Here is a 115,000-nt window from a genome sequence, read left to right on the forward strand (position 1 = left end):
CGCGCTCTATCCCCGTACGGCCCGCCCCACCTCCGCCCGCAGGGCCACGAACTCGGGCAGGCCCCGGGTGCCGATCTGGTCGCGCTTGCCGGGAAGTTCGACGGGCAGGTCGAGGACGATGCGGGAGGCGGGGCCCGGGGACAGGACGACGACGCGGTCGCCTACGTAGACGCTCTCGTCGATGTCGTGGGTGACGAAGACGATGGTCGTGCCGTCGGTGCGGTGGACCTCGAGAAGGAGGTCCTCGAGGTCCTCGCGGGTCTGGGCGTCCAGGGAGCCGAAGGGTTCGTCCATGAGCAGCAGCGAGGGGCGGCAGACCAGGGCGCGGGCGATGGCGACGCGTTGCTGCATGCCGCCGGACAGCTGCCAGGGGTGGCGACGGCCGGCTCCGTCGAGTCCGACGCGCTCGAGGATGCGCTCGGCCTCGGCGCGGCGTTCGGCCCTGGCGAGACCGCGGCGGCGCAGCGGGAGGGCGACGTTGTCGCGGACGGTGAGCCAGGGGAAGAGGGAGCGGCCGTAGTCCTGGAAGACGACGGCCAGGTGGTCGGGTACGCCGGTGACCGGGGTTCCGTCGAAGGTGACGGTGCCCTCGCGTGCGGGCTGCAGTCCCGCGACGGTGCGCAGCAGCGTGGACTTGCCGCACCCCGACGGGCCCACGACGCACAGGAGTTGGCCGTCGGGGACGGTGAGCGTGATGTCGTGCAGAACGCGCTGGTCGCCGTAGCGCTGGCCGAGGGAGTCGAGGCGGAGCGTCATGCCGTGCTCCTTCCCCGGCCGACGAGCCGTCTCTCGACCGCCAGCAGAGCGGTGTTGAGGAGGTATCCGAGGACACCGAGGAGGAGCAGGGCCGCCCATACGGTGAGCAGGTCGGAGCGCGACTGGGCGTCGGTGAGCGTGTAGCCGATGCCGTTCGCGGTGCCCGGCAGCAGTTCGGAGAACACCATGAGGATGAGGGAGAGCGAGAGGCTGAGGCGCAGGCCCGCGAAGATGCGGGGCAGCGCGGAGGGCAGGAGCAGGAACCGGAGCCGTTCGACGGGGTTCAGGCGCAGGACGGCGGCGACGTCGTGCCGCAGCGGGTCGGTGTTGCGCACCCCTTCCGCCGTGTTGACCAGCACCGGCCAGACGGCGCTGAAGGCGATCGACGCGATCTGCATCGGCGTACCGAAGTCGAGGACGACGACGAAGACGGGCACCAGCGCCGGCGGCGGCACGGCCCGCGCGAACTGCAGCACGGGATTGCACAGGGCGTACGCCCACCGCGACCGCCCGACCACCACGCCGACGGCGATCCCGGCACCGGCGGCGATCCCGAACCCGGCCGCCATCCGTCCGACACTCGGCAGTACGTCCCCGATGGCGGCCTCGGTGAGAAACGCGCGCCGGACGGGCCCCGAGAACCACAACTCGTGGGCGCGGCGCGCGATCCGGCCCGGGGGCGGGAAGTAGACGCTGCCGTGGGCCTGGGCGGCCACCTGCCAGAGGGCGAGGACGAGAACCAGGACCAGGAGGCGGAGGAGGACTTGATGGAGCGTGCTTTTGGCAGGGTCGCGGGATCCGCCGTGCGGGACGTCTCTGCGCCGCCTGGTCGCCGGAGCGGGCACCGCCTTCATGACCGCACCCCGCTCCCGGCCGCCCGCCGCTCCGGGGTCCAGGGGAACAACCGGCGTTCTCCCCACACCAGGACGCCGTTGATGACCAGGCCGAGGGCGCCTGCCCAGACCACGCCGGCCAGGACGTCGCGGGTGCCGTCGGTGGCCAGGCCGGCCTGGGCGATGAAGATGCCGAGGCCTTCACCGAAGCCGGAGAGGAGTTCGGTGGCCACGGCGAGTATGAGGGCGATGGCCGCCGAGATACGGATGCCGGCGGCGATGAACGGGGCCGTGCCGGGCAGTTCGACCCGCAGGAGGACCGAGAGCCGGCCGAAGCCGAAGGCGCGCAGGGTGTCCTTGGCGAGCGGGTCGGTCTCGCCGAGGCCGTAGATCGTGTTGAACAGGACGGGCCACACCGACGCGTACGTGATCAGCGCGACCTTGGTCTCGGTGCCGGTGCCCAGGAGCAGCGAGACCAGGGGGATCAGTGCGACCGACGGCAACGGCCGCAGGAACTCCACGATCACGCGTACGGCGGAGTCGACGACCGGCACGCTGCCGAGCAGCAGACCGAGCGGGACGGCGATCGCGACGGCGAGGCCGAGCCCCAGCGCCCAGGCCCGCAGGGTGGCACCGACCCCGTCGAGGAAGGCGCCGTCGCCCGCCAACTCGACGGCGCGGGCGAGGACTTCGGAGGCGGGCGGAAGGTAGGCGCGCCGGACGACGCCCGCCCGGCCCACCGCCTCGCAGACTCCGAAGGCCAGCAGGACGCCGAGGGTGCCCAGCCACAGATCCTGATGCCGTTTCAGCCGTTGCGGTCGTTTCACTTGACCAGCAGCGTCGCCGGGTCGAGGGCCTTCTTCAACAGCCCCTGTTTCTTCATGAGTTCGGTCAGCCGCCGCAGCTGTGCCGCGTCACTGGAGGCGGGATACGCCGGCAGCCCGATCGACTTGGCCTGGTCCGCGGTCACCTTGGTGTACTTGGGCAGTTCGGCGCGTACGGCGGACGGGTCCTGTGCCGCGATCTTCGAGGCGGCCTCGATGGCACTCTGGAAGGCAGTTGCCGCCTTGGCATGCTCGGCGGCGAACTTCCGCGTGGTGACGTACCCGCTGATGGGCAACGACTGGACCGGAGCCGACCCGCCGTCCAGCAGCACCTTCGCCTTCAACTCCCCCTGGATCGCGCTGTCGAAGGGCTCCACCGCGTGCACGGCGTCCACCTGCTTGCGTTCCAGCGCGGGCCCCATCTGCGGAAAGGCGATCTGCCGGTAGACGGGCCGCCCGACACCCTGCGCGTCGAGGATCGCGTTGAGCGTCAGCGACTGGATGTTGTTGAGGATGTTGACGGCGACCTTCTTGCCCGCGAGGTCGGCGACGCTCTTGATGCCCGAGTCCTTCGGCACCAGTACGTCCATCATGTGCGGCGCGACCCGTACGCCCTCGGCGAGGATGCGGAGGTCGAGGGTGCCCTTCTCGTCGGCCTGCAAAAAGGTCACGTAGTTCGCGCTCGCGATCACGTCGACCTGGCCCTTGGCGAGAGCGGGCAGCGCCTGGATGCTCTGCTGCACTGGCTGGATCGTGACGTCCAGCCCCTCCTTCTTGAACAGTCCGCGGTCCCGCGCGATGTAGAGCGCGGCGGAGTCGGTCAACGGCAGGGCGGCCACGGTGATCTTCGTCCGCCCGCCGCCGCCCGTGGAGCCCTCCCCGTCGTCGCCGCAGGCCGCGAGGAGCAGTGTCAGGGCAGCCGCGACGGCCACCGTTTTCCCGATTCCCGTCCGCAATCGACGTAACGCCATGCGGCATGACTACCAGGGATTTGTCATGATCACCACATGACAGCGAGCCGAACCGTCACTCTTCGGAGAAATACGAGGCGCCGCACGAAAGGCTTCCCCGCAGCCCACGGACCGGCCCGCCCGCCGCGCGTGTTCCCTTGCCGAGCCCTGCCCGCCACGCCACCGTGGTCGCATGAATGTGCGCGAGGCCCCGCCGGTTCCGGACGTCTTCGACCCGCGGCAGTACGCCGCCGGGGTACCCCATGCCGCCTATCGCGTTCTGCGCGACCACCACCCCGTGGCCTGGCAGGACGAGCCCGAGGTGCTGGGCTGGCCGGCCGGGCCGGGGTTCTGGGCAGTGACCCGGCACGCGGACGTCGTGCGCGTCCTGAAGGACTCGGCGACGTACTCCTCCCACCTCGGCGCGACCCAGATCCGCGATCCCGACCCGGACGACCTCCCCTTCATCAGGCGCATGATGCTCAATCAGGACCCGCCGGGCCACGGGCGGTTGAGACGGCTGGTCAGCCGTGCCTTCACCCCGGGCCGCATCGACCGCTTCACGGCCGTCGCGCAGGAGCGGGCCCGGACGCTGTTCGACCGGGCGCTGCGGACGGCCCGCGCGGCGGACGGCACCGTCGACCTCGTCACCGCCGTGACCGACGACTACGCCCTGCTCAACCTCGCCGACCTGCTCGGCGTCCCGGACGGCGACCGCGGTCTGCTGCTGCACTGGACGCAGCGGGTCATTGGCTACCAGGACCCGGACGAGGCCGGCGCACCCGTGCTCGACGCGGCGGGCACACCGGTCAACCCCCGCTCCCCCGCGGCTCTGCGCGACATGTTCGCCTACGCCCAGCAGCTCGCCGCACACAAGCGCCGCCACCCCGCCGACGACGTGCTGACCACGCTCGCCCAGGACCCCGAACTCGCCGACGCCGAACTGGAGATGTTCTTCTTCCTGCTCACCGTCGCGGGCAACGACACGGTCCGCAGCGCCGCTCCCGGCGGCCTGCTCACCCTGGCCGAGCACCCGGAGGCGTACGGACAACTCCGCGCGGGGAAGACCGAACTCACTCTCGCCGTCGACGAGTTGCTCCGCCGGCATCCGCCCGTCCTCACCTTCCGCCGGACGGCCGTCCAGGACACCGAGCTGGCGGGGCGGCGCATTCGCGCCGGCGACAAGGTGGTCGTCTTCCACGCCTCCGCCAACCACGACGAACGGGTCTTCACCGCACCGGACCGCCTCGACCTGTCCCGGGCGCCGAACCCGCACGTCTCCTTCGGCGACGGCCCGCACGTCTGCCTGGGCGCGCACTTCGCCCGGCTGCAGCTGCGGGTGCTGTACGGCGAGGCACTGCGCGCGCTGCCGGCCCTGCGCACGGCGGGGCCGGCCAGGCGGCTGACGTCCAACTTCATCAATGGCATCAAGTCGCTTCCGGTGCAGGTGACTTGAGGCTCAGAGCCCGGCTCTCAGGTGCGGACCTGGATCAGCGCGTGAGTGCCGCCGGTCCGCCACCGTTGTCCCTCGGCCGCCACGAGTGCGGCCTCCGTGGCGGGGTCCAGGCCGGTGATCACGTCGGACTTCAGGGTGCGCAGGGCGGCCACCGGGCCGGGGAAGTGGGCGGTGACCTCACTGAAGGGTGTGGTCGGAGGCCACAGCCGGTCGCCCACCAGGCGGCGGTAGTTGAGGTCGCCCTTCACGATGGTCACCGTGGCCGTGGCGAGTTCCGCGCGGAGGTCGTCGGGCAGGTCCGCGAACGGCAGCGGTGCCGCGGAGAAGGGGTGGGCGCGCAGCGTGAGGCGGCCGTCGGTCATCGCCGACCACAGGATGCGGCCGTACTCGACGGCGGCGCCCTGCGCCCCGGTCAGCCTCCTCAGCGCGTCGAGCACGTCGGCCGTCGTCGCGTCGGAGACGTAGTACGGATACGGCTTGACGTGCAGGACGGCGCGCTGGATGCGCCCGCGTTCGAGGAGGTGGGCGATGAGCAGCAGATCGGGGATGAGTTCGCGGCCCGCGTTGTCGGCGATCAGGCACAGCGTGCCCGCGCCGGACGGCGGGAGCAGCGACCAGAGGGCCTCGCTGTCGTCGGCCACCAGGCCCGGGGCGGCGTCCCCGATACCGGTGTCCGCGGTGGAGAGGCGGAAGCCGAGGTCGGCGCGGTTGCCCCAGAGGGAGCCGTGCAGCAGGGCCCGGTCCTGGTCACCGGCGGACAGCGCGTCGAGGGCGGTCAGCTCCTCGTCCGTCTCGGCGGAGTCGAGCTCGGCCAGCTTGAAGGGGCGGAACGGGTCGATGCCCTGCCAGGGTCCGGTGCCGAAGTAACCGACCGCTTCGAGGAGTTGGCGGTAGAAGTAGCTCTCCGACCAGAGCCAGGGTACGTCGTACCAGGAACGGCCGGTGTACTCGGCCGAGCCCCACGTCTCCCAGCGGGCCCGGTCGTGCGCGTCGGCGGGGAGCGGTTCGACGACGCCCTTGGTGCAGCTCGCGAGCAGCGCGTCGAGTGCGCGGTGCTGTGCGGGGCCGTACGGGAAGGCCTCCCGGACCTGCCGGATGATCGCGGGATGGCGCTCGGCGAGCACGCTATAGGGGAACGAACCCGGCTCGTTGCCGAGGATCACGGACGCGGACGGGGTGTCGGGCATGCGCCTCACCATAGAGCCTCGGTCAGACGGGTCTGATCTCCCGCTCCAGCCGGGCGGCGAGGCTCAGATAACGGGCGCGGCGGGTCACCGGGACCAGACCCCGGACCATGACGTGCCACATCTCGGCCAGCCTGCGGGGCTGGCGGGCGACGGGTTCGAGGGAGTGGCCCACGACGCGGGTGCCGACGAAGAAGCTGACGAGGGAGTGGGCCACGGCGTCGACGTCGACGTCCGGGTGGACGTCCGACTCCTTGATGGCGCCGAGGAGTTTGCGGGAGGCGATGTCACGCCACTCGGTGAAGGGGTGCTCGAGCGGCGGCCGCACCGCGACCGAACCGGTGGCGAGCCGGAGCCCGGCCCGCGGGATCGGCCCCTCGACGGACAGCCGGGCGATGGCAAAAGTGATGCGCATCAGGGTTTCGAGCGAGGAGTAGCTCCGGCCGTCCAGGTCCTTCGTCACCTCGCGCAGGGCCCTGGACTGGAGCTCCATGATGGCGTGGGCCAGGTCCTCCTTCGCCGCGAAGTGGAAGTACAGGGCACCCTTGGTGACTTGGGCGTGTTCGACGATGTCGCTCAGGCTGGTCGATTCGTAGCCGCGGCGGTCGAACAGGTCTGCTGCGGCTGTGATGATCGTCGCGCGAGTCTGCTCGGCGCGTAACTGCCTCGCCATCGGCTGAACACTCCTGGGACTGGAAAGAACGGGTCGTGCTGTTTGTTTTTTACTCCCCGTGAACGATATCTCACCGTGCGGCGGCGCCGACGGTGCACCCGAAGACGGTCGACTCGCCCTGCGTTCCCCGGACTTCCAGGTCTGTCCCGTCCCCGCCGGTCACCTCGATCCAGGTGGGTCGGTCCAGTTCGGCGTACTGGTGGAAGGTGGCGTGGAAGGACGCCGACGATCCCGGTTCGGCGGTCCGCGTGCGGGTGACCTGGCGGGCCGCCTCCAGGAGCAGCATGCCGGGGACGTGGTCGAGTGGGTGGTCGAAGAAAACGGGATGGGCGGTATCTACACGCAGTTGCCAGCGGCCGGGGCGGTCGGGCGGGGCGAGGACGACGTCCGTGGACAGGGCGCGGCCCACGGTGGTGGTCGGCAGGGCGGGCGGGATCGGCAGTGGGGAGACGGTGGCCGCGGTGCGGCCGCCGCGCAGTCTGCGGTAGACGGACTCGCTGGTCCAGCTGACGGAGATGTGCGCGGTCGCGACGCGTTCGCCACCCAGACGTACGTCGGTGTCGTAGCGGAGCGCGGTCGGGCGGCCGGCGCGCCTGCGGACGTCGAAGATCCTGACGTCGAGCACCGGTTCGGCGGGGGCGGCGCCGACGGCCAGGTGCTCGGGATGCGTGGTGAAGCGCAGTTCCTTGAGGACGAAGAAGTGGTCGAGCGGGGCTTCGTACTCGGCGTGCGCGAGGAGTGCTCCGCACTGGCGGACGGTCTCCGCGACGAGCAGCGGTTCGTACGCGGACCGGTCGGGAGACACGTGTAACTGATGGGCGCGCGGCCACTGCGCGAACAACCTGAACCTGTTGGCTCCGGTCCGCGCCCAGCCGGTGAGAAACGTTTCAGCGACGGATGCCCGATGGACGAGCTGACGGGGCACGGTGGCCGTCAAGGTCGATTGAGGCATGTCCCTCCCTCGGTCCCCCCGAAAGCGGATGACAGACCAGACGGAGAGGTGCCCGTGCCGGCGACCGCCAGAGTACGAGGCGACCGGTTGGTTTTTCAATGAGACGTGGGTGGCCCCGAGGGGCGTACGGCCCAGGTGAACGAACGACGGATGCGCGGGCAGGTGCCGCGGGGGAGATCTTCGCGCCGCGCGCGACACCCGCGACGCGAGCCGGAAACGCGTCCCGGAACTCGGCCGGTTGACCGGGATCGCCCCGATTCATGGAGAGCTCGAAGCGGTGAACGCGCCGGGCCGGTTTCCCGTACTTCACGGGAGCACACCGTTCCGCGCCGGCCGAGGAGACGTTCCGGATGCCCCGGATGACCGCACACCGCACCGCCCTGGCGGCCGCCCTCGTGACCCCGTTCCTGCTGTCCCTGTGGGCGGCGGGCCCCGCGCAGGCGCACGGTGCGCCCACGGATCCGGTCAGCCGGGTGTACGCCTGCTCCCCCGACGGCGGCAGCAACGCGCAGTCGGCCGCCTGCAAGGCCGCCGTCGCCGCGAACGGCGCCCCCTTCACGTTGTGGGACAACCTGCGGGTGCCGGACGTGAACGGCAGGGACCGCCAGGTCATCCCCGACGGAAAGCTGTGCAGCGGGGGCCTGCCCGCCTACAAGGGACTCGACCTCGCCCGCTCCGACTGGCCGTCGACGACCCTGAAGCCGGGCGCGACGATGACGATGAAGTACGCCTCGACGATCCCGCACACCGGCACGTTCAAGCTCTACCTCACCAAGACCGGCTACGACCCGAAGAGGCCGCTGACCTGGTCCGAGCTGCCGGAGCAGCCGTTCGCGGCGGTCAAGGACCCGGCGCTGACGAACGGCGCGTACCGCATCACCGCGAAGCTGCCGTCCGACCGGACCGGGCACCACGTGCTCTACACGATCTGGCAGAACAGCAGCACCACGGACACGTACTACTCGTGCTCCGACGTGGTGTTCGGGGCGGCAAAGAGCGGCAGCAGCGGCGGCCGGGCGGCGTCGCCGTCCTCGGCCGGCGGCGGGAAGAGCGCGAGCGGCAGCCCTTCGGCGACCCCGGAGCCTCGTACGACGCCCTCCCGGACCGCCGAGGCCGCGGCGAGCTCGCGGCAGAGCACCACCGCACCCGACAGCACTCCGGTGGCCTCGACGTCCACCGGCGGCTCGGGGCCCTCCGCGCCCGTGATCGCGGGCGGCGCCGCCGCGGTGCTGGTGCTCACCGGCGGCGCCGCCCTGGCGCTGCGTCTGCGTCGACGCTGAACTACCCCTGACTTGGCGTCAGTTGACGTAGACCGTCGCGCCGTTGTCGGTCACCGGGGCGTACTTGGCGGTGAAGTAGCCGCTGCTGAAGCAGAGCGACGAGCCGGACGACTTGGTGAACTGCTGGTTGGTGAAGTTGATGCTGTTGTCGTCGTTGCTCGCCGTGCCGGTCAGGCTGGCGGCCTGGTAGACGCACGTGATGCTGCCCAGCAGGGTGGTCAGCTTGACCGTGGTCTGGATGGTGGAGCCGCTCGCCGGGGTCACGGTGAGGGTGCCGTCGGAGGCCACGGAGGTGGTGTACGGCAGGTTGTCGACCGTGATGCTGCTGACGCCGAGGACGCCGACGACGTTGCTGGAGCAGCTGCTGCTGTCGAAGGTCTGCGCGCTGACCGACTCGGTGGCCGTGCCCGGCGCGGCGGGGTTGTCGGTGACAGTGGCGGTGAACTCGGACGACGTGCACGTGACGCCACTGGTGCCGGTCGAGCTGGAGTAGAGGGTGGCGTTGGTGCCGCTGGCCAGCGGTGCGGTGAGGACGTCGCCGACCGCGACGGCGGTGCCGCCGGCCGAACCGGTGGTGAGGACGGAGGTGTCGGCCGCGGAGGCGGGGACGGCCGCGGGGATCGCGAGGGCGGCGACGGCGCCGACGAGGGTGATGAGGGTGCGAGTGCGCATGCGGGGGTCTCTTTTCTGATGTGTGGGGGCTGAAAGTGGCGTAGGGGGACGCGAGTCGGCGTCCGCCGTTGCCGGTCCGTGACGCCTTCTCCGTACGTGGCGGACCGGCAACGGCGACCGGCCGGTGACCGACCGAAGACCCGTGGGGAGGGCCGCCTGCCGAAACCGGGCGGGGAGAGGCGGGCCCGCACGGACCAGGGGGGAAGTGCCCGTGCGGGACCGTCGGGGGCGTGGGGGTTTCCGGGAACGCGGACGATGCCGCTCGGCGGGATCCGGCGCCACGGATCCGGGGGGAAAGCCAGGGGCAGTTCTAGACCTGAGTGTCAGTCAACGTCAAGGCGCGACAAGGGAGTTGACGATCGTTCAAGAGATGCACTCCAGCCCCGCGCGGCCACTGACGCACAGGTGAGGCACAATCGACACCCTTTTTCCACAACTCCCTTGACCCCTAAAAGTAACCACGGGTAACTTCCTCGACGGCTACTGCGGAGTACGAGAAAGCCCTTACGCCCGCCGGGAGTTGTGAGGAGGCGTGCGCCGCAGTCCGCTGTCCGCGCCAGGACAACGTGCCGCTGATGCCCAACCCGCAATGACTATGCACATGGGAGCAGAAATGGCCTCGTCCTCGGACGTCACCTCGTCCGCCGACCACACCCCGGGGAACCCGGAAAGCGGTTCCTCGCCCGACCCCGCCAGACGCGGGCGGGTCCGGCTGCGCCGCGCCGCCGTGATGGCCGTGCCCGCCGTCGCGGTCGCCGCCGGCCTCGCGATCATGACCGCCGAGGGGGCGCTGGGGGTGTCGTTCTCGATCTCCGGAATGCCCTTCACCGTCACCGCCAAGTCGCTCGACGGCACCGGATTCGAGCAGTTCGGCGACCTCGACAGCATGATCCCGAACAGCCCGAACGCGGGTGACACCGGCGGCCAGGTGCTGATCGTCACCTCCGCCATCAAGAACGCGACGCTGGACAGCCTGTGCCAGAGCGTCGACCTGGGCGGCACGAACCTGCTCATCAAGGCGGGCAGCGGCTCGTCGAAGGTCCAGGCGAGCGACCTGACCACCGACTCGACCGAGCTGTCGGGCGACGCGTCCTTCAACAACATCGAGATCGGCAACGACGCCAGCACGCTCACCAAGGCCGGGGTCAAGGGCAAGAAGGGCGTCTTCAGTCAGCAGGCCGACACGGTGCACATCGCCAACCTGCGGCAGACCAACTACGCGACCACCGCCGGGGTGTTCAAGCTTCCGGGCCTGAAACTCAGCTTCAGCGACTCGGGTTGCTGATGTCGGACACTCCGAAACAAGGCGCGCGGCCCGCTTTCCGTCAGTGGCGGGCCCGCCGTCCGTTCCCGGGCGGGCTGCTGCTCGCCCTGGGCGGGGCGGAGATCCTGCTCACCGAGAAGGCCTCGCTGAAGGTCATCATGCACATCGGCATGCAGGGCCTGACCGGCTACCTGCTGCCGGCCGTGATGCTGCTGTGCGGACTGCTGATCCTCTTCAGCCCCGCCCAGCGCCTGTTCTACTCGATCATGGGCGTCCTGGCCTCCCTGGGCACCTGGGTCACCTCGAACCTGGGCGGCTTCTTCATCGGCCTGCTCCTGGGAATCATCGGCAGCTGCCTCACCTTCGGCTGGCTGCCGGACCAGGAGCCGCGCATCGGCCGCCGGCAGCGCAAGAAGGAAGCGCAGACCGTGGAGACCGTACAAGAGGCCGTACAGCTGTAGTCACGCCTGCCCGGGCCGACCCGGCTCGCGACCGCGAAGCGCGGTCCGCGTCCGCCGGGTCGGCCGGCGGATGGACATCCACGGAGCGGGCCCCCTGAAGAAGCTGAACAATGTACGCATGCTGGACGACCTGGACCGTGCCCTGATCCACGCGCTGCACATCGACGGCCGCGCGCCGTTCAGCCGGATCGCCGTCGCGCTCGGTGTCTCGGCCCAGACGGTCGCCCGCCGTTACCGTCGGCTGCGTACGGAGGCCTCGTTGCGGGTCGTGGGGTTGGCGGACCCCCATCAGGCGGGGCAGACGCAGTGGATCGTCCGGCTCACCGCTGCGGCGAGTTCCGCTCAGGACCTGGCGCATGCGCTGGTGCGCCGGCCTGACACGTCGTGGGTGAAGCTCGCCTCCGGCGGTACGGAGATCGTGTCGATCATCCACACGCCCACGGACGCGGCCAACTCCCTTCTCCTGCGCGACATTCCACGCACCGGCAACATCACCGCGGTCTCCGCGCACCTCCTGCTGCACACCTACCTGGGCGGCCCGACGAACTGGCGCCGGAGCGCCGACACACTGGACGAGAGGCAGCAGCGCGTCCTGCGCGAGCACGAGGCGGACGACCGGCCGTATGTGCCGGTGCCACGCCAACTCTCCGAGCGGGACTGCGAGTTGCTGGTCGCCCTGCAGAGAGACGGACGGGCCACGCATGCCGAGCTCGCGCAGGCGACCGGCTGGTCCCCGGTCACCGTGGCGCGCCGGCTCGCGGATCTGCGGGCGGGCGGCGCGATCTTCTACGACGTCGAGGTCGACGCGGGCCACTTCGGCGCCAACACGCGGGCGCTGCTGTGGATGTCGGTGAGCCCGGCCCACCAGGAACACGTGGCGACGACGCTCGCGGACCACGACGAACTGGCCTTCGTCGCGGCCACCACCGGCCCCACCAACCTGGTCGCCCAGGCCCTCTGCCGCGACCCCGCCGACCTGCACCGCTATCTGGCCCGCCGCCTCGGCTCCCTGGACGCGATCCGCACACTGGAGACCAGCCCGGTCCTCCGGAACCTGAAGGCGGCGAGCCCGATCACGACGGACCTGTCCCGTACGCGGCGCTCCGCTTCGCCGACCCGCACGTGGATGTGACCCCGCCCGTGACTCTGACCCGCCCGTGACTGTGACCCGCCCTGGGGGCTCCGCCCCCAGACCCCCGTTTCGGCCTGAACGGCCTCGTCCTCAAACGCCGGACGGGCTCAAGGATTCAAGCCCCGGCCGGCGACAATTCAGCCCCTCCGGCGTTTGAGGAGCGGGGGTCCGGGGGCCGGCCCCCGGATCGGGACGGGAAGGGGCGGCGGGGGCGAAGAAGCCTCGGCTCAGGCCAACCCACCGTCAGCCTCATCGCCCATCATCCGGCTCGTCAGCAAGCTCACCCCCACCAACACCACCGCCCCCCAGAGCGCCACCTGAACCGCCCGCAGAGCCGACGCCCCGTCACCGACCCGCGCCTCGCCCAGGTACACGCTGCCGAGAATCGCGACCCCCAACGTGGCGCCCAACTGCTGGACCGCGTTGAGCAACCCCGCGGCCGAGCCGATCTCCTGCGGCCGCAGCGGCTTCAGGGCGATGGTGAAGAAGGCGGGGCTGAAGAGTCCCACGCCCAGCCCGACGACCCCCAGCGCGAACAGCAGCAGCGCGGGATAGGAGGTCGGATCCGCCGCGTGGTACACCGCGATGGCGGACAGCACACCCACCAACAGCGCCACGAGGCCGAGGGACATCATCCGACGCCCGTACCGCTTCACGAGGTGCGCGCCCGCGATCCAGGAGGCGACCGCCAGGCCCACCGACCACGGCGCCAGAGTCAGGCCTGCCTTCAACACGTCGGCACCCAGGCCGAGTTGCAGCTGAAGCACGATGACCGTCATCAGCCCGTTGGTGACGGCGAAGAACGACATGGACGTCAACAGCGCCGCGGGAAAGCCGCGGTGGGCGAACAGGCTCGGCTCCACCAGCGGGCTGCGCCCGGCGGCCGCCACCCGCCGCTGGTGCACCGCGAACACCGCCATCAGACACAGCCCGGCCGCGATGGACCCCCAGCTCCACCCCGACAGCGCGGAGAGGTCCGCACCGATCAGCGGACGGACCACGAGCCCGATCCCGGCCACGGCCAGCAACGTGCCGGTCAGATCGAGGGTGGGCCGCTTCGGCGCCCGGTTCTCCAGCAGCCTTGGAGAGAGCGCGAGCACGACGAGCGAGACGGGGACGTTCACCAGGAACGCCGCGCGCCACGAGGAACCGAACAGATCGGCATGGGTGAGCACACCGCCGAGCACCGGCCCGCACACGGCGGCCAGACCCATCACGGGACCGATGGTGCCGAGGGCCTTGGACATCTCGGGCCCGGCGAACATCGCCTTGATCAGACCGATGGTCTGGGGAATGATCACGGCCGCCGCCGCGCCCTGCACGACCCGGAAGCCGATCAGCAGCCCCACCGACGGCGCCACGGCGCACGCGGCGGACGCGAGCATGAACCCCGTGACGCCGATGACGAACAGCCGCTTGCGGCCGGCGATGTCCCCCAGCCGTCCACCGGTGATCAGCAGCACCGCGAACGGCAGGGTGTAGGCGGTCGTGAACCACTGGATGTCGGACACCGACCCGCCCAGATCCGCGTGGATGGCGGGCGCGGCGACCTGCACGATGGTCGCGTCCAGCAGGTTCATCGCCTCACCGAGCAGCAGGGCGGCGAGCGCCGCCCACCGCCATCGGTACGCCGTGGGAGTCGGCGTCAGCACACGCTCAGCAGTCATCGGGGGTCCTCTCCACCGTTGTCGACACGCCGGCCCGGCGCCCACCCCAGCACCCACACACGCACACGGGATCGGGACGCCCTGACCGACCACGGCTCAGCGTGGAGGCGGGCAGAGAGGGTCCTCCAGCCAGTGGCCCGGGATGGAGGATTCCTTCCATCGACGGCCGCTGCGGTGTCGATTTCCCACACGCCGCGGGCGCGGGGTCGTACGTGTGTCCCAGGCCTGAGCCGGTGACTGCTGTTGCTCAAGTGGTTTGCGCAGCCCGGGAGTTGAGGAAGCTAGTTGGGGAAGTCAGTTGTGGAGGTTTCCGGGAGATCGACGACGTGACGGGAGGGCCACCGTGCCCGAGGACAGCGCCCGGCCGACCGGCCGTACCACTGCAGCCGACAGCGGCTCCGCCGCGGACGGGACCGCGCACGCCGCGCGGATCTACGACTACATCCTGGGCGGCAAGGACTACTACCCGGCGGACCAGGAGGCCGGCGACGCCATGTGCCGGGAGTGGCCCGCCCTGCCGGTCCACATGCGGGCCAACCGCGACTGGATGAACCGCGCGGTGCGCTGGCTGGCCACGGAGGCGGGGGTACGCCAGTTCCTCGACATCGGCACCGGCATCCCCACCTCCCCGAACATCCACGAGATCGCCCAGTCGGCGACCCCGGCCGCCCGGGTCGTGTACGTCGACAACGACCCGCTGGTCCTCGCCCTCTCCAAGGGCCTGCTGAACAGCACGCCGGAGGGCAGGACGTCGTACGTCGAGGCGGACATGCGCGATCCGCAGGCCATCCTCGACAGCCCCGCCTTCCGCGACACCCTGGACACGGGGGAGCCGGTCGCCCTGACCGTCGTCGCGATCGTCCACTTCATGCTCGACGAGCACGACGCCGTCGGAATCGTCCGCCGCCTGCTCGAACCGCTCCCCGCGGGCAGCTATCTGGCGATGTCCATCGGCACGGCCGAGTTCGCGCCCGAGGAGGTCGGCCGGGTCGCCCGCGAGTACGCGGCCCGCGACATGCCGATGCGGCTGCGCACCCTCGCCGAGGCCGGGGAGTTCTTCGAGGGCCTCGAACTCGTCGAGCCGGGCATCGTCCAGGTCCACAAGTGGCATCCGGACGGCACGGACGGCGAGGTCATACGCGACGCGGACATCGCGATGTACGGGGCGGTGGCGCGTAAGCCGTAGACGTCCCCCCTGCTGGCCGGTATGCATCATCACGATGCGGCAGCGACAACTTACGCAATGTTGCTGATCACTTGACTACCGGCGGTCACACACGATTGGCTCCGGCCAGCGAGAGTCATCCGGACTGCGTACGACGAGTCGGACGTCGTCCGGGAGCTCCCTCTCGCTGTTCCTCTTGCTCGGCCGCACAGCGAGGTGCCGCACCCTCATGAACACTCCTCCCCCACCTCCCGTCCGCCGCAGACCCGTACGCGTCGCCGCCGCCCTGGCCGCGGCCGGCTGTCTGCTCGCGACCGGCTGCTCCGCATCCGGCGCACGGTCCGACTCCGCCACGGACTCACTCGGCAAGGCGGCCACCGGCCGTCTCAGGGTCGCCCTGGTCACGCACGCCTCGGAGGGCGACACCTTCTGGAACCTGGTGAAGAAGGGCGCCGAGGCGGCCGCCGCGAAGGACAACATCGACCTGACGTACGCCAGCGACCCCGACTCGGCGGCCCAGGCCGAGCTGGTGCGGGACGCGGTCAAACAGAAGGTCGACGGCATCGCGGTGACCCTCGCCAAGCCGCAGGCGATGCAGGGCCCGGTCGCCGCGGCCAAGGCGGCGGACATACCCGTGGTGGGCCTCAACTCCGGCATCGACTCCTGGCAGTCCGAGGGGGTCCTGGAGTTCTTCGGCCAGGACGAGAGCCTCGCCGGGCGGGCCGTCGGCGACAAGCTGGACGACCTCAAGGCCAAGCACGCCCTGTGTGTCATCCACGAGCGGGGCAACGTCGCCCTGGAGGCCCGCTGCGCCGGCGTGAAGAAGACCTTCGGGGGCGAGACCGAGAACCTCTACGTCGAGGGCACCGACGCGAACGCGACCGCCGCCGCGATCACCGCGAGGCTGCGGCAGGACCCGACGATCGACGAGGTGGTCACCCTGGGCGCCCCCTTCGCGCTCACCGCGGTGAAGTCGGTGAAGCAGTCGGGCAGCAAGGCCCACGTCGCCACCTTCGACCTCAACCAGGACCTGGTGAAGGCGGTCGAGAGCGGTGACGTGCAGTTCGCGGTGGATCAACAGCCGTATCTGCAGGGCTATCTCGCGGTGGACGCGCTGTGGCTGTACAGGACGAACGGCAACATCAGCGGGGGCGGGGTGTCCCCCGTGCTCACCGGGCCGGCGTTCGTGACCAAGGCGAACGTGGCCTCGGTCGCCAGGTTCGCGGCACGCGGCACGCGCTGATCCGCACGCCGCGCGACACTTCGTACGTCAATGTCTCGAGAGATTCGGAGACCTGTGGCACGTGCGGTCACTTGTACGGATAGCATCCTGTGCACCCCTTCTCTCCCCCGCTCACGGCCACCCCCGTGTTCTCCCGTCCGTTCCCCTCCGTTCCCCTCCATTCCCCTCCATTCCCCTCCATTCCCCTCCGCTCCGCTGATCGCCTAGGACGACGATGTCTCCACGGACCGGTGCCGGGCGCCGTCTCGGCTCCATACGTCTCTCCCTGATCCTGCTGGCCCTGGTGCCCAGCGTCACCCTCGCCGCCATGTGGGCGCTGACGACCACGCAGATCTTCGGCGAGGGGCTGCGGCTGCGCGGGCAGACCACGCTGAGCCGGTCGACCGGCGCGATGGGCACCGACGCGACGCTCGCGCTGCAGCGGGAGCGCAGCCTGTCGGCGGCCTGGCTGGCCTCGCCGCACGGCACCCGGGCCGCGCTGAACGCGCAGCGCAAGAAGACGGACAAGGCGGTCGCGAAGCTGGTCGGCCAGACCGACGCGATCAACAAGGCGCCCGCGCGCATCTCGGACCGGCTGTACTCGGTGCTCGGCTCGGTGGGCAGCCTGGAGTACTACCGGAGTCAGGTGGACGACCCCACGGACATCACCGCCGCGCAGGCGCTGGACCAGTACAGCTCGATCATCGACGACCAGATCCACGCCTTCCAGGAGCTCTCCCAGGTCGACGACGGCGACCTCACCTCGCAGGCCGGCCCGCTGGTCGCGCTGGAGCACGCGGCGGAGCTGGTCTCGCAGGAGGACGCGCAGCTCACCCTGGCCTGGCCGTCCGGAAAGCTGAGCGAGAAGGCGTGGGCCAACTTCGCAGAGCTGGTCGACACCCGGCGCTGGCTCGTCGAGGACCAGATCGTCCCCTCGCTGCAGGGCAGCGCGAAGACGCAGACCGAGCGGATCCTGCAGAGCCCCGAGTGGCAGACCCTCCAGGACGTCGAGGACCAGGTGCTCGCGGCCCGGGCGTCCGCCACCGCCGGGAAGGTCTCGCTGCCCGACGCGCGCAAGCAGTGGACGGCCGCGCTGAACACGGTCGGCGACCAGTACTCGCGGCTGATCGAGAACCAGACGTCCGGGCTGCTCGACCGCAGCGCCGACAAGGCCGACAGCCTGCTGCTGACCGCCGCCTCGCTCAGCGCGGGCGGACTGATCGCGCTGCTGCTGTGCGTGGGCATGTCCTGGCGGATCACCCGCTCCCTGTCCCGGCGCCTGCGCGGCCTGCGGGAGGCCACGCTGAGCCTGGCCGAGGAAAGGCTGCCGGACGTCGTGGCCCGCCTGGACCGGGGCGAGAAGGTCGACGCGGACCTGGCGACCCCGCCGCTGGACTACGGGCGGGACGAACTCGGCCAGGTGGCACGGGCGTTCAACAAGGCGCAGCGCACGGCGGTGCACACCGCGGTCGAACTCGCCGACACCCGGCGCGGCTTCCAGAAGGTCATCCTCGGCATCGCCCGGCAGAGCCAGAACCTGGTCAACCTGCAGCTCACCAAGCTCGACGCGCTGGAGCGCCGGCACTCCGACCCGGACGTCCTCAAGGGCCTGTACGAACTGGACTCCACGGCCAGCCAGTTGCGCCGCTACGAGGAGAACCTGGTCATCATCAGCGGCGAGCAGCCCAGGCGCAGCTGGCGGGAGCCGGTCGCGCTGATCGACATCCTGCGCAGCGCCGTCGGCGAGGTCGCCGAGTACCAGCGGGTCGAGGTGCACACCGACGAGGACGTGTATCTGGCGCCGCCCGCGGTGGCCGACGTGATCCACCTGCTGGCCGAGCTGATCGACAACGCGACCGTGTACTCGCCCGCGCCGGCCCCGGTCGGGGTGCGGGCCGCGCTGGTGGCCAAGGGCCTGGTGGTGGAGGTCGAGGACCGCGGCCTGGGCATGTCGGAGGAGGACTACGCCTCCTTCAACGCCCAGTTGGCGGTTCAGCCGCAGTTCGACGTGGTGGCGCTGGCCGACGATCTCCGGCTCGGCATGTTCGTGATCGCCCGGCTCGCCACCCGGCACGGCATCGCGGTGACGCTGCGCGCGTCGCCGTACGGCGGGACGACGGCGATCGTGCTGCTGCCGCACGAGATCGTCGTACGGGAGACGCCGGTCCCCTCCGACACCCCCGCTCCGGAGGAGCCGGACACGGTGGAAGAGCCCGTGGAGTCAGTACGCGAGCCACGCCCCGTCACCCCGGCACGCATCGTTCCGGCGTCCGCCGCCGGGCGATGGGGGTCCGCCCGCTCGAGCGAAGCCGAGAGTGGGGGAGGCAGAACTCCGCTCCCCCGCCGGGTGCCCCAGACCAGCCTTGCCGCCGAGCTGCGCGAGGAGTCCACGAGCGACGAACAGGACGGCCACGCCGAGGAGTTCACCGCGGAGCGGGCCGCCTCCTCGCTCGGCGGTTTCCAGCGCGGCACACTCCGGGCGCGTGACGACGACGCCGGGACGCAGTACGACCAGGAGGACGCCCCCGGAACTCGGGAACCGGGTGCACCCCTCCCCGCCGAAGGCACCACTGTCCCCTCGACTCCTCCCGCCGACCGCTGACGAAGGACCACCGCCATGACACACCCCACCCCCGCCACCCACACCCAGCTGGATCAGTTGCTGACCGGACTCGTGGAGCGGGTCGCCGAGGTGAACCACGCCGTCGTGCTCTCCGAGGACGGGCTGGTGGTCAGCAGATCCACCGGGTTCCTGCGCGACGACGCCGAGCGGCTGGCGGCGACCGCGTCCGGACTGATGAGCCTGAGCAAGGGCGTCAGCATGGACTTCCGCGGTGGGCCGGTGCGTCAGGCGCTCATCGAGATGGCGCACAGCTATCTGATCCTGACCTCGGCCGGCCCGGGCGCCCATCTCGTCGTCCTCACCAGCGCGGGCGCTGATGTCGGCGTGGTGGCGTACCAGATGAACATGCTGGTGAAGAAGATCGGCGAGCATCTCAGCGCGGCACCGCGGGCAGGCCTCGGCCCGACCGTCGAGTCCGGCGCGTGAGGTGGGCGGAGGCGACACGGACGGCCGCCTGGTACGGCTGTTCGCGCTGACCGGCGGACGGACCCGGCCCAGCCGCGCCGACTTCACGCTCATCACGACGGTGACCGCGGTGGACCCGCCGCCGACCTGGGCCACCCGGCAGCAGCCCGAGCACCAGCGCATCCTGCGCCGCTGCGCCGAGCCGATCGCCGTCGCCGAACTCGCCGCGCTGCTCGACCTCCCGGTCAGCGTGGTCGTGATCATGCTCTGCGATCTCCTGGAGGCGGGCCGCATCACCGCCCGCCCTCCGCACCCCGTCTCCTGCAAACCGGACCTGGACATGCTGCAGAAAGTGAGGGACGGCCTTGGCCGGCTCTGACGCCATCACCCGGGCGGCGCCCGACACGGTGAAGATCCTGATCGCCGGTGGGTTCGGCGTGGGCAAGACCACCATGGTCGGCTCGGTCAGCGAGATCGCGCCGCTGCGCACCGAGGAGCCGCTGACCGAGGCGGGCCTCGGCGTCGACGACCTCGACGGCATCGAGGAGAAGAAGGCCACCACCGTGGCACTGGACTTCGGCCGCATCACCATCAGCCGCGACCTGGTCCTCTACCTCTTCGGCACTCCCGGACAGCAGCGGTTCTGGTTCATGTGGAACGACCTCGCCCTGGGTGCCCTGGGCGCGGTCGTCCTCATCGACGTCCGCCGCCCGGAATCCAGCTTCGCCGCCATCGACTTCTTCGAACGCCGGAACATCCCCTTCGTCGTGGGAGTCAACGGCTTCTACGGCGACCATCCGTATCCGGCGGACGAGATCCGCGACGCCCTCGCGCTTGAGGACCACGTCAAGGTGTTGCTGTGCGACGCGCGTGAGCGGGCGTCGTCCCGGGACGTACTGATCGCGCTGATCGACCAGTTGATCGCGTCGGCGGTCCGGTCGAACGGGACCGGGCGGCTCACTCGTCCGGGCCGGTGAGGGGTTCGGTCGAGGGCGCGACGATCCGGGCGGTGAGATCGGGCTCCGGCATGTCCCGGTCGAAGGGGAACATGGGGCGGCGGATGCGGTGGTGGCCGAGCCTCGTCAGGTCCTGGTCGACGCCGCCGGGGGTCAGGGCCATCTTCCAGTCCGCGGACATCGTGTAGAGCTCCGGCTCCAGGTAGCCGATCTTGACGATCACGATGTCCGCCGCGCGGGGGGTCAACTCCAGTGCGGTGAAGTCGTGTTCGTGGTGGTACGGCTTGCGCAGCCGGGTCAGGATCACGTGCACGCTTCCCACCCGCAGCACCACCTCGACCTCGGCGTCGACGTCGCCGTGCCGGATCGAGTGGACCACGCCGGTCATGGTGAGCGGTCCGGCGTCCCGGTCGTCGACCTCCGCGCCCGCCGTGACGGTGACCGTCGCACCGACGCCGGCCTTCTCCGCGGCCTCGACGGCGGCCGGTCCCGGCAGGGAGGCGTAGACGACGGTCGGGCCCGAGGGGTCCGCGAACTCCGGGCGGGCCAGGATGCGTTCGAGGCTCCAGGTGACGTCGCCCGCGCCGCCCGCGGTCGGGTTGTCGCCGGTGTCGCTGATGAAGTAGGGGCGGACGGTGGAGGCCAGCGCCTCGTCGAGGCAGTCGTCCAGGGTCCCGGTCGGTGCGACGAAGTCGAAGTCGTGGCGGGCCGTCCAGAAGCCGCGGGCGAGGTGCTCCGCGCCCGCCTTCACGACGTCCGGGGAGGCTCCCGTGACCACCACCGCCGCCCGGTTGCGGGGCTCGTCCGCCCACGCGTAGCCGACCCAGATCGCGGCGTCGGTGACACCGGGCAGCGCCTCCACGTCCTCGACCGCCGCGTACACGCTCTTCGCGGGCTCGATACGGGTCGAGGTCTGCTCCCCGGCCAGCAGCACCGGCACCGGGATCCAGGCCTTGACCGGGCGGGGCGCCCCGCTCGCCAGCAGGTCGACGAGATTGCGGGCGGCCCGCTCCTTGCTGTCCATGGCGTCCTCGTGCGGGGCCATGCGGTAGCAGGTGATCAGGTCGCTGCGGTGGACCAGTTCGCGCGAGACGTTGCCGTGCAGGTCCATGGAGGTCGACACGAGCACGTCCGGACCGACGACCTCCCGGATCCGCGCCAGCAGCTCCACCTCCGCGTCGTCCACTCCCTCCACGGTCATCGCGCCGTGGATGTCGTACCAGAGGCCGTCGAGCGGCCCCAACTCCCCCAGCCGGTCGAGGAGTTCGGCGGACAGTTCGGCGTACGCGGCCGCCGTCACCATGCCGCCCGGCTGTGCCTTGCCGACCAGGGCGCCGCGCCAGTCGGCGGCCTCGCGCAGCGGCGCGCCCGGGTCGAGGAACGGGTAGCGGGTGAGGACGTCGGCGCCGCGCCGGGGATGGAACGCGGGGATCTGGGTGCGGGCCGGGGAGAACGTCGACGACTCGATGCCGAGTCCGGCGACGGCGATGACGGGAAGGGACGACGACACGGGGCTGCTCCTCCGAAGCGCGGCGGGATGTCAGGGGTGGTGGTTGCCGGTGGCCGCGTGCAGCGCGTGCGCCAGCGCCCGCTGCAGTGCGAACTGGCCCGCGCCGACCAGGCCGGCGTCCGCGCCGAGGCTGGCCCGCTCGATCACCAGATGCTCGGTCACCAGCGGATGGCAGCCCTCGTAGAGCTGGCTGCGTACGGCGGCGACGAACGGCTCCAGCGTGGAGAGGATGCCGCCGAGGTACACGGCGTCGGGGTTGAAGAAGTTGACGTTGGCGGCCAGTACCTGGCCGAGGTAGCGGCCGGCCTGGCGGACGGCGCGGGTGGCCTCGGGGTCGGCGTCGGAGGCGAGGCGTACGACGTCCTCGGTGGACGTCACCCGCAGGCCGCGCTCGCGCAGGATGCGGACGAGGGCCGCTCCCGAGGCGACCGTCTCCAGGCACCCCGTGTTGCCGCAGGAACAGGGGGTGTCGTGCGCGGCCTCGACGCGGACGTGGGTGATCTCGCCGGCGGCGCCGGTGCCGCCCCGGTAGAGACGTCCGTCGGCGATGACGCCGGCACCGATCCCGGAGCCCGCCTTCACCATGATCGACTGGCGGTGCTCGACGGGCCGGACGCTGTGCTCGCCGACGGCCATGCAGTTGGCGTCGTTCTCGATGGCGACCGGAACAGCGAACCGTTCCTCCAGCCAGGCCCGTACGGGGAACCGGTTCCAGCCCGGCATGCGCGCGGGCAGCGTCACCAGGCCCGGCTCGACGTCGACCGGTCCCGGCAGACAGAGGCCGACGCCGCGCAACAGCTGCGTGCCGTGGCGCTCGGCGAGGGCCGCGAGCGTCTCCGCCAGTCCCGGCAGGGCCGCCTCGGGCCCGTCCGCCGTCGCAAAGGGCACGGTCGACACGTCGGTGAGACCGCCGCCCGGCAGCACCACACCCACGTGCGCGTGCTTGCCGCCGAGTTCGGCCGCCACCGCGAATCCGTCGCTCCCGCCCAGCCGCAGCACCTTGCGCGGCCGGCCGCCCGCGGACGACACCGTCCCCTCCTCGGCGACCAGCCCGTGCTCGAGGAGCTGGCTCACGGTGAAGGAGATCGTCGAGGGCGCGGCACCGAGCAGCCCGGCGATCTCGGTGCGCGACGTCGCCTGCCCGGAGGCGAGGAGTTCGAGGACGCGCTCGGCCAGCGAGGAGACACCGGGGCCGTTCTTGCGACGCGGCGGACTTTTTTCAGTCATGGACGAAGTAACTTCCGTCGACGGCGTTCGGAGCGACGAGCGTATGCCTCCGGCGTGCTCTCCGCGCTTTCTCCAGAACGGCAGTAACAGACTTTTTACAGCGGGACGCCTGTTTCTTCGGACACCGGGGTCGTTGACTGTCCTCACCCCCGCCTCAGTCCCTTTTCTCCGAGGAGCACCATGTCCCCTGCCCGCACGAGACTCCTGGCCGCCGGCGTCACCCTTTCCGCAGGCACGCTGCTGCTCGCGGGCTGCTCCGGGACGAGCGGCACGTCGTCCGCGTCCAAGAACTCGATCAACTACGCGCTGCCCGCGAACTTCACGCCGAACTGGATCCTGCCGATCGGCACGGCCGCCCACCTCAACACCAACAACATCTCCATAGCGAACACGCTGTGGGAGCCGCTCATCGCCTACGACGGCTCCACCGGCAAGATCGCCTGGAACAAGGCCGGTTCCATCGCCACGGCCGCGGACTTCGCCGCCGACAACAAGAGCGTGAAGATCACGCTGGGCGACCGCCACTGGAGCGACGGAAAGCCGATCACCTCCGGCGACGTCAAGTTCTGGTTCGACCTGATCAAGGCGAACAAGTCGCAGTGGGCGGGCTACAACCCCGGCAAGGCGCCCGACAACTGGACGTCCTTCAAGACCGACGACGACCGCCACTTCACGATCACCTTCGACAAGGCCTACAACCCGCAGTGGATGCTGGCCAACGAGCTCAGCCTCATCAACCCGCTGCCCCAGCACGCCTGGGACAAGGCCGGCAGCCCGAACGCGGCGTGGACGTACCTCAACAACGCGGCCAAGAACATCGGGAGTTACGACAAGAACGCCCTGTGGAAGACCATCAGCGGCCCGTACGCGGTGAAGTCCTTCTCGACGGCGGGCAAGGTCGTCCTGACCGCCAACAAGAAGTACGACGGCGGCGAGAAGCCCGGCATCCCCACGGTGAACCTGCTCCCCTTCACCACGGCGGACGCCGAGAAGAACGCGCTGCGCTCGGGCTCCGTCGACTACGGCTACATCGAGGCGACCGACCTCGACCAGAAGGCGAGCTTCACCGGGCAGGGCTACGCGGTGAAGCCGTGGTCCGGCTGGGCGATCACCTACATGCCGTACAACTTCAACAACCCGGCCATGGGCGCCGTGTTCAAGCAGCTCTACGCCCGCCAGGCCGTCCAGCGGTCGATCGACCAGACGAGCCTCGCGAAGGTCGTCTTCAACGGGACGGCGGTCCCCGGCTACGGGCCCGTTCCGCAGGCCCAGACCTCGGACTTCGTCTCGCAGACGCAGAAGGACGACCCGTACCCGTTCTCGACGAGCGCGGCCAAGTCCCTGCTCACCAGCCATGGTTGGACGGCGCAGGGCGGGGTGATGACCTGCACGAGCCCGGGCACTGGAGAAAGTCAGTGCGGTGACGGCGTCGCCAAGGGCACGAAGTTCCAGATGCAGGTGCTGTCGCAGTCCGGCTCGACGGTCACCGACAACATGATGAGCGCGATCCAGTCGTCGCTGGCGAAGACCGGCATCAAGTTCTCGATCAAGACCGCGCCCGTCAACTCGGTGCTGTCGCAGACCCCGCCGTGCACCGCGAGCCAGTCGATCTGCAAGTGGCAGCTGTCCTTCTTCGGCACGGCCGGCAGCTGGTACTTCAACGCCTTCCCGACCGGCGACTCGCTCTTCCAGACCAAGGGCGGCTCGAACTTCGGCAACTACTCCGACGCCGCGGTCGACAAGCTCATCTCGGCCTCCACGACGTCGAGCTCGACCCAGGCGGTCCAGGACTACAGCGCGGCCCTCGCCAAGGACCTGCCGGTGATCTGGCTGCCGGAGCCCGTCTACCAGATCTCGGTCATGAAGAAGGGCCTGGGCGGTTTCTCCCAGGACTCCCTCGCCAACTTCCATCCCGCGCAGTGGAAGTGGACCAGCTGAGGCATGGACACTCTCGTCTATCTGGCCCGGCGGGTGGCCCAGGCACTCGTGGTGATCCTCATCGTCACGGTCGTGGTCTTCTGCCTGCTGCACGCGCTGCCCGGGGGTCCCGCACGCGGGATCCTCGGCCCGCAGGCGACGGCCCAGCAGATCGCCGCGTTCAACCACGAACAGGGCCTGGACCGCCCGCTGCCGGTCCAGTACGTCTACTACCTCAACACCCTGCTCCACGGCGACCTCGGCACCTCGTACACCCTCAACGAGGCCGTCTCCCAGCTGATCGGGCAGCGCCTCCCGAAGACCCTGGTGCTGACGGTCCTGTCCGCCCTCGTCGGAATGCTCCTCGCGATCCCGCTCGGCATGTGGCAGGCGGTGCGCCGCAACAAGCCGGCGGACTACGCGATCACGACGCTGAGCTTCGTCGCGTACTCGACGCCGGTGTACTTCCTGGGCCTGATCCTGGTGCTGGTCTTCACCCAGACCCTGCGCTGGTTCCCCTCCCAGGCACCCCAGGGGGACACCGTGGCCCAGGTGTTCGCGGACCCGGCCGCGCTCGTCCTGCCGGTGGTCACGGGCGCCGCTTCCATGGTGGCCGTCTTCAGCCGGTACATGCGGGCCGCGACCCTGGAGAACCTCTCCGAGGACTACGTCCGCACCGCCCGGGCGGGTGGTTCACGGCAGGGGGCGATCCTCTTCAGGCACGTGTTCCGCAACTCGCTCACGCCCGTGATCGCGATGCTCGGCTACTACGTGCCCGTGCTTTTCGGCGGTGCGCTCGTCGTCGAGCAGCTCTTCAACTACCCGGGGATGGGGCTGCTGTTCTGGAGTGCGGCGCAGTCCTCCGACTATCCGGTGCTGCTCGGCTGCGTCCTCGTCATCTCCGTCGCGACGGTCGTGGGCACGCTGCTCGCCGACGTCGTCCAGCGGATCGTCGATCCCCGAGTGAAGGCGGGCCGGACATGAGCGCCGTACTGCAGACCACCCCGACGGCGGAACCGGTCGCGGGCTACCGTCTGTCGCTGCGCCGGTTCGCCCGCAACCGGCTCGCGATCGCCGGACTCGCGGTGGTCGTCCTCTTCCTCCTCTTCTGCTTCGTCGGCCCGCTCCTGTACTCCACCGACCAGACCCACACCGACCTCACGCAGGTCAACCTCGGTCCCGGCGGGGCCCATTGGCTGGGTACGGACGCCGTGGGGCACGACGAGCTCGGGCGGCTCATGTACGGCGGGCGGGTCTCGCTGCTCGTCGGGCTCGCGGCCGGCGTCCTCGCGACCGTGATCGGCACGCTGTGGGGCGCGGTGGCGGGCTATGCGGGCGGCTGGGTGGACGCGGTGATGATGCGGGTCGTCGACGCCGGGATCGCCATCCCCGCGCTGTTCATCCTGCTGGTCGTCTCCGCGATCACCACCCCGGACACCCTCGGGCTGATCGTCGTCCTCGGGCTGGTGTCCTGGCTGGTCCCGTCCCGGCTGGTGCGGGCGGAGACGCTCACCCTCAAGAGCCGCGACTACGTGCTGACGCTGCGCGCGACCGGCGGCACGCACGGCCGCGCGATCACCCGGCACATCCTGCCGAACTCGGTGTCGACGATCGTCGTCGCGGCCACCTTCCAGGTCGCCGACGCGATCCTGCTCGTCGCGTACGTCTCGTATCTGGGCCTCGGTGTGCAGCCGCCGAAGACCGACTGGGGCGGCATGCTGTCCGCCGGTCTGACGGCGGCGTACTCGGGACGCTGGTGGCTGATCGTTCCGCCGGGCCTCGCGATCATCCTCGTCGTGTGCGCGTTCAACGCGATCGGCGACGGGCTGCGCGACGCATTCGATGTGAGGGGGCGCGGGTGAACACCGCGGAGAACATTCTGGAGATCGAGGATCTCGGGGTCACGTTCACGACCGACACCGGCGACGTCCCCGCGGTATGTGACATAGCACTGCACGTGCGGCCCGGTGAGACGCTGGCGCTGGTCGGCGAGTCCGGCTCCGGCAAGTCCACGGTGGCCCTGGCCGCGATGGGCCTGCTGCCGGGCAACGCCCGCGCGTCGGGCCGGGTGAGGGTCGCCGGCACCGAGGTCGTCGGCGCCGGCGAGGCCGAACTCGCCCGCCTGCGCGGCCGTACGGCCTCCATGGTCTTCCAGGAACCGGCCACCGCCCTGGACCCGCTCACCCGCGTCGGCGCGCAGATAGCCGAAGTCATACGGAACCACCGATCCGTCTCGCGGGCCGAAGCCGCACGTGAAGCGGTCGAACTCCTGCGCAGGGTCGGCATTCCGGAGCCGGAGCGGCGGGCGTCGGCGTTTCCCTTCCAGCTGTCGGGCGGGCAGCGGCAGCGGGTCGTCATCGCGATGGCGATCGCCAACTCGCCCCGGCTGCTGATCGCGGACGAGCCGACGACCGCGCTCGACGTCACCGTGCAGGCCGAGATCCTTGACCTGCTGCGGGAGTTGGCGGCCGACTCCGGTACGGGCGTGCTGCTGGTGACCCACAACATGGGCGTGGTCGCCGACTTCGCCGACCGGGTCGCCGTGATGCTGCGCGGCGAGGTCGTGGAGACGGGGCCGGTGGAGGAGGTGCTGTTGCGGCCGGGGCACGCGTACACGCGGCGACTGCTGGCGGCGGTGCCTCGGCTGGTGGTCGACGGGTCGGCAGGTGAGGGGCCGGTGGATGACGGGCCGTTGGGTGACAGCACTCCCCCGGCCGAAGTGGGACCGGTGGTCCAACTCCGGGACGTCTCCGTGCACTTCGGGCGTGGCCGCCGTACCGTACGCGCCCTTCAGGAGGTGTCGCTCACGGTCCACCCCGGTGAGACCGTCGGCCTCGTGGGCGAGTCCGGCTCCGGCAAGTCGACGGCGGCCCGGGTCGCGCTGGGCCTGGTCCCGTCGGCCGCGGGGACGGTGTCGCTGTTCGGCGCCGACCTCGGGCGGACGCGCGGTCGTGCGCGGCGTGCCCTGCTGTCCGGCGTGGGCCTGGTGCTGCAGGACCCGGTGGCCTCGCTGGACGCCCGGATGAGCGTCGGGGAGTGCGTCGCCGAACCACTGCGGATGCACCGTCGGGGCCTGTCGGCGGCCGAGCGGCGCGCCCGGGTCGCGGAGGTGCTCGAACTGGTGCGGCTGCCCAGGGAGTTGGCGGGCCGCGGGCCACGCGAGCTGTCCGGGGGCCAGCGGCAGCGGGTCAGTCTCGCTCGCGCTCTGGTCCTCGAACCGCGGCTGCTGGTCGCGGACGAGCCGACGAGTGCGCTCGACGTGAGCGTGCAGCAGACGGTGCTGGAGGTGATCGCCGAGTTGCAGGGCGAGCTCGGGTTCGCGTGCCTGTTCGTGTCGCACGACCTCGCGGTCGTCCAGCAGTTCGCCCAGCGGGTCGTCGTCATGCGGGCGGGGCGCGTCGAGGAAGAGGGACCGACCATGACCACCCTGCTGCGCCCCGAGACCGCGTACACGCGCCGGCTCATCGCGTCCGTGCCCGTACCGGATCCGGTGGTGCAACGGCGGCGGCGCGCCCAGGACCGGACGGGGGCCACCGCGTGAGGCGTGCTCCCGAGGCGGTCGCGGGCGTCGACATCGGCGGCACGACCACCCAAGTCGCCCTGTGCGCACAGGACTTGACCATCATCGACCGACTGGAGGTGCCGACCCCCGCGGCCGAGGGCGGGGCGGCCATGGTGGGCGCCGCACTGGACGGCGTACGACGCCTGCTCGACCGTACGCCCGCACGGCTGCTCGGAGTCGGGGTCGGGGCGGCCGGGTTGGTGGACGCGCGGGCCGGGCGGATCCTGGTGGCGAGCGACTCCTTCCGCGACTGGGCCGGGTTCGAGGTGACCTCGGAGCTCGAACGGGCCCTGGGCGTACCGGCGTTCCTCGACAACGACGTCAACGCGTTCCTGCGCGGCGAGGCGGCGGCCGGTGCCGTCGCGGGCGAACCGCACGTGCTCGGCATGACACTGGGCACCGGGGTCGGCGGAGCACTGTGGCTGGACGGCGCCCTGTACGACGGCCCGCACGGCGCGGCCGGCGAGATCGGACACGTCCCCGGCTTCGGTGAACTGCCGTGCACCTGCGGCGGCCGCGGCCACCTGGAGACCCTGGCGTCCGGCCGCTCGATCGCCGCCCGTTACCGCGAACGCACCGGCCGGTCCGTCAGCGCCCGCCGTGTGGCCGAATCGGCGTCCCTGGGCGACGTGGACGCGCTCGCCGTGTACGAGGCCGCCGGCGCCGGAGTGGCCCGCGCGATCCTGATCACGGCGGGCCTGCTGGACGTCACCACTTTTGTGATCGGCGGGGGTGTCAGCCGGTCCTGGTCGCTCGTGGAGCCGTCGATCCAGCGGACGCTGGCCGCCGAACCGCCGGTCGGCGGACATCCGGTCCGCGTGCTGCCGGCCGGTCTCGGCGGCGACGCGGTGCCGATCGGGGCGGCGGCGCGGGCACGGGCGGAGCTCGATCCACACCGGCACTCCACGGGCAACGGACAAGTGAACGACGGAAACCGGCCAAGCACGACCGTGTGATTGACGCACACGTGTCACTTCTCTACCTTCTGATCGATTTACCGAACTCCGTTCGATATATCGACCGCCGGGCACCCCCGCACGCCCCCTGGAGCGCAGATGAACGCAACGCCGCACGCCGAGCACCCCCACCCTTCCCGCCGCCACTTCCTCGGTATGGCGGCGACCGTCCCGATCGCCGCCACCGGGGCGCTCGCCCTCGGCGCGGGTTCCGCACGGGCCGCCACCAACTCGGCCTACGTCATGTGCTACTTCACCGAGTCACCGGACATGCTGGCCGCCAACTACGGCCTGCATCTGGCCGTCAGCCCCGACGGCCTGCAGTGGACGCCGCTCAACCAGAACGCCCCCGTCGCCACCCCGACCGCGGGCTCCCTCGGTCTGCGCGACCCCTTCATCCTGCGCAAGCAGGACGGCACGTTCGTGGTGCTCGCCACCGACCTGAAGGGCACCGACTGGACGTACGTCAGCCAGTACATCCACGTCTGGGACTCCACCGACCTGCGCACCTTCACCGGCTACCGGCGGATGAAGCTGCACGACATGGACACCCACAGCTGGGCGCCCGAGGCCTTCTGGGACGCGGGCCGGAGCCAGTACGCCGTCATCTACTCGGCGGTCAACTCCAGTGGCCACAACGTCATCATGGTGAACTACACCAGCGACTTCACGACCGCGGGCGACCCGCAGGTCTTCTTCGACCCCGGGTACGACGTCATCGACGGCGACATGGCCGTCGGCGTGGGCGGCTACAACTACCTGTACTTCAAGAAGAACTCGACCCTGGTCGGCGCCCGCTCCACCACCCTGGACCCGGGCAGCTTCACCGAGTTCAGCACCGCCGTCTCGCACAACGGCACCGAGGCCCCGACCCTCGTCAAGTCCCTCACGTCGAGCTCGACCTGGTACCTGTGGGGCGACACCTGGTCCCCCAACGGCGTCTTCTACGCCTGGCAGACCAGCAGCCTGGCGGCGGGCACGTGGACGGCCCTGGACCAGAAGCTGTACACCCAGCCGCTCAACTCCAAGCACCTGGGCATCCAGCCGATCACGTCGACCGAGTACAACAACCTTCTGACCAAGTGGGGCACCCCCACCTGGAACCGGCTCAAGTCCTACAACTACCCGGCCCGTTACGTCCGGCACAGCAACTTCGTCGGCCGCATCGACGAGTACGCCTTCGACCCGTACACCGACTCCCAGTGGAAGCTGGTGCCGGGCCTCGCCGACAGCTCGGGGGTGTCCTTCCAGTCGGTCAGCTACCCGACCCGGTACCTGCGGCACTACAACTACGCGCTCCAACTGGACGTGAACGACGGCACGTCGACGTTCGCCGCGGACGCCACGTTCTACCGGACCGCCGGGCTCGCCGACTCCGCCTGGTCGTCGTTCCGCTCGTACAACAACCCGACCCGGTACATCCGCCACTCCAACTACGTCCTGCGCATCGACCCGATCTCGACCACCACGGAGAAGCAGGACGCGACGTTCCACGTCGGCTACTGAGCCGGTCCACGGCCACGCCGAGGACGACGACGCGGGTGCCCCTAGTCCAGGAGCACCCGCGTCGGTCCGTCGGAGGTCAATGCCGAGGAGGTCAGTCCAGGCCGGCCGACTTCAGCCACGCCTTGGCGACGTCCAGCGGGTCCTTGCTCTGCAGCTGCACCTGGGAGTCCAGGTCGAGCAGGGCCTTGGTGTCGAGCTTGGCCGCGACCGCGTTGAGCGCGGCGACGCCGGCCGAGGACAGACCGGTCTTGTAGACGAGCGGCTGCACGTTCTCGAAGCCGAAGAGGTTCTTCGGGTCCTGGAGGACGACGTGCTTCTCCTTGACGATGGTCGGGTCCGTGGTGAAGAGGTCCGCGGCCTGCACGGTGTTCTTCTTCAGCGCCGCCTGGGTCAGCGGACCGCCCGCGTCCAGCGGCTTGAAGGTCTTGAACTCCAGGCCGTAGACCGCCTTCAGGCCCACCAGGCCCTGCTGCCGGGTCTGGAACTCCGGCGAGGCGCCTATGGTCAGGTCCTTCGCGATGTCCTTGAGGTCCGCGATGCTGGACTCGGACGTCAGCTTGTACTTGTCGGCGGTGGCCTTGTTGACCGTCACCGAGTCCTTGTCCTGCGCGGAGGCGGGGTCGAGGAGCGTCAGCTTGGAGTCCAGCTTGGCCTCGATCGCGGCCGTGGTCGCCTCGACCGTCTTCGGCGTGGCCTTGGGGTCGAGGTAGGCCAGCAGCGCGCCGTTGTACTCCGGCAGCACCGTGATGGAGCCGTTCTTCAGCAGCCCGTACGTCGTCTCGCGGCTGCCGATGTTCGGCTTGTAGGTGACCTTGATGCCCTTGGCCTTCAGAGCCTCGCCGTAGATGTCGGCGAGCAGGATGCTCTCGGCGAAGTTGTTGGAGCCGACGACGACCGTCTTGCCGTCGGACTTCCCGCCCTGGAGCGGATCACTGGACTTGCCGTCGGAGGAGGAGCCACATCCCGCCAGCAGGGCCGTGGTCGCGGCGAGCGCGACGGCCGCCGCGGAGTAGCTCTTGATGGACCTGCTGCGTGGGGCGTTGGAAGTCACGATTCCCGTTCCGGACACTGGGGATTGATGAGAAACAAACTCTGGAACTGATCCAATCCAGCCTGTTCTTATTCAGTCAAGAGCAGCCGGGTCACCAATTGGCCTCAATGCGTGATCGCTTGTGAATGCAGCGTGAACAGACTGGAGCGGAAGCGCAGGCGCTTTGTAACGGATTCTTGACGTAGGGCAACGTTCTTGATCGATCAATGAGGCGGTAGTCTCACCGCAGTTGGCGTCGGTCACAGCGGTAAACGGGGGTCGCTGCGGTGCCATCGTGCACCTTTTTCAGCGATCAGAATCGGTCAATCCGCGTGGTCGCGCGCGATGAGACCCCCCATGAAGGAGGCCCGGTGTCCACGACAGAGGTGGACGCGCCGGCCCGGCCGGCCCCGTCGTCACCCAGGGGTGGCATGAGGGGCTTCGCCGACCGGTGGCCGTTCCGGCGCAAGCTCAACCTCCTCGTCGGCATCCCCCTGGCCGTCGTGGCCTCGCTGCTCTCCTATCTCATCGCCGGCCAGGTGGGCCAGGCGCGGGACGCGGCGTCCGCGGCGGACCTCGTGCGCAACAGCGAGCAGGTGTCCTCGCTGGTCAACGCGGTCGAGAGCGAGCACCGGCTGGCGATCCTGCTCTCCGTGCGCTACGAGGCCAAGAGCCCCGGCGTCGCCTCCACGCTGTCCGCCTACCGCAAGGCGCAGGAGGCGGTCGACACGCAGGTCGCGAAGGTGCGCGACACCTTCGGCGACGCGCTGCCGGACAGCGAGGCGCAGGCGCTGAAGGAGGTCGAGGGCCTCACCAGCCTGCGCGGGACGGTCGAGCAGAGCTATCTGCCCGCGAGCAACATCGACCCCGCCTACGACAACGCCGCCAAGACCCTGATCGCCGGTCTCGGACTGGACCGCAACGCGGAGCTGGCGGTCACGTTCACCGGCAACCTGCTGGACTCCCTGCTGCGCGCCGACGCCGCGCACGGCTCCTTCGAGACCGGCGTGTTCTCCGCGACGACCGGTGACACGAACGCGCAGATCGAGTTCACGACCGCGGTGGGCGCCTACCAGCTCTACACCAGCCAGGCCGAGCGCTTCGCCCGCTTCGCCACCGAGCGGCAGGCCGACGAGCTCTCCGGCATCGAGCACACCAGCACCCAGCGGGACATCGCCGAGGCGTACGCCGAGCTCCAGGTCGCCCCCAGCACTCTGACGGCGGCCACACCGGCGGAGATCAAGGCCGCGTTCCGGAACGCGCTCGACGACTATCCCGCCTATCCGCAGCAGGCGGAGAGCCGCCTGAAGATCACCTCGTCGCTCATCGGGCAGATCGCCGACAGCGCCGACAGCGCGTCCACGATGGCCTGGTGGCGCGCGGGCCTGCTGCTGGCCGCGGCCCTGCTCGGCTTCGTCCTCTGGCTCGCCTTCTCGGTCCTGATACGCCGCTCCGTGGTCCGCCCGGTGCAGGCCCTCACCGGCGCCGCGCAGGAGGTCGCCGAGGTGGCGGGCCGCGAACTGGCTCGGGTGGCCGACGACGACGCCGAGGACGACAGCCCGCCGAAGCTGCGCGAGATGCCGGTCACCGCACGCGACGAGATCGGCGAGCTGGCCGAGGTGTTCAACCGCGTGCAGACCACCTCGATCGCACTGCTCGAGCGGCAGGTGCACAGCCGCCGCAACGTCGCCGAGATGTTCGGCAACGTCGGCCGCCGGGTCAGCAACCTGACGACCCGTCAACTCGCGCTGATCGACGCGGTGGAGCGTGGCGAGACCGACCCCGCCCTGCTCGAACGCCTCTACTCCATCGACCACATCGCCGTCCGTCTGCGCCGCAACGCGGACAGCCTGATGCTGCTCGCCGGCATCCGCGAGACGGTCCTCGACTCCGGTCCCACCGCGCTCACCAACGTCGTACGCGCCGCGCTCGGGCAGATCGAGGGCTTCCAGCGGGTACGGCTGCACGCGCGGACCGAGGTCATGGTGGAGCCCGACATCATCGGCGACCTGACGCTGATGGTGGCCGAACTCCTCGAGAACGCCGTGTCGTTCTCGCCCGCGGGCAGCCCGGTCGAGGTGTACGTACGGGACGCCTCCGGCGAGGATGCCGTGCACGCGGGGGGTGCCTCGATCGTGATCTCCGACCACGGCCTCGGCATGAGCGCCGAGCGGCTCGCCGAGGAGAACGCCCGGCTGATCCGCCGCGAGCGGCTGGACCTGATGCCGACGAAGGTGCTCGGTCTGTTCGTGGTCGGCACGCTGGCGCGCCGCTGGGACGTCGAGGTCCTGCTGTCCCGCACGCCGGGCGGCGGCATGACGGCGGAGGTGACGGTTCCCTCGACGCTGCTGCTGACGATGAGCCCGGTGGGGGCCGCCCTCGGCGGTTCGGCGGCGGAGAAGGGCTCCGGCCTCGCGCCCTCGGCGGGTGCGCCCGGCGGCCCGGCCGATCCGGCCGGTCCCGCGCGGCCGAAGGTGCCCAGTTGGGGCGCCGACGCCGACCGGGCCGCTGCTGTGCCGAGGACCGGCGCCGTACCCGGGCCGCGGCCGTCGGCCGCCGTCGAGCAGAACGCCGGGTTGTCGCACGACACCACCGGCACCGGCCGGCCCGAACCGCTGCCGCGCCGAGTGCCCCGCCGGGAGACGGCCGCGGACACGGCGCAGTCCGGCCCCGGCACGGACTCGGACCCGGCACCTGGTGCTCCGTCCGGATCGGAGCGGACCCCGTCCGTTCCCCGGGACCGTACCGAGGAAGCCCCCGGCACAACCCACAGTCGGTCCGACGATTCAACCCCCGCCCGGCCCGGCGGGCTTGCCGAACCGGTATCGTCTTCCGAGGTCCGGCCGGGTACGACAACGCCGTCCACCCAGCACGGGACCGGCGCGACGGCTCCGGTCACCGAGCCCGGTGCCTCGTCCGCACCTCCCCCGCCCCCCGCAGACGGCTCCTCCCGACCCCTGCGTCGCCGCGTCCGCGGTGCCACCCTCCGTACGACCGTCGATGCCGCCCAGCAGGCGGCGCGGCAGGCCCCGCGGCTCGCCGACGCCGACGCCGTGCGGGACGCGCTCGACGAGTTCGAGGCGGCCGTGGAGCGGGCACACCGCGACAGCGCGGCCGGGAGCCGGCCCGCGACCACCGAACCGCACGACCAGAACCACCTCCCGGAAGGAGCCGAGCAGTGAGCACGTCGACAGGCGACACGCCCCCTACGGGAGCCACCACGCCGGCCGAACTGCAGGCCGCCGCAGCCGACTTCACCTGGCTGCTCAATCGTTTCGCGACGGAGACCGCGGGCGTCGTCGACGCCATCGCCGTGTCCTCCGACGGACTGCTCATCGCCGTGTCCGAGCTGCGCGAGCCCGCCGACTCCGAGCGGCTGGCCGCGATCGTCTCCGGCATCACCAGCCTGGCCGCCGGCGCGTCCGGCAACTACGGCCTGGGCGGCCTCAACAAGGTCATCATCGACCTGGAGGGCGGCCACGTCCTGGTCTCCGCGATCGGCAGCGGCGCCGTGCTCGGCGTCGTCACCGACAAGGAGGCCAAGCTGGGCAACATCGCCTACGAGATGACGCTGTTCGCCAACCGGGCCGGCAGCGCGCTCAGCCCCCAGCTCGTGCTCCAGCTCAAGAACAGCGTCGGCGCCCCGTCGGCACGCTGACCGGTCGCCGCTCCCAGGGCCCGGTCTAGGAGGAAGACAGATCCATGGCGGACGGCTCCCCACCTCCGGGCCCGGACCCGGTCGGCCCCGCCCCCGCCGTACGGCCGTTCCTGGTCACCGCCGGCCGGGTGGCGCCGACGGCGTCCGGCCGGCCGGTGCCGGTCGAGACCCAGGTGGTGGCCACCGCCGAGGGTCTCGCCGTGCTCGACGGGCTCTCCTTCGAGCAGCACGACATCGTCGCCGCCTGCCGGCAGCCGCAGTCCATCGCGGAGCTCGCGGCCCGGCTGCGGCTGCACCTCAACGTCGTACGGGTTCTCGCCGAGGACCTGCGCGCCGTCGGGCACCTGGCGATCCATGTGCCCGATGCCGGCGTCACGCACGACGCCTCCGTCCTGCGCAGGGTCATCGACGCCCTGCGTGCCATCCCCGACTCCCAAGGGGTACTCCGTGACTCCGACTGAACCGGCCGGCACCCTCCCGATCGCCCCGGTGGCCGCCGTACGACCGCCGCTGCCGGTCAAGATGGTGATCGCGGGCGGTTTCGGCGTGGGCAAGACCACCGCCGTGGGCGCGATCTCCGAGATCGAGCCGCTGACCACCGAGGCCGCCATCACGGAGGTCGCGGCGGGCGTGGACGACCTCAGCCACACCCCGACCAAGACCACGACCACGGTGGCGATGGACTTCGGCTGCATCACCATCGACCCGACCCTGAAGCTGTACCTGTTCGGCACGCCCGGCCAGGAGCGGTTCGGGTTCATGTGGGACGACATCGTGGAGGGCGCGGTCGGCGGCCTCGTCATCGTGGACACGCGCCGCCTCGACGACTGCTACGCGGCGGTCGACTACTTCGAGCACCGCCAGATCCCGTTCGCCGTCGCCGTCAACGCCTTCGACGGGAAGGTCGAGCACAACCTGGAGGAGGTCCGCTGGGCGCTCGACGTCGCCGACCGCGTCCCGGTCGTCGTCTTCGACGCGCGCGAGCGGGGCTCGGTGCGGGACGCCCTGCTCGTCGTACTGGAACTGGCACTGGCCCGCACAGGGGGCTGAGACAAAAGGCTGGGACAGCGCGCTGAGACAGAAGCGGGCCCGGGGCGGATGGAGGATCCGCCCCGGGCCCGCGGCTTGTGCGGGCGTCAGTTGCTGCGGCGCACCCCGGGCGACACCGTGAACCGCGCCACCGTCCAGAAGAAGCCCAGCGTCACCAGCGCCAGGACGGCCACCAGCGTGGCGCCGCCCACGACCTTCTCGTAGTTGCGCTGGTAGAGGCCGTCGACGATGTACCGGCCGAGGCCGCCGAGACTGACGTACGCGGCGATGGTGGCCGTCGAGACGATCTGGATGGCCGCCGAGCGCAGCCCGCTGAAAATCAGCGGGAGCGCGACCGGGAGTTCGACCTGGAACAGGATCCGCGGCTCCGCCATGCCCATGCCCCGCGCCGCGTCCACCGGGGACGGGTCGACGGAGCGCACCGCCTCGTAGGTGGTGACGAGGATCGGCGGGACCGCGAGGACGACCAGCGGGATCATCACCGGCGTCAGGCCGAGCCCGAGCAGCACGAACATCAGCACCAGCAGGCCGAAGCTGGGCAGGGCGCGCCCTGCGGTGGCGATGAAGGCCACGGTGTTGCCGCCGCGCCCGGTGTGCCCGGTGAGCAGGCCGACCGGCAGGCCGATGGCGGCCGCGATGGCGAGCGCGATCAGCGAGTACTGGACGTGCTCGCGCAGCCGGGTGGGGATGCCGTCGTAGCCGTGCCAGTGGGCGCTGTCGCTGAAGAAGGAGTTGATGAAGTGGAGTACGTTCATCGGACGGCGTCCTCCAGTGCGGCGGCGGCCGGTTCGGGCCGGGCCTCGGGCTCGTCGACGGGGCGGGCCTTGCGGGTGCCGCCGCGGGGCATCCACGGCGTCACCAGGACCCGGACGACGACGAGCAGCGCGTCCGCGAGGATGGCGAGGACGGCCGTGCCGATCACCGAGAGCCACACCAGGCGCGGCTGGTGGTAGATCATGCCGTCGTTGAGCAGGTTGCCGAGTCCGCCCTGGTTGCCGATCAGCATGCCGACGCTGACCAGGGAGATGCTGGACACCGTCGCCACCCGCAGCCCGGCGATGATCGCGGGCGCGGCGATCGGCAACTGGACCTGGAAGTACCGGCGTACGGGCCCGAGCCCCATCGCGGTGGCCGCGTCGAGGGTTTCCTGCGGGACCGATCGGACGCCGTCCACGATGGCCGGGACGAACACCACCAGGCTGTAGACGCCCAGCGGGATCATCACGGTCAGCTCGGTCTGGCCGGTGTAGTCGATGAGGACGACGAAGAAGGCCAGCGAGGGGACCGCGTAGAGGATCGTCGTCACCCACAGCACGGGCGGGTACAGCCAGCGCAGCCGCACGCACAGCTGGGCGATCGGCAGCGCCACCAGCAGACCGGCCACGACCGGGATCAGGGCCAGGCGCAGATGCAGTGCGACCAGGCCCCAGTAGGTGTTCTGCAGGTCGCTCGGGATATGGAAAATGCCGCCGTTCATCCGGCGACCTTCTCGTCACTGCGTCCCTCGGCGTGGGCGGTACGGATCGCCTCGCCGATGGTCTGCTGCGAGACGACGCCGGTGACCCGGCCGTCGGCGCCCACCGCGACCGCCCACCCGGTGGGGGAGAGCACGGCGCAGTCGAGCGCGGCGCGCAGCGACTCCTTGCCGTGCTCGAAGGGCCGCCCGTACGGCAGGAGCCGCGCGAGGTCGATGCTCCCCGCGGTCAGCGCGCCCGGCTCGCTCCAGCCGAGCGGCTTGCCGTCGACATCGGTGACGAGCAGGTACGGCACATCGTTCGCACCGCGCGCGGCGATCTGCTCGGCGGTGGCGTCGACCGCGACGACCGGGGTGGTGAGCAGGTCGAGGCCCGTGGAGGAGAAGAAGGAGAGCCGCCGGATGCCGCGGTCCGCGCCGAGGAAGTCCTCGACGAACGCGTCCGCCGGGTCGGACAGCAGCTCGGCGGGCGGCGCGAACTGGGCGAGGTGGCCGCCGGTGCGCATCACGGCGACCATGGTGCCGATCTTCACGGCCTCGTCGATGTCATGCGTGACGAAGACGATGGTCTTGCCCAACTCCCCCTGTATTCGGAGCAGTTCGTCCTGCAGCCCCTTGCGCACCACGGGGTCGACGGCCGAGAACGGCTCGTCCATGAGCAGCACCGGCGGATCCGCGGCGAGCGCCCGCGCCACACCGACGCGCTGCTGCTGACCGCCGGACAGCTGGTACGGGTACCGCTTGGCGAGCGCGCCGTCGAGCCCGACCCGCTCCATCAGCTCCCGCGCCCGCGCCCGCGCCTTCTCCTTGCTCCAGCCGAGCAGCCGGGGCACGGTGGCGATGTTGTCGATGATCGTGCGGTGCTGGAAGAGACCGGCGTTCTGGATGACGTATCCCATGGACCGGCGCAGCGTGTTGACCGGCTGCTGCGTGACGTCCTTGCCGTCGAGGAGGATCGTGCCCTCGCTCGGCTCGATCATCCGGTTGATCATGCGCAGCGTGGTCGTCTTGCCACAGCCGGACGGGCCGACGAAGACCGTGATCGAGCGGTCGGGTATCTCCAGCGACAGGTTGTCGACTGCGACCGTCCCGTCGGGGTACCGCTTCGTGACTGAATCTATCCGTATCAAAACGCCGAATACCCTTCGGATCTGGCAGGTGCTGCCCGCTCCCGCCACGGTCGCGCGGGCCGTTGGGGGGAGAGTCTAGACGGCTTGTGTTGCGGCGTTCAGTCCGGAGTGTGGCCTGAACCGCGCACGTCCGATCAACCGCCGTCGCGGGCCGATTCCTTGGGGTTCCACTTCACGCGTCTGTGGACAACCTGTGAGTCCACTGATTCTCACCCACCCCTCAGAACCCGCTCAGTGATCCCACAGCCTTCGCCCCGATCGTCACTGACATGAACGAAACGAACGCGGGAGGCGTCCGGCAGCGGTCGGTCGAGATCGTGGTGCCGGTGTACAACGAGGCACACGTCCTCGCCGACAGCATCGGCCGTCTCCACGCATACCTCGAAGAGTCCTTCCCGTTCCCGTTCCGCATCACCGTCGCGGACAACGCGAGCACGGACGGCACCTGGCTGGAGGCGACGGACCTGACCCTGCGCCTCCCCCACGTGCACGCCGTGCACCTGGAGGCCAAGGGCCGGGGCCGCGCCCTGAAGCAGGTGTGGTCCGACTCCACCGCGGACGTCGTCGCCTACATGGACGTCGACCTCTCCACCGGCCTGGAGGGCTTCCTGCCCCTGGTCGCCCCGCTGCTGTCCGGGCACAGCGACCTCGCCATCGGCAGCCGGCTGCACCGGCAGTCGGACGTGGTGCGCGGCACCAAGCGGGAGTTCATCTCCCGCTCCTACAACCTGCTCCTCAAGCTCGGCCTCGCGGCCCGCTTCACGGACGCGCAGTGCGGCTTCAAGGCCGTACGCACCGACGTCTTCCGGGCCCTGGCCCCGCACATCGAGGACACCGCCTGGTTCTTCGACACCGAGCTGCTCGTCCTCGCCCAGCGCAACAGGCTGCGCATCCACGAGGTGCCGGTCGACTGGACCGACGACCCCGACAGCCGGGTCGACATCGTCCGTACCGCCGTCGACGACCTCAAGGGCATGCGCCGGATGCTGCACCGCACGGTGACCGGCCGCACCCGTGTCGCCGTACCCCGGCGGACCAGCACCCCGCAGGTGCCGGCCGCCCGAACCGAACCCGCAGTCCTGCCCGTTGGGGCGAACACCTCCTCCCTGGACCACCTGGAGTACGCGTCATGACGACCCTCGCCCCGCCCCCCGCGCCCGTCCAGGAGGGCCGGCACCGGGCCGCCCCGCCGGCCGACGGCGGACTCGCGACCCGCGCCAGAAGGCTGTTCACCGGCGCCCCCGAGGACCCGCGCTGGGCCCGCCCCGCACTGTGGGCGATCCTGGTCCTGGCCACGGCCCTGTACGCCTGGAACCTCTCCTCCGTCACCGGCAACACCTTCTACAACGCGGCCGTCTACTCCGGCACCAAGAGCTGGAAGGCGTTCTTCTTCGGCGCCCTGGACTCCGGCAGCTTCATTACCGTCGACAAACCGCCGTTCGCCCTGTGGGTGATGGGCCTGTCGGCCCGGGTCTTCGGGTACGGCACCTGGCAGTTGATGCTGCCGATGGTCGCGGTCGGCACGGGCTCGGTGGCCCTGCTGTACCGGCTGGTCAAGCGGGACTTCGGGCCGGTGGCGGGCACGATCGCCGCGCTCGCGCTCACCCTCACGCCGATCACGGTCGCCATCAACCGCGACACCAACCCGGACCCGATCCTCGTCTTCCTGATGCTGCTCGGCGCGGCCGCGCTCCTGAAGGCCGTGCGCACCGGGCGGCTGATGCCGATGGTGTGGTCCGGCGTCGCGATCGGCTTCGCCTTCAACACGAAGATGATGCAGGCGTACGTCGTCCTGCCCGCGTTCTTCCTGGTCTACCTGTGGGCGGCACGGGTCAGCCTCGGCCGCCGCATCCGCAACCTGGCCGTCGGCACGGTGGCGCTGGTCGTCTCCAGCGCCTGGTGGATGGTGATCGTCGACCTGATCCCCGCGTCCTCGCGTCCCTACATCGGCGGCTCGACCGACAACACGGTCTGGGACCTCGTCATCGGCTACAACGGCTTCGGCCGGATCTTCGGCGCGAGTTCGTCGGTCGGGTCGCAGGGCAACGGCGCGAGCTTCGGCGGCAGTTCGAGCATCTACCGGATGTTCAACGAGATCATGGGCGGCCAGATCTCCTGGCTGATCCCCTTCGCGGCGATCGCCCTCGTCGGTGGGCTGGTGCTGCGCGGCCGGGCTCCGCGTACGGACGCCAAGCGCGCGGCCCTCGTGCTCTGGGGCGGCTGGTTCGTCCTGCACTACCTGACCTTCTCCCTCGCCGAGGGCACGTTCCACCCGTACTACGTCACCGCCATGGCCCCCGGTATCGCGGCTGTGGCCGGTGCGGGCGGGGTCGAGCTCTACCGGGCCTTCAAGACGGGCTCGGCGGCGAAGTGGGGCTGGGTGCTCCCGGCGGCCGTCGCGGCCGGTTCGGTCTGGGCGATCGTCCTGCTCCAGCGGGTGTCCGGTTCCGGGACGCTGTACACGGTCGCGGAGATCGTCGTCGGTGTCGCGGGTGCGGCGGCGGTGATCGGCCTGCTGGTCGGGCGGTTCATGCAGCGGCAGCGGCTGGTCGGCTTCGCGGCGCTGGCCGCGATCGTGGCCCTGCTCGCCGGGCCCGCCGCGTACTCCGTCTCGGCGGCGACGACCGCGAGCAACAACGGCACCAACCCCACGGCCGGCCCCAGCACCGGGGGCGGCATGGGCGGCGGTGGCATGGGCGGAGCGCCGAGCGGAAGCAAGGGCGGCGCGCCGAGCGGCAGCAAGCCGAGCGGGAACACTCCGGGCGGCTCCGGCGGCTCCAGCAGCAGCGGCAAGTCGATGGGCCAGCCCCCGACCGGCAACAGCTCCAACTCCTCGTCCAGCAAGGGCTCTTCGTCCTCGTCCTCCTCCAAGTCCGGCGCACAGCAGGGCGGTGGCGGCATGGGCGGCGGCACCCAGGTCACGTCCGACATGATCACGTACCTGAAGAAGCACCAGGACGGCGCCACCTGGCTGGTGGCGGTGGCCACCGACCAGACCGCGTCCTCGATCATCCTGGAGTCCGGCCAGCCGGTGATCTCCATGGGCGGCTGGTCCGGCAGTGACAACGCCATGACCCTCGCCAAGCTCAAGAGCCTGGTGAAGTCGGGCAAGCTGCACTACATCATGATCAGCAGCGACGGCGGCCAGAGCACCAACTCCAAGATCGCCACCTGGGTGAAGAAGCACGGCACGGCGGTCAAGTCCTCGGCGTACAGCTCGAGTTCCTCGACCTCCAGCTCCTCTTCCAGCTCCTCCACCTCCTCCAGCTCGTCCTCGTCGACCAACAGCGGCCTCTACCGCCTGGACGCCTCCGACGTCAGCTGACCCATCCCCCCACCCACAGCGGGCGGGCCGCCGGACTCCCCTACCGGCGGCCCGCCCTTCCGCATGTCCGCCTCCGGTTTCAGCCCCGGTATCGGCCCGCCCGCCCCGTTGAAACCGCCGTGAAGCCGCCCTGAATCCGGGCCCCTGCACGCTCTGCGGCATGAACCCGACGACACCACCGGCCATCGAAGCCACCGGCCTGAGCAAGGCGTACGGAGACAAGGTGGTCCTCGACGGCATCGACCTCCGGGTCCCGCGTGGCACGGTCTTCGCGCTGCTCGGTCCGAACGGGGCCGGCAAGACGACCACCGTCCAGATCCTCTCCACCCTGATCCGCGCCGACGGCGGCGCGGCCCGGGTCGCCGGGCACGACGTGGCCGGCGCACCGCAGTCCGTGCGGGCCGCGATCGGGGTCACCGGCCAGTTCTCCGCCGTGGACAACCTGATCACCGGCGCGGAGAACATGGCGCTGATGGCGGACCTGCACCACCTGGACCGCCGTACGGGCAACCGCGTCAGCGCCGAACTCCTGGAGCGCTTCGACCTCGTGGCGGCCGCGAAGAAGCCCGCCTCCACCTACTCGGGCGGGATGCGCCGCCGCCTCGACATCGCCATGACGCTGGTCGGTTCACCCGAGGTGATCTTCCTCGATGAGCCGACCACCGGACTCGACCCGCGCGCCCGGCACTCCATGTGGCAGATCATCCGCGATCTCGTCGACGGCGGCGTCACCGTCTTCCTCACCACGCAGTACCTGGAGGAGGCCGACCAGCTCGCCGACCGCATCGCCGTCCTCAACGGCGGCCGGATCGTCGCCGAGGGCACGGCCGACGAGCTCAAGCGACTCGTCCCCGGCGGCCACGTCCGGCACCGCTTCCTCGACCCGGCCGAACTCGCCCGCGCCGCCCAGGTGTTGGACGTAGGCCTGCGGGACGACGAGGCACTCACCCTCCAGGTCCCGGGCGACGGCAGCGTCCACACCCTGCGCGCCCTGCTCGACATCCTCGACGGCCATGCCGTCGCCGTCGACTCCCTGACCGTCCACACCCCCGACCTCGACGACGTCTTCTTCGCGGTCACCGGCCACCCCGACCACGAGAAGGTGCAGACCCGATGAGCACGAACGTCGAGACCCTCCACATCCGCGACTCGCTCACCATGCTGCGGCGCAATCTGCTGCACGCCCGCCGCTACCCCTCGATGACGCTCCAGGTCGCGCTCATCCCCGTCTTCCTGCTGCTCCTGTTCGTGTACGTCTTCGGCTCGGCGCTCGGCACCGGAATCGGCCAGAGCGGCGACCGCACCGCCTACCTCGGCTATCTCGTCCCCGGCATCCTGCTGATGACGGCGGGCGTCGGAGCCGTGCCGACGGCGGTCGCGGTGTGCACGGACATGACCGAGGGGATCGTCGCCCGTTTCCGCACGATGGCGATCTCCCGGGCGTCGATCCTGGTCGGCCATGTGGTCGGGGCGGTGATCCAGACGATGTTCACCCTGCTCCTGGTGCTGTCCGTCGCCCTCGCCATCGGCTTCCGCCCCGACGCCGGCCCCGTGGAGTGGCTGGCGGCCGTCGGACTGCTCCTGCTCTTCGTTCTCGCGCTGACCTGGCTCTCGGTCGCCCTCGGGCTGATCAGCAGGACGCCCGAGAGCGCCAGCAACGCCCCGCTGCCGATCTCGTTCCTGCTGCCCTTCGTCAGCAGCACCTTCGTCCCGGTCGACTCGATGCCGTCCTGGATCCGCTGGTTCGCCGAGTACCAGCCGTTCACCACGGTCATCGAGACCATGCGCGGCCTGCTGACCGGCACGGAGATCGGCCACAACGGGTGGATGGCACTGGCGTGGTGCGTGGGGGTCGTGGTCCTCGGATTCGTGTGGTCGCTCCGTCTCTTCGACCGCGACACCCACTGAACACCCCCGGCTCTCAAGAACCAGCTCTCAGGAACCAGCTCTCAACACCCCGCCGGAGAAAGGCAGTTGCCATGACCCCCGTGCACCTCACCCCCGAGCTCGTCGAGAACCCCGTGGGCGCCTACGCCGACCTCCGCTCGCGCCCCGGCCTCCACCACGTCGTCCTGCCCGGCCTCGCCACCCCCGTACGGCTGGTCACCCGCCAGGAGGACGTGAAGGCCGCGCTCACCGAGCCGCGCCTGGTGCGGGACCGCTCGGCGATCGCCGATTCCGGAATGCCGGACCCGCAGGCCGAGTTGCTGGCGCAGGGCACCGGCGGTCTCCCGCCCGAGTACGCCCAGTACCTCTCCGGGCACCTGGCCCTCTTCGACGGCGACGAGCACACCCGCCGCCGCAACCCCCTCACCCGCGCCTTCACCGCCCGCCGGGTGGCCGCGCTGCGCCCCTTCGTGGAGAAGACGGCACGAGAGCTGATCGAGACCCTCGCGGAACGCGAACAGGCCGATCTGCTGGGCGAGTTCGCCTACCCGCTGAGCACGGCCCTCGTCTGCGCCCTGGTCGGCGTCGACCCGGCCGACCAGGACAGGGTCTGCGGCTGGATCCGGGACTTCGCGTACGGCGACGGGAGCAAGGCCCTCGAAGGGCTCGGCGGGGTCGTGGAGTACACGAAGGACCTGGTCGCCCGGCGCCGTACCGAGCCGGCCGACGACCTGGTGTCGGCGCTGCTGGCGGACGGCGGCATGACCGACGACGAGATCGTCACCGTCTTCTTCCTTTTGATCAACACCGGCATCACCCCACCGGCCCTCTTCCTCGCCCACGCGGTCCTGGCCCTCCTCGACCACCCGGACCAGCTGGAACTGCTGCGCGCCGAGCCCGAGTTGATGGGCCGCGCGGTTCCCGAACTCCTCCGCCACGTCACGCTGGTGCGCATGGGCGCCACCCTGTACGCCACCGAGGACTTCGTGTTCGCCGGCACACGGCTGAACCAGGGCGAGGCGGTGACGGTCGCCCTGTTCGCCGCCGACCACGACCCGGCCGCGTACGACGCCCCCGAACGCCTCGATGTGACCAGGGAGTTCGGCCGCGGCGACGGTCATCTCGCCTTCGGGCACGGCCCGCACTACTGCATCGGCGCGGCGCTCGGCCGACTGGTGACCGGCGTCGTGTTCGAGGAGCTTCTCGTACGACGGTCCGCCGCACCGGAGTTGGCCGTGGACCGCGCCGACGTGCGGTTCGGACACTGGCCCGGGGACGGATTCCACCTGCTCGGCCTGCCCGTCAGGCTGTGACCCGCACCAGGCCGAGGGCGGCCTCCCGCAGCCCGGCCACGTCCAGGGCGGCGTACGTGGACACCGCGTCCTCGTAGGCCGCCTTGTCGGCGTTCTCCGCCTCCTCGCGGGCGCGTGCCGAGCTCATCGTCGGCTGGAAGTTGCGCACGGCCCGGAAGCGTTCGGCGAGGGCGGTCAGCCGGGCCCCACGGGCAAAATCGCCGTCCGTGAGGGCGACCGCGCCCAGGGCGAGCACCAGCGCGCCGCACACCGGGAAGTCGACCGTCACGTGCTGCGGAGCCGTCCTGGGGCGGCTCAGCAGGGCGGCGAGGCGGTCGGGCAGGGTGTCGGCGAGCGCGGCGACGAGGTCGGTGCGGCCGTGCCGGGCGTGTGCGGTCAGGGCGACGGACTGGAGCTCCAACACCCAGTTCTCCTTGAGGAGTTCGTCGCCGTAGTCGGGGCTCGTGGTGCGCTCGATGCGCACCAGGGCCCGGCGCCACAGCCCGAGCCCTGTCTCGACGTCGCCGCGCGCGAGGGTCAGCTCGGCGCGGGCGCACAGGTCGGCGGTGAAGACGTCGGCGGCGGCGTCCTCCGGCTGATGCCGCATCGCCTGCTCCAGCCAGTACTCGGCCGCGTCGAGGTCCCCGGTCTGCAGATGGGCGAGCATCATGCCCCACCGCACGCCGATCACGTCGGTCCACTCGCCGAGGCTCTCCAGGGCGGCCAGGGCGGTCCGGAGATTCACCAGCGCCTCGGCGCCGTGCTCGCTCTGCAGACACAGTTCGGCGACCCGGCCCGCGGGCCAGAAGCGCAGCAGCGGAACGTCCCGGTCCCCCAGCAGGGCGGCCATGCGGCGGGCGGCGGCCAGGGCCAGGTCCGGCTGGTTCTCGCCCTCCCAGACATAACTGGCCAGGCAGTTGGCCATCCCCGAGAGCAGCGGGGCCTCGCTGTCGCACAGCTCGGCCAGGGCCTGGTGGTCCACGAGCACCTTCGGGAGGGCGCACAGAACCGCGGCCACGGCCCGCGCCATGGTGTCCGGCTCGGCGGGCGGCAACCGGCGCAGGGTGACCAGGGTGCGCGCGGCGCCCGGCCCCACCCCCATGAACAGGTTGGCGGTCAACATGGCGGCGGCGGTGCGGGTCGGCTCCACGTACCGCGGACCGGGCCGGTAGTGGGACAGGGGCCGGGCGGTGTCCCCCGTGAGGGCGATCAGGCGGGCGTAGTTGCCCTCCACGATCCACACTCCGCCCAGTACGGCGGTGACCGCGGCCATGGTGTCGTGGTCCTCGCGGGCGAGCGCCAGCCGCAGCGCCTGGACGAGGTTGTCCTGCTCGGCGCGGATCAGCTGCCAGGGCGCGAAGGGGTCGGCGCGGAAGGGCACGTCGTGGTGGGCGACCCCGAAGTCCCTTGCCCAGCACAGGAATCGCCCGGTGACCACCGCGTCCTCGCCGGCCCGTTCGCGGTGGGCGGCGGCGAACTCCCGTACCGTCTCCAGCATCCGGAAGCGGGTGCCGTACGGAGTGTCGGTCACCTTGAGCAGGGACTGGTCGACGAGGTCCTCCAGGACCTGCAACGCGTCCATTCCGCCGACGAGTTGCTCGGCGGACTCGGCCGTGAAGCCCGCGGGGAAGACGGACAGGGCCCGCAGCGCCGACCGGGCGTGCTCGTCGAGGAGGTTCCAGGACCAGTCGACGACCGCGTGCAGGGTGCGGTGGCGCTGCGGGGCGTCCCGGGGGCCGCCGCGCAGCAGCGCGAACCGGTCCTCCAGACGGCGGGCGATCTCGGCGACCGACATCACCCGGACCCTGGCGGCGGCGAGTTCGGTGGCGAGCGGCAGTCCGTCGAGGCGGCGGCACAGGTCGGCCACGGCGTCGGCGGACAGGTCGACGTCCGGGCGGGCCGCGCGGGCGCGCTGCTCGAACAGCTCGACGGTGGTGGCGAGATCGAGCTCGGGGAGTGGGTGGACGGTCTCGGAGGAGAGGCCCAGCGGGGCGCGGCTCGTGGTGAGGATCCTCAGCTCCCTCGTCCGCGACACCAGGGCCTGGACGAGGTCCGCGACGCCCTGCACGATCTGCTCGCAGTTGTCGAGGACGAGCAGTGCGGGCCCGGAGCCGAGGGCGCCCACGATGCCGGCGATCGCGTCGCCGCCTCCCGCACCGGGCCGCAGGCTCTCGCCGACGCCCAACGCGGAGGCGACCTCGGCGGCCACGTCGCCGTCGTGTCGGACACCGGCGAGCGGCACCAGATGCACGATCCGCTGCTCGGCGTCCCGGGCGACGGCGCTCACCAGCCGTGTCTTGCCGAGGCCGCCAGGACCGACGACCGAGGTGACCCGGGCGCTGTGCAGCAGCCGTGTCACGGCGGCGACGTCGGCGTCCCGGCCCAGGAGGGGGTTGGGTTCGTACGGCACCCCACGCCGGACGACGGGGGCCTGGCCGCGCAGGAGTTCCTGGTGGAGTTCCTGGAGGGCGGGTCCGGAGTCGGTGCCGAGCTCGTCGCGCAGCCGGCGCCGGTGGCTGTCGTACGTGGCCAGGGCGGCGGCCGGACCGGCGGTGGCCGACTGGCAGCGCATCAGCTCCAGAAGGAGTTCCTCGTCGCCGGGCCGGACCTCGGCCAGGGAGGCGAGCGGGCCGACGGCTTCCGCACGGCGGCCCGTGCGGGCGAGGGCGAGCGCGCGGGAGCGGACGAGCACGTGGTGGGTCGCCGCCCGCTCGGCCCGCAACTCGCCGACGGGATCGTCGAGTTGGGCCTGCTCCGCCGGGACGGCGTCCCACAGCGCCAGTCCCTCGTCCGCCTCGGCGAGGGCGCCCGCGTGGTCACCGGCTCGGGTCTTCTCGGCTGCCGCGGCGGCGAACAGCAGGACGGCGGCGGCATCGACCTGGTCCTCGCGCAGGGCGAGGCGGTAGCCGGTGGGGGTGCTGGCGATGACCTCGGCGCCCAGCTGCCGCCGCGCGCGCGACACCAGGATCTGCAGCGCCTTTGTCGGGTTCTCCGGCTGCTCGTCGGGCCACAGCCCGTCGACCAGCCGCCCGGCACCGCACCCGGCCCGCAACTCCCCCGCCAGCAGCGCGAGCAGGCCGCGCAGCCGGGGCGCGGTGATCTCCTGCCCGCGGTGGGAGACGGACGACAGCAGCGTCAGCTCGATGGTCACCGCGCCAGCGTAGTCAGCGCGGTGACCAGGAGGTCAGGCCGCCGCGGAGCCCTCTGCCGCCACGGGAGGTCAGGCCGCCGCCGCCGACTGGGCCGCGACCGGAAACCCCTCCGTCCGCAGCACCTGCCCACCGCCGTCCACCGCGAACACCTCGCAGCCGTTCTGCGAGGCGGCCCACCCGACGCCCTCGGCGCCCATCGCGAAGGCGGCCGTGGCCACGGAGTCCGCCTCGGTCAGGGTGGGCGCCACGACCGTCATGCTGAGCAGTCCGGTCGCCGGGCGCCCCGTGCGGCCGTCGATGATGTGGTCGCCGCGCTCGTAGCGGGCGGACGTGGCGACCGCGCCGTCGGTGAGTTCGAGGACGGTGCACAGCTTGTCGGCGTGCTCGGGGTGCCGTACGCCCACCCGCCAGGGGCCGCCGGCGGCGACCACGTCACCGCCGGCGTTGAGGACGAACCGCCGCGCGCCGGCCGCCCGCAGCAGGTCCGCCGCCCGCTGCACCGACCAGCCCTTCACCACCGCGCACGGGTCGAGCCCGCGCCCCGGCAGCCGTACGTCGAACGCGCCGTCCGTGGCGACCCGGTAGTGCTCGCACAGGTCGAGGACCTCGCCGAGGTCCGCACTGAGTTCGTGCCGCTCCAGCTCGCCGCGGCCGTAGCAGGACACCTCGCTGCCGGCCTTGAACGGGCTGAACCGCTCGTCCACCTCGCGCAGCCAGGCGTAGACGGAGTCCGCGGCCGCCGCGAAGTCCCCCTCGTCGTCCACCCGCAGCGAGACCGGGAAGCCCATGACGTGTTCGACTCGGTGCATGATCAGCCCTTCGCGTCGATCGCGGCCTGGAGGGACTCCTTGTAGCCGCCGCTGGTGATCGTCGCACCGGACACGGTGTCGATGTCCGCGCTCTGCGCCTTCAACGTCTCCGAGATCAGCACCGGCACCGCGGCCGTCGTCTGCGGATGGTTCGGCTGCTGCAGCATCTTCACGGCGGTGATCTTGTCGCCCTCGAAGGTCACCTGGACCTGGACGGGGCCCTTGGAGGTGTTCACCGTCGTACCGGACACGGTCTGCGACGCGGCGGCCGTGGCGGAGGACGAGGCGGACGCCGAGGGCGACGAGGACGAGGAAGACGAGGAGGACGACTTGCCGTTGTCGTCGATCGCCGCCTGGAGGGACTTCTTGTAGGCCTCGCTGGTGATCGTCGCACCGGACACCGTGTCGATGTCCGCGCTCTGCGCCTTCAACGTCTCCGCGACCAGTTTCGGCACCGCGGCCGTCGTCTGCGGATGGTTCGGCTGCTGCAGCATCTTCACGGCGGTGATCTTGTCGCCGTCGAAGGTGACCTGGACCTGGACGGGGCCCTTCTCCGTCTGGAGGAGCGTGCCCTTGACGACCGTGCCGGAGGAGGAACCCGAGCCGGAGGAAGAGGACGCGGAGGGCGTCGAGGCGGACTCGGTGGTGGTCGTCGTAGCGCCGATGGACGGCTCGTAGCGCCAGACGGGGACCAGGCCCGCGATGCTCAGGACGACGACAGGTATGGCTCGCTTCACGATGTATCTCTCATCCCGCCAGGCTGAAGCGCTCGAAATGGATCTGCTGCTTGGGCACGCCCAGGTCGCCCAGGCTGCGCAGCACCGCGTTCATCATCGGCGGCGGCCCGCACAGGAAGACGTCCCGGTCGGCGATGTCCGGCACCAGCTGGGCCAGTTCGCGCGGGGCCAGCTGGTCGGGGACGGGCGGGCCGGTGACCAGGTGCAGCTCGGAGCCCTTGGCGTGGGCGAGTTCGCGCAGTTCGTCGTAGAGGACGGCGTCGCGGTCGCTGGAGACGCGGTAGATGACGACCGCGTGGCCCTCCAGGTCCTCCAGGATGGCGCGGATCGGGGTGACGCCGACGCCGCCCGCGATGAGCAGGGACTCGGACTTGACGCGGTGCAGGGTGGTGAAGGCGCCGTAGGGGCCCTCGGCGAAGACGCGCGTGCCGACCTTCACGTGCCGCAGGGCGGCGCTGCCGTCGCCGGCCGCCTTGGCGGTGAGGCGCAGCGTGCGGCCGTCGGGGGCCGCCGAGAGGGAGAACGGGTTGGCCTGCCACCAGCGGTCGCGGGTCAGGAACCGCCACAGGAAGAACTGGCCGGCCCGCGCGGGCATCCGGTCCAGGTCGCGGCCGGTCATGTAGATCGACACGACGTTGTCGGACTCGTGGACGACCGAGGAGACCCGCAGCTGGTGGCGCCAGTTCCGCCACAGCGGGAGGACGAGGCGGCCCAGGACGACCGCGCCGAGGGCCACGCCCCACACCGCGTACCAGTACGCCTTGGCGGCGGACGACGAGGTGAAGCTCGTACCGACCGCGACCTGGTGGGTGAAGGCGAGGACCACGGCGACGTACGTGTAGAGGTGGATGAAGTGCCAGGTCTCGTAGGCGAGTCGGCGGCGGGCGTAGCGGGCCGAGACGGCGCCGACCACGAGGATGATGCCGAGCGCGACGATCGCGCGGAGCACGCCCTCGGTGGTCTCGGCGAGGTCGACGAGCTCGCTGACCGGGCCCACACCGGCGCCGTCGGCGTAGCCGAAGGTGATGAACACGGCGTGCGCCAGGAGCGTCCACAGGAGGGCGAAGCCGGTCCAGCGGTGCCAGGAGGTCAGCCGGTCCATGCCGATGCGGCGGTCGAGCCAGGGCAGCCGGGCCACCAGCACCAGCTGGAAGGCCATGACGAGGGCCCCGTAGAGGCCGAAGAGGCGGCCGATCACGATCAGGGCGTTGGAGGCGGCGAAGCCGGGCTGGACGAAGAAGTAGGCGACCACGGCCGCGTTCGCGGCCAGCACGGCGTACAGGCCCGTGCGGGCCACCACCCTTGGCCGTATCGCCGTGGGGGGCGCGGGGGGCGATTGGACGGTCGTCACGGGACGGCAGCTCCTTGATCGGGTCCTGGGTAACCGAGCTTGACCGGCGGGAGCTGTCGAGAACCTGTCGGACAACTTTCAAGTACTTATCGATGTTGTCGCTGTGAGCCGGACGACAGTGGCCCGGCCGCCACGTGACGCACTATGAGCGGGTGGAAAAAGTACGCCTCCTCGTCGTGGACGACGACCCGCCCATCGCCGATCTCGTGGCGACCGTCGCGCGCTACGAGGGCTGGGACGCGGTCACCGCGAACTCCGGTGAGGAGGCGCTGCGGCTGGCCGGCGAGTTCCATCCGGACATCGTGGTGCTCGACCTGATGCTGCCCGACGTGGACGGCTTCGGCGTCCTGGACCGGCTGCGCGGCTCCGGCACGATGGTGCCCGTGGTGTTCCTCACCGCGCGGGACGGCGTCGCCGACCGGGTGGCCGGGCTGACCCGGGGCGGTGACGACTACCTGGTCAAGCCGTTCGCCGTGGAGGAGCTGATGGCCCGGCTGCGGACGGTGCTGCGGCGCAGCGCCGGGCCGAGCTTCCAGCGGTCGGTGCTGCGGGTGGCGGACCTGACGATGGACGAGGACACCCGCGAGGTGCGCCGCGGCGACCGGCAGCTCACCCTCACCCCCACCGAGTACGAGGTGCTGCGCTACCTGATGCGCAAGTCGCCCACCGTGCTGACCAAGGCGCAGATCCTCGACCATGTGTGGGAGTACGGCTTCGGGGGCCGCTCCAATGTCGTCGAGCTGGTCGTCAGCCGGCTGCGCCGCAAGCTCGACGACACGGGCGACCCGCTGATCCACACCGTGCGGGGCTTCGGGTACGTGGTCCGGCAGGCGGCCGAGTGATCCGCCGGCTGTGGCGGGCGTACCGCGGGATGCGGCTGGGCACCCGGCTGGCGCTGGGCCTGGGAGCGCTGGCTCTGGTGGTGTTCGCGGTCGTCGGCACCGCGCTGACGACGTACATGCGCGACTATCTGGAGAACCAGCTCGGCTACCAGATGAAGGTCGTCCAGACCGTGCAGACCAAGGACGCCGAGGCCAACGGGACGGTGACGCAGAAGCCGTACTGGGGCTGGTTCACGGCGGTCTACGACGTGAAGGGCGGCTCGGCGGTGCTGCGGCAGCCCGCCGACATCCCGCACGACATCCGCCCGCTGACCGCGCTCGCCCGGACGATGGCGGACTCCGACACGGAGATCATGCGGACCGTGTACATCGACGGGTCGGGCACCTACCGGCTGCGGGCCTGCGAGGTCGAGCCCGGCGTGGTGCTGGTCAGTGCCGCGCCCATGTCCGAGATCGACGACACCATCGACCGGCTGATCACGGTGCAGGTGATCGCCTTCGGGCTCGCGCTGCTGGCGCTGGTGATCTTCGGCCGGCGGATGCTGCGCCGGGGCCTGAAGCCGCTGAGCGACATGGCGCACACGGCCCACGGCATCGCCTCGCACGACCTCAGCGAGACGGCGGCCCGGCTGCCGCTGCGCGCCGACGAGCGGGGCGGCGGCCCGGAGGTCGAGGAACTGCGCACGGCCTTCAACACGATGCTGGAGCACATCGACGACTCCCTCGCGGTCCGCGCGGAGGCCGAGCAGCGCCTGCGCCGCTTCGTCGCGGACGCCTCGCACGAGCTGCGCACCCCCTTGATGTCGGTGCGGGGCTACGCGGACCTCTTCCAGTACGCCGCCGCCAACGCCCCCGAGGAGCGCGACAAGCACCTGGCCCGGCTGCGCGCCGAGGCGGCCCGGATGGGGTTCCTGCTGGACGACCTGCTGCTGCTCGCCCGGCTGGACGCGGCGGAGGTCGACGCCCCGCTCCGGCTCCAGGACACCGACCTCGGCGACCTGGTCCAACAGGCGGCCGACGCCTTCCGCGCGTCCCACCCCGAACACCCGCTGGCCGTCTTGGCGCCCGAGGCGGCCCCGAGGCTGCGCGTGGACCCGCAGCGCATCCGCCAGGTCCTGGACAACCTGCTCACCAACGCGGCGGTGCACACGCCGGTCGGCACGGAGGTCTCGGTGTCGGTGTCGGCCGGGACGGACACCGCCTCGGTGCGGGTGGCCGACGCGGGCCCGGGCATCCCGCCCGCCGACCGCGAGCGCGTCTTCGACCGCTTCTACCGGGTGGACAAGGCGCGCAGCCGGGACCGCGGAGGCAGCGGCCTGGGCCTCGCGGTCGCCACGTCCCTGGTCTGCGCGCACGGCGGCACGATCGCGCTGACCGGCGAGCCGGGGGCGACGGTGTTCACGGTGACGCTGCCGCTGCGGGCCGGGGAAGGCCACCCGGACCACTGACGTCGGTCCCCCCGCCCGGGCACGACGTCCCGACGGTGGGCCGGGTTCTTACGGACCCGTGACGGACGGGCGCGGCCCCCGCGTCCGGCCCGCGCACGGCCCTAGCGTGAGCGCATGCGTGTACTGGTCACCGGCGGTGCCGGGTTCATCGGATCCCAGGTCGTGACGGCTCTGGAGGCCCACGGGCACGAGCCCGTCGTCCACGACGTCCGTGCCGACCCGGGGGCGGATGTGCGCAACCCCGTCGCCGTGCGCGGCGCCCTGTCCGGCGTGGACGCCGTGTGCCACCAGGCGGCGATGGTCGGCCTGGGCGCCGGCTTCGCGGACGCGGCCGAGTACGTCTCCCACAACGACCTCGGCACCGCCGTCCTGCTCACCGCCATGGCGGAGTCGGGCGTACGGCGGCTGGTGCTGGCCGGGTCGATGGTGGTGTACGGCGAGGGGCACTACACCTGCGAACGCCACGGCGTCGTACGGCCGGGCCCGCGAACCGTTCCCGACCTGGACGCCGGCCGCTTCGAGCCGCCCTGCCCGGTGTGCGGCGCACAGCTGTCGCCCGGCCTGGTCGGGGAGGACGCCCCCCTCGACCCGCGCAACGTGTACGCGACGACCAAGCTCGCCCAGGAACATCTGGCGGCGGCGTGGGCGCGTGCCACGGGCGGCTCCGCGGTGTCGCTGCGCTACCACAACGTGTACGGGCCGGGCATGCCCCGCGACACCCCGTACGCGGGCGTCGCCTCCTTCTTCCGCTCGGCACTGGCCCGCGGCGAGTCCCCGCGGGTCTTCGAAGACGGCCGCCAGCGGCGGGACTTCGTCCATGTGCGGGACGTGGCGGCGGCCAACGTGGCGGCGCTGGAAGCAAGTTCGGGCGAGGGAGCCCTGACCGCCTACAACACCGGCAGCGGCGAACCGCACACCGTCGGCGATATGGCCCGGGCGCTGGCGGCGTCGTACGGCGGCCCCGACCCGATCGTCACCGGCGAGTACCGCCTCGGCGACGTCCGCCACATCACCGCGGACTCGGCCCGGCTGCGCGCGGAGTTGGGGTGGAAGCCGGAGGTGGCCTTCGAGGAGGGGATGCGGGAGTTCGCACGGGCTGGGATGCGGGAGGCGTAGGGCCTGTGCCGAGTTCACGCCTCCGGGGTGCAGGCGCGGAACGCAGAACAGGCCCCTGACCTTCTAGGACCGGTGGTACTGCCCGTGTTCACGAAGCGGCGGCGGGCAGTACCACCTCGAAGCGGCAGCCGCCGGGGACGTTGCGGACGGTGGCTCGGCCCTCGTGCGCCTCGACGATGCCGCGGACGATCGCGAGGCCAAGTCCCGCGCCCGCAGGCGGGGTTCGGGCATGTGTGCCGCGCCACCCGGTGTCGAAGACGCGCGGCAGGTCCTCCTCGGGGATGCCGCCGCAGCCGTCCGTGACGGACAGGACGACGCCGTCGGGGCCCCGCTCGGCGGTCACCGCGACGGTGCCGTCGGCGGGGGTGCGCCGGATCGCGTTCACCAGCAGGTTGCCCAGGACCCGGCTCATCTCCTTGCCGTCGACCTCGACCGGCACGGGCTCGACCCCGTCGCCGATCAGCCGTACGCCGTGCTCGCGCGCCAGCGGGTCGGCGCCCGCGAGCGCGTCGCCGACCAGGTCGTACAGCGAGATCCGGCTCGGGCTCAGCGCCAGCGCGCCCGCGTGGATGCGGGAGAGTTCGAAGAGGTCGCCCACCATGTCGTTGAGGCGCTCGACCTCCGTACGGATCTGTTTGAGGTAGCGGTCGGGGTCGGCGGCCACGCCGTCCTCCAGGGCCTCCGACATCGCGCGCAGTCCGGCGAGCGGGGTGCGCAGGTCGTGGGAGATCCAGGCGACGAGTTCGCGGCGGGAGGACTCCAGGGCGCGTTCGCGTTCCCGGGACTCGGTGAGTTTGGCGCTGGTGGCCTCCAACTCACGGCTCAGCGCGGCGAGTTCGGCAGTGGCGGGACCGACGGGCGAGGTGAAGTCGCCGCCGTCGCCGAAGGAGCGGGCGGCGAGGGTGAGGGCGCGGCTGCGGGCGGCGACCCAGCGGCCGAGGAGCAGCGCGGTGGCCAGGGAGACCACGGCGGCCATCGCGACGACGGTCGTGACGACCTTCAGGTCGTGCCCGGACAGGAACATGGCCTGCGCGACCGCGAGGGTCCCCGCGAGCATCGCGGTGACGGCGACGGCGGCGACCACGCCGAGGTGCAGGGCCAGCGAGCGGCGCCGGATGAGGAGGAGTACGCAGGCACCGAGGAGACCGGCCGCGGCGGCGCCCAGGAAGGCGAAGAGGGCGATGAGGAGGTTGTCGCGCATGGTCACGCCTCCGCTTGCGAGCCGTCGAAGCGGTAGCCGACGCCCCACACGGTCTGGATCAGACGGGGCCTGGCGGGGTCGTCCTCGACCTTGCCGCGCAGCCGCCGGACGTGGACGGTGACGGTCGACAGGTCGCCGAAGTCCCAGCCCCACACCTCGCGCATCAGGTCCTCCCGGCTGTAGACGCGGCCGGGGTGCCGGAGGAAGAAGGCCAGGAGGTCGAACTCCCGGATGGTGAGGGCGAGTTCGGCACCGCCCTTGAGGGCGCGGCGGGCCGCCGGGTCGACCGAGAGCCCGGCCGCGCCGAGCGTGCCGGACGGCTGGGCGGGCCGGCTGCGGCGCAGTACGGACTCGACGCGCAGCACGAGTTCGCGGGGGCTGAACGGTTTGGTGACGTAGTCGTCGGCGCCGACCTCGAGCCCGAGGATGCGGTCGTCCTCGTCGCCGCGCGCGGTGAGCATGATGACCGGCACGGGCCCGTGGCCCCGCATCCGCCGGCACACCTCGAGGCCGTCCATGCCGGGCAGCATCAGGTCGAGGACGACGAGGTCGGGCCAGTGGGCGGCGGCGCGGGCGAGGGCGTCGGGCCCGTCCCCGGCCCGGTCGACGACGTATCCGGCCCGGTCGAGGTACCCGGAGACGACCTCGGCGACGGTGGGATCGTCGTCGACGACGAGCACCCGGGCCCCGGCCTGTCCGTACTGCTGCTGCTCCATGGAGCCAGCCTCGCACCGCGCACGCGCCTGCGCCGCTGTCGGCTCCCGACGTCCCTGTTTCGTAAGGAGCCAAGGCCCGATATGCCCTTTTCGCGCTCGTAGGGTGAATGCCGTGACAACCCCTTCCGACACAGACGAAAGAGCAGCGGGCGCGGCGTCCGTGGACGTCGTACTCCCCTGTCTCGACGAGGCCGAGGCCCTCCCCCGGGTGCTGGAACGCATCCCGCCCGGATGGCGCGCGCTCGTCGTGGACAACGGCTCCACCGACGGCTCGGCGGACATCGCCCGCGCTCTGGGCGCGCGAGTCGTGCACGAGGCGCGGCGCGGCTTCGGCGCCGCCTGCCACGCGGGCCTGACCGCCGCCACGGCGGACATCGTCTGCTTCTGCGACTGCGACGCCTCCCTCGACCCGGCCGATCTGGTGCCGTTCGTGCGCCGGATCCTGGCCGGGGAGGCCGACCTGGTGCTCGGCCGCCGCCGCCCGCAGTCCCGCGGCGCCTGGCCCCCGCACGCCCGCGCCGGCAACCTCGCCCTCTCCCACCTGCTCCGCCGCCGCACCGGCCTGCGCCTGCACGACCTCGGCCCCCTGCGCGCCGCCCGCCGCGAGCCGCTGCTCGCCCTCGGCCTCACCGACCGCCGCAGCGGCTACCCCCTCCAGATGGTCGTACGCGCCGCCGACGCGGGCTGGCGCATCGGCGAGTACGACGTCCCGTACCACCCCCGTACGGGCGCCTCCAAGGTGACCGGCACCTGGCGCGGCACCTGGCAGGCGGTGCGGGACATGAGCCGGGTACTGGCCCAGCCGCCGGTCGAACCGCGGGCCCGGGAAGGAGCCCGCCCGTGACGATCCGTGCCGCCTCCCCGACCCTCCTCGTCATCGCCAAGGAACCCAGGCCCGGACGGGTGAAGACCCGGCTGACACCGCCGTTCACCCCGCAGGAAGCGGCCGCGCTCGCGGAGGCGGCCCTCGCGGACACCCTGGACACGGTGGCACGGACGCCCGCACGCCGCCGGGTCCTGGTCCTGGAGGGCGAACCGGGCCCGTGGCTGCCGTCCGGCTTCGAGGTCGTACGGCAGTGCCCGGGCGGCCTCGACGAACGGCTGGCCGCCGCCTTCGCGCACTGCGAGGGCCCGGCGCTCCTCATCGGCATGGACACCCCGCAGGTGACGCCCGACCTGCTCACCGTCGACTTCACCGACTGCGAGGCGTACTTCGGCCCCGCCGAGGACGGCGGCTTCTGGGCCCTGGGGCTGGCCGACCCCGACCCCGCACTCCTGCGCGGCGTCCCGATGTCGACGCCGCGCACGGGTGCCGTCCAGCGCGCCCGGCTGGCGGGACTGCGCGTGCGGGACCTGCCGCGAATGCGGGACGTCGACACGGCGTACGACGCGAAACTGGTCGCCAAGACCGCACCCGACGGACGCTTCGCCACGGAGCTGGCGCGCCTTGCGGCGGCGGGGCGATGAGCGGCGGACAAGAAGTCACGACGCGGTTCGGGCGGGAGACGACGGCGCGGATGGGGCGCCAGGCCGGTGCGGTCACGGCCCACCTACGGCGGGGCGTCGATGACGACGTCGCTCCCCTAACCGGCGCTTCGCCGACCGGTCGGGGCGCCGGCACCGACGGCCCGCGCCCTCACACTAGGGGCGGCGACGACACCCCGCCACCGGACGCCCTCGCGGACGAGGACGGCGGCACCTGGCCGACCCGCACGCTCGTGGACGACGGCACCTGGTCCGCCGACCCCTACGCCGACGCCCTGCGCACCGGCCGGGGACCCCTGTTCCTGCGCCGTGCCGACGGGTGGCTGCTGCTGCTCGAAGTGGAGCGTTGGTGCGCGGAGGCCGACGCGGTGGACCTGGCGGTGGTGCGCCGCTGCGAGGGTGCGGTGCTCGACGTCGGCTGCGGACCGGGCCGCCTGGTAGCGGCGCTCGGCGCGCGCGGATGGCCGGTGCTCGGCATCGACGTGAGCGCGGCGGCCGTGACCCGCACGGTCGCCCTCGGCGGCCAGGCCCTGCGCCGCTCGGTCTTCGAGCCGCTGCCCGGCGAGGGCCGCTGGGGCACCGCCCTCCTGATCGACGGCAATGTCGGCATCGGCGGCGACCCGCAGGCCCTGCTCGACCGCATGGCCCAACTGCTGGCTCCCGGCGGCTTGTTGATCGCCGAGACGGTTCCGGCCCCGGACGTCGACGAGCGGGTACGGGTGCATGTCACCGACGCGCGAGGAGCCACCGGCAGCCCCTTCCCCTGGGCCCGGCTCGGCACGTCGGCCCTGCTGCGGCACGCGGACCGCGCGGGCTGGCGGGCCGTCGATCAGTGGACGGCCGGCGGCCGCAGCTTCGTCGCCCTGCGCAGCCGCAGCACGAACAGCAGCGCCGAGCCGCCGAACAGTACGGCCGTCACCAGCAGCCAGCGGGCGAGGAAGCCGTCCGCGGACAGGCCGGTGGCGGACGCGTAACGCGCCGTCACCCGGCCGCCGATCAGCGGGAACCAGACCAGCAGGAGCAGCCCGGACAGGGCGGCGGGCACGCGGACGTACATCACCTGCGTGCGACGCCGGCCCGCCGCCTTCACCAGGGCGCGGTCCGCCGCCGCGTACAGCGGCAGCAGCACCAGGTCGTGCAGCAGGGCCGCGCCCACGATCCACAGCGCCACGCCGAACCAGTCCTGCGCGAGCAGCTGCACTCCCGCGTAGGCGGCGAGCGCGAACGAGCAGGCGAGCAGCAGGAGTTGGAGCGGGCTGCCGATCACGAGACGGGGTCGGGGCAGACGCATCACAGGTCTCCGAACGTCATCCGCGCCACCCACTTGGTGTTGAGCACACCGGGCGCCGCGGGCACGATGACCCGTGCCGGGTGGCCGTGGTCGGGGGTCAGCTCCTCGCCGTTGACGAACAGGGCGAGCAGGGAACGCGGGTCGGCGACCTGGTTGGAGCGCAGCGCGGCCCGCCGGAAGGCGCCGTGCCGCTGCAACGACTCCACGAACACGTCGGGCGGATCCTGGTCGTGGCCGACGAGGGCCGCGAGATCCCGCAGCCGTACGCCGCGCCACCACTGGTCGGAGGTCGACCAGCCCTCCACGCATGCGATGGGCAACGCCGAGCTGTGCAGCGGGAGTTGGAGCAGTTCGGTGCGGCTCAGCCGGACGGTTCCGGAGCGTCCCGTCATGACCAGGCGCCACGCCTCCTCGCTCCTGTCCGCCGCGCTGATCCCGGCGTACGCGGCGGTCTTGTTGATCTGGAAGCCGCCGGGACCGCTGCCGGGATCGGCGCCGCCATGAGGGGCGAGGACGGCGGTCCGGCGCAGCCCGTCGAAGTCCTGCCCGACCGTCGTGGCGAACAGCAGCAGCGAGCCGCCCCCGACCAGCCCGAGCGCGCCGCGCCGGGAGACGGTGGGCGGGTCCGGGTTCGGGGACACCAACTCGCTCTTTTCCTCGCGCAGTTGACGCAGATTGCGCAGGGCCATGGGCGTCTTGAGCACGGCGTGCGCGACGAAGGCGGCGAAGAAGACCCAGGCGCCGTAGAAGTGCAGCGGGTAGAAGGAGCCGGGGAAGACGTAGTCGAGCTGGACGTTCAGCACGCCGGTGACGAACTCGAACAGGCCGCCCCCGACGAGCAGCAGCAGCGAGAGCCGCTCCAGCGCGTGCGTGAGGGAGCGGGCGGGCGGCAGCGTGAAGAGCTTCGGCACGACCGACCACAGCTTGGCCAGCAGGACGGGGATCAGCGTGATCCCGAGGGTGACGTGGACGCCCTGCGTGAGCCGGTACAACCAGTGCGGGTCGGTCGGCCAGGAGAAGAGGTAGAAGCCGAGGAGCCCTTTGTCCGGGGTCTTGTCGTTCACCGGCGACAGGTCCGGGTTGTAGGCGGCGTACGACAGCAGTCCCGTCACGAACAGCACCGTGATCCCGCCGAGCAGGACGATGCCGAGCACGGAGGTGAACCAGGGGCCGCGCAGTGGGCTGCGCCAGAAGGAGGGCGAGAAGGGTGTCCGTCTCATGCCCCGACCGTAGATCCGGGGCACCCCCGGAACGGGTGCGCGAACCATGACGAAACTCTGACATCCGCGCATGTCAGCCGTCCGGGGGAGGTCGTGCGGCCTAGCGTTTGCGCCGTGAATCGCGACCTGCGCCGAGACCTGTACGCCGCCGCGGCCGCCGCGCTGCTCGTCGTGGCGGCCGTGGTCGTCGGCACCGGCATCGAGCACCGCGACGGCTCACTCCGCGTCGAATGGCCCCCACTGCTGGCGACCTGGGAGCCGCACGTCGGCCCCGGCACCCCGGCCGCGCTCGCCGTCGCGGCCGCCGTGGTGGCGTACGGCCCGACCCTCGCCGCCCGACTGCCCTGGCGACCCCTGCTGCTCACCGTCTGGGGGACGGCGTTGGCCTGGACGTGGTCCCTGGCCCTGGTCGACGGCTGGTACCGGGGCATCGCCGAGCAACTGACGACGCGAAACGAATACCTGCAGGTCATCGGCCGCTTCCACGACATCCCCGGCACTCTGCGGGACTTCACCCGCCACATCCTGATCGACGCTCCGGACAACTGGCCCGCACACGTCGCCGGTCACCCCCCGGGCGCCACCCTCACCTTCGTCCTCCTCGACCGGATCGGCCTCGGTGGCGGCGGCTGGGCGGGCACCTGGTGCATCACGGTCGGTACGACCGCGACGGTCGCGGTCCTCGTCGCCGTACGGACACTCGCCGACGAGAAACTCGCCCGGCGCGCGGCCCCCTTCCTCGCCCTGGCCCCGGCGGCGGTGTGGGTGGGAACTTCCGCCGACGGCTACTTCGCTGCGGTCGCCGCCTGGGCGATCGCGTTCCTGGCCCTGGCGGTGACGGGCCACCACCCCCGCCGGACCGGCTTCGTCTCGGGCCTCCTCTTCGGCCTGACCGCGTACCTCTCCTACGGCCTCACCCTCTTCGCCCTGATCGCGGCCGCCGTCCTGCTCCTCGGCTCCCACCGCACCCGCCCCCTCCCCTCCCTCCTCGCCGGACTCGCCGTGGTCCCGGCCGTGTTCACCGCGCTGGGCTTCGACTGGTGGGAGGCGTATCGCCTGCTGGTCACCCGCTACTACCAAGGCGCGGGTGGCGTACGGCCGTACGGCTACTGGGTGTGGGCGAATCTGGCCTGCACCGTGTTCATCGTCGGCCCGGCGACGGCGGCAGGACTGCGCCGCACGGGCACGACCCTCACCCGACGCGCCCCGGCACCCGACTTCCGCCTCGGCGTCCTCGTGGCCGCCGCCCTGCTCGCCCTCCTCGTCGCCGACGCGTCCGGCATGAGCAAGGCGGAGACGGAACGCATCTGGCTGCCGTTCGCGCTGTGGCTCCTGCCGGGCTGCGCGTTCCTGACGGGCCCGCGCGGCTGGCTCGCCGCGCAGGCCGCACTCGCACTGCTGGTCAACCACCTGCTGCTGACGGGCTGGTGACCTGAGCGGGTCCGGCGAAGTCCGCTGCGGTACGGCAGCGCCCTGAAGGGGCGCGGGGCTGTGTCGATATGCGGCTCCGCCGCGTGAGCGCGACCAGCCCCCACCGGCCCGCGCCCGCGGCGGAGCCGCATGTCGATGCGGCATGACCGTGCTCCCAGCGGAGCGTCACGGCAGCGGCTGTTCCGCCCAGATGACCTTGCCGTCGGGCGTGTACCGCGTCCCCCACCGCTCCGTGAGCTGGGCGACCAGGAACAGGCCGCGGCCGCCCTCGTCCTCCGTGCGGGCGCGGCGCAGGCGGGGGGAGGTGCTGCTGCCGTCGGAGACCTCGCAGATGAGGGCGCGGTCGCGGAGGAGGCGGAGCTGGACGGGGCCGGTGGCGTGGCGTATGGCGTTGGTGACGAGTTCGCTGACGACCAGTTCGGTGGTGAAGGCCAGGTCGTCCAGGCCCCAGGCGGCGAGCTGTCCGGTGACCGCGGTGCGCGCGCGGGAGACGACCGCCGGGTCGCTGGGCAGGTCCCACCGGGCGACCCGTTCCGGGCCGAGGACGTGCGTGCGGGCGACGAGCAGCGCCACGTCGTCGCTCTGCCGGGCCGGCAGCAGCGCGTCGAGGACCGCCTCACAGGTGTCCTCCGGCGGCCGGTCGGAGACGGCCAGGACGCTGCGGAGCCGGTCCAGTCCGGAGTCGATGTCGCGCAGCCGGTCCTCGACCAACCCGTCGGTGTAGAGCACCAGTTGGCTGCCCTCGGCGAGTTCCAGCTCGACGGTCTCGAAGGGCATGCCGCCGAGGCCGAGGGGCTGGCCGGAGGGCAGGTCGACGAACTCGACGGTGCCGTCCGGCGCGACGACCGCGGGCAGGGGGTGCCCGGCGCGGGTGAGGGTGCAGCGCCGGGACACCGGATCGTAGACGGCCAGGAGACAGGTCGCACCGACGATGCCGGAGTCGGCCTGGGTGCTCTCCACCGCCCAGCCCTCGCCCCGGTCGAGCCGTCCGACCAGGTCGTCGAGGTGGGTGAGGAGGTCGTCGGGCGGCAGGTCGAGGGAGCAGAAGTTGTGCACGGCGGTGCGCAGCCGGCCCATGGTCGCGGCGGCGTGCAGCCCGTGTCCGACGACGTCGCCGACGACCAGCGCCACCCGGGCGCCGGACAGCGGGATCACGTCGAACCAGTCGCCGCCGACACCGGCCTGCGCGGGCAGATAGCGGTAGGCGACCTCGACGGCGCTCTGCTCGGGGCGGCCCTTCGGCAGCAGGCTGCGCTGCAGGGCGAGGGCGGTGTTGTGCTCGCGGGTGTAGCGGCGGGCGTTGTCGATGCAGATCGCCGCGCGGCCGACCAGCTCCTGGGCGAGGGAGAGGTCGTCGTCCTCGAAGGGGGCGGGCTTCTCGGAGCGGTAGAAGCTGACCACGCCGAGCGTGGTGCCGCGGGCCCGCAGCGGCACGGTGATCAGGGAGTGGACGCCCGCCGCGAGCACCCGTTCCAGTCGCTCCGGGTCCTGTGCCAGCCAGCCGCCCGCCTTGGCCAGGACGGACTCCATGACGGACTGCGTGGTCTCCAGGCTGCGGGCCTGCGGCGTGGACGGAACGTACTCGACGGTGTCGCCGACGTCGTAGAGGTTGTGGGGCTGCTTGCGTACGGCGCGGATGGCCACCCGGCGCAGCGCGCTCCGGCCGCCGAGTTCCTCCGGTTCCTCGCCGCGCAGCACCGCGTCGGGCAGGTCGACGGCGACGAAGTCGGCGAACCGGGGCACGGCCACCTCGGTCAGCTCCTCCGCGGTCCGGGTGACGTCGAGCGTGGTCCCGATCCGGACACCGGCTTCGTGCAGCAACTCCAGCCGCCGGCGCGCGAGTACGGCCAGCCGGCCGACGCCGGGCTCCCCGACGAGCAGCAGCCGGCTCTCGGCAGCGCCGAGGATGTCGCCGACGGTCGCGGCCGGCTGCGGCGTCGGCGGGTATGGGGGTACGACGGCTCGGACGACGGCGGGCGAGGTGGCCACCGGGGAGGGGGCGGATGCGTCGAACGCGGGTGCCTCCGCGGCAGGTACCTCGGCCGCAGGCGCCCCGGATGCGGCCGGCCCGGATGCGGTCCGCCCGGCAACCGGTGGCGACGTCGGCAGCCCGAGTCCGCTCAACCGCGGCCCGCCCAGGATGCGCGCCTCCACCGCGACGCCCGACTCCCCCGCCGCGCCCATGACCTGACGCCGCAGCAGCGTGGCGACGCGGCCGCCGGACAGGGGGACCTCGTCGAGGGTGCGGTTCGGTGAGGCGATGAGTTCCTCGGCCCGCTCCCGCAGCACGGCCAGGTCGATCCGGCCGAGACTGTCGCCGTCGCGCCCAATGCCGTGCCCCGGCGCGGGATGCCCGGACGACCCGAGCGCTCCGCCCGCGTCGAGGCCCGCCCGCCGGTACGCGGCAAGCAGCGCCCGTTCCCGCTCCGTGGCCTGATCGAGGAGCCGGCCCTCGATGTTCCGGGCGGCCGCGCGGACCAGCCGCAGCATGGTGGGGTCGCCGTCGTCGCGCAGACAGGTGAGGTCGAGGACGGCCTCGATGCGTCCGCTCAGCGGGTTGCGGACGGGCGAGCCCGCGCAGGCGAAGGGCTGCAGGCAGTCGGCGAAGTGCTCGCGGCCCACGACGTAGATGGGGCCGCGCTCGGCGAGCGCGGTGCCGACGCCGTTGGTGCCGGCCACCGCTTCGGAGGCGTCGAATCCCGGGGCGAAGTTCACCTCGTCGAGGCGGTCGCGCAGCGCCCGGTCCCCGCCGAGCCGCTGGATCATGCGGCCCCGCGGGTCGCACAGCGCCACCGTCATGCCCATGTCCGCCAGCGAGGCGGTCAGTTCCGCCAGCACCGGGTCGGCCGCGCGCAGGAACCGTTCGTCCAGCGTCAGGTCCTGCTCATAGGGGAGCAGGACGTGGTGCGCTTGGAGTCCCGCGGAGCGGCAGCGCTTCCAGGACTCGAGCACCGAGCCCCGGACATCCGCCTCGACTCGCGCACCGGCCAGAAAACGTTCGTGGGCATCGACGAGTCCGCCGATGTCGTCCCAGGCGACGGACAACGGGATCACTTCCTCACCTGGGGCCGGCCGGTCGTGTACCGCCACTCGGTTCGCCCCCGGCGGAGCCCCAAGCATTTTCACCCTAGACCTGCTGTGACCCACACCACAACATCGAACACATATAGGGCAACTCTGCATGCGCCATTGAATGATCCATTCAGCATCTCTAGCATCACCGGGTGATTGCATTCACCTCCGCTGCATGCACTCCCGCCGCATCCACCCCTGGCTCAAGGAGAATCCGTGTTCCCTGCCAGACGTCCATGGCGCTTCACGGCCGCCGCCCTGCTGCTGACCGCGGGCCTCACCGTCCCCACGATGTCGACGGCCACGGCCGCCCCGGCCACGCCGCCCCAGGTATGGCCGACTCCCCAGCACATCGAGGCGAAGCCGGGCCGACTCACCGTCCCCGACCGGGTCGTGGAGATCGTCGGCCCGAAGACCGACCCGTCGGCCCGCCGCCTCGTCGAGTCCGTCCTGCGTGACGCCGGGGCGAAACGGATCACGAAGGTCGACGCCGACGACAGGCCACCGGCGGCCGGACTCACCGTCTACCTCGGCGGCCCCACCGAAAACCCCGCCACCGCAAGGGCGTTGAAGCAACTCGGCGCCAAGTCCCCGACCGGCCTGGCCTCCGGCGGCTACACCCTCGCCTCCGGACGCAAGGACGGCCGGTCCCTCCTCGCCCTGTCCGGAGTCGACACCACGGGCACCTTCTACGCCGCCCAGACCCTGCGCCAACTGGCCACCGCACAGGGCACGTTGCCCCTGGTGACCGTCCGGGACTGGCCCACCGCCGCCCTGCGCGGAGTCGTCGAGGGCTTCTACGGCACCCCCTGGACCCACGCCGAGCGCCTCGACCAACTCGACTTCTACGGCCGTACGAAGCAGAACGTCTACGTCTACTCCCCCAAGGACGACGCCTACCTCCGCGCCCAGTGGCGCGACGAGTACCCGGCCGCGGAGCTGGCCCAGCTCAAGGAACTGGTCGACCGTGCCGCCGCCAACCACGTCCGCTTCACCTACGCCCTCTCCCCCGGCCTCTCCGTCTGCTACTCCTCCGCGTCCGACATCGCCGCCCTCACCCGCAAGTTCGACTCGCTGTACGACATCGGCGTCCGGTCGTTCGCGATCCCGCTCGACGACATCAGCTACACGCAATGGAACTGCGACGCCGACGAGAAGGAGTTCGGCACCGGCGGAGGCGCCGCGGGCGCGGCCCAGGCACATCTCCTCAACGAGGTGTGGAAGGACTTCTCCGCCGACCACACCGGCCTCCAGCCCCTGGAGATGGTCCCCACCGAGTACTCGGACCTCGCCGACTCCCCGTACAAGAAGGCCCTGCGCGAGAAGCTGGACCCGTCCGTCGTCGTGGAGTGGACCGGCGTCGGTGTGATCGCGCCGACCATCACCGCCGACCAAGTGGCGCAGGCCCGCGAGGTGTTCGGCCACCCGATCCTGGTCTGGGACAACTACCCGGTCAACGACTACGTCACCAGCCGTCTCCTCCTCGGCCCCTACACCGGCCGCGAGCCCGGCGTCGCGTCGAAGGCGGTCGGCGTGACCGCCAACCCGATGATCCAGGGCGAGGCCAGCCGCCTCGCGCTGTTCACCTCGGCCGCCTACCTCTGGAACCCGGACACCTACGACCCCCGCGCCGCCTTCCTCGCCTCCGTCCGCGACCTCGCCGGGCCCTCGGCCGCGCCATGGATGCGCGTCTTCGCCGAGAACAACTACTCCTCCCAGCTCGACCCCACCGAGTCCCCCACCCTCACCCGCCTCATCGCGGCCTTCCGCACGGCCTACGACCACGACAGCGGCCTCGACCGGGCGGCCGCCGCCCTCACCGCGTACTTCACCGACATGGCCGCCACACCCCGCGAGTTGCGCGCCCACCTCGCCAACCCCGGCTTCCTGAAGGAGACTTCGGCCTGGCTGGACAAGCTCGGCCGCTACGGCACCGCGGGCGAAACCGCCGTGGACCTGCTGCTGGCGAGCAAGAAGGGCGACACGGACGCCGTCACCACCTACTGGAACCGCCTCAAGTCCGAGCGCAAGGAACTCGACTCGATCCCCCAGCAGGTCTCACCGGGCGTGATGGACCAGTTCCTCTACAAGACGATGCTGGACTCCGCGCCCGACCCGGGAGCCGACGCCTCTTTCAGCCCGGCCTCCCTCAGCCTGCAGCCCGACGCCACCGAGACGGTGAAACTCACCCTCGCCGACAAGCGCTCCACCGCCTCCCGCACGGTCTCCTGGAAGCTCGCCGTGCCGGACGGCGTCACCGTCTCCCCCACCGAGGGCAGCGTCACCGTCCCCGCCGGGGGCAGCGCCTCGGCCACGGTCACGGTGACCGCCGGGACGGCGCAGGGAGTGCGCTCGCTCGTGCTGTCCGGCACCGGAATCCTCACCCGGGCCATCCCGGTCCTGGTCACCGACGGCACGGGCACGTCCAGGGCCCTGACCGCCAACTTCAGCGGCGCGTCGGTGAGTTCGATCGACCTGGCGTCCGGGAAGAGCACCGCCGTCACGGTGGGCGCCAACCCCGGTGAAGTGGTCGTGAGCTCCGACGGGCACACCGCCTACGCCGCCAACCAGGGCTCCAACACGGTCAGCGTGATCGACGTGGCCGCCGGAAAGGTCACCGCCACGGTCCCGGTGGGCCGGGTCCCGGCCGGCCTCGCCCTGACACCGGACGGCCGTACGCTCTGGGTCGCCAACTACACCGACGGCACGGTCCAGCCCGTGGACACCGGCACCCTGAAAGCGGGCGCACCCGTGACGGTCGGTTCCGGCCCGGAGAACATGGCGATCACACCCGACGGAAAGACCCTGTACGTCGCCGACATCCACGACAACACGGTCACGCCCGTCGACCTCACCACCCTCGAGGCCGAGACCGCCGTCCCCGTCGGCCCCAGCCCCTTCAACGTGGTCGCCGCGCCCGACGGCAGGACGGTGTACGTGTCCAACTCCGGCGGCTCGACGATCACTCCGATCGACACCACCACCAACGACACCGAACCGACCCTCCTCGTCACCGGCCAGGCCTACGGCCTCGCCCTGTCACCCGACGGCCGCACCCTCTGGGTCAGCCCGAGCAACGGCGACACGGTCACACCGGTGGACACGGTGACCGGCGCCCCGGGCAAGCAGGTGACGGTGGGCAAGTCGGCCTTCGACGTGGGCCTGAACTGGAACGGCAGCACGGCATACGTCACCACCGCCGACGGAAACGCCTTGGTGCCGATAGACGTGGCGTCAGGGAAGGCAGGGACTCCCTTCACCACCGGCGCATATCCACTGGCGGTGGCGCTGACCCCCTGAAGGGGCGCGGGGCCACGGAGCTCTCAACTGGCGGTACGCCGAATCCTCCCGGCGTACCGCTTCTCCAACCCCAGATTGCCCTCGAACCCACCGGGAACGTTGGCCGAGACATAGACCGGCGGCCGATCCCCCGAGTCGAGCAAAAGCTTCGAGGCCTCCGCAACGGCCATCTGGACGAGCATCACGCCGGTGAGCGTGGACAGGGCACACACCGAGCCGCCACCGGGAAGCTCCAGCAACGCGTCCCCCCGCGGAGCCCGATTGTCGAGGACGACGTCCGCAAGGTCGACAAGCTTCTTGCCGCTCGGGTGGGCCGCCGGGACGGCATGGGTGTGGCTGAGGGAGGTGATGGCGAGGACGCGGTGCCCCTCTTCCTTGGCCCGCAGGGCCATCTCCACGATGACGTTGTTGACGCCGGAGTTGGAGATGATCACGAAGAGGTCCTCGGGGCTCGGTGTCGCGAGCCGGTAGAGCCGCTCGGCCACACCCGGGCTGCGCTCCAGGAGCGGGTCGTCGAGGACGCTCGGGTCGTCGCCGCCGTAGAGGACGAGGTCGGCCATGCTGAGGCGGTTGGTGGGGACCAGACCGCCCGCGCGGCCCGCGAGTTCGAGGACCATGGCCTGGGAGTGGCCGGTGCCGAAGGCCTGGATGACGCCGTTGGCGCGGATGCAGTCGGCGATCAGCCCGGCGGCGCCCGCCACCTCTTCACGTGCGGACTCGGTGATCTTCTGGAGTACGGCCAGGCTCTCCCGCGCGAAGCCCTCGGCGCTCACAGACTCGACGGACACGCGATACTCCCCACTGGTGGATTGAACCACCCCATCTGACTGCACAGGTGAATCAATAAATCACATGGTTCATGCAGCGAGCAATGCGCGAACATCGCTCGCTTTTGTGGTCCTGGTATTCAATCCGTACCCCGAAGGGTGGCTGATACCTTCTCCTCATGCCCTCGACGGACGTCACCACACTGATCCGCACCGAGCTTCCCCGGCTGGCCGGATCACTCCGGAAGGTCGGCGAGCTGATCCTGGAGGATCCGGCCGCCGTCACGCATTGTTCGGCCGCCGAGCTGGGCCGCCGCACGGGCACCTCGCAGGCGACGGTGACCCGTTTCTGCCGCGCCATCGGGCTCGACTCCTACCAGCATCTGCTGATCGAGCTGGCCCAGGAGCGCGGCCGCGGCGAGGTCTCCGACTGGGGCTCCACCGAGATCGACACCGACATCTCGCCCGACGACAGCCTGGAGCGGGTCGTCCAGGTCGTCGGCGTCGCGGACCTGCGCGCGATCCAGCAGACCATCGACCGCATCGACCTCGACGCACTCGAGCGCGCCTCCCAGGCTCTCGCCAAGGCCCGGCGCATCGATGTGTACGGCGTCGGGGGCAGCGGCGCGGTGGCCCAGGAGACCGAGACCCGACTGTTCCGCATCGGCTGCTCGGTCCGCGGCTGGACCGAGGTGCACGGGGCGGCCACCTCGGCGGCCCTGCTCACCCCGGCGGACGTGGCCATAGGCATCTCGCACTCCGGCGCCACCCGCGAGACCCTCGAACCGTTCGAGATGGCCAAGGAGCGCGGCGCCACCAGCATCGCCCTCACCACGGACCCGCGCTCGCCGCTGGCCCGGGCCGCCGACATCCGGCTCATCTCGGCCACCTCGGAGACCAGCTTCCGCACCGGCAGCATCGGCGGCCGGCACTCCGTCCTGATGCTCGTCGACTGCCTCTACGTCCGGGTCGCCCAGCTCTCCTACCAGCGCGCGAGCGCCTCGCTGGCGCTCACCGACCACATCACTCCGCAGCATGCGGTGAAGTCGCGCCGGACGAGGTGAACCAGTCCGGCGGCCGGCACTCGATGTGACCACGGTTGCATGGATGAACCACCGAGGAAACGTGAAGATGGTTGATTGAACCATCCAGGCGATGCCAGGATGGGGCTCCGCCGAGCATCCTCGTAGGAGACCCATGCGCGTCACCTCTGCCGAGTCGACCGAGCTCTTCGTCGGGACGACCGAGCATCCGCACCAGGTGATGGCCGTCGAACTGAGCCACACCCCGGGCCGCACGGTCCGCCTCACCGTCGCCGGCCCGGGCGTCCGCAGCACCGGGGAGACCCTGGCCACGGTGGGCGACGACGGCACCGTCCGTGCCGAGATACCCGTGACGAGCGACCTCGCCCCCGGCGACCTCAGCCAGGTCACGGTCACGGCCGAGGACGCCGACGACCCGACGACGACCGCCGAGCGCACGGTCGGTTTCACGGCCGCCGAGCCCGGCTGGACCATGTTCATGGTCAGCCACTTCCACTACGACCCCGTCTGGTGGAACACCCAGGCCGCCTACACGGAGACCTGGGACGTCGCCGACGACCCGGCCACCACCGGTCTGCCCGCCCGCACCTTCGACTCGCGCGGCCAGTCCGGGATGAGCCTGGTCCGCGCCCACTGCGACCTGGCCCGGCGCGACCCGGCGTACACGTTCGTGCTGGCGGAGGTCGACTACCTCAAGCCGTACTGGGACTCCTTCCCGGAGGAGCGCGCCTTTCTGCGGGAGCTGATCCGCACCGGCCGCGTCGAGATCATGGGCGGCACCTACAACGAGCCGAACACCAACCTCACCGGCGCCGAGGCCACCGTACGCAATGCTCTGTACGGCGACGGGTTCCAGCGCGGGATCATGGGCTCGTCGCCGGAGACGGCCTGGCAGCTGGACGCGTTCGGGCACGATCCGCAGTTCCCCGGGCTGATGGCGGACGCGGGGCTGAGCTCCAGTTCGTGGGCGCGCGGGCCCTTCCACCAGTGGGGGCCGACGCTGTCCGTCTTCGGCGAGGAGCCGCGCGATCCCCAACGCATGCAGTTCCCGGCCGAGTTCAGCTGGATCGCCCCGTCGGGGCGCGGACTGCTGACGGCCTACATGGTCAACCACTACGGCGCCGGGTGGGCGATCGACAACGCGCCCGACCTGGCGGCGGCGGAGGCGGCCGCCCTCAAACTGTTCCGGGGTTTGAGGAAGGTCGCCCTCACCCGCAACGTCCTGCTCCCGGTCGGCGGCGACTACGCGCCGCCGTGCCGCTGGGTGATGAACATCCACCGGGACTGGAACGCGCGGTACGTCTGGCCGCGCTTCGTCAGCGCGGTGCCGAGGGACTTCTTCGCCGCAGTCCGCGCGCAGTTGGACGCCGAGGGCCGCAAGGCCTCCCCGCAGACGCGGGACATGAACCCCGTCTACACCGGCAAGGACGTCTCCTACATCGACACCAAGCAGGCCCAGCGGTACGGCGAAACGCTGCTCGCCGACGCTGAGGCCTGGGCGACGCTCGCCTCGCTGGTCACCGGGCACCCGTATCCGGACGCCGCGCTCGACAAGGCCTGGCGGCAGCTGATCTACGGCGCCCACCACGACGCCATCACCGGCTCCGAGTCCGACCAGGTCTACATCGACCTGATGACCGGCTGGCGCGAGCTGGCCGATCTCGCCGAGACGGTGCACGCCGACGCGACCCAGGCCCTCGCCGACCACGTCACCCCGGGCAGCGGCGCCGACCTGGTCGTCTTCAACTCCGCGACCTGGCCGCGACGGGATGTGCTGACAGTGGACGACCCGGGGCTCGTCCCCCTCGGTCTCCCCGCGGTGCGCGAGGAGGACGGTCGACTGCGGGTCGTGGTACCGGAGATACCGGGCATCGGCTTCAAGGCCCTTCCGCTCGGGGAGGGTTCCGTCCCCGCGTGGGCGCCCGGCGAGGGCACGACCATCCGCAACGAGTTCTACGAGGTCACGGTCGACCCCGCGCGAGGCGGCGGCGTCAGCAGTCTGCGCGCGCTCGCCGAGGGCGGCCGGGAGCTGCTGCGTGCCGGGGACATCGGCAACGAGCTCGTCGTGCAGGAGGAGTACTCGAGGCACCCGCGTTTCGGCGAGGGCCCCTGGCACCTCACGCCGACCGGCACCACCGCCGCCCGCAGCCGTGACGTGCGGGCCGACATCGATGTCGATCACTCACCGGCGGGATCCCGGATCACCGTCCGGGCCGACCTCGGGCTGTTCCGGTACACGCAGCGCCTGACGCTGTGGACCGGCGTACCGCGCGTCGACGTGACCACCACCATCGACGGCTACGACGGCGCGGACCGGCTGATCCGGGTCCGCTGGCCCTGCGACGTGCAGGGCGGACTGCCGGTGCACGAGGTCGCGGACGCGGTGATCGGGCGCGGATTCGGGTTCGTCGACGTGGACAGCGAGCGGTTCCCGTGGACGCTGGACAACCCGGCCAACACCTGGTTCGGGCTGGGATCCACGGCACGGGTCGAACTACGCGACGACACGGGCGCGTTGCTCGGCCACCGGTCCATCGGCGTCGCCGAGCTCGTGTACGCGTCCTGGGACGAGGCCGGTGAGCTGGGCACCGCGCTCGCGGCGGCCCTCGTGCGCTCCGGGGTCACGGCGACCTCCACGATCGCCGGCGGCCCGCGCTACGGCGACCTGGAGGTCGACTCCAACCTCCCCGACATCCGGATCGCCGTCGGCGGCCCGGACCGCAACTCCGTCGTCGCCGAGGCGCTCGGCTGGGACCCGGCCGCCGGACGCGAACTGCGGCGCCGGCTCACCGAGAGCGACGTGGCGGCCGTCTGGGTCGCGCCGCGTGCCTCGCTGCGCGAGGAGTGGGTGCCCGGGGCCGACCTGCGGGACCTGGAACGGCTGCCGCTGCTCGTGGTGGCGGGCGCCGACGCCGAGGGCGACGCGAAGGCGGTCGACGCGCTGATCGCCGACCTGGACGACGCGACCGTCACGGCCACGGCGGCGGGCGGCGGCGAGGCGCTGCCACCGGGCGACGCCTGGGACGGGCGCGGCTTCGCCGTCCTCAACCGGGGCACGCCGGGCTGCGTCGTCACCTCCTCGGGCGACCTCTACATGTCGCTGATGCGTTCCTGCACGGGCTGGCCGTCCGGCATCTGGGTCGACCCGCCCCGCCGCACGGCCCCGGACGGCTCGGCGTTCCAGCTCCAACGCTGGTCCCACACCTTCGAGTACGCGGTGGTCGGCGGCGAGGGGGACTGGCGCCAGCAGCAACTGCCGCGCGTGGGCCATGAGTTCAACCATCCGCTGAGCGCGCGGGTACGGGGTGCTTCCGAAGAGGCGGCCCTGCCGGGGGAGTTGGCCCTGCTCGCGGTCGAACCGGCGGGCGAGGTCCTGCTCGACGCCCTCAAGCCGGCCGGTTCACCGCTCGCCCGCGGCAGCGTGGCGCCGGCCGATCCCGGGCGCGGGGTCGTCGTTCGGATGCACGAGGTCAACGGACGTCCGGTTCGGGCGCGTGTGCACGGGCCGCGGGCCTGGACGCGGGGCGCCCGCGCGGACGTACTGGAGACGCCGGGAGAGCCGCTGGCGCCGGACGAACAGGGCGTGCTCGGCGTCGGGTTGACCGGCTTCGAGGTCGCGACCGTCCTGGCCACGCCCGCCGAAGGCTCCCGCGCCTCCTACGACCCCGGTGTCGCCGCCCACGAGCCCGCGCAGCCGGTCCACACCCGCTACTGGCTGCACAATTCCGGCCCCGCACCGCGCGGCAACATGCCGGTCGCCGCGTACGTCTCACCGACCACGCTCACCGCCTCCGGCGGCCCCCTCACCGCGACCGTCCGGATCGCCTCGGAACTCACCGACGCGCCCGTCTCGGGCACCGTGACCGTCGAGGTCCCGCCCGGCTGGTCCGCCGAGCCGGCCCAACTGCCGTACGCACTGGGCCCGGGCGGCTTCACCCTCACCGAGGTCACGGTGACGCCCCCGCCCGACGCCGTGCCCGGCCGACACTGGCTGACCGCGCGACTGTCGTACGAGGGGCAGACCTACGAGGACGTCGTGGCCCTCGACGTTCCGGGCGGGCAGGCAGGGCCAACTCTCCTGGCCGATCTGGGAGTTGAGCAGATCACCGTCCGCAGAGACGAGCGCACCCGGCTCCCGGTGACGGTGCACAACACCACCCGCGGCCCGATCAACGGCACCCTGTGGGCGGTGTCCTCCTGGGGCACCTGGCCGGGGATCGGCCCGGGCTGCCAGGGGTTCGCGGTCGCCGCCGGGGAGCAGCTGGACTGCCACATCGACGTGGACGGGAGTGCACTGCCGCCGGGCTCGTACTGGCTCATGGCAAAGCTCGCCTGGCACGGGCGCGTCGCCTACACGAAGGCAGTCGCACTGGAGGTGATCCCATGACGGAACACGCAGCTGTGGTACGAGGCGAGGGCGTCCCGAAGGACCGCGTGGACGCACTGCTGAAGACGGTGCCGGTGGCGCCCCAAAGGGGCGCTGGGCAGCATCGACTTGCGGCTCCGCCGCGGAGCGCGATCAACCACGACGCCACCGCAGACGACCGACGACCCACCACGGCACCCCTGGCGGAGCGACAACGCAGACGCTGGGCCACCCAGGTGGTGGTCGCGGACGAACTGGCCCGACGAGCCTGCGCGGAACGGGGATTGACGCCTCCCGAGGAGGCATCCCCCGCCCGCCTGCTGGCCGTCGCCGGAACCGACGTGGCCGACCTCGGCAGCATCGTCGCCGCGGCGCTAGCCCACTCGCCGTCCGCCCGGACCCTGCTGGCCGAGCTGGAGGCCGGACAGGACGTGCCGGAAGAGGCCGTGGAGGACTACTACGAGCGCAACCGGGACCGCTTCCTCACCCCGGACGCACTACGGCGCGGAGTCGACCCGTTCGGAAGGACGGCACCCGCGGACTTCCTGCCGTACGAGCAGGCCCGCGAGGGCATCGCGCGCGAACTCCGGCGCGCGGCGGGCCATCGCGCCTTCTTCGACTGGTTCGACCGGGCCCGGGCCGAAGTCGTGTACTCCGCGGGGCACGAGCACCCCGGCGACCCCTCGCACCCGGACCACGAACACCGCCACTGAACACGCACGGAACCGAAACGCAACACGGGAACCCATTGACCTCCGATGAATTCTGGTCCACCTTTTCATCAATCGGAGTCGAAGTTGGTTGATTGAACCAGCCATCGGCTGGTCCCAGGAGGGTGGACATGCGCGCTGGAAGACTGACCGCATCCGTGGCGGGAATCATCGCCCTGACGTTCACGGCGGCCGGCTGCGGCCTGTCCGGCGGATCCGACGGCGGGGACGCCACCGCCGGTGGCTGCAAGGTCGACAAGGGCAACGTGGGCTCCGGCAGGCTGACGGGTGACGTCAAGGGACAGATCACCTTCCAGACGACGAATCTGAAGAAGGACTTCGGGGACTTCTTCAACGGAGTGATCAAGGACTTCGAGAAGGCCCACCCCGGCGCCAAGGTCAAGTGGATCGACGATCCCGGCGACAACACGTTCACCCAGCGCACCGTCGCCGACGCCCAGGCCTGCACCCTGCCGGACGTGCTCAACCTCAACGCCGAGACCGCGACCGCGCTCACCAAGGCCGGCTACCTGCTCAATCTGGGCGTCAAGGACCCGGGCGTCGCGAAGCCCTTCGTTCCGGCGTTCTGGAAGTCCAGCACCTTCAAGGAGGCCTCGGGGTCGTCGATCCACACCGTGCTCCCCTGGTACACCGGCGGCATCGTCCTGACGTACAACACGGACCTGCTGAAGAAGGCCGGGGTCGACCCGGCGAAGCCGCCGACGACCATGTTCGGGCTGTTCGCGGACTACGAGAAGATCGCCAAGGCGGGCAAGGGCAAGTACTACGCGACGATGGCCAACCCGGTCTGGCGGATCCCGGCCGACTTCGACCAGATGAACATCAAGACGCTGTCCGCCGACGGCAAGTCCGCCGTGTTCGCCAATGATCCGAGGACCACGCAGTGGGTGGCCTGGATGGCGAAGCTGTACAAGGAGGGCGCCATGCCGAAGGACTCGCTGTCCTCCAGCAACGACCCCTCCACGCTGTACAGCCAGGGCAAGGTCGCCTACGGCTCGACGAACCCGAGCTTCGTGCGCTTCGTCAAGCAGAACAGCCCGTCCATCTACGCCAAGACCGGCGTCGGCCAGCAGCCCTTCGACGCGCTCGGCCACACCACCGGTGCCCCGCAGTACATATCGGTGGCGGCGACCAGCAAGCACGCTCCCGTGGCGCTGGCGTTCGCGAAGTACCTCACCAACGCCGAGAACCAGACGGCCTGGTGCAAGGACCCGAACGTGGTGATCTTCCCGACGACCACCACCTCGCTCAACGACCCGTTCTTCCAGAAGGTCTCCGGTGACGATCCCTTCTCCGAGGCCCGCAAGCTCGTCGCCGAGCAGCTGAAGACCACCACCGCCTACCAGACCGTCCTCTCCCCGGCCGCGCAGAACGCCATCGTGGCGCAGGTGCAGCTGGCCATGCAGGGCAAGAAGAGCCCCGAGCAGGCCGTCAAGGACGCCCAGTCCAAGGTCGACGAGCTGCTGAAGCAGGCGGGCTGACCGTGGCGACACAGACCACGAAGCCGGTGTCCGTGCCCGGTGCGGAGCGCACAGCCTCCGCGCCGGGCACGGCCCCGTCCCGTATACGACGACTCGGCCGGGCGCTGCTTCCCGGCCCCGCTACCGACGCCAACGGAGCGGCGCTGTACCGCCGTTGGTGGCTGCCCTGGCTGTGGAGCACGCCCGCGATCGTCTGCGCGGTGGTGTTCGGCGTGTTCCCGTTCCTCAACACCGTTCTGCTGTCGTTCACCAATGCCAAGCCGCTCGGCGGCGCCGCGAGCTTCGTCGGGCTGTCCAACTACACCCGGATGCTGGACGACTCGGACTTCTGGCTGGCGACCCGCAACAGCATCCTGTACGCGGTGATCGTGGTTCCGCTGATGGTGCTGCTGCCGCTGATGCTGGCCGTCCTGGTGGAGAAGAACCTGCCGGGCATCGGCTTCTTCCGCTCCGCCTTCTACACCCCTGTCCTCGCCTCCAGCGTGGTCGTGGGCCTGAGCTGGCAGTGGCTGCTGGCGGACGACGGACTGATCAACACCTGGCTGCAGAAGGCCCATCTGATCCAGAGCGCCATCCCGTTCCTGTCCGACTCGTGGCTGATCCTGCTGTCGGCGATGGGCCTGACGCTGTGGAAGGGCCTCGGCTGGTACATGATCTTCTACCTGGCCGCGCTGGGGAACGTGCCCAAGGAGCTGCACGAGGCGGCCTCCATGGACGGCGCCGGCGCCGTCCGCCGCTTCTGGCACATCACCATGCCGGGCGTACGCCAGGCCATGATGCTGGTCGGCACGCTCACCGGCATCGGCTCGCTCAGGGTGTTCACGGAGATCTACATGCTGGGGAGCTCCACCGGCGGCCCGGGCGGCGCCGACCGCACCCTGCCCTTCTACATCCGGGACGTCGGCCTGGACCCGATCACCGGCAACGCCGGTTACGGCTCCGCGGTCAGCGTCGCGCTGTTCGTACTGACCCTCGGCCTGACCCTGCTGGCGCAGCGCCTGACCAAGGAGGACGAGGCATGACGACCGCTGTGGACAAGCCCCGGCGCCTGATGCCGCGCTGGCGGGACTACGGCCGCCCTCGCGAACTGGTCGTCCGCTACCTGCTGTTGCTGTTCGTGCTCGGCATCACGGTCGGCCCCCTGGTCTGGCAGCTCCTGGCGTCCCTCAAGAGCACGAGCGAGGATGTCTTCGGCGCGAACGCCTCGCTCCTGCCGCACCACCCGACGCTGCGCGCCTACCGGCAGGTCTTCAGTCAGGTGCCGGTCGCCACGTACATCAGGAACAGCACGATCGTGGTGGTCCTGTCGATCGTCAGCCAGCTGGTGTTCTCCACCACGGCCGGCTACATGCTCTCCAAGCCCGGCTGGAAGGGCCGCAAGGCGGTCTGGGTCGTGCTGGTCGCCTCCATGATGTTCCCCTTCGAGTCGATCATGGTGTCGCTGTTCCTCAGCATCCGCGACCTGGGCCTGGTCGACAACCTGGTCGGCGTGTGGCTGCCCGGGTTCGTCGGAGCCATCAACGTCCTGCTGATGCGCGGCGCGTTCCTGGCGGTGCCCCGCGAGATCGAGGACTCGGCGATGCTCGACGGCGCGAACGAGTGGCAGCGCTTCAAGTACCTTTACCTGCCCTCTGCCTGGGGCGCGATCCTGGTGGTCACCATCAACACGTTCATCAGCGCCTGGGACGACTTCCTCTGGCCGCTGATCGTGCTGCGCTCCGAGAGCCACATGACGCTGACGCTGGGTCTGTCCCGGCTGCAGAGCTCGTCGTTCGGCTACGACCAGCGGGTGGTCATGGCCGGTTCGGTGATCTCCGTGATCCCGGTGCTGGTGCTGTTCGTGATCACGCAGCGGTGGTTCTACAAGGGCGTCTCTTCGGGGGCCGTCAAGCTCTGATCTCTCGGGTCTCTGTGATCTGTCCGGATCTCTCAGATCTCCAGCACGGCGGGTACGGCGCCGAGCGCGGCCCGCGCGGACCCGGCGACCCGGATCTCCCCGGTCTTGGTCCCGGCGAGTCGGTCCCTGTCGAGCGGCAGGCTGACCGAACGGCACTCGCCGGGTGCCAGGTCGACACCCTCGAACGCGAACAGTTCGAGGGTGCGCGGCCATCCGGACGTGATCAGCCTCCGCAGATAGACCTGCACGACCGTACGCCCCTGCCGCGCACCGGTGTTGGTGACGTCGACCGTGGCGGTGTGCCCGTCCGTGCTCGGCGAGCCGTACTCGAAGCTCGTGTACGCCAGCCCGTGCCCGAAGGCGTAGAGCGGCTCGGCGCTCTCGTCCACGTAACCGCCGTACTCGGTGTCCTTGTGGTTGTAGTAGACCGGGAGTTGGGCGACCGAGCGGGGCACGGAGACGGGGAGCCGGCCGTGCGGCTCGGCCAGTCCGAGCAGCACCTCCGCGATCGCCTCGCCGCCCCATGGGCCGGGGTACCAGGCGGTGAGCAGGGCGGCCGCGGTGTCGGGGACGACATGCGGGCGGCCCTGGATCAGCACCACCGCCGTCGGTGTGCCGGTCGCGACGACCGCGTCCAGCAGCGCGTACTGCGCCCTGCCGAGCCCCAGGCCGGCCAGGTCCGCGCCCTCGCCGCAGGTCATCTCGGAGACGGTGGTGAGCGCGGCCCCGTTGGCGGCGAAGTCCGTCTCCGTCGTACGGGCGCTGCTGCCGCCCAGCACCAGTACGGCGAGGTCGGAGGCGGCGGCCGCGGCGACCGCCTCGGGGATGCCGGAGAGGTCGCCGCCGGTCAGGGCGCAGCCGCGGGCGTACCGGATGTCGGTGCCGGGCGGGGCGAGCCGGCGCAGTCCGTCGAGCACGCTCGTGCCGGTGCCGGGGTGCTGCGGGGCGGTGTAGTCGCCCGACTGGTGGGCGACGGTGGCGGACTGCGGTCCCAGCACGGCGATACGGGAGACCCGCGCGGAGACGGGGAGCACGCCCCCGTCGTTGCGCAGGAGGGTGACCGAGGCCCGGGCCAGGTCGGTGCTCAGCGCCCGGCCCTGCTCGCGGGACGGCAACTCGCCACCCCCATAGGGCCGTTCGAAGAGCCCGAGACGGAACTTGAGGCGCAGGACGCGCGCGACGGCCGCGTCCACGGCGGCCTCCTTGACCAACCCCCGCTCGACCGCCTCCGCCAGGTGCGTGAAGCCCTCGTCCCACAGGCTGAGGTCGATGCCGGCGTCGAGCGCACGGGCGCCCGCGGAGACCTTGTCGCCGGTGATGCGGGCCAGCCGGTCCACGGCCAGCCCGTCCGCCATCACCAGCCCGTCGAACTCCCAGCTCTCGCGCAGGAGTCCGGTGAGCAGGGCACGGTTGCCCGAGCACGGCATCCCGTCGACCTCGTTGTACGCGGCCATGACGGCGGCGGCTCCGGCGCGGACGCCGGCGCGGGCGGCGAGGAGGTGGATCTCGTGGAGCTCCCTCGAACCCAGCTCGGACTCGGCGGAGTTGCGACCGCCGACGGTGGCGCCCTGCCCGGCGAAGTGCTTGAGAACCACGGGCGCCTTGTCGGCGGCGAAGCCGTCCACCGGTGTGCCCTGCATGCCGCGCACGAGTGCCTCCGTCAGGCGGGCGGCGAGGTACGGGTCCTCGCCGAAGCACTCCTCGGTACGGCCCCAGCGGGGGTCGCGGGCGATGTCGAGGGCCGAGACCAGGGCCAAGTGGCCGCCGCGGGCGCGCAGTTCGGCGGCGGCGTGCGCGGCGGCGCGCTCGTACAGCTCGGGGTCCCAGGTGGCGCCGACGGCCAGGTTGACGGGGAGGACCGTGCCGTCCAGCGCCATGTGGCCGTGCGGCACCTCCTCGACGAACAGCGCGGGGATGCCGAGCCGGCTGCGCTCGAGAACGTGCCGTTGCACCGACTCGGCGAGGGCCGCGCTGTCGTCGGCGCCGGGCCCGCTGCCGTGCTCGACGCCGGACCAGGCGTCGGCGCGCATCAGCCCGTAGAGGGCGCCGAGTCCCTCGAAGCGGTCGGTCTCGGCGTACAGGGCGTCGGTGAGTTCGTAGCCGCCGTCGGGGGTGCGACGGTAGGCGTCCCAGCCGTACATGCGCTGGTTGAGCTGACCCACCTTCTCGCGCAGGGTCATCCGGGCGAGGAGGTCGCGGACGCGGGCGTCGACGGGGGCGGCGGGGTCGCGGTAGCTGCTCACGCGGTGTCTCCGTACTCGATCCGGGCGAGCTCCACGGCACCGCGGCAGCCGTCGGCCACCCAGTCGAGGGTGAGGCCGAGGGTCCGCAGGCGGGCGGTGAGGGGTGCGGTCAGGGGGCCTTCGGGGCCGAGAAGGCCGCCGGTGGCGACGACGGGTTCGCCCGGGCGGGGGTCCAACGCCGTGACGGTGTCGGTCAGTCGGTCCACGGCCCCGTCGAGGATCGCCTCCGCGACGGGGTCCTTGTCCAGGGCCGCCTCGGCCACCAGCGGGGCGAACCGGGCGAGCCGGGTCGGGGGCTCGGCCATGACGACGGGGAGCAGGTGCATGCGGTAGGCCTCGCGGTGCGCGCGGGGCCAGTCGAGGGCGGCGCGGCCGTCGTACGGCGGGCGCGGGAGGGGAGGCAGGGCGCCGGGATCGTCGTGCGGACGGACGGGGCCGGCACCGGGCGCACCCGCATCACCGCCGCGCCGAGCAGGGCCGTCACCCGGCCCGCCCCGGCCGCCGTTGTCATCGGCGCCACCGCCGCCGGGCGCGCCCGTTGCGCCGTCCGCCTCGCTTCCGTCGGCATACGGCAACACCTCGGCCGGCAGGCCCAGCGCCTGCCCCACCGAGCCGGCCAGCAGCGTCGCCGGCCCCCGTCCGTCCGCCATCCGCAGCGCGGCCCGTACCGCCTCGCGGCCGATCCAGAAGCCGCTGCCGTCGTCGCCGAGGAGCCAGCCGTCGCCGTCGACCGTGGCCGTGCAGCGGCGGCCGGTGATGCGCATCGCGACCGCGCCCGTGCCCGCGACCAGGGCGAGGCCGTCCGTCGGGGTGCCGGGGGCGGAGGCGAACGCGGCCTCGATGTCGCTGCTGACGGCGAGCGCGGTGGCGGTGATGCCCACCTGACCGAGTGCGGCGGTGAGGGCGGTCAGGGCGTTGAGCCGACCGGGGTCGTCCTCGTCGGCCCCCGTGGCTCCCGCGAAACCGCCCGCCACCGCCACGACACGACCGCGCGCCGACTCCGGCACCGCCCGGGCGACCGCATCGGCGAGGTGGTCGATGAGCTGGGGCAGCGGGACGGTGAGGGCGTTGCCAGGACCGGCGGCGCCCTCGCCGAGGAGGCGCCCGTCCGCGGCGGCGGCCAGGACGGCGCGGGTGCGGGTGCCGCCGGCGTCGAGGCCGACGACCAGCGGCGCTCCCGATCCGCCGGAAGTTTGGTTCAAATCGCTATTCATTACCGACCATGGTGGTTGATACATTCAGCAAGGACAAGCCCCGTTCCGTGGACGAGCAGGCCCTCGGGCCTGTGCCGACATGCGGCTCCGCCATGGGGCCCCGACCCGAGGAGGATCCCATCCATCCACTCCGCTTCGGCGTCAACTACACGCCCCGCCGCGGCTGGTTCCACTCCTGGCACGACTTCGACCCGGAGCACGCGCGCGAGGACCTGGCCCAGATCGCAGGGCTGGGCCTCGACCACATCCGGGTCTTCCACCTCTGGCCGCTGCTCCAGCCCAACCGCACCCTCATCCGCACCGCCGCCGTCGACCAGCTGGTGCGGCTGGTCGACCTGGCGGCCGAGGCCGGCCTCGACGTCATGGTCGACGGCGTGCAGGGCCACCTGTCCAGCTTCGACTTCTACCCGGAGTGGACCCGCAGCTGGCACCACCGCAACGTCTTCACCGACCCGGAGGCCGTCGAGGCGCAGGCACAGTTGCTGCGCACGCTCGGCCGGGCCCTCGCCGACCGCCCGGGCCTCATCGGTCTCCAGCTCGGCAACGAGCTCAACAACCTGGTCGAGCACAACCCGGTGACGGCGGACGAGGTCGACCACTACCTCGACACGCTGCTGGCGGCCGCCCGGGAGGGCCTGCGCCCCGGGCAACTGGCCACGCACTCCGCGTACGACGCCGCCTGGTACGGCGACGACCACCCGTTCACGCCGGAGGCCTCGGCCCGCAAGGGCGATGTGACGACCGTCCACCCGTGGGTGTTCTCGGCCAACTGCGCGGGCCGCTACGGGCCCAACTCCTTCGAGGTGCAGCACCTCGCCGAGTACGGCACGGAACTCGCGAAGGCGTACGCCGACGATCCGTCCCGGCCCGTCTGGGTCCAGGAGACCGGCGCCCCCGAACCACACATCCCGGCCGCCGACGCCCCGCGCTTCGCCCGCGCCACCGTCCTCAACGCGGCCGACTGCGAAGGGCTGTGGGGCGTGACCTGGTGGTGCTCCCACGACGTGGACCGCTCACTGGCCGACTACCCGGAACTCGAGTACACGCTGGGCCTGTTCGACTCCACGGGCCGCGCCAAACCCATCGCCGACGCCCTGGCGGAGACGGTCGCCGAACTGCGCGCGAAGCCCGCCTTCCCCCAACCGCGCGACACCGCCCTGGTGTTGGACTGCACACCCGCCACCCGCTCCGTGTCCGGTCCGGGCGGCGCGTACTTCGAGGCGTGGATGCGACTGCGCGAGCAGGGTGAGCGCCCGGCGGTGGTCCTGGCCGAACGGGCGGACGACCAGGGGTACTTGGCGTCGAGGGGGATCACCAGGACCGTACGACTGCCGTGAGCACCGTACGACTGCCATGAGCACGTACGACTGCGTGAGCACCGTACGACCGCCGTGGCGGCCGTCAGACGCCGGCCAGTACCTCGGCCACGGCCCGCAGGTTGACCCGCCCGCGCCCGAACGAGCACAGGGCGCCGCCCTCCGGCAGCCCGGTGTCCACGCGGACCGCGTCCGGACGCCGGGCCAGCAGGGCGTCCCGGAAGCGCGCCTGCCAGGGATGCAGCCCTGCGTCGCAGGTGGCCACGACCAGCGGCGAGGCGGCGGATATCCGCAGGATGCCGTCGACCAGGGCGCCCGGATCGCACGGCTCCCCGCTCACCGCTGTGCCGTTGGCCCTCGGGTCGAAGGGGCGCAGCTCGGTCAGAAGGTCCTCGCCGCCCCAGTTGAGGGCGGGGTGCGGAGGCGCGAAGAGGTCGACGACGTGGGCGCCGCGTACGGGCTCCGGCACGGACCGGCCGCGCACGGCCCGGCGTGCCGCCTCCAGCCCGGCCCCGGCGTCCCAGCCGGCCACGGCCCCGGCCGGGGTCGCGTACCGCTCGGCGAGCCGCCGCACCCGTCCGGCCGCCTCCCACACCCGCTCCTCGGACAGCCGCCCGGACTCCAGGGCGTCGAGCACCGCGTCCCGGCAGCCCAGCGTGACCTCCAGGTCGGGTACGGCGACGATGACCTGGTCCGCGCCCGCGGCGAGGGCGATGCGCGCGCCGGCCGCCTCGCCGTAGCGGTCGGCGATGGCCTTCATCTCCAGGGCGTCGCTGACCAGCACGCCGTCGAAGCCGATCTCGTGGCGCAGCAGGTCGCCCAGGACGCGGCGGCTGAGGGTGGCGGGACGGTTGGCGTCCAGCGCCGGATAGACGACGTGCGCGCTCATCAGCATCGGCACGCCCGCGGCGACGGCCGCACGGAACGGTTCGAGGTCGGCGCGCAGCTCGTCCAGCGACCGCGGGTCGACCGCGAGGTCGTGGTGGCTGTCGGTCTCGGTACCGCCGTGGCCGGGGAAGTGCTTGGCACAGGACGCGATGCCGCGCGCCTCGGTGGCGGTGATCCAGGCGTGCAGATGGCGGGAGGCGAGCTCGGGGTCGGCGCCGAAGGAGCGGGTGCGCACGATCGGGTTGTCCGGCCTGAGCTGGAGGTCGGCGACGGGGGCGTACGAGGCGGTGATGCCGAGCGTGGCCAGGTGACCGGCGAGCGCGTCGGCGCAGCGGGCGGTCAGGTTCGGGTCGTCGGCGACACCGAGGGCGTAGGACCCGGGAACCTCGGGGGCGCCCGCACCGACCAGGTGGCCGATGCCGCCGCCCTCGTTGTCGATGGCCACCAGCAGATCGGGGCGGATCGCCCGCAGGGCGTCGGTGAGCTCACGGACCTGCTCCGCGTCCCGCACGTTGCGCGTGAACAGGATGACGCCGCCCAGGCCGCGGTCGATGAGCCGCTTGAGGGTGTCGGGGAACGTCGTCGTGCCCTCGAAGCCCGCGACGAGACAGCGGTGGACCGCCTCGTCCAGATCGGAGGAGACGGAGGACGGGGCAGGGCCCACAATCACGTACTCGGAGGTCACTCCAGGATTGTTCTGGCTTAATCAGCCGAAAGTCAACACTTCAATGGATGAATGATTCACTTTCCGGGGACGGATCGGGGCTGTCTGCACAGGTCAGCGCGGTCGGCCGGGGGCAGGACCGTCCCGGAAGGCCGACGGCGGCCCGGGGGCCTGAACGCGGACGGCGAGGGGCCGGCAGGGGCGGAACGGCGGACCGCCACGGGCGGAACCGGCGGCCGTCCTCCGCGGGCCGGCAGGGCAGCCGTCGTCCGCCCGCCCGCGCCCCTTCGGCTCCCGGACACCACGCCGTCACGCCCGGCGGGAACGGTTCCGCCGTCCCCTCCTGGTTCGCCCCGTATCCGTCCGCTCAGGCGCCGCACCCCGCCGCCCCGGCGTGACGTGGAAGGACGACGTGCGCCGTGTCCCTGCTCCCGCTCGACGACGCCCCCGGATCGCTCCCGCCGCCGATCCGCACCACGGTCCCCGCCGCGGCCCTCACCCCGGCCGCCTCCGCCACCCTCCGCACCGGAACGCTCTCCCCAGCCGTCCCGGCCGTCATGTCCCCCATGCCCCTCCCCTCCGGCGCACGGCCGCTTCTCCGGCGCGCCCTCGTGCTGCTCCCCCTCCTCCTGATCGGGGTCTGGGCGGCGATCGACTGGCGCACGGTCTACGACGGCACCGCACGGCTCGGCTCCGCCGACCCCGCGTGGCTGCTGGCCGCGCTGTTCTTCACCTGCCTGACCTGGCTGTCCGCCGCGTGCGTGCGGCAGGGCGCCCTGCCGGAGCGGCTGCCGACGGGACTGCTGATCGCCTCGCAGTTCGCCGCCGGCGCGGCCAACCACGTCCTGCCGGCGAGCCTCGGCGCCCATGCCGTCACCCTGCGCTTCCTGCAGGGCCGCGGCATCCCACTGGCCCGGGCCACGGCCTCGCTCGCCCTGTACTCGCTGGTGCGTCCGATCGCGAAGACCGCGGTGCTCCTCGTCTTCCTGCTGACCGCCCCCGAACTGCTGCGCCTGGATGAACTCGTCCCGGACGGGCGGACACTGCTCCTGGTCGCGGGAGGCGCGTCGCTCGGTCTCGTCACGACCGTCGTGCTGACGACGGCCGTACCACCGCTGCGCCGCCCCGTGCTCTCCGCCGCGCGCGCCGCCCTGACCGACGTACGGCTGCTGCACACCAGCCCCGCCCGCATCCTCGCCCTCTGGGGCGGCGCGGCCGCCGCACCGCTGCTCCAGGCGACCGTGATCTTCTGCATGGGCGCCTCGCTGGGCCTCACGCTGAGCTGGGCACAGGTGACCTTCGCGTTCCTGGCCGCCAGTACCGCGGTCGGCGCCGTACCCGCACCCGGCGGCATCGGCCCCGTGGACGCGGCGGTGGTGTTCACGCTCGTCACGCTCGGCGCCCCCATGGACCTGGCGGCGGCGGCCGTCATCGGCTACCGGGTCCTGACGGTCTGGGTGCCCCTGCTGCCGGGCGCGCTGGTGCTGTCGGCACTGGTGCAGCGGAAGGTGCTGTGAGCCCGGCGAAACGCTCGGGTAGTTCCCCTCGCCCCTCGCCGAGCGACCGCGGGGAAACCGTCGGGCTTCGGCCGTTCTGTCTGTGACATGCGGATGTCCGGCTGGTCAAACGTGCGGGTGACAGCGCGGGCAGCTCTGTCATGCAGGCCGTCGACCGGCCAGGGGCGCGGACATCTGACCTGCACGGTTCCCAGCGGCAACATTCCCCGGCCGACGTGCCGAGCAGGTGTCGTACCGCCAGGTGAGACGGGAACGACCGCTTCCGGCCGGATCGGGTCTGGCGCAATGCCGTACGCGAATCGCAACCGAAGTGACAGGAAACAGTCACGCTGCGCTTCTGTGTGTGTCGGATCCGTGCACGAAAACAGAAGTTCTCGTGCCGAACCGACCCGCCAAGTCCCGACAGGAAGGCCCGGACCATCAAGTCACGCCACCCCGCCCCCGTGATCGCGTTCTTCGACGTGGACGAAACACTGCTCGCCACCCCCGCCCGGTACGACTTCCTCCGCTACCGGCTCGGCGAGTCGCCCTACGCCTACGAAGTGGATCAGTTGGGCGCCATGGCCTCACTCGGCATCGACCCTCCCGACCTGCTGCGGTCCTACTACCGCCTCTACGCGGGTACCGCGTGGGCCGAGCTGATGGAACAAGGGCGGCACTGGTACGAGGAGGTCCGCCAGGGACGCCGCACCGGTCCGCCGTTCATCGCCCCGGCCGTGACCGCGCTGCGCGCCCACCAGGACGCCGGGCACCTCACCGCGCTGGTCTCCGAAGCCTTCACGCCGTGCCTGGCCCCGCTGTGCGAGGACATGGGCGCCGACCTCGTCCTGTGCACCGAACCCGGCCTGGACAGCAAGGGGTGCCTGACCGGCGAGGTACGCCACCCGATGACGGCGGCGGCCAAGGCCGAGGCCGTCGTCCGGGCCGCGGCCGAACACCGTGCGGACCCACGGGACTGCTTCGGCTACGGCACCCGCACCGACGGTCTCGGCCTGCTCACCGCCGTCGGGAACACCACCGTCGTCGACGCCCGTGCGGCCCTGGTGTCCCTCGGGTAGCACTCCGGCCGCGGTCCCGCGCGAGCAACCCACAGCGCCGAGCCCCCCTCTACAGGGATGAGGCAGAGGGGGAGGACGGGACGTGCGGAACGGGGAGGCGGCGGCAGCCGTGCCCAGGGACGGGGCGCGGATCGGCCGGATCGGCCGCTATCCGGTGAGGTGGCACAACGCGTTACTGGCCCTGTGGACGGCGATCTGGTTCTTCGTGGCCGAACGTCACGGAGCCGTGTCCTGGCACTACTTGAGAACCGGTCAGCAACTCCTCTTCAACCAGACCCCCGGCGGCGGCCTCGCCCTCTACGCCAACCACCCCGAGCTGCAGATCGGCCCGGTCAGCTTCCTGGTCGCAGGACTGTTCGCCCCGTTCCCCGCCCAGCTCGGCGAGAAGCTTGCCGACGCGTTCATGTCCGGCCTCGGCCTGTACATGCTCGTGCTGGTCGGCCGCGCCGCCGCCGACCACTACCGGGGGACGGGGCTCAACCACAAACGCCTCCAGCAGCGCGTGCTGATCGCCGGAGCGGCCTTCATCCCGATGTGGGTGGAGGTCGCGGTGCGTTTCGCCCATCTCGACGACGTGCTGGCGCTGTTCTTCACCACCCTCGCCGTCCGCGCGCTGGTCCGCGGCAACGCCACCGCCGTGGGGGTCCTCCTCGCCCTGGCGGTGGACTCCAAGCCCTGGGCGGTCGGCTTCCTGCCCCTCCTGCTGGCGCTGCCGCGCACCACACGCCTGCGTGCCGCCGCCTGGACCGTGGGCCTGGTGGCCGTCGCGTGGCTGCCCTTCTACCTCACCCACCTGGAGACCCTGGCCGCGGCCCACTTCACCATCCCCAACCAGCCCGCGTCGTCCCTGCGCTGGTTCGGCGTGCACGACCCCGCCACGCCCTGGTGGGACCGCCCGGCCCAGATGGCCCTCGGGATCGCCCTGGGCGCCCTGGCCGTGCGCCGGCACCGCTGGCCGGCGGTCGTGCTGCTCGCCGCCGACGCCCGTATCGTCCTGGACCCGAGCGTGTACACGTACTACAACGCCTCGGTCCTCCTCGGCACCCTGATCTGGGACTCGATCGGCCAACGCCGGCTGGTCCCGTGGGTGAGCTGGCTCGCCCTCATCTCCCTGTACGGCAGCGCCCTGCTCGTCCCGTCCGCCGCCGCCCAGGGCCTCATCCGCCTCGCCTTCGCGGCCGGGTCGGCCGCCTACGTCCTGTGGTGGCCCCAACGCACACCCCGCAACAGACGCCACGGCCGACGGGCACAGGGCGCGGGGCACGTCGTACGGCCGCTCAGTCCTCCTGCGGAGCCAGACGCAACGAAATGCTGTTGATGCAGTACCGCTGGTCCGTCGGCGTCGCATACCCCTCGCCCTTGAAGACGTGCCCGAGGTGCGACCCGCACCGCGCGCACCGCACCTCGGTCCGCACCATCCCGTGCGTGCGGTCCTCGATGAGCTCCACGGCGTCGGTGTCCTTCGGATCGAAGAAGGACGGCCAGCCGCAGTGGGAGTCGAACTTCGTGTCCGAGGTGAACAGTTCGGCGCCACAGGCCCGGCAGGAGTAGACGCCCGTCGTCTTGGTGTCGGTGTACTCACCGGTGAAGGCGGGCTCCGTGGCGGCCTGGCGCAGTACGGCGTACTCCGACGGGCTCAGCTCCGCACGCCACTGCTCGTCCGGCTTTTCGACGTCGTACGACATGAAGCTCAGCCCCTTACTTCGTGAGACGGTCCAGGATGCGCGGTCCGAGGTCGGTGACGTCGCCCGCGCCCATGGTGAGAACGAGATCACCGGGCTTCGCCATTCCCGCCACGATCTCCGGTACCTCCGTCTTGTCGTGGACCGGCGTCACGTCGGCGCCCGCGGCCCGCGCCGCCTCGATGATCAGCGCGCTCGTCACACCGGGGATCGGGTCCTCACGGGCCGGATAGATGTCGAGGACGACGGACGCGTCCGCCAGCGCCAGCGCCTGGCCCATCTCCGTGCCCAGCTCCTGCGTACGGGAGAACAGGTGCGGCTGGAAGACGACCAGGATCCGGGCCCCGCCCGCCGCGGAGCGCATCGCCTCCAGGTCGGCGGTCATCTCCGTCGGGTGGTGGGCGTAGGAGTCGATGACCTGGACGCCGGCCGCCTCGCCCTTCAGCTGCAGACGGCGCTTCACGCCGGTGTACGCGGCCAGGGCGGGCGCCAGCTCGTCGGCGGGGACACCCAGCGCGACGCCCGCGGCGAGCGCGGCCACGGCGTTGTGCGCGTAGTGGCGGCCGGGGACGGAGACGGCGAAGGTGCGCTCCCGCCCGTCCAGCACGACGGTGACCTCGCTCTTCAGCCCCTGCGGGACGACGGACAGGACGCGCACGTCGGCGTCCTCGGCCTCTCCGTACGTCACCGTTCGCACCGCACCGGCCAGCCGCCGGGTCAGCTCGCGCGCACCCTCGTGGTCCGCGTTGATCACCAGCGTGCCGCCGGGCACGATCCGTCCGGCGAAGGTCTCGAAGGACTCGTAGATCTCGTCCATGGACGCGTAGTTGGCGTGGTGGTCGAGCTCGACGTTGAGGACGATCGCGACCTCGGGCGCGTACTTGTGGAAGCTGCGGTCCGACTCGTCGGCCTCGGCGACGAAGATGTCGCCCTCGCCGTGCAGCGCGTTGGAGCCCGGCGCGTCCAGATCGCCACCGATCGCGTACGACGGCTTCAGGCCCAGCTCGCTCAGCGAGACGGCCAGCATCGACGTCGTGGTGGTCTTGCCGTGGGTACCGGCGACCGCGATCGGCCGCAGCCCGTCCATGAGCGCGGCGAGGGCGTCCGACCGGTGCACCACGGGAATCCCCAGCTCGGCCGCGCGCGCCAGCTCCGGATTGTCCTTCCGGATCGCCGACGACACGACCACACAGCTCGCGTCGTCGGCGAGGTGCTCCGCCGCGTGCCCGATGTGCACGGTGGCACCGAGGGCCCGCAGCGCCTCGGCGGTCTCGGACTCCTTGGCATCACTGCCCGCCACCTTGGCCCCGCGCTGCGTGAGGATCTTCGCGATCCCCGACATCCCGGCGCCGCCGATCCCGATGAAGTGCGGTCGGTCCATGGCGGTGGGAAGGCCGGGTGCCATGCGTGTCTCCCTGGAGTGGTGCGGCGAACGTTCAGCAGCCCACCCTATTCGTCTTGCACGCGCCGGACGAAGCGGCCGACTGCTACGCCTTGCTGTGCGAGAACAGCTTCAACACCGGCACCCCCACCTTGTGCCGGGCCCGGGACGCCCAGTCGCGGTGGAAGAACTCCTCCACGTAGTGGGGATCGGTCAGCACGATCACCTCATCGGCACCGACCTCACCCACGAGAACCTTCAACGCATCCAGCGGATGATCCTCGATCAACCGCCCCTCCGCCTCGCAGCCGGCGACATGCAACGCCTGCAGCGACACCTCCAGGGCCCGCTCCCCGAAGGGCCTCGCGGCCTCCCCCTCGGGTACCTCGCGCTCGTGCGCGACCTCGTCCAGTTCGCCGAGCGCGACGTCGTCGATGGCCCGCAGCAGGCGGTCCGCCTGATCGCCGCGGGGCTGGAGCAGCACGTGGAAGGAGACCTCCTCGTCCCCGTGCAAGCTGGTGACGAACTCCACGTCTGCGGACGTCAGGGCCTTCTCGATCATCAATACGCTTGTGAACACCGGGCGCCCCTTCTGCGGAAACCATCCTGCCCCGTGATGTCACGGGAACGACTGCGAGAATCAGTGTGCCCGCCCGAAGCTGAGCGGAACGGATGATTCCGCCGTTTTCGGGACGAGCGGTACCGCTGAACGATTTTCAGGACCGCTGGTAGCGGGTGAAGAGAAACCCCTCCTCCTCCAGCAGCGACGCGAGCACGAAGCGTTGCGGAACCGCGACCGACGGCCCGCCCGCGATGCGCTGCGCGTCGCCGGCGGTGAGCATCGGGGCCACGGTGAGACAGAGCTCGTCGAGCACTCCGGCGGCCACCCACTGGCCGAGCAGCCGCGGGCCGCCCTCGGTCAGCAGCCGGGTGTGCCCGAGCTCGCCCAGGGCCCGTACGGCGCGGGCGGGCTCCACGCCGACGCCATCGCCGGCGATCACCACCCGGGCGCCGGCCTTCTCGGCGGCGGCGACGCGGTCGGGGGCCGCCGAGGCACCCGTGAGGATCAGGGTGGGCACCAGAGGCGAGGTGAACAGGGGTAGGGAGAAATCCAGCTCGAGGCTCGCGCTGACCACCGCGATCGCCGGTGCCGGCCCCTGTCCGGCCGCCTCCCGCAGCTCCGCGAACTCCGCACGCGCGCGTGCGGGCCGGTACCCCTCCTGCCGTACCGTTTCCGCGCCGACGACCACCACGTCCGCCAGCGCGCGCAGGGTGCCGAAGATCCGCATGTCGGTCGCATGGGAGATCGGCTGCGAGCGCCCGTCGTGCTGAGCGGCCCCGTCGAGCGTGGACACCATGTTCGCCCGCAGCCAGGGAACGGGCTGCCCACCGGCGGTCGGCTCGGGGTAGGCGTAGGCGGCGGCGAGTTCGGCGAGGCTCCACTCGCGGTCGGCCGGCGCTTCGAAAGCACCCACCCCACCGGCCCCACCCCCCTCACCGGGGGTGTTCAGCGCTGTCTCGTCGGTCACAGGGAACAGGCGTCGCATGTCGTGCAGTCTGGCACGCGGCTTAGCATGGTGAACCGTGTCGTCCTCCCCTTCCGCCCCCGGTATCGACCCGATAGCCGACGCGGCCCCGCTGTCCCTGTGCGCCCGCGCGCCGCACGTCCCCGCGGACCGGCTGGTCGCCGAGATGGTGCCGCCGCCGCGCTTCGACTCGGTCCGCTTCAGCACGTACATACCCGACCCGAACCAGCCCAGCCAGACCGAGGCCGTCCGGGTCCTCGATGGCTTCGCGGGTGGGCTCGGCGGAGCGCACGCCGTCGGCGGCGGAAAGCGCGGCTTCTTCGGGTTCGGGAGGGCCAAGGCACCGAAGATCCCGGCCGGCCCCCGCGGCGTCTACCTCGACGGCGGCTACGGCGTCGGCAAGACCCACCTGCTCGCCTCCCTCTGGCACGCCACCCCGGCGGAGCCCGCGCTCAAGGCGTTCGGCACCTTCGTCGAGCTGACGAACCTCGTCGGCGCCCTGGGATTCCAGCAGACCGTGCAGACCCTTTCCGGCCACCGCCTCCTGTGCATCGACGAGTTCGAGCTCGACGACCCCGGCGACACCGTCCTCGTGTCGACCCTGCTCGGCAAGCTCGTCGACGCCGGCGTGGCACTCGCCGCCACCTCCAACACCCTTCCGGGCAAGCTCGGTGAGGGCCGTTTCGCGGCGGCCGACTTCCTGCGCGAGATCCAGGGCCTGTCCGCCCACTTCCACGCCCTGCGCATCGACGGCGAGGACTACCGCCACCGCGGCCTGCCCGCAGCACCGGCGCCGTTCTCCGAGGAGCAGGTGACCAAGGCGGCGTACGCCACGGCGGGCGCCTCCCTCGACGACTTCCCGCATCTCCTCGACCATCTCGCCAAGGTCCACCCCAGCCGGTACGGCGCGCTGACCGACGGCCTGAAAGCGGTCTGCCTCACCGATGTCCGGCCCGTCCCCGACCAGTCGACGGCCCTGCGGCTCGTCGTGCTCGCGGACCGGCTCTACGACCGTGAAGTGCCGGTCCTGGCCGCAGGACTGCCCTTCGACCGGCTGTTCAGCGAGGAGATGCTGAACGGCGGTTACCGCAAGAAGTACTTCCGGGCGATCTCCCGGCTCACGGCACTGGCACGCGATGGCAAGGGACTCGCCGCGGGCGACTAGTTCGCGCCACCCCACCAGCGCATTTCAGGCTCTCTTCAGCTCGAAACGTTAAGTTAACCCTGCAAACAACTTTGCACGGCTAACCTGTCTCTTGACCAGTCGTTGACCAGCGACTGACCTGCCATTGATCAGTGATTGAGCTGTCCTTGGCAGAGGCAAGTGGCGTGAACCACCTGGAGGGGGGCGTATGTTCCGCATCACGACGGCCCGGACCGCGATCGCGCTCCTCGCCGCCGTCCTGCTCGCCCTCCAGTTCTTCGCACCCAACACTTCCTTCGCATCCGCGCACACGATCCGTCAGGTCGAGGCCAAAGCCCAGCCCGGAATCAAACTGTCCGGCAAGGCTCTGCGCAGCGAGACGGTCACGGTCCGCCACTGCGACCACTCGGGGGACCCGACCGGTCCCCTGCGTACCCGCGACCGCCACCGCGCGGTCGACTTCGCCCCCGAGGGTCCCGATCGCGGCCAGCAGGCCCAGGACCCCGCGTCCGCGCACCAGCCGGCCGCGCCCCGGGCGCCGCACATGTCGAGACCCTCGACATCCCACTCTCCGGCAGCACTTCAGGTCTTCCGCTGCTGAGCAACTGAGCTGCTGCCCAACCGAGTTCAGAGCAGTCCCCCCACATCTGTTCCCACACCGACGCGCCGTTGCGGCGCGCCAGGAGGAGTCACCACATCATGCAGCCCCTCATCGACAACGCCCGTACGTTCGGACAGCGCCCTGAGGAGTTCGCCAAACTCGCCGAAGGCCAGTCCCCGCAGGTGCTGTTCATCACCTGCTCCGACTCCAGGGTCGTCCCGGCCCTGATCACGGGCGCCCGCCCCGGCGAGCTCTTCGAGCTGCGCACCGCGGGCAACATCGTCCCGCCGTACGCCTCCGAACACCCCACCAGCGAGGCGTGCACCATCGAGTACGCCGTGGAGGTGCTCGGCATCCGCGACATCGTGGTCTGCGGACACTCGCACTGCGGCGCCGTCGGCGCCCTCGTGCGCGGCGACGACCTGACCGCCGTCCCCGCGGTGCGCGACTGGCTCTCGCACGCCACCCCGCGCCCGGCAGGCGCGGTCGAGGACCCGGCCGTCGCCGAGGGCGTGCAGAGCCACGTCCTGACGCAGCTGCTGCGGCTGCGCTCCTACCCGTACATCGAGAAGAAACTGAAGGGCCGTCAACTGTCCCTGCACGCCTGGTACTACGAGGTGCACACCGGCACCGTCCTGGCGCACGACGCCGCCTCCGACGCCTTCGCGGCCCTGTGAGCGCCACGATGACAACCAAATTCCCTCACCTGCGGCAGGACTTCGCCGCATCCCTGGTCGTCTTCCTGGTGGCGCTCCCCTTGTGCGTGGGCGTGGCCGTCGCCTCCGGCGTCCCGGCCGAACTCGGCCTGGTCACCGGCATCGTGGGCGGCCTGGTCACCGGCTTCATGCGCGGCAGCAGTCTGCAGGTCTCCGGGCCCGCGGCGGGTCTGACCGTGCTGGTCTTCGAGGCGGTGCAGGAGTTCGGGCTGCCGGCACTCGGCGTGGTCGTGCTCGCCACCGGCGCCCTCCAGATCCTCATGGGCACCCTGAAGCTGGGGCGCTACTTCCGGGCCATCTCGGTCTCGGTCGTCGAGGGCATGCTGGCCGGCATCGGTCTCGTGCTGATCGCCGGGCAGCTCTACTCGATGGCGGACGCCAAGGCGCCCGCCTCCGGCCTGGCGAAAATAGCCCAACTCCCGGGTGCACTCGTCGATGCCGTCCAGAACAGGGAGGCGCTCGCCTCGCTCCTCCTCGGCGCCGGCACCATCGCCGTACTCGTGCTGTGGAAGCGGATGCCGAAGCAGGTGCGCACGGTCCCCGGACCGCTCGCCGCGGTCGGTCTCGCGACCCTCGCCGCGCTGGTGTTCTCGCTGCCGGTCGCCACCGTCGAGGTCAAGGGTCTGCTGGGCTCCATCCAGCCGCCCTCGCTGAGCGCCTTCGGCGACCTCGCGAACATCGGTCTGCTCGGCACGGTCGTCGCGTTCACCCTGATCGCGTCCGCCGAGTCGCTGTTCAGCGCGGCGGCCGTGGACCGGCTGCACGACGGGCCGCGCACCGAGTACGACAAGGAGCTGGTCGCGCAGGGCGCGGGCAACGCACTGTGCGGGCTCCTCGGCGCCCTGCCGATGACCGCGGTGATCGTGCGCAGCGCGGCGAACGTCCAGGCGGGCGCGCGGACGAAGGCGTCCCGTGTACTGCACGGCGTGTGGCTGCTGCTGTTCGCCGCCCTGCTTCCGGGCGTCCTCGCCTACATCCCGATCCCGGCCCTCGCGGGCATCCTCGTCTACTCCGGCGCCAAGCTGATCCCCGTCCGCGAGATCGTGTCGCTGTGGCGCGAGCACCGCGGCGAGGCGCTGATCCTGGTCGTCACGGCCGTGTCGATCGTCGCGGTCAGCATGTTCGAGGGCGTCCTCATCGGTCTGGCACTCGCCGTCGCCAAGACCGCCTGGGAGGCCTCGCACCTCAAGCTGGAGATCGTCGACAAGGGCGCGGGCCCCGTCCAGGCACACCTCTCGGGCAACGCGACCTTCCTGCGGCTGCCGAAGATCCTCGACAGCCTGGAGGCGCTGCCCCAGGACCGCCCGGTCGAACTGGACCTGTCCGGGCTGCACCACCTCGACCACGCCTGCCGTACGGCCCTGGAGAACTGGGCCGAGCGACACAGCGAGGTCGGCACCGAACCGGTGCGGGTCACCGCTCGGTAAGCGCGTCGATGGCCGGTCCCGGGTCCTTCGTGGCCCGGGACCGGCCATCGGGCATATCGTTGCAAGAGCAGACATACGAGGCCTCTGGACAGAGGGGGTCATCATGCTCGAGGAGCTGTTGACGGCAGCCGTCGCGGTCGGTGCCGCCGGGGTCGTCTACGTCACCGCGGCGGCACGGGTCGTCAAGCAGTACGAGCGCGGGGTGGTCTTCCGGCTCGGGCAGCTGGCCGGCGAGGCGCGGCCGCCCGGATTCACCATGATCGTTCCGTTCGTGGACCGGATGAGCAAGGTGAACATGCAGATCGTCACGATGCCGGTGCCGGCCCAGGAGGGCATCACCCGGGACAACGTGACCGTCCGGGTGGACGCCGTCGTCTACTTCAAGGTGGTCGACGCCCCCAACGCCCTGATCAATGTCGAGGACTACAAGTTCGCGGTCTCCCAGATGGCACAGACCTCGCTGCGCTCGATCATCGGCAAGAGCGACCTGGACGACCTCCTGTCCAACCGGGAGAAGCTCAACCAGGGTCTGGAGCTGATGATCGACAGCCCGGCGATCGGCTGGGGCGTGCAGATCGACCGCGTCGAGATCAAGGACGTGTCCCTGCCGGACACGATGAAGCGCTCCATGGCCCGGCAGGCGGAGGCCGACCGGGAGCGGCGCGCCCGGGTCATCAACGCGGACGCCGAACTCCAGGCCTCCAAGAAGCTGGCCGAGGCCGCCAAGGAGATGTCCGAGCAGCCCGCCGCACTCCAGTTGCGGTTGCTGCAAACGGTGGTGGCGGTCGCCGCCGAGAAGAACTCCACCCTCGTGCTCCCCTTCCCGGTGGAACTGCTGCGCTTCCTGGAGCGGGCACAGGAGCACCCGCACGAGCACCCCCACGAGCAACAGCACTCCCACCAGCACGACCAGCAGAGCGATCACCAGATCGAGAAGTGACACGAGCTACGCGCGTGGTTCCCCAGCCACGCGCCTGGTGATAGACACAGCGAGGTCACAGTTCCTGTCCGCCAACAGGAAGGTTGCACCTCCACATGTCTGCGACACGACGTCAGATCCTCGCCCGTACCGGCGCCCTGGGAGCAGGCATCGCCTTCACGGGTGCCCTCTCCGAACTCTTCGCCGGAACCGCGGCGGCCCAGGACATCGGCCACACCGGCTACGGCCCCTTGGTCCCCGACCCGGACGGCCTGCTCGACCTGCCGGCCGGCTTCCGCTACAAGGTCCTCTCCCGGGAGGGAGACCGGCTCCGCTCCGGCGAGGGCACGGTCCCCTCCAACCACGACGGCATGACCGCCCTGCCCGGCAGACACGGTCGCGTCCACCTGGTCCGCAACCACGAGAACCGCCCCACGGCGAAGTTCGCCGTACCCACCGTCGCGGGCCTCACCTACGACCCGGCGGGCCAGGGCGGCTGTACGGCCCTCACGCTGGACGGACACAACAACGTCCTGTCCGAGCGCGTCGCCATCGCCGGTACGGCCGTCAACTGCGCGGGCGGGCCCAGCCCTTGGGGCACCTGGCTGACCTGCGAGGAGACCGAGGACAAGGCCGGCACCAACGGCTACACCAAGGACCACGGCTTCATCTTCGAGGTCCACCCGTCCGACCCGCACCGCACGGGCGCCGTACCGCTGACCGCGATGGGCCGCTTCCAGCACGAGGCCACCGCGATCGACCCCAGGCACGGGGTCGTCTACGAGACCGAGGACGCGTTCCTCAAGCCCTTCGGCCTGTTCTACCGTTTCCTCCCCAACAAGCCGCTGGGCGGCGTCGGTTCGCTGCGCGCGGGCGGCCGGCTGCAGGCGATGCGCGTGCCGGGCGTACCCGATCTGTCCACCATCCAGGAGACCGGCGCGACCTTCGACGGCATCGAGTGGGTCGACGTACCGGACCCCCTCGCAGCCCAGACCCCCGTCCGCCTCCAGGACTTCGGCCCGAAGGGCATCACACACGCGCAGAAGCTGGAGGGCTGCTACTGGGGCGGCCGGTGCGTGTACTTCGTGTCGTCGTTCGCGCACAGCGCCGAGGGCTCGGCGGCCGACCACTTCGGCCAGATCTGGCGCTACGACCCCTCGTCGCGCCGGCTGACCCTGGTGATCGCCTTCGGCCCGGACACCGACGTCCAGCTCCCCGGCGAGTCACCGGACAACATCTGCCTCGCGCCCAGCGGCGGCCTCATGGTCTGCGAGGACGGCAACGGCGCCCAGCACGTCTTCGGTGTCACCAGGCAGGGCGAGGTGTACGCGATGGCCCGCGGCCGCCAGAACATCGGCACCCCGGAGGCCCCGGAGTGGGGCGAGTTCGCCGGGGTCACCTTCTCGCCGGACGGCCGCACGATGTACGTCAACTGCTACACGCCCGGCACGACGTTCGCGGTGACGGGACCGTGGCGCAGGTAGCCATGCCCCGGCCCCACGGCTGACGCTCCGCCCTGCGCCGCGGGCTCGCGATCGTCGCCGAGGTGGCAGTGCGGAAGCTCGCTTCGGATGCGGGGACGGCGGCGATGACACGCCCGTCCCCGCATTCGGCGTTCCGGACACCCACCACGGCCGAGGAGCGGGAGCTGCGCCTCGACCGCCCGACCGCGCCGACAAGCAGTGGAGGTTCCGCCCCGGCGACATCGAGGACCGTGAGGTGCGGCGATCCGATGATCGTCCGATTTATCCCGTTATGTTCATGCGGTGATCATTCAAGTACGCCAAGTAGCCGCCGCCTGTGCACTCGGCGCCGCGCTCACCGCCTGCGGCGCCCCCGACGCGCCCCACACCGCTCGCCCGGCCCCCTCCGCGACCTCCGCCGTCCCGTCCCGGCCCCCGACCCTCGCCCCCGGCCCGGCCGGCCTCGTCCCCGTCTTCAAGAACGGCGCCCGCACGCAGGGCAAAACGGTCGCGCTCACCTTCGACGCCGACATGACCGCCGACGAGGGGGCACGGGCGGCGGCGGGTGAGCACTTCGACAATCCGCAGCTCATCGCGACGCTACGAGCACTGAAGGTCCCGGCGACCGTGTTCATGACCGGGCGGTGGGCCGACGAGTACCCGGTGGAGGCGCGGTCCATCGGGCGGGACCCGCTGTTCGAGGTGGCCAATCACTCCTACAGCCACTACGCCTTCACCGGGAACTGCTACGGGCTGCCGACCGTCTCGGAAGCCCGGATGCGGTCGGACGTGGAGCGGGCGTACACCGCGTTCCGCAGGGCCGGGGTGCCGGATGCGATGCCGTACTTCCGCTTCCCGGGCGGGTGTTACGACCAGCAGGCCCTGAAGGCGCTGGCAGCGACCGGCGTCACCGCCGTGCAGTGGGACGTGGTGAGCGGCGACGCGTTCGCGACGGACGCCGACGCGGTGGCCCGGCAGGTGCTGGAGGGGGTGCGGCCCGGGTCGGTGGTCGTCATGCACTGCACGCGGAGCGCCGCCCCGGTGACCGAGCGCGCGGTACGGACGATCGTGCCGGAGCTGCGCAGGAAGGGCTTCCGGTTCGTGAAGGTGTCCCAGCTGATCGGAGCCACGGGCGGCCGGCGATGACCGGCTTACGCTGGAGGCATGAGCGACGACGGCGACGACGCCTACTGCTTGATCGACGCGACCCGGCCGCCGAGGGCCGACGGGCCGCCGTACGCCGAGTGCGTGCTGTGTCGCGAGCCGACCGAGTATCCGGAGTCGTACAAGGGGATCACTCTCTGCCCCGTCTGCGAGTGGCAGGAGGCGCAGCGGACGGCCTGCTCAGGGTGACCGGCGGGACGTGAGGGCGCAGGCCACCGCGGTCGCCACTGCGGCGAGGACCGCGGCCGCGGCGAGCGGCAGCAGGGGTACGGGGACGGTGCCCGACTGCGAGCCCTCGACCAGGCCGCTGACCGCCGCATGCGCGGGCGAGCCCGTCGAGACCGCCGACAGCAGCGCCGCGAGCAGGGTCGCCGGCACCGCTCGGCCGGGTGAGCGCAGCACCGGCCAGTTGGCGAGCGCACCGACGGCCGTACCGAGCAGCGCGCAGGCCAGCGCGGCGAGCAGCCCGGCCAGGCCGGCCGGAAGCAGCTCCACCCGGGTCTTGTGGTCCGTGCTCGCCGGTGCACTGATCAGCGTCACCATGAGGGTGGTGACCGTACCGAGCGCCACCGCGGTCATCAACGCCACCAGCAGCCGGGCCAGATGCGCCCGCCCCGGCCCGGCGGCCGTGGCCACGCACGCGCGTGCGGCGGGCGGTTCGACCGTGACGCAGATCCGAACCAGCCAGGCGGCGACGGGCAACAGGGCCGCGGCCGCGTAGCCGAGCGAGTCGAGCACCGGCTGTCCGCCCTGCACACCGATCCCGAGGAAGGCCGCGTACAGGATGATCGGCGGCAGCCAGCGCTGCGAGCGCACGAGAAGGGCGGCCTGGTAGCGGAGGAGGGCGGTCATCGGTGGCTGTCCTTGTCGGGCTTGTCGAGGGGCTGCACGCTGACCACGTGCCACGGCGGTCGGGCCGTCAGCAGGGTGCGCAGCACGACGTCGGAGTGGGACGCGGGGACGGCGAGGCGGTACACGCCCGGCGCGGTCTCCTCGGCCGAGACGAGGGTGCCCAGCACGTCGGTGGGCGGCTGCCCGCCCCGCGGGCCCTGCGCCTCGACCACGACCTGCGGGCCGTCGTCCGGCGCGGTGATCTCTCGGGTACGGGTTTCGAGGGCGCCGTCGCGCACGGTGTATGTCGTGTCGGGCGCCCCCGCCAGGCGGCGCGGGTCGTGGTCCACGAACACCACGGCTCCGCCGACGGCGGTGCGCTCGGCGACGGCCCGTTCCAGCTCTTCGCGGGCGGCCGCGTCCAGGCCCGTCCAGGCCTCGTCGAGGACGAGCAGCTCCGGTTCGGCGAGCAGGGCCTGCGCCACGGCGACCTTCTGGCTGCTCCCCTTGGACAGCTGGGCCATGGGGGTGCCTGCGTAGGCGGCCGCGCCGAAGCGGTCCAGCCACTCGTCCGCGGCACGGGCCGCCGTCGGGCGGGACAGGCCGTGGATCGTGCCGAGGTGGGTGAGGTAGCCGTGCGGGGTGAAGGGGAGGGCGGAGGGGAAGCGTTCGGGGACGTAGGCCGTGCGGGGGCGGCCGGTGATGCGGCCCTCGCTGGGGGCGTCGATGCCGGCGAGGAGGCGCAGGAGGGTGGATTTGCCGGTGCCGTTCGGTCCTTCGACGCGGATCAACGTGCCCGGCGCCACCGCGAGGTGGACGCCGCGTAAGACCCAGGGGCCGCGGATGCCGTAGCGGCGGCCGACGTTGTCCAGCCGAAGATCGCGTTGCATGGAGGCATCCTCGCAAACGTGACACCGCCCGCGCCCCTTTAGGGTTGGCCGGTGTGAGCCATGATGTGACGCCCCACGGCGACAGTCCTTTCCGGTCCGAACCCAGCGAGCGCGATCAGGCGCCGCAGTACGTACTGCCTCTCGTCGTACGCATCGAGAAGGCGGCGCCGCCCGCCCGCACCGACGCCCTGGAGACCGCCGCCCGGGCCGTTCTGGTGATGCTCGGCGACGAGCGGTCCCTCGGGGACGGCGAGTGGTCCCAGGTCATGCGGGACTGGCAGGACGCCCGGATCCGCAAGGTGGTGCGGCGCGCCCGCGGCGCCGAGTGGCGGCGGGCCGAGGCGTTGCCCGGGATCACGGTGACCGGGAAGTCGGCGGAGGTACGTGTCTTCCCGCCCGTGCCGCTCGACGGCTGGCCCAAGGACCTCGTCAAGTTGCAGGTCTCCGGTACCGATCTCGACGATCCGGAACCGCCGGTGGAGGCGGACCCCGGGGCGCCCGTGCTGTGGCTGAACCCCGACCTCGACATGTCCGCCGGAAAGGCGATGGCCCAGGCGGGGCACGGCGCCCAACTGGCCTGGTGGGAACTGTCGGACGAGGAGCGGAAGACCTGGCGGGACGCGGGCTTCCCACTCGCCGTACGGAGCGCGGACCCGGGCCACTGGGGTGAACTGACCGCGAGCGGGCTGCCGTTGGTGCGCGATGCGGGCTTCACGGAGATCGCTCCCGGGCTGACCGTCGCAGTCGAAGGAGGCAGTCGCTTCTGCCCTCTCCCGCGCGAGCGGCAGCAGTAGGCGAGCAACTCGCCGCCGGGGCAGGGCTGGACCGGGCTGTGCTGTGACCGGCCGGCGGCCCGGCCGTAATTCGGTTGACCGGGCCATGTGGCAACGGTGCACTGTGGCCGGACGCCACGAGTCGTGGAGCCGATATCCCAGGAGGCAGCGGCAGCTATGGAGATTCGTTCCACGGCCGATGAGGACCTTGACGTCTTCGTCGACACAGTCCATGCCGCGTTCGGGCTCTTCCCGGAAACCCCGATCGAGGGCGGCGGGCTCTGGTGGTCGGCGCTCGAAATGGACCGCTGTCTGCTCGCTCTGACGGCGGACGGGCGGCCCGTCGGCACCGCCGGTGCGTACTCCTTCGAGCTCACCCTGCCCGGTGAGACCCTCGTCCCGGCCTCCGGGGTGACCGCCGTCGGCGTGCTGCCCTCGCACCGGCGCCAGGGCGTGCTCAGCGCGATGATGCGGCATCAGCTCGCCGAGCTGCGGGCCCGCGGGGAATTCCTCTCGGTGCTGCTGGCCTCCGAGGCCCTGATCTACGGCAGGTTCGGCTACGGGCCGGCGGCCTACACGGCACAGCTGACGGTGCCGCGCCACAAGGCCGCCCTCGCCGTTCCCCGGGCACGCGGAGTGGCCGACGCACCAGCGACCGGCTCGGACAACGGCTCGGTCGAGGTGCTGCGTCGTGCCGAGTGCGGCGAGATTCTGGAAGAGGTCTACGACCGGTACCGCCGCGCCCAGCCCGGCGCGCTGTCCCGGCCGCACCGCTGGTGGGCCTTGGGCGCGGGGCAGCCCCCGGTCTCTGCGAAGCCGCGCTACGTCGCCGTCCACCGGGACGCCGACGGCGTCCCGGACGGGTACGCCAGCTACTCGATCGAGTCCGGCACCTTGACGGTCGACGAGACCATCACCACCGACAACGCCGTCTTCACGGCCCTGGCCCGGTTCGTGCTCGGACACGACCTGGTCACCAAGGTCGTGTTCAAGCACGTCCCGCCCGAGCACCCGCTGCGTTGGCAGCTTGCGGACCGCCGCGCCGGCGAGGTGAGCGGCGACATGGACTGGCTCTGGGTGCGGCTGCTGGACGTCCCGCGTGCGCTGACCGCGCGCGGCTGGTTCACGGACGGCGAGCTCGTCCTCGACGTCGACGACCCGTTCCTGGGCGAGCACGGCCGCTACCTGCTGACGGTCCGGGACAACAAGGCCGACTGCGTCCCGACGGACCGGGAGCCCGACCTGTCCCTGGACGTGAGCGACCTGGGCTCGGTCTACCTCGGCGGCACCGCCCCGAGCACGCTCGTGCGTGCCGGACACATCCGGGCCCACCGCCCGGGGGCGGCCACCCTGGCCGACGCCCTGTTCCGCGCCGAGCGCGCCCCGCACTGCCTGCACTGGTTCTGACCCCGCGCTTCACCGACCCTGAACAACCGAGCCGCCGCAGGACGTACCGTTCGGCGAGGACGCCCCCGGACCCGATGCCCCTACGCTGGCCACCAACTTCGCCAAGGCGATTCTCGCGCACCGGAAATGACAGCGATTTCGCCGAACTGGTTCTGCCGGAGCGGCGACGCGGAGACTCTGCACCGGGTTGCTGACCATGGTCCGACCGACCCGGCCCGGCCCGGTCCGCCGGACGAGGTCCGTGGACTCTTCCGGTTACCGCACGACTACGGCCGGGTCCGCCGCGGCGGCCATCTCCCAGCCCCGTACAGATGGACAATGGGCCCGGTGAGGAGACGTGGCGATGTCCGAGCGCATGATTGACACCGATGGTGTGGCCCTGTGCACCGAGCCTTTTGGCGATCCGTCGGACCCACCGATCCTGCTCATCATGGGCACCGGGGCTTCGATGCTCTGGTGGGAGGAGGACTTCTGCCGGATGCTCGCCGAGGGCGGACGGTTCGTGATCCGTTACGACCACCGCGACACCGGTCGATCCCTCACCTACGAGCTGGGCCACCCCGGATACACCGGCGCGGATCTGGTCGGCGACGCGGTCGGCGTACTCGACGCCTACGAGATCCCGGCCGCGCACGTGGTGGGTGTCTCGGCCGGAGGGGCCATTGCCCAACTGGTCGCGCTCGACCATGCCGATCGAGTCCGCTCGCTCGTCCTGATCAGCACCTCCCCCGCTACGTCCGGCGACCGCGAACTGCCGCCGCCGACCGAGGAGTTCGTGCGGTTCGTGTCGTCCGCACATGCCGATTGGTCGCAGACCGCCTCGGTGATCGATTACCTGGTCGACTACTCGGGTGTGCTCGCAGGCGGCCGGCGCCTGTTCGACGAGACCGCCGTCCGCGACCTTGTCCGTCGCGACGTCGAGCGGGCACACGACTTCGCCGCCGTGCAAAACCACGACTCGCTTCCGGACGGCGAGCATTCCCGAGAGCCCTTGTCGTCGATCGCCGTGTCCACCTTGGTGATTCATGGGACCGCGGATCCCATGTTCCCCGTCGGGCACGGCGAGGCACTTGCGGAAGAGATCCCCGCCGCAAGGCTGTTGCCCTTGGAAGACGCAGGCCACGGGGTCGACCGAGCAGACTGGGAGACGATCGTTGGCGCGGTCATCGCGCATACCGCCGCAGAGACACAGGGTTGATGCGGTCGCCGAAAAGGCCCTTGAGGGTTGTCCGCCGGACCGCCGCCGACTGTCCGACCGGACGGTGATCACGAATCCGGCGGCACGCCCGGCCCGCTCAGGTGTGACCGCTGCCGCCCGTACCAATGAGGCGGCCGACAAAGTCGATAGTGGCGGCGCCAAAATCGACGAGACCCTTCCCCGTCCCACCACCAACAGCGCCGGCGTCGCCCGGGCTCGGGGCGATCTCTCGGACGACCGACGCTTGCGAAGGGGCTGCGACGGCCGGGCCGACAGCGGCGACGATGGCAGTACCGGTGACGATGGCAGCGATCGCCACCCGAGCGAGGGGCTTGAGTTCCATGGCCAATCTCCTGAAAGCAGCGAAATAGGGAGCTTGATCAGGATAGGTACCGATTTCGCCGCACTCCCGGCAACGCGCTCGGCGAAACCGGCTCGACCGGAACTGTCCCTCGGACACTGTTCATCCCGCGCAGCCTTGACTCCCGCGTACGCCTCGCGGCCCGACCCCGGTACGCGGGCGGAAGGGAACGTATCCGAAGCACCGCCATCGGCACCTGTAGGGTCCAATAGCCCATTGCCCACACGGGACGAGAGCAGGTGAGAAGCACAATGCAGGCTCAGGCCCCCACCGAGATCGCGCCCGGCTCCTGCACCGTGGTGCCCGATCACCCGGCGCTGCGATGACCCGGCTCGACGGCAGGGTCGAACGGGGCAATCGGACCCGGCAGTTGGTGCTGCGTCGTACCGTCGACATCGCCTCTGTCGAGGGGTTGGAGGCGCTGTCCGTCGGGCGGATCGCGACGGAGTTGCAGCTCAGCAAGAGCGGGGTGTTCGCACTCTTCGGGTCGAAGGAGGAGCTGCAGCTCGCCACCGTGCGCGAGGCGGGCCGCATCTTCACCGAGCGGGTGATCCGTCCCGCCGAGGAGGAGGCGGCAGGGCTCGGCCGCGTGTGGCGGCTGTGCGAGCTGTGGCTGGAGTACTCGCGGGGGCGGGTCTTCCCGGGCGGCTGCTTCTTCTACGAGGTGATCGCCGAGTTCGACGCCCGCTCGGGTCCGGTGCACGACGCCGCGGTGCGCGCTCAGCGCGACTGGACGACCCATGTGGAGCGCACGATCACCGGGGCTTGCGATGCCGGCGAGCTGCAGGCCGGCACGGACCTGCCCCAACTCGCCTTCGAGCTCGTGGCGTTGATGGAGACGGCCAACATGGTCTCCGTCCTGCACGACGAGGAGAGCGCCTATCGGCGGGCCCGGGTGGGCATCGCGGCACGGTTGCGGACGGCCGCGGTCGATCCGGGGCGGGTTCCTCAAGTTCCCTGAGCTGCTTGCTCGTTGAGCGGCAGTCGAGACTGCGAAACGGGTCGGACAAACAAGTAGCACGATCGTTCGCATAGTTTTAGGCTCGGTTCATGACTCTCACCGAGGCGGGCATCGTCGAGCTGGACCGGATCGCCGTACGCGAGGCGGTGCGAGTGGTGGATCTGGCGCGGGACGAGGACTGGGGGCGGGACACCCCGTGTGCGGAGTGGGACCTGCGGCGGCTCGTGGCGCACATGGCGGCTCAGCATCACGGGTTCGCCGCCGCCGCGCGGGGTGCGGGGCGGGAAGCGGCGTACTGGCGCGAGCCGGAGGACATGAGCGAGCCGGGACGGGTGCACCGGGGGGCCGCGGCGGCGGTTCTCGGCGCCTTCGCCGAACCCGGCGTACAGGAGCGGGAGTTCGCGCTGAAGGAGCTGGGCGGGAGCTTTCCCGGCCGGATGGCGATCAGCTTCCACTTCGTCGACTACGTGGTGCACGCCTGGGACGTCGCCGCCACGCTCGGGGTGACGGTGGAGCTGGCGGACGACGTGCTCGGCGCGGCACTCGTCGTCGCCCGGCGCGTGCCGACCGATCCGGCGCGGCGGGGGCCGGGGTTCGCGTTCGCACCCGCGTTGGAGGTGCCCGAGGGGGCCGGGGTACTGGAGGAGGCGCTGCGGCTGCTGGGGCGGGCGCCGGAGCAGTGGCCGACGAAGGGCAGGTGAGGGACGTGTGACTTTGCCAGCCGATGTGATTCTTTACCTGCCGTTTGAACAACGCGAGTGTCCCGTGCGTATCTCCTGGCACCGGCGCCGGCCAAGCACCTTGCGCCCATGACCAGTTGGTTTCACCCGGGAGGAACCTTTGCTGCGTATCAACGGTACGGCCCTCCTCATCGCGGCCATCATCGCCACCCTCGGCGCACTCGCGTTCCCCGTGTGGTCGTACGCCGACCGGTCGGGCACCGGTCAGGCGAACGTGGCGGCGGGGACCGTGAACACCCAGTGGGGGCCGCTGACCGCCGCCGACCGCGATCTGATCGTGCGGGTGCGGCTGGCCGGCCTGTGGGAGCTGCCCGCCGGGCAGCAGGCCATCGAGCGCGCCCCCAGCCAGGCGATCAAGGAGGCGGGCGACCACCTCATCGTCGGTCACACCGACCTCGACAAGCGGGTGCGCATCGTCGCGGCCCAGCTCGGCGTCGCGCTGCCGAACCAGCCGAACGAGCAGCAGCAGGGCTGGCTGCAGGAGATGAACGCGGCGACGGGCGCGGAGTACGAGTACAAGTTCGTCAATCTGCTGCGCGCCGCGCACGGCAAGATCTTCCCGGCCATCGGCACCGTCCGGAACACCACCCGGAACACGCTCGTACGGCAGCTGGCCTCGGACACCAACCAGACGGTGCTCGACCACATCACGATTCTGGAGAAGACCGGCCGGGTCGACTTCGACGCCATCGCCAACGACGCCGTGTCCGGCACCACCGCCAGCCCGACCGGCCCCTCGGCGCCGGTCCCCGGCCAGGTGGCGCCCTCGGCGCCCGCCGCCGAGGCCACCGGCGACATCGGTACGACCTCCCGGCCGTCGCCGGGCGCACCGGGCACGGTCAACACCAACCGGCCGGATCCGGTGGACTCGGCGGGCATGGTGCAGTGACCGGGCCGAAGTCCGGGGCGGGCGCCTGCCAACCTCAAATGTTGCTCTGAACGTGAGCCGGGAGGGGTTCGGGTCCCGGCGGCGGGGCCATACCCCCGTCACGTCCGAGGAGACGTGACACCGGATCCGGATGTAGCCGAGGAGGGGACGGACCATGGAGCGACTGGGGACGGGCATCGGATGGCGGCCGGAGATCGCCGACGCCGTGGAGCGCATGCCGGGCATCGACTGGGTCGAGGCCGTGGCCGAGAACGTGTGCCCCGGGCACCTCCCCGAGTCGCTGCGGCGGCTGCGCGCCCGCGGGGTGACCGTGATCCCGCACGGCGTATCGCTCGGCCTCGGCGGCGCCGACCGGCCCGACGAGGGCCGGCTCACCGCACTCGCCGAGCGGGCCGAGGCCCTGGGCTCGCCACTGGTCACCGAGCACATCGCGTTCGTACGGGCGGGCGGGCCGCTGACGGCGTCCCCGCTGCTGGAGGCCGGCCACCTGCTGCCCGTGCCGCGCACCCGGGATGCCCTCGACGTGCTGTGCGAGAACGTCCGCATCGCGCAGGACGCGCTGCCGGTGCCGCTCGCCGTCGAGAACATCGCCGCGCTGCTCTCCTGGCCGGGCGAGGAGCTGACCGAGGGGCAGTTCCTGTACGAACTCGCGGACCGGACCGGCGTACGGCTCCTGATCGACGTGGCCAACCTGCACACCAACCACGTCAACCGCGGCGAGGACCCGGCCAAGGCGCTCGCCGAACTCCCCCTGGAGGCCATCGCGTACGTCCATGTCGCGGGCGGCTTCGAGCGCGACGGCGTCTGGCACGACAGCCACGCCCACCCGGTGCCGGACCCGGTCCTCGACATCCTGACCGACCTCGCGTCACGGGTCTCACCACCGGGAGTACTGCTGGAGAGGGACGAGAACTTTCCCGAACCGGGCGTGCTGGAGGGGGAGTTGGAGGAGATCCGCGGGGCCGTGGAGAAGGGGCGGGCCATACGGGAAGAGGCAGCGACGGCGACGGTGGCCGAAGCAGCGGCGGAGACGGTGGCTGTAGCAACAGCGGAGACGGTGGTCGAAGCACCGGCGGTGACGGTCACGGGATCCGTCGCCTCGTCCGCCCTCCCCACTCCCACTCCCACCTCGACGTCCCCCGCCCCTTCCACCGACGCCGCCCGTCAGCGGCTCGGACTCGCGGAGGCCGCCCTGTTGTCCGCGCTCGTCGCCGGGACGCCCGTGCCGGAGGGGTTCGACCGGGTGCGGCTGGGGGTGCAGGCGCGGGCGCTCGCCGGGAAGCGGGCGGACGTCGCGGCCAAGGTCGCGCCCGAATTGCCCGAGATCCTCGGTGATGCGTACCGGCCCGCCTTCCTCGCGTACGCCCACAGTCACCCGATGACCGGCGGCTACCGCCAGGACGCCCTGGACTTCGCCGGGCAGCTGCTGCTTGCCGGGCGGCTCGAAGAAGGGCGCGCCCTGCGGGAGTTGCGGGAGTGGTGGCTGGAGCGGTCGGGGCCCGCGCCACGGTCACAGCGCCCGGCGATGGGGGTCCCCACGCTCGAGCGAAGTCGAGAGTGGGGGAGGATGGCCCGGGCGGCTCGGCGGGTGTTGCTGCACCGCTGAATGTGCCGGGGATAACGTCCGGCCGGGCCCGGGGCCTGCTGAACCCCGCAGTAATATGCGAATCCCGCACCCGAGACACACGAGCGTGCGGTGCCGTGACAGGAGGCACCATGCGACCGCGACCACCCGTACCCGGCCGAGGCATATTCAGCGGCACCGGCGTCATCATCCTCGGCCTGCTCGCCACCTTGCTGGCGCTGATCTTCCCCATCTGGTCGTACGCCGACCGCTCCGGGACCGGCGCCGCCGTACTGAACGCCGACACGGTGTCGACGCAGTACGGGCCGCTGTCGGCTCTCGACCGTGACTTCATCACGAAGGTCCGGCTGGCCGGCCTGTGGGAGCTGCCCGCCGGGCAGGAGGCCGAACAGAAGGGCACCACCGAGGCCGTACGGACGGCGGGGCAGCACCTCGTCGAGGGGCACACCTTCCTCGACCAGCGGGTACGGGACGTCGCCGCCAAGCTCGGGCTCCAGCTTCCCAACGAGCCCAACGCCCAGCAGCAGCAGTGGCTGGCAACCCTGAACACGGCCCAGGGCGTCGACTACGACCGCAAGTTCGTCAACATCCTGCGGCTGGCGCACGGCAAGGTGTTCTCGGTCGTCGCCCAGGTCCGCGCGACCACCCGCAACTCGCTGGTGCGCGCGCTCGCCGACGACGCGAACACGACCGTGCTGGACCACATCAAGGTCCTGGAGGCCACGGGATACGTCGACTGGGACGCACTCGCCCGGGACATGGCCTCCGCGAGCACTCCCCCGCTGACCAACTCCCCGGCTCCGCCCGGTCCGACGACGGATCCGAGCCCCGTCACCCCGGTCCAGCCGTCGTCGTCCCCGACCTACACGCTCCCGCCGGCCGCCTCCAGCCCGCCGTAGACCGCGCCCGTACTCCAAGCGGAACGTCACGTACCCGCAACGCTCCGTCCGGATTGTGAACAGGGCATGGCGTTGCACAGACCGTTTGGCATAGAAACGCGGCATGTTCTGGGTGCTTCTCCTGCTGCTGGCCTGGGCCGCCGCCGGCACCGCGTGCACGCGGCTGTGCCTGGCCGCCGTACACGCGGCGGCCTGCGAGGAAGACGTCGAAGCGGATGCCCGGCGCCATGATCTGACGCTCTACGAGGCCGCGTTCCTGTCCGGCGGGCCCGGACGGGTCGCCGATCTGACCATGGTCTCCATGGCCCGGCAACGGCGGCTGCTGCTCGCCCACACGGGCTGGGCGACGGTGGTCGACCCGCGCGGGCGGGACGACATGGAGCGGTCCGTCATAGGGGCCATCGGGCCCGAGGGGCAGAGCCGTATCGCCCCGGTGCGGGCCGCCGCGGCCTCCGCGGACGCCGTCGCCGGTCTCGCCGACCGGCTCGTCGACGCGGGCCTGGCCATGCCCGCCGGCGCCCGGACCACTGTCGCGGCCGGAGTGCGCCAGGTGCGGCTCGCCGCGGTGGCCGTGCTCGCGCTGGGTGCGATCGCTCTGCTCGTGCCGGCCCAGCCGGACATGCCGCGCGGCCTGGTCGCCCTGTGGTTCGCCCTGCCGCTCGCACTGGCACTGAGCTGCCTGGCCATCGCCCGGGTCGAGGTCCACCCGTACTCGCGCTGGGCCTCCCCGGCCGGGCAACGGCTGTTGGGCGCCCTCACCCGGCGCACCGCGAGCGGCGACGAGCGTACGTACCTCACCACCGTCGCCGTACGAGGCGTACGCGCGGTCGACGAACCGGACCTGCGTGCGGCCTTCGCCCACCGTGACCAGTCCTGGCGTGAACCGCACACCGGGGGCGCATAGGGGGCATTGAGGCCGACACCGCCGGGGCGGTGCTTGCCTTCTCCCGGCACCGAACGAAACATCCCTTTTGTCGCTGCCGTGCACCGAAGGGATACGTCATGAGAGCTGCCGCCCTCTACTCGGCCGCCGGGTCCTTGCTCCTGACCGCCCTCGCCGCCGCCCCGGCCGGCAGCACACCCGTCGCGCCGGACTCGGCCGAACGGCAGGGGACGACGGTGGCCGCCGCGCGCGCCCGGGCCGCCGGCGTCGACTTCGGGAAGTGCTCCACCGCGCAGGACATGCCGGGCACCATGCAGTGCGGCACGGTCTCCGTCCCGCTCGACTACGCGCATCCCGGCGGCAAGCAGATCAAACTGACCGTCAGCCGGGTACGGGCCACGCACAAGGACCCGCACAACAGCAAGCGCAGGGTGCCCAGGCAGGGCACCCTGGTCTACAACCCTGGCGGGCCCGGCGGCGACGGTCTGTACTTCCCGCTCGTCGGCCTGCTCCCGGAGTGGAAGCGCATCGCGGCGGCCTACGACCTGGTCGGCTACTCCCCGCGCGGCGTCGGCCGGTCCGCGCCTCTCTCCTGCCAGGACCCCAAGCGCTTCTTCAAGGCGCCCTCGCAGGCGCCGACGCACCCCTCGGAGTCGTACAAGCAGGAGCGCATCGCGGAGGCGAAGGCCTACGCGCTCGGCTGCGCCAAGCGGTCGGGCAGCGGGCTCAAGTACTTCAACTCCCTCAACAACGCCCGTGATCTGGACGTCCTGCGGGCTGCGCTGGGCGAGGACAAGCTGACGTTCATGGGTGCCTCGTACGGCACGTACTTCGGGGCGGTGTACGCGACGCTGTTCCCCTCGCACGTGCGGCGGATGGTGTTCGACTCGGCGGTGGACCCGTCTCCCGATCAGGTCTGGTACCGCAACAACCTCGACCAGTCGGCCGCGTTCGAGAGCCGCTGGGCGGACTTCCGGGAGTGGATCGCCCGGCACGACGACGTGTACGGGCTGGGCAAGAACGCCGTCGCGGTCCAGCACAGTTACGCGAAGGCCAGCGCGCAGCTCGCGGCCGAGCCGGCGGGCGGCAAGGTGGGACCGGCGGAGCTGCAGGGCGCGTTCCTGTCGGCCGGGTACTACGACGACTACTGGCCGACCCGCGCGCAGGCGCTGTCGGCGTATCTGAAGGGCGACCCGAAGCCGCTGATCGAGCAGGCCGGTCCGGCCACGGAGGCGGCGGCCGAGGCGGAGAACTCCAACGCGGTGTACACGGCCGTCGAGTGCAACGACGCGCCCTGGCCGACGGACTGGAAGGTCTGGGACCGGGACAACACGCGGCTCGCGCGCACCGCGCCGTTCGAGACCTGGGACAACGTGTGGATGAACCTGCCGTGCGCCTACTGGCCGGCGGCGCGGCAGCAGCCGCTCGACGTGCGGACCGGGCCGGGTGAGCTGCCGCCGACGCTGATCCTGGCCGCCGAGCGGGACGCGGCGACACCGTACGACGGCGCCGTGGAGATGCACCGGCGGCTGTCCGGCTCGGTCCTGGTGACCGAGCGGGACGCCGGCACGCACGGCATCGCGGGCGGCCCGAACCGCTGCGTCAACGGCTACCTGGACGCGTACCTGCTGGAGGGCCGCCTGCCTGCCGAGCGCGCGTCCTGCGCCCCGCACGCGGAGCCCAAGCCGGCGGCACCGGGCGAGCGGTCCCACCCGACGCCCATGAAGGAGTCGCCGAAGGGGAAGGCCGCCCGCCGCTGACTTCGGGCCGGCTACGCCAGGCCCGCGATGAGCTCCGCGATGTCCTTGCGGCGGCCCGTGTAGAACGGGACCTCCTCGCGGACGTGCATCCGGGCCTCGGAGGCACGCAAGTGGCGCATGAGGTCGACGATGCGGTAGAGCTCGTCGGCCTCGAAGGCCAGGAGCCACTCGTAGTCGCCGAGGGAGAACGACGCGACCGTGTTGGCGCGCACGTCCGGGTAGCCGCGGGCCATCTTGCCGTGGTCGGCGAGCATGCGGCGGCGGTCCTCGTCGGGCAGCAGGTACCAGTCGTAGGAGCGCACGAACGGGTACACGCTGATGTAGTTGCGCGGCGTCTCGTCGGCGAGGAACGCGGGGACGTGCGAGCGGTTGAACTCGGCGGGGCGGTGCAGCGCCATGTTCGACCAGACGGGCTCCAGGGCGCGGCCCAGCTTGGTGCGGCGGAAGAGGTTGTACGCCTCCTGCAGCTGGTCGCTGGTCTCCGCGTGCCACCAGATCATGAGGTCGGCGTCGGCGCGCAGGCCCGACACGTCGTACGTGCCGCGGATCGTCACGTCCTTGGCGGCGAGCTGGTCGAAGAGCTCCTGGACCTCGTCGGCGTAGCCCGCGCGGTCCTCGGGCAGCACGTCCTTCAGCTTGAAGACGGACCACAGGGTGTAGCGGATGACCTCGTTGAGGTCCTTGGCCAGCTTGCCCTTGTTCGCGATCCGGTCAGGGGCAGTGGTGGGGGCGTCGTCACTCATGCGGCTATTCTCCCGCTCCGCCGTGCAGACTCTGCACCGGGTTGGCGGTGAGCTCCTGCACACGGCTCAGCTCACCGTGGATCTGGTCCACCGCCGCGTACGCGCTCGCGATGCAGGCCGGGATGCCGACGCCGTCGTACTGCGCGCCGCACAGGGCGAGTCCCGGCAGCTTGGCGACGTGCTCGCGGATGCGGGCCACGCGCGCGTAGTGGCCGACGGGGTACTGGGGCAGGCCGTCGGTCCAGCGCGTGACCCGGGTTTCGAGGGGGGTGGCGTCGAGCCCGGTCGCCGCCCGGAGATCCTGTCGCGAGACGTCCACCAGGCCGGCGTCCTCGCGCTGGAGGATCTCCGTCTCGCCGTACCGGCCGACGGAGGTGCGCAGGACGACCACGTCCGGGTTCTCGTCGGCGATCCAGCCCCACTTCTGGGAGGCGAACGTCGACGCCTTGATGGTGCGCCCGTCGACCGGCGGCACGAGGAAGCCGCTGCCCTCGGGGAGGGTGGTGTCGGCGCGGCGGTAAGCGAGGGTGACCAGGGCCATGGACGCGTACTCGACGGCGGCGAGCTCGGTCGCGGCGGCGGGGGCCTCGGCGCGCAGGAGCGTGGCGGCTGCCGGTGCGGGGAGGGCTACGACGACCGCGTCGGCGTACAGGACACGGTCCCCGGCGGCGATGCGCCAGGCCGCGCCTTCGACGGCGCCGG

General features: G+C 71.5%; 98 protein-coding genes (1 of these 98 cut by a window edge). 62 read left to right on the top strand and 36 right to left on the bottom strand.

The window, feature by feature from the left end:
* Positions 1-6: 6 nt before the first annotated feature.
* The 4 genes from OG303_RS13540 to OG303_RS13555 are packed head-to-tail and all read right to left on the bottom strand — an operon-like array spanning position 7 to position 3,345.
* Complete coding sequence (locus OG303_RS13540; RefSeq protein WP_405868220.1) at positions 7-756, bottom strand: ABC transporter ATP-binding protein; 750 nt, start codon at positions 754-756, stop codon at positions 7-9.
* The gene (locus OG303_RS13545) at positions 753-1,610 is read right to left on the bottom strand and encodes an ABC transporter permease (RefSeq protein ID WP_405868222.1); all 858 of its coding nucleotides are present in this window, start codon (positions 1,608-1,610) and stop codon (positions 753-755) included. The genes OG303_RS13540 and OG303_RS13545 overlap by 4 nt, the downstream gene beginning before the upstream one ends.
* A complete protein-coding gene (locus OG303_RS13550; protein ID WP_405868224.1) occupies positions 1,607-2,416 on the bottom strand; it encodes an ABC transporter permease in 810 nt (269 codons plus the stop codon). Before OG303_RS13550 ends, OG303_RS13545 begins: the two co-directional genes overlap by 4 nt.
* Positions 2,413-3,345, bottom strand: a complete 933-nt coding sequence (locus OG303_RS13555; protein WP_405868226.1) for an ABC transporter substrate-binding protein — start codon at positions 3,343-3,345, stop codon at positions 2,413-2,415. The genes OG303_RS13550 and OG303_RS13555 overlap by 4 nt, the downstream gene beginning before the upstream one ends.
* A gap of 211 nt (positions 3,346-3,556) precedes the next feature.
* Between OG303_RS13555 and OG303_RS13560 the strand changes: the two genes are divergently transcribed.
* Positions 3,557-4,819 (top strand): cytochrome P450, encoded by a 1,263-nt coding sequence (locus tag OG303_RS13560; protein WP_405868228.1) that lies wholly within the window; start codon positions 3,557-3,559, stop codon positions 4,817-4,819.
* A 17-nt stretch (positions 4,820-4,836) separates the two neighbouring features.
* On the opposite strand, the gene OG303_RS13565 is transcribed toward OG303_RS13560, so the two are convergent.
* The 3 genes from OG303_RS13565 to OG303_RS13575 all read right to left on the bottom strand — a co-directional run bounded on the left by OG303_RS13565 (position 4,837) and on the right by OG303_RS13575 (position 7,628).
* Positions 4,837-6,006: a damage-control phosphatase ARMT1 family protein gene (locus OG303_RS13565; protein ID WP_405868230.1), complete on the bottom strand. Its 1,170-nt coding sequence runs from the start codon at positions 6,004-6,006 to the stop codon at positions 4,837-4,839.
* Positions 6,007-6,028: 22 nt separating this feature from the next.
* Positions 6,029-6,676: a ScbR family autoregulator-binding transcription factor gene (locus tag OG303_RS13570; protein WP_405868232.1), complete on the bottom strand. Its 648-nt coding sequence runs from the start codon at positions 6,674-6,676 to the stop codon at positions 6,029-6,031.
* 70 nt (positions 6,677-6,746) lie between these two features.
* Positions 6,747-7,628 carry a ScbA/BarX family gamma-butyrolactone biosynthesis protein gene (locus OG303_RS13575; RefSeq protein WP_405868234.1) on the bottom strand — a complete coding sequence of 294 codons (882 nt, stop codon included), beginning with the start codon at positions 7,626-7,628 and terminating at the stop codon, positions 6,747-6,749.
* 350 nt (positions 7,629-7,978) lie between these two features.
* On the opposite strand from OG303_RS13575, the gene OG303_RS13580 reads away from it, so the two are divergent.
* Entirely contained in the window at positions 7,979-8,908 is a 930-nt protein-coding gene (locus tag OG303_RS13580) for a lytic polysaccharide monooxygenase (protein WP_405868236.1), read from the top strand.
* Positions 8,909-8,926: 18 nt separating this feature from the next.
* Here the strand turns inward: OG303_RS13580 and OG303_RS13585 are convergent, their stop codons facing one another.
* Entirely contained in the window at positions 8,927-9,580 is a 654-nt protein-coding gene (locus OG303_RS13585; protein WP_405868238.1) for a Tat pathway signal sequence domain protein, read from the bottom strand.
* Positions 9,581-10,193: 613 nt separating this feature from the next.
* On the opposite strand from OG303_RS13585, the gene OG303_RS13590 reads away from it, so the two are divergent.
* From OG303_RS13590 to OG303_RS13600, 3 genes are all read left to right on the top strand, one after another.
* A complete protein-coding gene (locus OG303_RS13590) occupies positions 10,194-10,865 on the top strand; it encodes a DUF6230 family protein (protein WP_405868240.1) in 672 nt (223 codons plus the stop codon).
* Entirely contained in the window at positions 10,865-11,305 is a 441-nt protein-coding gene (locus tag OG303_RS13595) for a DUF6114 domain-containing protein (RefSeq protein ID WP_405868242.1), read from the top strand. Before OG303_RS13590 ends, OG303_RS13595 begins: the two co-directional genes overlap by 1 nt.
* A 118-nt stretch (positions 11,306-11,423) precedes the next feature.
* A complete protein-coding gene (locus tag OG303_RS13600) occupies positions 11,424-12,437 on the top strand; it encodes an Lrp/AsnC family transcriptional regulator (protein ID WP_405868244.1) in 1,014 nt (337 codons plus the stop codon).
* Between the two features lie 227 nt (positions 12,438-12,664).
* On the opposite strand, the gene OG303_RS13605 is transcribed toward OG303_RS13600, so the two are convergent.
* Positions 12,665-14,104, bottom strand: coding sequence for an MFS transporter (locus tag OG303_RS13605; protein WP_405868246.1), 1,440 nt, complete (start codon positions 14,102-14,104; stop codon positions 12,665-12,667).
* A 343-nt stretch (positions 14,105-14,447) separates the two neighbouring features.
* On the opposite strand from OG303_RS13605, the gene OG303_RS13610 reads away from it, so the two are divergent.
* The 6 genes from OG303_RS13610 to OG303_RS13635 all read left to right on the top strand — a co-directional run bounded on the left by OG303_RS13610 (position 14,448) and on the right by OG303_RS13635 (position 20,496).
* Positions 14,448-15,290 (top strand): SAM-dependent methyltransferase, encoded by an 843-nt coding sequence (locus tag OG303_RS13610; RefSeq protein ID WP_405868248.1) that lies wholly within the window; start codon positions 14,448-14,450, stop codon positions 15,288-15,290.
* 208 nt (positions 15,291-15,498) lie between these two features.
* A complete protein-coding gene (locus tag OG303_RS13615; protein ID WP_405868250.1) occupies positions 15,499-16,512 on the top strand; it encodes a substrate-binding domain-containing protein in 1,014 nt (337 codons plus the stop codon).
* A 214-nt stretch (positions 16,513-16,726) separates the two neighbouring features.
* Entirely contained in the window at positions 16,727-19,093 is a 2,367-nt protein-coding gene (locus OG303_RS13620) for a nitrate- and nitrite sensing domain-containing protein (protein WP_405868252.1), read from the top strand.
* Between the two features lie 15 nt (positions 19,094-19,108).
* Complete coding sequence (locus tag OG303_RS13625) at positions 19,109-19,540, top strand: roadblock/LC7 domain-containing protein (protein ID WP_405868254.1); 432 nt, start codon at positions 19,109-19,111, stop codon at positions 19,538-19,540.
* Between the two features lies 1 nt (position 19,541).
* Complete coding sequence (locus tag OG303_RS13630) at positions 19,542-19,898, top strand: DUF742 domain-containing protein (RefSeq protein WP_405868256.1); 357 nt, start codon at positions 19,542-19,544, stop codon at positions 19,896-19,898.
* The gene (locus OG303_RS13635) at positions 19,885-20,496 is read left to right on the top strand and encodes a GTP-binding protein (protein WP_405868258.1); all 612 of its coding nucleotides are present in this window, start codon (positions 19,885-19,887) and stop codon (positions 20,494-20,496) included. The genes OG303_RS13630 and OG303_RS13635 overlap by 14 nt, the downstream gene beginning before the upstream one ends.
* Here the strand turns inward: OG303_RS13635 and OG303_RS13640 are convergent.
* Together OG303_RS13640 and OG303_RS13645 are read right to left on the bottom strand one after the other, a co-directional pair.
* Entirely contained in the window at positions 20,477-21,985 is a 1,509-nt protein-coding gene (locus OG303_RS13640; RefSeq protein ID WP_405868260.1) for a M81 family metallopeptidase, read from the bottom strand. The two genes, OG303_RS13635 and OG303_RS13640, sit on opposite strands and share 20 nt — an antisense overlap.
* A 30-nt stretch (positions 21,986-22,015) precedes the next feature.
* Positions 22,016-23,212 carry an ROK family protein gene (locus tag OG303_RS13645; RefSeq protein WP_405868262.1) on the bottom strand — a complete coding sequence of 399 codons (1,197 nt, stop codon included), beginning with the start codon at positions 23,210-23,212 and terminating at the stop codon, positions 22,016-22,018.
* A 180-nt stretch (positions 23,213-23,392) separates the two neighbouring features.
* On the opposite strand from OG303_RS13645, the gene OG303_RS13650 reads away from it, so the two are divergent.
* The 6 genes from OG303_RS13650 to OG303_RS13675 all read left to right on the top strand — a co-directional run bounded on the left by OG303_RS13650 (position 23,393) and on the right by OG303_RS13675 (position 31,153).
* Complete coding sequence (locus tag OG303_RS13650; protein ID WP_405868264.1) at positions 23,393-25,150, top strand: peptide ABC transporter substrate-binding protein; 1,758 nt, start codon at positions 23,393-23,395, stop codon at positions 25,148-25,150.
* Between the two features lie 3 nt (positions 25,151-25,153).
* Complete coding sequence (locus tag OG303_RS13655; protein WP_405868266.1) at positions 25,154-26,113, top strand: ABC transporter permease; 960 nt, start codon at positions 25,154-25,156, stop codon at positions 26,111-26,113.
* On the top strand, positions 26,110-26,991 hold the full coding sequence (locus OG303_RS13660) for an ABC transporter permease (RefSeq protein WP_405868268.1): 882 nt from the start codon (positions 26,110-26,112) through the stop codon (positions 26,989-26,991). The genes OG303_RS13655 and OG303_RS13660 overlap by 4 nt, the downstream gene beginning before the upstream one ends.
* Entirely contained in the window at positions 26,988-28,670 is a 1,683-nt protein-coding gene (locus OG303_RS13665) for a dipeptide ABC transporter ATP-binding protein (protein WP_405868270.1), read from the top strand. Before OG303_RS13660 ends, OG303_RS13665 begins: the two co-directional genes overlap by 4 nt.
* On the top strand, positions 28,667-29,647 hold the full coding sequence (locus OG303_RS13670) for an ROK family protein (protein WP_405868272.1): 981 nt from the start codon (positions 28,667-28,669) through the stop codon (positions 29,645-29,647). The genes OG303_RS13665 and OG303_RS13670 overlap by 4 nt, the downstream gene beginning before the upstream one ends.
* Positions 29,648-29,746: 99 nt before the next feature.
* Complete coding sequence (locus tag OG303_RS13675; protein WP_405868274.1) at positions 29,747-31,153, top strand: glycoside hydrolase family 43 protein; 1,407 nt, start codon at positions 29,747-29,749, stop codon at positions 31,151-31,153.
* Between the two features lie 91 nt (positions 31,154-31,244).
* Here the strand turns inward: OG303_RS13675 and OG303_RS13680 are convergent, their stop codons facing one another.
* Positions 31,245-32,204, bottom strand: a complete 960-nt coding sequence (locus OG303_RS13680; RefSeq protein WP_405868276.1) for an ABC transporter substrate-binding protein — start codon at positions 32,202-32,204, stop codon at positions 31,245-31,247.
* Between the two features lie 350 nt (positions 32,205-32,554).
* Here OG303_RS13680 and OG303_RS13685 point away from each other — a divergent pair, with 350 nt between their 5' ends.
* Genes OG303_RS13685 through OG303_RS13700 form a run of 4 tightly spaced genes read left to right on the top strand, consistent with a single transcriptional unit; the run spans position 32,555 to position 36,891 of the window.
* Positions 32,555-35,365 carry an ATP-binding protein gene (locus OG303_RS13685; protein WP_405868278.1) on the top strand — a complete coding sequence of 937 codons (2,811 nt, stop codon included), beginning with the start codon at positions 32,555-32,557 and terminating at the stop codon, positions 35,363-35,365.
* Positions 35,362-35,841 (top strand): roadblock/LC7 domain-containing protein, encoded by a 480-nt coding sequence (locus tag OG303_RS13690; protein WP_405868280.1) that lies wholly within the window; start codon positions 35,362-35,364, stop codon positions 35,839-35,841. The genes OG303_RS13685 and OG303_RS13690 overlap by 4 nt, the downstream gene beginning before the upstream one ends.
* A gap of 44 nt (positions 35,842-35,885) precedes the next feature.
* Positions 35,886-36,302, top strand: coding sequence for a DUF742 domain-containing protein (locus OG303_RS13695; protein WP_405868282.1), 417 nt, complete (start codon positions 35,886-35,888; stop codon positions 36,300-36,302).
* Complete coding sequence (locus OG303_RS13700) at positions 36,289-36,891, top strand: GTP-binding protein (protein ID WP_405868284.1); 603 nt, start codon at positions 36,289-36,291, stop codon at positions 36,889-36,891. Before OG303_RS13695 ends, OG303_RS13700 begins: the two co-directional genes overlap by 14 nt.
* Before the next feature lie 86 nt (positions 36,892-36,977).
* On the opposite strand, the gene OG303_RS13705 is transcribed toward OG303_RS13700, so the two are convergent.
* Genes OG303_RS13705 through OG303_RS13715 form a run of 3 tightly spaced genes read right to left on the bottom strand, consistent with a single transcriptional unit; the run spans position 36,978 to position 39,495 of the window.
* Positions 36,978-37,646 carry an ABC transporter permease gene (locus OG303_RS13705; protein WP_405868286.1) on the bottom strand — a complete coding sequence of 223 codons (669 nt, stop codon included), beginning with the start codon at positions 37,644-37,646 and terminating at the stop codon, positions 36,978-36,980.
* The gene (locus OG303_RS13710) at positions 37,643-38,368 is read right to left on the bottom strand and encodes an ABC transporter permease (protein WP_405868288.1); all 726 of its coding nucleotides are present in this window, start codon (positions 38,366-38,368) and stop codon (positions 37,643-37,645) included. Before OG303_RS13710 ends, OG303_RS13705 begins: the two co-directional genes overlap by 4 nt.
* The gene (locus tag OG303_RS13715) at positions 38,365-39,495 is read right to left on the bottom strand and encodes an ABC transporter ATP-binding protein (protein WP_405868290.1); all 1,131 of its coding nucleotides are present in this window, start codon (positions 39,493-39,495) and stop codon (positions 38,365-38,367) included. Before OG303_RS13715 ends, OG303_RS13710 begins: the two co-directional genes overlap by 4 nt.
* Before the next feature lie 269 nt (positions 39,496-39,764).
* Here OG303_RS13715 and OG303_RS13720 point away from each other — a divergent pair, with 269 nt between their 5' ends.
* The 5 genes from OG303_RS13720 to OG303_RS13740 all read left to right on the top strand — a co-directional run bounded on the left by OG303_RS13720 (position 39,765) and on the right by OG303_RS13740 (position 46,020).
* Positions 39,765-40,628 (top strand): dolichyl-phosphate beta-glucosyltransferase, encoded by an 864-nt coding sequence (locus tag OG303_RS13720; RefSeq protein ID WP_405868292.1) that lies wholly within the window; start codon positions 39,765-39,767, stop codon positions 40,626-40,628.
* Entirely contained in the window at positions 40,625-42,820 is a 2,196-nt protein-coding gene (locus OG303_RS13725) for an ArnT family glycosyltransferase (protein WP_405868294.1), read from the top strand. The genes OG303_RS13720 and OG303_RS13725 overlap by 4 nt, the downstream gene beginning before the upstream one ends.
* 160 nt (positions 42,821-42,980) lie before the next feature.
* On the top strand, positions 42,981-43,937 hold the full coding sequence (locus OG303_RS13730; RefSeq protein ID WP_405868296.1) for an ATP-binding cassette domain-containing protein: 957 nt from the start codon (positions 42,981-42,983) through the stop codon (positions 43,935-43,937).
* Positions 43,934-44,728, top strand: coding sequence for an ABC transporter permease (locus OG303_RS13735; RefSeq protein WP_405868298.1), 795 nt, complete (start codon positions 43,934-43,936; stop codon positions 44,726-44,728). The genes OG303_RS13730 and OG303_RS13735 overlap by 4 nt, the downstream gene beginning before the upstream one ends.
* Positions 44,729-44,799: 71 nt before the next feature.
* A complete protein-coding gene (locus OG303_RS13740) occupies positions 44,800-46,020 on the top strand; it encodes a cytochrome P450 (RefSeq protein WP_405868300.1) in 1,221 nt (406 codons plus the stop codon).
* Here OG303_RS13740 and OG303_RS13745 read toward each other — a convergent pair.
* The 4 genes from OG303_RS13745 to OG303_RS13760 form a co-directional block, all read right to left on the bottom strand.
* Entirely contained in the window at positions 46,010-49,150 is a 3,141-nt protein-coding gene (locus OG303_RS13745) for an ATP-binding protein (RefSeq protein ID WP_405868302.1), read from the bottom strand. The genes OG303_RS13740 and OG303_RS13745 overlap by 11 nt on opposite strands.
* 69 nt (positions 49,151-49,219) lie before the next feature.
* Positions 49,220-49,960 carry an FAD:protein FMN transferase gene (locus OG303_RS13750; protein WP_405868304.1) on the bottom strand — a complete coding sequence of 247 codons (741 nt, stop codon included), beginning with the start codon at positions 49,958-49,960 and terminating at the stop codon, positions 49,220-49,222.
* Between the two features lie 2 nt (positions 49,961-49,962).
* On the bottom strand, positions 49,963-50,697 hold the full coding sequence (locus OG303_RS13755; protein ID WP_405868306.1) for an FMN-binding protein: 735 nt from the start codon (positions 50,695-50,697) through the stop codon (positions 49,963-49,965).
* Between the two features lie 10 nt (positions 50,698-50,707).
* Positions 50,708-52,048: a ferric reductase-like transmembrane domain-containing protein gene (locus OG303_RS13760; RefSeq protein WP_405868308.1), complete on the bottom strand. Its 1,341-nt coding sequence runs from the start codon at positions 52,046-52,048 to the stop codon at positions 50,708-50,710.
* 152 nt (positions 52,049-52,200) lie between these two features.
* Here OG303_RS13760 and OG303_RS13765 point away from each other — a divergent pair, with 152 nt between their 5' ends.
* The 3 genes from OG303_RS13765 to OG303_RS13775 all read left to right on the top strand — a co-directional run bounded on the left by OG303_RS13765 (position 52,201) and on the right by OG303_RS13775 (position 55,454).
* The gene (locus OG303_RS13765; RefSeq protein ID WP_405868310.1) at positions 52,201-52,890 is read left to right on the top strand and encodes a response regulator transcription factor; all 690 of its coding nucleotides are present in this window, start codon (positions 52,201-52,203) and stop codon (positions 52,888-52,890) included.
* Positions 52,887-54,338, top strand: coding sequence for a sensor histidine kinase (locus OG303_RS13770; protein WP_405868312.1), 1,452 nt, complete (start codon positions 52,887-52,889; stop codon positions 54,336-54,338). The genes OG303_RS13765 and OG303_RS13770 overlap by 4 nt, the downstream gene beginning before the upstream one ends.
* 114 nt (positions 54,339-54,452) lie before the next feature.
* The gene (locus OG303_RS13775) at positions 54,453-55,454 is read left to right on the top strand and encodes an NAD-dependent epimerase/dehydratase family protein (protein WP_405868314.1); all 1,002 of its coding nucleotides are present in this window, start codon (positions 54,453-54,455) and stop codon (positions 55,452-55,454) included.
* An 88-nt stretch (positions 55,455-55,542) separates the two neighbouring features.
* On the opposite strand, the gene OG303_RS13780 is transcribed toward OG303_RS13775, so the two are convergent.
* The gene (locus OG303_RS13780) at positions 55,543-56,655 is read right to left on the bottom strand and encodes a sensor histidine kinase (protein ID WP_405868316.1); all 1,113 of its coding nucleotides are present in this window, start codon (positions 56,653-56,655) and stop codon (positions 55,543-55,545) included.
* Positions 56,656-56,657: 2 nt separating this feature from the next.
* Positions 56,658-57,371 (bottom strand): response regulator transcription factor, encoded by a 714-nt coding sequence (locus tag OG303_RS13785; protein ID WP_405868318.1) that lies wholly within the window; start codon positions 57,369-57,371, stop codon positions 56,658-56,660.
* Between the two features lie 112 nt (positions 57,372-57,483).
* Between OG303_RS13785 and OG303_RS13790 the strand changes: the two genes are divergently transcribed.
* Genes OG303_RS13790 through OG303_RS13800 form a run of 3 tightly spaced genes read left to right on the top strand, consistent with a single transcriptional unit; the run spans position 57,484 to position 59,830 of the window.
* Complete coding sequence (locus OG303_RS13790; RefSeq protein ID WP_405868320.1) at positions 57,484-58,215, top strand: glycosyltransferase family 2 protein; 732 nt, start codon at positions 57,484-57,486, stop codon at positions 58,213-58,215.
* The gene (locus OG303_RS13795) at positions 58,212-58,838 is read left to right on the top strand and encodes a DUF2064 domain-containing protein (protein ID WP_405868322.1); all 627 of its coding nucleotides are present in this window, start codon (positions 58,212-58,214) and stop codon (positions 58,836-58,838) included. The genes OG303_RS13790 and OG303_RS13795 overlap by 4 nt, the downstream gene beginning before the upstream one ends.
* A 50-nt stretch (positions 58,839-58,888) precedes the next feature.
* Positions 58,889-59,830 carry a methyltransferase domain-containing protein gene (locus OG303_RS13800; protein ID WP_405877249.1) on the top strand — a complete coding sequence of 314 codons (942 nt, stop codon included), beginning with the start codon at positions 58,889-58,891 and terminating at the stop codon, positions 59,828-59,830.
* 316 nt (positions 59,831-60,146) lie between these two features.
* Here OG303_RS13800 and OG303_RS13805 read toward each other — a convergent pair whose 3' ends face one another.
* A complete protein-coding gene (locus tag OG303_RS13805) occupies positions 60,147-61,367 on the bottom strand; it encodes a molybdopterin-dependent oxidoreductase (protein WP_405868324.1) in 1,221 nt (406 codons plus the stop codon).
* A 114-nt stretch (positions 61,368-61,481) separates the two neighbouring features.
* Here OG303_RS13805 and OG303_RS13810 point away from each other — a divergent pair, with 114 nt between their 5' ends.
* Positions 61,482-62,798, top strand: coding sequence for a hypothetical protein (locus OG303_RS13810; RefSeq protein ID WP_405868326.1), 1,317 nt, complete (start codon positions 61,482-61,484; stop codon positions 62,796-62,798).
* A 165-nt stretch (positions 62,799-62,963) separates the two neighbouring features.
* On the opposite strand, the gene OG303_RS13815 is transcribed toward OG303_RS13810, so the two are convergent.
* Complete coding sequence (locus OG303_RS13815) at positions 62,964-65,852, bottom strand: SpoIIE family protein phosphatase (protein ID WP_405868328.1); 2,889 nt, start codon at positions 65,850-65,852, stop codon at positions 62,964-62,966.
* 309 nt (positions 65,853-66,161) lie between these two features.
* Here OG303_RS13815 and OG303_RS13820 point away from each other — a divergent pair, with 309 nt between their 5' ends.
* Positions 66,162-69,170 (top strand): beta-N-acetylglucosaminidase domain-containing protein, encoded by a 3,009-nt coding sequence (locus tag OG303_RS13820; protein ID WP_405877251.1) that lies wholly within the window; start codon positions 66,162-66,164, stop codon positions 69,168-69,170.
* 23 nt (positions 69,171-69,193) lie between these two features.
* Here the strand turns inward: OG303_RS13820 and OG303_RS13825 are convergent, their stop codons facing one another.
* Positions 69,194-69,958 carry a sugar isomerase domain-containing protein gene (locus OG303_RS13825; protein ID WP_405868330.1) on the bottom strand — a complete coding sequence of 255 codons (765 nt, stop codon included), beginning with the start codon at positions 69,956-69,958 and terminating at the stop codon, positions 69,194-69,196.
* A gap of 158 nt (positions 69,959-70,116) precedes the next feature.
* On the opposite strand from OG303_RS13825, the gene OG303_RS13830 reads away from it, so the two are divergent.
* From OG303_RS13830 to OG303_RS13855, 6 genes are all read left to right on the top strand, one after another.
* Positions 70,117-71,001, top strand: coding sequence for a MurR/RpiR family transcriptional regulator (locus tag OG303_RS13830; protein WP_405868334.1), 885 nt, complete (start codon positions 70,117-70,119; stop codon positions 70,999-71,001).
* A gap of 133 nt (positions 71,002-71,134) precedes the next feature.
* Positions 71,135-75,367, top strand: a complete 4,233-nt coding sequence (locus OG303_RS13835; RefSeq protein ID WP_405868336.1) for an NEW3 domain-containing protein — start codon at positions 71,135-71,137, stop codon at positions 75,365-75,367.
* Complete coding sequence (locus OG303_RS13840; RefSeq protein ID WP_405868338.1) at positions 75,364-76,059, top strand: peptidyl-prolyl cis-trans isomerase; 696 nt, start codon at positions 75,364-75,366, stop codon at positions 76,057-76,059. Before OG303_RS13835 ends, OG303_RS13840 begins: the two co-directional genes overlap by 4 nt.
* A gap of 128 nt (positions 76,060-76,187) precedes the next feature.
* Positions 76,188-77,558, top strand: a complete 1,371-nt coding sequence (locus tag OG303_RS13845) for an extracellular solute-binding protein (RefSeq protein ID WP_405868340.1) — start codon at positions 76,188-76,190, stop codon at positions 77,556-77,558.
* A gap of 2 nt (positions 77,559-77,560) precedes the next feature.
* Entirely contained in the window at positions 77,561-78,580 is a 1,020-nt protein-coding gene (locus tag OG303_RS13850; protein WP_405868341.1) for a carbohydrate ABC transporter permease, read from the top strand.
* On the top strand, positions 78,577-79,455 hold the full coding sequence (locus tag OG303_RS13855; protein WP_405868342.1) for a carbohydrate ABC transporter permease: 879 nt from the start codon (positions 78,577-78,579) through the stop codon (positions 79,453-79,455). The genes OG303_RS13850 and OG303_RS13855 overlap by 4 nt, the downstream gene beginning before the upstream one ends.
* A 32-nt stretch (positions 79,456-79,487) precedes the next feature.
* Here OG303_RS13855 and OG303_RS13860 read toward each other — a convergent pair whose 3' ends face one another.
* Entirely contained in the window at positions 79,488-81,635 is a 2,148-nt protein-coding gene (locus OG303_RS13860) for a glycoside hydrolase family 3 N-terminal domain-containing protein (RefSeq protein ID WP_405877253.1), read from the bottom strand.
* Between the two features lie 59 nt (positions 81,636-81,694).
* A complete protein-coding gene (locus OG303_RS13865; RefSeq protein ID WP_405868344.1) occupies positions 81,695-82,900 on the bottom strand; it encodes an N-acetylglucosamine kinase in 1,206 nt (401 codons plus the stop codon).
* A gap of 104 nt (positions 82,901-83,004) precedes the next feature.
* Here OG303_RS13865 and OG303_RS13870 point away from each other — a divergent pair, with 104 nt between their 5' ends.
* Positions 83,005-84,249 (top strand): glycosyl hydrolase, encoded by a 1,245-nt coding sequence (locus tag OG303_RS13870; RefSeq protein ID WP_405877255.1) that lies wholly within the window; start codon positions 83,005-83,007, stop codon positions 84,247-84,249.
* A gap of 64 nt (positions 84,250-84,313) precedes the next feature.
* On the opposite strand, the gene nagZ is transcribed toward OG303_RS13870, so the two are convergent.
* Complete coding sequence (nagZ, locus tag OG303_RS13875; RefSeq protein WP_405868346.1) at positions 84,314-85,801, bottom strand: beta-N-acetylhexosaminidase; 1,488 nt, start codon at positions 85,799-85,801, stop codon at positions 84,314-84,316.
* Between the two features lie 398 nt (positions 85,802-86,199).
* Here nagZ and OG303_RS13880 point away from each other — a divergent pair, with 398 nt between their 5' ends.
* The 3 genes from OG303_RS13880 (at position 86,200) to OG303_RS13890 (ending at position 89,673) form a co-directional block, all read left to right on the top strand.
* The gene (locus OG303_RS13880) at positions 86,200-87,297 is read left to right on the top strand and encodes a YbhN family protein (RefSeq protein WP_405868348.1); all 1,098 of its coding nucleotides are present in this window, start codon (positions 86,200-86,202) and stop codon (positions 87,295-87,297) included.
* A 443-nt stretch (positions 87,298-87,740) separates the two neighbouring features.
* Positions 87,741-88,355 (top strand): HAD-IB family phosphatase, encoded by a 615-nt coding sequence (locus tag OG303_RS13885; RefSeq protein ID WP_405868350.1) that lies wholly within the window; start codon positions 87,741-87,743, stop codon positions 88,353-88,355.
* An 82-nt stretch (positions 88,356-88,437) separates the two neighbouring features.
* A complete protein-coding gene (locus tag OG303_RS13890) occupies positions 88,438-89,673 on the top strand; it encodes a hypothetical protein (protein WP_405868352.1) in 1,236 nt (411 codons plus the stop codon).
* Here OG303_RS13890 and msrB read toward each other — a convergent pair.
* From msrB to OG303_RS13910, 4 genes are all read right to left on the bottom strand, one after another.
* Entirely contained in the window at positions 89,633-90,040 is a 408-nt protein-coding gene (gene msrB, locus OG303_RS13895) for a peptide-methionine (R)-S-oxide reductase MsrB (RefSeq protein ID WP_405868354.1), read from the bottom strand. The genes OG303_RS13890 and msrB overlap by 41 nt on opposite strands.
* A 13-nt stretch (positions 90,041-90,053) precedes the next feature.
* Entirely contained in the window at positions 90,054-91,442 is a 1,389-nt protein-coding gene (gene murC / locus OG303_RS13900; protein WP_405868355.1) for a UDP-N-acetylmuramate--L-alanine ligase, read from the bottom strand.
* An 82-nt stretch (positions 91,443-91,524) separates the two neighbouring features.
* Positions 91,525-91,998: an indole-3-glycerol phosphate synthase gene (locus OG303_RS13905; RefSeq protein WP_405868357.1), complete on the bottom strand. Its 474-nt coding sequence runs from the start codon at positions 91,996-91,998 to the stop codon at positions 91,525-91,527.
* Positions 91,999-92,134: 136 nt separating this feature from the next.
* A complete protein-coding gene (locus tag OG303_RS13910; RefSeq protein ID WP_405868359.1) occupies positions 92,135-92,965 on the bottom strand; it encodes a pyrimidine reductase family protein in 831 nt (276 codons plus the stop codon).
* A gap of 37 nt (positions 92,966-93,002) precedes the next feature.
* Between OG303_RS13910 and zapE the strand changes: the two genes are divergently transcribed.
* The 8 genes from zapE to OG303_RS13950 all read left to right on the top strand — a co-directional run bounded on the left by zapE (position 93,003) and on the right by OG303_RS13950 (position 100,567).
* The gene (gene zapE / locus OG303_RS13915) at positions 93,003-94,109 is read left to right on the top strand and encodes a cell division protein ZapE (RefSeq protein WP_405868361.1); all 1,107 of its coding nucleotides are present in this window, start codon (positions 93,003-93,005) and stop codon (positions 94,107-94,109) included.
* Between the two features lie 187 nt (positions 94,110-94,296).
* Positions 94,297-94,689, top strand: a complete 393-nt coding sequence (locus tag OG303_RS13920; protein WP_405868363.1) for a hypothetical protein — start codon at positions 94,297-94,299, stop codon at positions 94,687-94,689.
* A 98-nt stretch (positions 94,690-94,787) separates the two neighbouring features.
* Entirely contained in the window at positions 94,788-95,366 is a 579-nt protein-coding gene (locus OG303_RS13925; protein WP_405868365.1) for a carbonic anhydrase, read from the top strand.
* A gap of 8 nt (positions 95,367-95,374) precedes the next feature.
* Positions 95,375-96,832, top strand: coding sequence for a SulP family inorganic anion transporter (locus OG303_RS13930; RefSeq protein ID WP_405868367.1), 1,458 nt, complete (start codon positions 95,375-95,377; stop codon positions 96,830-96,832).
* Between the two features lie 103 nt (positions 96,833-96,935).
* Positions 96,936-97,772, top strand: a complete 837-nt coding sequence (locus OG303_RS13935; RefSeq protein ID WP_405868368.1) for a slipin family protein — start codon at positions 96,936-96,938, stop codon at positions 97,770-97,772.
* Between the two features lie 95 nt (positions 97,773-97,867).
* On the top strand, positions 97,868-99,235 hold the full coding sequence (locus tag OG303_RS13940; RefSeq protein WP_405868370.1) for an alkaline phosphatase PhoX: 1,368 nt from the start codon (positions 97,868-97,870) through the stop codon (positions 99,233-99,235).
* Between the two features lie 282 nt (positions 99,236-99,517).
* Entirely contained in the window at positions 99,518-100,360 is an 843-nt protein-coding gene (locus OG303_RS13945) for a polysaccharide deacetylase family protein (RefSeq protein ID WP_405868372.1), read from the top strand.
* Between the two features lie 18 nt (positions 100,361-100,378).
* Positions 100,379-100,567: a hypothetical protein gene (locus OG303_RS13950; protein ID WP_405868374.1), complete on the top strand. Its 189-nt coding sequence runs from the start codon at positions 100,379-100,381 to the stop codon at positions 100,565-100,567.
* Here the strand turns inward: OG303_RS13950 and OG303_RS13955 are convergent.
* A complete protein-coding gene (locus OG303_RS13955) occupies positions 100,559-101,230 on the bottom strand; it encodes an ABC transporter (protein WP_405868376.1) in 672 nt (223 codons plus the stop codon). The genes OG303_RS13950 and OG303_RS13955 overlap by 9 nt on opposite strands.
* Entirely contained in the window at positions 101,227-102,099 is an 873-nt protein-coding gene (locus OG303_RS13960) for an ATP-binding cassette domain-containing protein (protein ID WP_405868378.1), read from the bottom strand. Before OG303_RS13960 ends, OG303_RS13955 begins: the two co-directional genes overlap by 4 nt.
* Positions 102,100-102,152: 53 nt before the next feature.
* Here OG303_RS13960 and OG303_RS13965 point away from each other — a divergent pair, with 53 nt between their 5' ends.
* The 3 genes from OG303_RS13965 (at position 102,153) to OG303_RS13975 (ending at position 105,477) form a co-directional block, all read left to right on the top strand.
* Positions 102,153-102,893, top strand: coding sequence for a peptidyl-tRNA hydrolase (locus OG303_RS13965; RefSeq protein ID WP_405868380.1), 741 nt, complete (start codon positions 102,153-102,155; stop codon positions 102,891-102,893).
* Positions 102,894-103,049: 156 nt separating this feature from the next.
* On the top strand, positions 103,050-104,279 hold the full coding sequence (locus OG303_RS13970) for a GNAT family N-acetyltransferase (RefSeq protein ID WP_405868382.1): 1,230 nt from the start codon (positions 103,050-103,052) through the stop codon (positions 104,277-104,279).
* 343 nt (positions 104,280-104,622) lie between these two features.
* Positions 104,623-105,477: an alpha/beta fold hydrolase gene (locus tag OG303_RS13975; RefSeq protein ID WP_405868384.1), complete on the top strand. Its 855-nt coding sequence runs from the start codon at positions 104,623-104,625 to the stop codon at positions 105,475-105,477.
* Positions 105,478-105,574: 97 nt separating this feature from the next.
* On the opposite strand, the gene OG303_RS13980 is transcribed toward OG303_RS13975, so the two are convergent.
* Positions 105,575-105,820 carry a hypothetical protein gene (locus OG303_RS13980; RefSeq protein WP_405868386.1) on the bottom strand — a complete coding sequence of 82 codons (246 nt, stop codon included), beginning with the start codon at positions 105,818-105,820 and terminating at the stop codon, positions 105,575-105,577.
* A 340-nt stretch (positions 105,821-106,160) separates the two neighbouring features.
* Between OG303_RS13980 and OG303_RS13985 the strand changes: the two genes are divergently transcribed.
* From OG303_RS13985 to OG303_RS14015, 7 genes are all read left to right on the top strand, one after another.
* A complete protein-coding gene (locus tag OG303_RS13985) occupies positions 106,161-106,799 on the top strand; it encodes a TetR/AcrR family transcriptional regulator (protein ID WP_405868388.1) in 639 nt (212 codons plus the stop codon).
* Positions 106,800-106,888: 89 nt separating this feature from the next.
* A complete protein-coding gene (locus OG303_RS13990) occupies positions 106,889-107,500 on the top strand; it encodes a TIGR03086 family metal-binding protein (RefSeq protein ID WP_405868389.1) in 612 nt (203 codons plus the stop codon).
* 139 nt (positions 107,501-107,639) lie between these two features.
* Positions 107,640-108,428 carry a DUF4142 domain-containing protein gene (locus tag OG303_RS13995; RefSeq protein WP_405868391.1) on the top strand — a complete coding sequence of 263 codons (789 nt, stop codon included), beginning with the start codon at positions 107,640-107,642 and terminating at the stop codon, positions 108,426-108,428.
* Positions 108,429-108,582: 154 nt separating this feature from the next.
* Entirely contained in the window at positions 108,583-110,034 is a 1,452-nt protein-coding gene (locus OG303_RS14000) for a DUF692 domain-containing protein (RefSeq protein ID WP_405868393.1), read from the top strand.
* Positions 110,035-110,144: 110 nt separating this feature from the next.
* Entirely contained in the window at positions 110,145-110,912 is a 768-nt protein-coding gene (locus OG303_RS14005) for a DUF4142 domain-containing protein (RefSeq protein WP_405868395.1), read from the top strand.
* Between the two features lie 103 nt (positions 110,913-111,015).
* A complete protein-coding gene (locus tag OG303_RS14010) occupies positions 111,016-111,816 on the top strand; it encodes a TIGR04222 domain-containing membrane protein (RefSeq protein WP_405868397.1) in 801 nt (266 codons plus the stop codon).
* Between the two features lie 98 nt (positions 111,817-111,914).
* Entirely contained in the window at positions 111,915-113,555 is a 1,641-nt protein-coding gene (locus OG303_RS14015; protein ID WP_405868399.1) for an alpha/beta hydrolase, read from the top strand.
* 11 nt (positions 113,556-113,566) lie between these two features.
* Here the strand turns inward: OG303_RS14015 and hemQ are convergent, their stop codons facing one another.
* A complete protein-coding gene (gene hemQ / locus OG303_RS14020; protein WP_405868401.1) occupies positions 113,567-114,298 on the bottom strand; it encodes a hydrogen peroxide-dependent heme synthase in 732 nt (243 codons plus the stop codon).
* A 4-nt stretch (positions 114,299-114,302) separates the two neighbouring features.
* Positions 114,303-115,000: the final stretch of a protoporphyrinogen oxidase gene (gene hemG, locus OG303_RS14025; RefSeq protein WP_405868403.1), read on the bottom strand. 820 nt of this gene lie beyond the right edge of the window; only the last 698 of its 1,518 coding nucleotides appear in the window; the start codon falls outside the window, past its right edge; its stop codon occupies positions 114,303-114,305.

Source organism: Streptomyces sp. NBC_00005 (genome assembly GCF_045160215.1).
GTDB lineage: Bacteria > Actinomycetota > Actinomycetes > Streptomycetales > Streptomycetaceae > Streptomyces.

What these genes read in the sequence shown, in the direction of transcription:
- OG303_RS13710 (WP_405868288.1), bottom strand. Translation starts at nt 38,368, where the DNA reads ATGAACGGCGGCATTTTCCATATCCCGAGCGACCTGCAGAACACCTAC.
- OG303_RS13780 (WP_405868316.1), bottom strand. Translation starts at nt 56,655, where the DNA reads ATGCGCGACAACCTCCTCATCGCCCTCTTCGCCTTCCTGGGCGCCGCC.
- OG303_RS13675 (WP_405868274.1), top strand. Translation starts at nt 29,747, where the DNA reads ATGAACGCAACGCCGCACGCCGAGCACCCCCACCCTTCCCGCCGCCAC.
- OG303_RS13805 (WP_405868324.1), bottom strand. Translation starts at nt 61,367, where the DNA reads ATGAGACGGACACCCTTCTCGCCCTCCTTCTGGCGCAGCCCACTGCGC.
- OG303_RS13910 (WP_405868359.1), bottom strand. Translation starts at nt 92,965, where the DNA reads ATGCGACGCCTGTTCCCTGTGACCGACGAGACAGCGCTGAACACCCCC.
- murC (WP_405868355.1), bottom strand. Translation starts at nt 91,442, where the DNA reads ATGGCACCCGGCCTTCCCACCGCCATGGACCGACCGCACTTCATCGGG.
- OG303_RS13580 (WP_405868236.1), top strand. Translation starts at nt 7,979, where the DNA reads ATGCCCCGGATGACCGCACACCGCACCGCCCTGGCGGCCGCCCTCGTG.
- OG303_RS13590 (WP_405868240.1), top strand. Translation starts at nt 10,194, where the DNA reads ATGGCCTCGTCCTCGGACGTCACCTCGTCCGCCGACCACACCCCGGGG.
- OG303_RS13950 (WP_405868374.1), top strand. Translation starts at nt 100,379, where the DNA reads ATGAGCGACGACGGCGACGACGCCTACTGCTTGATCGACGCGACCCGG.
- OG303_RS13775 (WP_405868314.1), top strand. Translation starts at nt 54,453, where the DNA reads ATGCGTGTACTGGTCACCGGCGGTGCCGGGTTCATCGGATCCCAGGTC.
- OG303_RS13960 (WP_405868378.1), bottom strand. Translation starts at nt 102,099, where the DNA reads ATGCAACGCGATCTTCGGCTGGACAACGTCGGCCGCCGCTACGGCATC.
- OG303_RS13970 (WP_405868382.1), top strand. Translation starts at nt 103,050, where the DNA reads ATGGAGATTCGTTCCACGGCCGATGAGGACCTTGACGTCTTCGTCGAC.
- OG303_RS13560 (WP_405868228.1), top strand. Translation starts at nt 3,557, where the DNA reads ATGAATGTGCGCGAGGCCCCGCCGGTTCCGGACGTCTTCGACCCGCGG.
- OG303_RS13735 (WP_405868298.1), top strand. Translation starts at nt 43,934, where the DNA reads ATGAGCACGAACGTCGAGACCCTCCACATCCGCGACTCGCTCACCATG.
- OG303_RS13545 (WP_405868222.1), bottom strand. Translation starts at nt 1,610, where the DNA reads ATGAAGGCGGTGCCCGCTCCGGCGACCAGGCGGCGCAGAGACGTCCCG.
- OG303_RS13695 (WP_405868282.1), top strand. Translation starts at nt 35,886, where the DNA reads ATGGCGGACGGCTCCCCACCTCCGGGCCCGGACCCGGTCGGCCCCGCC.
- OG303_RS14015 (WP_405868399.1), top strand. Translation starts at nt 111,915, where the DNA reads ATGAGAGCTGCCGCCCTCTACTCGGCCGCCGGGTCCTTGCTCCTGACC.
- OG303_RS13605 (WP_405868246.1), bottom strand. Translation starts at nt 14,104, where the DNA reads ATGACTGCTGAGCGTGTGCTGACGCCGACTCCCACGGCGTACCGATGG.
- OG303_RS13750 (WP_405868304.1), bottom strand. Translation starts at nt 49,960, where the DNA reads ATGCACCGAGTCGAACACGTCATGGGCTTCCCGGTCTCGCTGCGGGTG.
- OG303_RS13650 (WP_405868264.1), top strand. Translation starts at nt 23,393, where the DNA reads ATGTCCCCTGCCCGCACGAGACTCCTGGCCGCCGGCGTCACCCTTTCC.
- OG303_RS13575 (WP_405868234.1), bottom strand. Translation starts at nt 7,628, where the DNA reads ATGCCTCAATCGACCTTGACGGCCACCGTGCCCCGTCAGCTCGTCCAT.
- OG303_RS13920 (WP_405868363.1), top strand. Translation starts at nt 94,297, where the DNA reads ATGTTCCGCATCACGACGGCCCGGACCGCGATCGCGCTCCTCGCCGCC.
- OG303_RS13570 (WP_405868232.1), bottom strand. Translation starts at nt 6,676, where the DNA reads ATGGCGAGGCAGTTACGCGCCGAGCAGACTCGCGCGACGATCATCACA.
- OG303_RS13740 (WP_405868300.1), top strand. Translation starts at nt 44,800, where the DNA reads ATGACCCCCGTGCACCTCACCCCCGAGCTCGTCGAGAACCCCGTGGGC.
- OG303_RS13645 (WP_405868262.1), bottom strand. Translation starts at nt 23,212, where the DNA reads ATGACTGAAAAAAGTCCGCCGCGTCGCAAGAACGGCCCCGGTGTCTCC.
- OG303_RS13720 (WP_405868292.1), top strand. Translation starts at nt 39,765, where the DNA reads ATGAACGAAACGAACGCGGGAGGCGTCCGGCAGCGGTCGGTCGAGATC.
- OG303_RS13845 (WP_405868340.1), top strand. Translation starts at nt 76,188, where the DNA reads ATGCGCGCTGGAAGACTGACCGCATCCGTGGCGGGAATCATCGCCCTG.
- OG303_RS13830 (WP_405868334.1), top strand. Translation starts at nt 70,117, where the DNA reads ATGCCCTCGACGGACGTCACCACACTGATCCGCACCGAGCTTCCCCGG.
- OG303_RS14005 (WP_405868395.1), top strand. Translation starts at nt 110,145, where the DNA reads ATGCGACCGCGACCACCCGTACCCGGCCGAGGCATATTCAGCGGCACC.
- OG303_RS13615 (WP_405868250.1), top strand. Translation starts at nt 15,499, where the DNA reads ATGAACACTCCTCCCCCACCTCCCGTCCGCCGCAGACCCGTACGCGTC.
- OG303_RS13620 (WP_405868252.1), top strand. Translation starts at nt 16,727, where the DNA reads ATGTCTCCACGGACCGGTGCCGGGCGCCGTCTCGGCTCCATACGTCTC.
- OG303_RS14000 (WP_405868393.1), top strand. Translation starts at nt 108,583, where the DNA reads ATGGAGCGACTGGGGACGGGCATCGGATGGCGGCCGGAGATCGCCGAC.
- OG303_RS13870 (WP_405877255.1), top strand. Translation starts at nt 83,005, where the DNA reads ATGGGGCCCCGACCCGAGGAGGATCCCATCCATCCACTCCGCTTCGGC.
- OG303_RS13980 (WP_405868386.1), bottom strand. Translation starts at nt 105,820, where the DNA reads ATGGAACTCAAGCCCCTCGCTCGGGTGGCGATCGCTGCCATCGTCACC.
- OG303_RS13785 (WP_405868318.1), bottom strand. Translation starts at nt 57,371, where the DNA reads ATGGAGCAGCAGCAGTACGGACAGGCCGGGGCCCGGGTGCTCGTCGTC.
- OG303_RS13990 (WP_405868389.1), top strand. Translation starts at nt 106,889, where the DNA reads ATGACTCTCACCGAGGCGGGCATCGTCGAGCTGGACCGGATCGCCGTA.
- OG303_RS13835 (WP_405868336.1), top strand. Translation starts at nt 71,135, where the DNA reads ATGCGCGTCACCTCTGCCGAGTCGACCGAGCTCTTCGTCGGGACGACC.
- OG303_RS13655 (WP_405868266.1), top strand. Translation starts at nt 25,154, where the DNA reads ATGGACACTCTCGTCTATCTGGCCCGGCGGGTGGCCCAGGCACTCGTG.
- OG303_RS13800 (WP_405877249.1), top strand. Translation starts at nt 58,889, where the DNA reads ATGGGGCGCCAGGCCGGTGCGGTCACGGCCCACCTACGGCGGGGCGTC.
- OG303_RS13565 (WP_405868230.1), bottom strand. Translation starts at nt 6,006, where the DNA reads ATGCCCGACACCCCGTCCGCGTCCGTGATCCTCGGCAACGAGCCGGGT.
- OG303_RS13595 (WP_405868242.1), top strand. Translation starts at nt 10,865, where the DNA reads ATGTCGGACACTCCGAAACAAGGCGCGCGGCCCGCTTTCCGTCAGTGG.
- OG303_RS13585 (WP_405868238.1), bottom strand. Translation starts at nt 9,580, where the DNA reads ATGCGCACTCGCACCCTCATCACCCTCGTCGGCGCCGTCGCCGCCCTC.
- hemQ (WP_405868401.1), bottom strand. Translation starts at nt 114,298, where the DNA reads ATGAGTGACGACGCCCCCACCACTGCCCCTGACCGGATCGCGAACAAG.
- OG303_RS13840 (WP_405868338.1), top strand. Translation starts at nt 75,364, where the DNA reads ATGACGGAACACGCAGCTGTGGTACGAGGCGAGGGCGTCCCGAAGGAC.
- OG303_RS13660 (WP_405868268.1), top strand. Translation starts at nt 26,110, where the DNA reads ATGAGCGCCGTACTGCAGACCACCCCGACGGCGGAACCGGTCGCGGGC.
- OG303_RS13935 (WP_405868368.1), top strand. Translation starts at nt 96,936, where the DNA reads ATGCTCGAGGAGCTGTTGACGGCAGCCGTCGCGGTCGGTGCCGCCGGG.
- OG303_RS13925 (WP_405868365.1), top strand. Translation starts at nt 94,788, where the DNA reads ATGCAGCCCCTCATCGACAACGCCCGTACGTTCGGACAGCGCCCTGAG.
- msrB (WP_405868354.1), bottom strand. Translation starts at nt 90,040, where the DNA reads ATGTCGTACGACGTCGAAAAGCCGGACGAGCAGTGGCGTGCGGAGCTG.
- OG303_RS13930 (WP_405868367.1), top strand. Translation starts at nt 95,375, where the DNA reads ATGACAACCAAATTCCCTCACCTGCGGCAGGACTTCGCCGCATCCCTG.
- OG303_RS13820 (WP_405877251.1), top strand. Translation starts at nt 66,162, where the DNA reads ATGTCGACGGCCACGGCCGCCCCGGCCACGCCGCCCCAGGTATGGCCG.
- OG303_RS13975 (WP_405868384.1), top strand. Translation starts at nt 104,623, where the DNA reads ATGTCCGAGCGCATGATTGACACCGATGGTGTGGCCCTGTGCACCGAG.
- OG303_RS13985 (WP_405868388.1), top strand. Translation starts at nt 106,161, where the DNA reads ATGACCCGGCTCGACGGCAGGGTCGAACGGGGCAATCGGACCCGGCAG.
- OG303_RS13705 (WP_405868286.1), bottom strand. Translation starts at nt 37,646, where the DNA reads ATGAACGTACTCCACTTCATCAACTCCTTCTTCAGCGACAGCGCCCAC.
- OG303_RS13540 (WP_405868220.1), bottom strand. Translation starts at nt 756, where the DNA reads ATGACGCTCCGCCTCGACTCCCTCGGCCAGCGCTACGGCGACCAGCGC.
- OG303_RS13955 (WP_405868376.1), bottom strand. Translation starts at nt 101,230, where the DNA reads ATGACCGCCCTCCTCCGCTACCAGGCCGCCCTTCTCGTGCGCTCGCAG.
- OG303_RS13730 (WP_405868296.1), top strand. Translation starts at nt 42,981, where the DNA reads ATGAACCCGACGACACCACCGGCCATCGAAGCCACCGGCCTGAGCAAG.
- OG303_RS13625 (WP_405868254.1), top strand. Translation starts at nt 19,109, where the DNA reads ATGACACACCCCACCCCCGCCACCCACACCCAGCTGGATCAGTTGCTG.
- OG303_RS13600 (WP_405868244.1), top strand. Translation starts at nt 11,424, where the DNA reads ATGCTGGACGACCTGGACCGTGCCCTGATCCACGCGCTGCACATCGAC.
- OG303_RS14010 (WP_405868397.1), top strand. Translation starts at nt 111,016, where the DNA reads ATGTTCTGGGTGCTTCTCCTGCTGCTGGCCTGGGCCGCCGCCGGCACC.
- OG303_RS13860 (WP_405877253.1), bottom strand. Translation starts at nt 81,635, where the DNA reads ATGACCCTGCGCGAGAAGGTGGGTCAGCTCAACCAGCGCATGTACGGC.
- OG303_RS13725 (WP_405868294.1), top strand. Translation starts at nt 40,625, where the DNA reads ATGACGACCCTCGCCCCGCCCCCCGCGCCCGTCCAGGAGGGCCGGCAC.
- OG303_RS13940 (WP_405868370.1), top strand. Translation starts at nt 97,868, where the DNA reads ATGTCTGCGACACGACGTCAGATCCTCGCCCGTACCGGCGCCCTGGGA.
- OG303_RS13855 (WP_405868342.1), top strand. Translation starts at nt 78,577, where the DNA reads ATGACGACCGCTGTGGACAAGCCCCGGCGCCTGATGCCGCGCTGGCGG.